Genomic DNA, 114,006 nt, shown 5'->3' on the forward strand with positions numbered 1-114,006 from the left:
GAGTGCGGGGCTTTTTTACGTCTGAATTACGCTGTATTTAGCAAAATTGTTAATGATTTTCCCGCTTCCTGCAGCGCTATCACCGGCCGGCTTTCCCTCATAATTGCCAGCAACTCGCTGATTTTTCGATAATTAGCGACATGGCTCACAAATATAATCTCGGATTACCCCGCCTTTACCTTCGGTAGACTTAAATGCTTTACTCACTCCTTTAAACGCTGTTGATCAGCAAGGAACAGAGGTAAGGCATGACACCCACCAATAATAAAACTCAGCCGGATGATACAAAGAAGCGTATCTGGGCAATCGTCGGCGCGTCATCGGGCAACCTGGTTGAATGGTTCGACTTCTATGTCTATTCATTCTTCTCGCTCTACTTTGCGCACATCTTCTTCCCAAAGGGTGACACCACAACGCAGTTATTGCAGACAGCGGGCGTTTTTGCAGCAGGATTTTTAATGCGTCCGATTGGCGGCTGGTTATTTGGCTATATTGGCGACAAGCACGGCCGAAAAAATTCGATGCTGGTTTCGGTCTGCATGATGTGTTTTGGTTCGCTGGTGATCGCCTGCCTGCCCGGTTATGCAACGATTGGCGTAGCCGCTCCCGTCATTCTGCTGCTGGCGCGTATGTTTCAGGGATTATCGGTGGGTGGGGAGTATGGGACCAGCGCAACCTACATGAGTGAAGTCGCCCTGGAAGGACGCAAGGGATTCTATGCCTCTTTCCAGTACGTCACGCTGATTGGCGGTCAGTTAGCGGCGGTGCTGACCGTGGTGGTCCTGCAATTTGTGCTCACTGATGCAGAGCTGCGCAGCTGGGGCTGGCGCATTCCGTTCTTCCTCGGCGCACTGCTCGCCGTTGTCGCATTATGGCTACGACGCTCTCTGGAAGAAACGTCAGATAAAGCCAGCCGCGAACATCGTGATGCGGGTAGCGTCATCGGGTTACTGCGCAATCATACCCGTCCCTTCCTGATGGTGCTGGGTTTCACCGCCGGCGGCTCCCTGAGTTTTTACACCTTCACCACCTACATGCAAAAGTATCTGGTTAACACATCAGGCATGGATCCAAAAACGGCCAGCGGGCTGATGACCGGGGCACTGCTGGTCTTCATGCTGATTCAGCCAATAATCGGTGCGCTGTCAGATAAAATCGGTCGTCGCACTTCGATGATGATCTTTGGTGCGGGGGCGGCAATCTGTACAGTACCCATTCTGACCCTGCTGCAAAACGTGCAGAGCCCTGGCGTAGCTTTCCTGTTAATCATGCTGGCCTTGTTGATTACCAGCTTCTACACCGCCATCAGCGGCATTCTTAAAGCCGAAATGTTTCCGCCGCAGGTGCGTGCTCTGGGGGTCGGGCTATCATACGCAGTCGCGAATGCGCTGTTCGGTGGGTCGGCGGAGTATGTGGCGTTGCTGATGAAGCAGCAGGGGATTGAGACCACCTTCTTCTGGTATGTTTCAGCCATGGGTGCTGTAGCATTTCTGGTGTCGCTGTTGCTGCACAGACGCGGCAAAGGGATTATGCTTTAACAAGGCGACTGACTCAGATTTCACAGGGCAATGCCGCGGGTTGCATCCGCGGCATCCCACACGAACGCTTTCCAGCGCCAGCCGCTGCCATTCGGGCGGCTGTCATATCACTCTTTTCCCGCCCCAATACTTAATGAAAACAGGATGCCGATAGTCTGGTTTTGACGGCCAGAAAGAGGCTGGCACTGCCCATATTCATTGCCTGCAGCAGCCAGCGCGGCAGAAGCGAAAACATGTTCCGCTTTATCCCGTCATGCTCGCTGATCTTCCGCCATATCGACGCATCCACTGCACAACAGCACAGCAACAGGATACTTCGCGTAATGAATGCCTCTATGGCCGCAGCGATTAAAGAATACGGCTGATCAGGCGATCGATACGTATCCGGCGCAGACGGCGAATCAGTTTCCGCACTTTAGCCGGGTAATCGGCAATACTTTCAAGCTCACGGAAATGCGTCACTATCGTCGTGTTCTGACGGATTAACGTAAGCTCTTTCTCACGCTGAGCCGCTAACTCCTGATGAGGATCGTGAATCAGCACCGCATTTTCCAGATCAAGCCGCCATGCACGCGGGTTGAGGTTATTACCGGTAATCAGCTGCCATTCGTCATCAACCCACATCCCTTTAAGGTGATAACTGTTTTCACCATCCTTCCAGAGTCTCACGACCAGTTGATCGGTCGTAACATAGTAGTGCAGACGGCTCATGAAGCGACGCAGATTGATTTCATACAGGTAAGGCAGCGCGCCGATAATTTTGAATGGCTCATCAGGCGCAATGTAGAAATCATTGGCGGTTTTATCACCGACGATGATCTCGACTTTTTTCCCCTGGCGCAGCAGATGAATGATATTACGCACCAGCAGGGCGGGCATGTTGAAGTAAGGGGTACAGATGATCAGCTTCTGTTCCGCACAGGGCATCAGATGGAAAATGGTTTTATTGAGCAGGCTATGCTTGCCCAGACCGACCAGTGGCGTGACCGTCAGTTCATCATTGCCGGCATTGCCTTCAAACTGGTAATTGAAACCCCGGAGATCCTGACGGAACTGGCGTGTCTCATTTTTGATTTCAGGACTTGAGGGGCGTTCTGCAAAATCGAGCCGGTTGACGGCTTCTGCAGGTTTAAGATTCAGCGTGATCCACTCATACATGGTATCGGTCAGTTGGGGATTCCGGATAACCTGATAGCGATCATACCGATACTTATCATGCTGATGCAGGTAGACATCATTGATGCTGGCACCGCTATAGAGCAGCATATCATCAATAATGAAGCCTTTTAGATGAAGCACACCCAGCGCTTCACGCGTATTAACCGGAATGCCATAAACCGGGATGGCAATATCCGGATAGCGTGTGGCCATTTCGCAATACCAGTCAGCATTGGTTACGCCTCGTGCTGCGCCAATTCGGCCACGTTGCGCGCGGTGCCAGTCGACCAGAATGGAGATATCCAGCGTTGGCCGCGCCTGCTTCGCACTATAGAGCGCATCCATAACGGCACGTCCGGCGTCATCATTTTCCAGATAAAGCGCAACAATACAGATGCGTGTCTGTGCGGTCGCTATTTTCTCCAGCAACGTCTGGCGAAACTCAGCAGGCGAATAAAGTGTCGACACATCCGCAACGGATTGTGACAGTTTAGGCAGCTGTGCGAGGTGTTGTTGGTGTTTGTTACGTTTGAATTTAGACAACATCACAGTGCACTTCTTCTCTGTTCATTGCATGGCCTTTTGCCATCAAATCAGGGTTATAACCACAAATAATAACATCAACTCCGTCAATTCGAACGTTTTTTACCTTTCTCTACAAGGTGCGTTGATCTCATTCTGTAAGGACAATTTCAGGCTGACAATACCGTCATCCAGTTGAATATCAACATGAAAGTTAAGTTTACGGGCCAGCGTAATCATGCCGCGATTATGGGGCATGGTGATACCGTTCAATTGTTGCAAGCCGTGATGTCGGGTGTAGCGGATCATCTTTTCCAGCAGACGGCGGCCCATGCCTAACCCTTTCAGGTCAGAACGGACCAGCACCGAAAACTCCGCATCAATGTTATCCGCATCAGAAATAGCGCGGGTTACGCCGATGATCTCAGGTCGTCCCTGATGCTGACGCACCGCTACGATCGCCATCTCACGGTCATAATCGATCTGAGTCATATTGGCGAGGTCATCATGGGTGAATTCATTAATTTCACTGAAGTAGCGGTAGTAAAGGTCTTCTTTGGTCACCTGGCTGATGAAGTCGCGCAGCAAAGGTTCATCTTCTGGCAGGATCGGCCGGAACAGGCAGAATTGCCCATTCTTTAATTCCACCTGCTCCTCAAGATGCTGAGGATAAGGACGAATTGCCAGCCGCGCTTCGTTATCGCCATCGAACGGAGCCAGCGTCAGGGTGACATCCAGCAGGGTAAAATCATTACCCGCTGCCAGTAGCGGATGAATATCCAGTCGCTGGATCTCCGGGCAATCCACCACCAGGTTAGAGACCTGCACCAGCAACTGGCTCAAACCGGGGATATCCAGCGGATTCAGGGCGCTACGGCTGCGGATTTTTCCGCTCTTGATTGCCTGAATCACCAGATAGCGTGCCAGTGTCATATTCAGCGGAGGCAAGGCAACCGCAGCCTGTTTATCGGCCTGCCATTCAACGCCGCCTTCGCCCAGCATAATGATTGGGCCAAACAGGGCATCCTGTTCGACCACGACCCGCAATTCCTGCGCGCCCGCACGGCTGGCCATGCTCTGAACCAGCAGCCCTTCAATACGCGCCTGCGGCAGCGTCTGTCTGACCCGATCAAAAATGGCCTCAGCGGCATGCTCTACTTCGCTGGCATTGCGCAGATAGAGCATTACACCCTGAACCTCCGACTTATGGGCGATATCGGGTGAACGCAGTTTCAGCGCCACCGGATAGCCAATCTGATCGGCAATCGCCACAGCCGATGTGCTGTCGCTGGCGATCCAGGTCGGCAGTGTCGCCAGTCCGTATGCCTGCAATACTGGCTGCACTTCGTGCGTATCCAGCGCGGTAACGCCGCGCGACAGCGCCTGTGACAGCAACTGGTGAGCCTGAGCGCTATCCTGCTTCAGTGTTGTGGGCAGGGCAGGGGTTTCACGCAGCTGCTTCTGGTTACGGCGATACTCAACCTGATGCATAAAGGCGGTGACGGTGCCTTCCGGCGTGCGCCAGGTCGGGATGCCCGCCTGCGTGAAGGCACGACGTGCAGCCTGTGAAGAGAACTCGCCGCTCCAGTTGGTCAGCAGCGTCACCAGCTTACCGCGCGGGTGACGGGCAATGGTGTCGATCAGATGTGCGGCCGTTTCAGTTGCGGGCGCGACCGCGCTTGGCGCATGAATAATCATTAATGCATCAAGTTCATGACTGTTGAGCAGAATTTCCACACAGGCGGCATAACGTTCCGCTGTGGCGTCATCTTTTAAATCCAGCGGATTACCGCGACCTGCACCCGCGGGTAGCAGCGCCTCCAGTTGCTGACATGTCTCATCGCTGAGCTGCGCCAGTTTTCCGTTACGGGCATAGAGTTCATCCAGCGCCAGCGCGGCAGGTGCGGCTCCATTGCTGATGATCATCAGTCTGTCGCCTCGCAGCGGGCGCATATGGCTTAGCGACTCAACGGCGGAGAACAGCTCATGGGTATCCTGGACCCGCAGCAACCCGGCGCGCTGAATGGCCGCATCCCAGGCGGCGTCAAGGCCGCTGTGGGTGCCAAGCAGCGCCTGGGCTTCGCGGCTGCGACCACTCTTGATGATCAATATCGGTTTATTCCGCGAGGCACTGCGGGAAGCGGAAACAAAACGACGCGCATCGCTGAGGTGCTCAAGATAGAGCAGGATGGCGCTGGTCTTGCCGTCACGCGCCAGGAAGTCGAGCAGGTCATCGACATCGGTATCCAGACTGTCACCCAGCGCAATAAACCAGGAGAAACCGAGATTACGCTGCTGCGCCCAGTCGAGAATGGTATTAGAGACGGCGGCGGACTGAGAGATAAACGCGATGCGGCCTTTCTCAATTGGCACCGGCGAGAAGCTGGCATTCAATCCCTGCCAGGGCGCCAGCAGGCCCAGACTGTTCGGTCCCAGCAGACGTATCTGCCATTTACCTGCGCAGGCTTTGAGCTCGGCCGACTGGCTGGCGGGCGCGGAGAGGATAATGCAGGCCTTGCAGCCTTTTTCGCCGAGCTGTTGCAGCAACTCGAGGTTACGTTTGGAGTGGGTACAGATCACCGCCAGGTCGGGCGCGAAAGGTAAGCTGTCGATGGTGGGCCAGGCCAGCACGCCGCTCACTGCTTTATATTTTGGCGTCACCGGCAAAACCGGCCCGCTAAAACCGCCCGCCAGCAGGTTACGCATCATAAAGTATCCGGCACGCCCGGGCGTGACCGAGGCACCAATCACCGCAATTGATTTAGGTCGTAACAGCGCTTCCAGTCCGCGTTGGCTCATCTCGCCCTCCAGAGATCGGGATTTGCGTGATTGTAAACGCTTTTGGCTGGCAGTGCTTCCGGGCAGATCGCAGGCTGAAGATCCGGATCTTCGGATCGGTCAGCCCAGGCGCTCGCCTGCCGGAAGAAGAGGGATGCGGTTAAGCCTGTCCCGCGTGATGCGGTTTCCCTGCCAGGTAGGCCGCACGGAACTGATCAAAATGATGAGATAGTGCTTCTGCCGCCAGCCGATCGCCCGCCTGCGCCAGCAGCGCCGCGGCCACTTCAGCGGTACAGTGCTGACCTTCACCGTGTGCCTCCCGCAGTGTATAGCGCGAAGGGGTGCTCACATCCAGCGACATCACCGGCAGGGCGTCGAGCCAGGGGCTTTTGCGGAACATCTTGCGTGCTTCGGTCCAGGTGCCATCCAGCATAATAAACAGCGGCGGCTTGCCGCTGGTGGGTGGCGTTGTCAGCACCTCGCGACCAGGATCCGCATAGGCGGCCGGAAAGACGACAAGCGGCTGATAATCAGGATTGCGCACGGCCGCCAGCAGCAGCGGATCCGGCTCGGTGCGTGACCAGCCAAACGCCTGGGTATCCGGCAGAATATCGGCAATCAGACGCCCGGTATTGCTCGGTTTCATCGGCTCGGTATCAAACATCACCAGGCAGAAGCGGCTACGGGCAGACGCAGGAACGATCTGACTGCAAAGACAGTTGGCTTCTGGCAGCAGACAACCCTGGCAGCGAATGACACGATTTCCACGCGCAAGGAAAGGACGGGTGGCACGCGCCAGGCGTTGGGTGCGCAAGCGCAAAACAGCATTATCAGACATGAGGTTTCAGGGCAGGAAAAAACGTCAGTGTAATCGAAGCGCAGGTGAAAAGGAAAAGGCCAGACTGGCTGGCCTCTGAATATTACAGTGATTCATCCAGCCATTCGTTAAACGGTGCCTTGGGCATGGCACCATTCAGCATGTCCACCCGCTCGCCGTTCTTAAACAGCATGATGGTAGGAATACTGCGAATGTTGAAACGGACGCTCAGGGCCGGTTCCGCTTCGGTGTTTACTTTAATAAAGCGGACTTTCCCGCTGCGCTCGCTGGCGACATCTTTAAACACGGGCGCAAAATTGACGCAGGGACCGCACCAGGGCGCCCAGAAATCGATCACCACCGGCAGATCGTCCTGCAGATATTTGTCAAAGTTAGCGCTGGTGGCATTGACCACCTCGCCATCAAACAACGCATTTCCGCAGCGGCCGCATTTCGCCGCATCGGCAAGGCGTTCTTCAGGAACGCGATTGGTTGCCTGGCAGGAAGCGCATACCGTATTCATAGGAACCTCTGAGGTTTAAAAGTGTCAGTCTGGTAATTGTTGTCCATTATGAAAGAGGGCGGATTCCTGCTCAATCTGGATTGCTCTATAGGTTCAATAGTTGATAGCTAAGCGCCAGCACATCAGGTAATCTGCGCGCTCTCAATGCAGGAGGAAGATATGAACGACGAATTTAAAGGCAAGAGCGGCAAGGTTAAGGTGATGTACGTGCGTGGCGAGGACGATAAAAGTGCGCGTGCGCCGAATCCTCGTACAGGCAAAGGTGGTCACGCTGCTGCCCGCCAGGATGATAATCGTCGTTCATCTGGCCCCCGTACAGAACGCAGTCAGGAAGGTGGTCGCTCCGCGGGGCGTCGCAGCGACGATACCGGTCGCAGCAGTTCACCGCGCCGTGACGAAGGCGGACGTGGTGCGCCACGCCGTTCAGACGAGGGTGCAGGTCGCCGCAACGATCGTGGCGATGATAGCCGTGGCGCCTATGGCAGCAGCGACTCCCCATGGCGCACCGTATCACGCGCGCCATCAGCAGACCGTGCTGCATCGCCTGAGAGTGATAAGCCCGATCATGGCGGCATCAGCGGCAAGAGCTTTGTTGATCCTGAGCAGATCCGTCGTCAGCGTAACGAAGAAACCCGCGTTTATGGTGAGAACGCCTGTCAGGCACTGTTCCAGAGTCGTCCGGAAGCGATTGTTCGCGCCTGGTTCATTCAGGAAGTGACTCCGCGTTTCCGTGAATCGCTGCGCTGGCTGGCGGCGAACCGCAAAGCCTATCACGTGGTAGAAGATGCAGAGATCACCAAAGCATCAGGCACTGAGCATCACGGTGGCGTCTGTTTCCTGATTAAAAAGCGTATGGGTATGGCGGTTTCGGAATGGCTGAGCCAGGCAACAACCAAAGATTGCGTACTGGCACTGGAAGATGTCAGTAACCCGCATAACCTTGGCGCGATTATGCGCAGCTGCGCGCACTTTGGCGTAAAAGGTTTGCTGGTGAATGATGCTTCACTGCTGGAGTCGGGTGCAGCAGTGCGTACCGCAGAAGGCGGTGCCGAGCATGTTCAGGCCATCAGCGGCGCAACCTTCAGCGAAGGTCTGGAAGCGTTCCGTAAAGCGGGTTACACCATCGTGACCACCTCCAGCCATCAGGGCACGCCGCTGGCGCAGGCTAAGCTGCCGGAGAAAATGGTGCTGGTGTTAGGTCAGGAGCGTGAAGGTCTTTCTGACACCGCGTTCAAACAGGGTGACATGAGCCTGTCGATTGGCGGCACCGGCAACGTGGAAAGTCTCAACGTTTCGGTCGCAACCGGCGTACTGCTCGCCGAATGGTGGCGTCAGAACGCATAAAAAAACGGGCCGAAAGGCCCGTTTTGCTTTGTGACGTCAGTGTGCTCCACCGCCACCACCGCCTGCACCAAACGGCGGACGGGCAAACCAGATCAGCACCAGCAGGATCAGGAATACCCCCGCCGATGCCCAGAAAATTTCATTCGCTGAAATGATCAGTCCCTGATTGGTAATCTGCTGCGCGATATACGCAGACGCCTGCTGCTGCGTCATTCCCAGGCTCTCCAGCTGGCTATACATCTGCTGCGAATTAACGTTGTACGGGGTAATCGACTCGGTCATATAGCTATGATGCATCGACTCGCGATTCGTCCACATCGTGGTTGTAATCGACGTGCCTACCGAGCCAGCAAACGTACGCATAAAGTTCGACAGGCTGGATGCTGCGGCCATGCGCTCCGGCGGCAGTCCCGACAGCGTAATGGTCGTCAGTGGCATAAAGAAGCAGGCCACGGCAAAGCCCTGGATAAACTGCGGCCAGGCTGAGGCACCAAAGTCCATCCCCGGTTCAAATGTATACGCGCGCCAGTAGAAGCAGATGGCATACATAATGAAGCTGAATGTGACCAGCCGTCGCATATCGAGCTTATGCGCAAAGCGACCAATAATCGGCGACAGGATCACCGGTATGATGCCTACCGGTGCCGACGCCAGGCCTGCCCAGGTTGCGGTATAACCGTAAACCTCCTGCAGCAGCTGCGGTAACAGGACTATCGAGCCGAAGTAGAGCATGTACGCCAGACTGATCGACAGACAGCCAATGGTAAAATTGCGCGACTTAAACAGGGAGAGGTCGATGATCGGGTGATCGTCCGTCAGCTCCCAGACCAGCAGGACTGTGAGCGCAATCAATGCCACGACCCCTAACACGATAATCTCGACCGAGTTAAACCAGTCGAGCTCCTTTCCGCGATCCAGCATGACCTGTAAACAGCCGATCCCCACGACCAGCAGCACCAGCCCGACCATGTCGATCCGCCGGATTTCGGTTTTAGTTTCCCGGCCACGCAGCGTTTGCAGCGTCAGTATGACCACGGCCACACCAATCGGCACGTTGATAAAGAAGATCCAGCCCCAGTGATAGTTATCGCTGATCCAGCCGCCCAGTATCGGGCCACAGATCGGCGCGACGATCACCGTCATCGCCCACAGCGACAGTGCCAGACTGCGCTTAGCGGGCGGATAGTTGTTGAGCAGCAGACTTTGCGACAGCGGGATCAATGGACCTGCAACAATCCCCTGAATGACACGGAAAAAGATCAGCATCTCCAGGCTATCTGACATACCACACGCCCAGGAGGCGATGGCAAACAGAATGGTCGACCAGGTGAACAACTTCACTTCACCAATGCGCTTTGCCAGCCAGCCGGTCAGCGGGATCGAGATCGCATTCGCGACACCAAACGAGGTGATTACCCATGTACCCTGAGAGTTCGACGCGCCCAGGTTCCCGGCAATCGTAGGGATGGCCACGTTGGCGATGGTCGAGTCCAGCACCTGCATGAACGTCGCCAGCGACAGCGCAACGGTCATCAGGACCAGCGGCATCCCTTCAAGCGGTTTTTGTGCCATTACAGCCTCCGCGTCATCATCCGGCGTTGGCGCGGACAATATCGGTGATCAGCTGATTGACCGGCGCAAGGTCAATCGCCAGGGCATTGCTGCTGTAAGCGGCCTGCTGGCGGACGCTGGTAGCCAGCACACTGCCTTCGTTGCTGGTGGTATCGATTTTGACCAGCGTGGAGAGGCCGATGCGCAGTGGATGTCTGGCGATATCTTCCTGATTCAGTTCGATACGAACCGGCAGGCGCTGAACCACTTTGATCCAGTTACCGGTAGCATTCTGTGCAGGCAGCAGAGAGAAGGCGCTGCCGGTGCCCATATCCAGTCCTGCGACTTTGCCATGATAAACGACGTCGTCACCGTAAATGTCGGCAACCACGGTGGCAGGCTGACCAATGCGTACGCCAGCCAGCTGGGTCTCTTTGAAATTGGCATCGACCCACAGATTCGTTGCAGGCACGACAGCCAGCAGCGGGGTGCTGGTGGAGATTTGTGAACCGACCTGCACGCTGCGACGTGAAACAAAACCATCCATCGGGCTGCGGATCTCGGTGCGCTGCAGTGCCAGCCAGGCATCACGCAACTCAGCTGCGCTCTGTTGCACAGCTGGCTGATTCTCCAGCGAGGTATTAAGGATCATCGCCTGATTAGCATTATATTGCTGAATCGCGACATCCAGCTGCGCTTTAGCCGTCGCGACAGCGTCCCGGGCGTGCTGCAACTCTTCACGGCCAATCAGGTTAGCTGCACCCAATGGCTCACGACGTTTCAGGTCGGCCTGTGCCTGCGCCAGCGCAGTTTGCTGCAACGTAATGCTGGCCTGGTACTGTTTGCCATTGATCATCAGCTGATGCGTCTGACGCACGCTGGTGGCCAGTGCCGTCTGCGCTTTTTCAAACGCCTGTTCAGCATCCGTCTTATCGAGTGAAACCAGCACATCGCCCTTTTTCACGAAATCGGTATCTTCAAACCAGACTTTGTTCACGCTACCGGAAACCTGTGCCATCACCTGCACCTGATTACCTGCAACGTAGGCGTCATCGGTCTCCTGAAAATGGCGCAGGACCAGGAACCAGTAAACCCCCCAGGCAATACCAATCAGCACAAAGATCAGCGCCAGCACAATGAGCACACTTTTGCGCTTCTTCTTTTTACTGGCTGACGGTTGCGGACTTTGTGCTTCTGCCGTTGCACTCATGACTTTCTCCACGTTTTCCATTTAGACGGGCAGCAGAAATCCATTTCTGCCAGCGCCCGAGTCGAAAAAGCCAGCGACTAGGCGCTGGCCAGATAAAAAAGGAAGTTAAAATAACGATTTCGACGGGTGATTGTGTCGCACTTATTGCTATTAGCGGGACAGCGAGGCGATCAGCTGATCTTCATCCATTTTATCAAGACGATTAAGCAGCTTACGGGTAATACCTTCCAGCTGGGATTTCTCATCGACTGACAGCGACGACCAGAGATACTGCAGGCTCTGATGCTGAGGGGGCAGCAACTGACGCAGGAACTCCATGCCTTTATCGGTCAGATGCAGGTGCAGGCAGCGACGGTCGTGATCGCTTTCGCGACGCTCAATCCAGCCGCGCTTCTCCAGCTCATCGGCAATGCGCGTCGCATTGGTGCGCGAAGAGCCAAGGGCTGAACTGAGTTCAGAAGGCTGAATGCTGTGGTTTTCCTGCGCATCCAGCGTAATCAACGCCATGAACAGGGTTTCATTAATCCCCTGTGCTTTCAGCATCTTATTACGGTTGTCCAGCAGTTTACCCTGCATATGCATACAGAGACGCGTCAGAATAATTTCCTGTAACGGAAAATCCTTATGGCGATTGGCACGGATGTTTAGCATCTGCTCAATGGGAGTAAACGAACTTTCCATTAAAAAAAACCTCACTAATTGCAACTTGTATAATAACTATGGTGACAGGGTAAGCGTAGTCACTTTTTGGCAGGTGATCGCTCTCAGACCCGCACTCTGTACCATCAAAGGTATTCCAGGCCACTCCCTGGCCCTGGGTCAAAAACCCGTACACCCGGCGGCAGCGCTAAGCCGGGACGTTTTCAAAAGAGGGCAAATTTAATAATATCGCGAGGAAAAATAACCGAAGTGAATAGCTTTGTTACTAACCATAACAAACCTAACCATTTGTGACCAGACCCTTGCACTGTCGGGCCAGGATTCAGTTGATTATTTCCGGCTCAAAGCGCGATCCCTTTGCCCAGATCAGCAGATTAGTCAGCGTAAGCAGTGCGCCAGCGCCACAGACGCCATGCCAGCCCCACAGATGATAAGCGGTGGCGGAGAGCAGCGAACCCGCCGCACCACCTATAAAGTAGCTGGTCATGTAACCTGCATTCAGACGGTTACGCGCCTCCGGCATCTGCGCATAGATCACGCTTTGATTGGTGATATGGACAGCCTGCACCGCCAGATCCAGCAGCAGAATGCCAATAATAAGCGGCACCAGCTGCGCTGCGCCCCATGCAATAGCGGCCCAGGAGAGCAACATGAGCAGCAGGCCGAGTCGGGTCGTCAGCTTCGCTTTACCCCTGTCAGCCAGTGAGCCCGCCTGACGAGCGGCCAGCGCCCCTGCGGCACCGACCAGCCCCAGCAGGCCGATCTCACCTTCTGAGAAGTGATAAGGCGCGCCAGAAAGCAGAAACGCCATTGAGGTCCACAGCAGGCTGAAATTGGCAAACGCGAGGCAGCCGGTCCACGCGCGGGTGCGGATCACGCGATTACCTGCATACAGGCGAAAGATAGAGGCCAGCAGTTGTGGATAGCTCATTGGCACGGACTGCTTAACACGTGGCAGCGCTCGCCACAGCGCCAGCGCCATCACGACCATCAGCAAACTGGCTGTCCAGTAGACCGTACGCCAGCCGCCAAGCTGTGCGAGGCCGCCTGCCACGGTGCGCGCCAGCAGAATCCCCAGCAGCAAACCGCTCATGACGGTACCAACGATTTTGCCGCGCCGCTCCGGCTCGGCCAGTGTGGCAGCCAGCGGCACCAGGATTTGCGCAGCGACCGAAAACAGGCCAGTCATGACTGTGCCCAGCAGTAAAAACAGGAAGGAGTGTGAAAGGGCGATGATGACCATGCCCGCCGCAGCCAGCAGGATCATCGTCACAATCAGGCTGCGTCGTTCAAAGCGATCGCCTAACGGCACCAGCAACAGCAATCCGCAGGCATAGCCGAGTTGCGCCGTGGTGACAATAAACCCGGCGAGGCTCACAGAGAGATCAAACTGTTGGGCGATGGTATTAAGCAGTGGCTGAACGTAGTAGTTACTGGCTACGCAGAGGCCGGTTGCCACCGACATCAGAACCACTAAAGCAGGCGTCAGACCCTGGCGAGTCGCATTCATAAACAGCATCGGTCGCTAATAATCATTTGAGGTTAATAATAACTCAAAAAACTATTTCACACGCATGTTTATTAACAGGCCATACCAGTCGGGATAGCAGGCATAAAAAAAGGGCAGAAATGTTTCCGCCCTTAATCACTGTCCAACTTAAGGCGTATGCTCCCTGAGCCAGCACTTTTACCAACCACCCTGGGGTGGACATGTTTTCATGTTATTGCGCGGCGGCCTGAGCCTCGCTGATCCATTTATCGAACTCAGCCTGATGCGCTTTAATCCAGCCATCAACATGACGGTTAATCGCCTCTTCTGAGTTTTGTCCGGCATGCATCGCTGAGTTTTCAGCATTGATATCGGTAATAGGCAGCTTCATGACCGCAAACAGATGGGCCGCCGCCGGATTTTTCGCCGCCCAGGCTTTGTTGGCGACGATGTGCATGGTATTAACCGGGAAACCGTAGTTCGCGCCGTTTGGCAGTTTAGTATCCACATCCTTCTGTTCGCCAGGCAGCGACGAGAACGGCACCTGCAGCCAGACTACATCGCGGCCCGGCTTCAGCACATCGCTCAGCCAGTAGGGCGTCCAGGTATAATAAAGGATCGGCTTACCCTGTTTGTAGCGTGCCAGCGTATCCGCCACCATCGCCGAATAGTTACCCATATTAGCGGTCACGGTATCACTGAGACCAAAGGCGCTGTTCTGATGATTAATTACCGCTTCACAGCCCCAGCCTGGCGTACAGCCGGTCATATCCGCCTTGCCATCGCCGTTGGCGTCAAACAGTCTGGCGATCTTAGGATCTTTCAGCTGTTCGATATTGGTGATGTGATATTTCTCGGCGGTCTTCTTATCAATCAGATAACCCTGGGCGGCACCGGTAACGTAGGTTCCCTGTCGATACAGCTTCTGATCGCCACCGGCAGCTTTATACATGTCGTCATGCAGCGGCTGCCAGTTCACCGCGGTAAAGGTCGCGTCGCCAGCGGCGATAGAGGTGTAGCCAACGTTGTAATCCACTTCACTCGGCTTGCTGACCTGATAGCCGAGTTTTTCCAGCGCGCGGCTGACAATCAGGGTCTGAAAAGTCTCTTCAGCGATAGTACTCTGTATAGGTTGCACCGTAATACCTTTGCCCGGCAGATCGGCAGCGGAGACGTGTGAAACGGCCAGCGTGGTTACCACGGCGGCGAGCAGAGAGGCTCTGTTGCGCATAGTCATTCCTTATTTAAGATGTCGCGTCAGGATGGGCGGCGCGCAGGCACCGCCCGACAGATTATTTTTTACGCGAAGGAGAGAAGATCAGGCCCAGCGGGCCGGTGTGATACCAGTGACGATTACCGCGGCTGCGGCTATCGCGACCAAACGATTGGGTCAGGCGATCAAGGATAATGGCAAGAATCACAATTCCCACGCCACCCACCGTAGCCAGCCCCATATCAAGACGGCCAATACCGCGCAGGACCATCTGACCGAGTCCGCCGACGGCGATCATCGAGGCGATCACCACCATTGACAGCGCCAGCATCAGGGTCTGATTGACGCCCGCCATAATGGTGGGCATCGCCAGCGGCAACTGCACTTTGAATAGCAGCTGTCTCGGACTGGCACCAAAGGATTCGCTCGCTTCGATCAGATCGGCGGGTACCTGCTTAATGCCGAGAATAGTCAGACGCACAATCGGTGGCAGGGCGAAGATAATCGTTACCACCACGCCCGGCACGTTGCCGATACCAAACAGCATCACAATCGGCACCAGGTAGACAAAGGCGGGTGTGGTCTGCATTGCATCCAGCAGAGGTCGTACAATACGCGCTGCCCGTTCGCTACGGGCCAGCCAGATCCCCAGCGGCAGGCCGATGAGAATGCAGAACATCAGCGCGGTAAGCACCAGCGCCAGCGTCACCATCGCCTGCGACCAGGCGCCAATGGCACCTATGGCGATCAGCGATACCAGCGTGGCAATGCCCATGGCGGGGGTTGCGATCTGCCAGGCAATCAGCGCAAACACCAGAATTGCCACTGGTGCTGGCATTCCCAGCAACAGCTGCTGAAAGGCGCTTAGGATATAGTCAACCGGCACCCGGATACCCTGAAACAGCGGGCGGAAATGGTTGACCACCCAGTCGATACCGGTGGTCACCCAGTGATCAAGCGGGATCCAGGTTTTGTGGAACGGATCCATGATACTGAAATGTTCCGGTGCGGGTGCAGGGGCGCTGTTGAGCCAGTCACTGCTACTGGCTGCATGGGTTGTCGCGCTACCATCGGGCGTGCCCCAGGCATCGGCACCGCCGCTGCTGGTGGGCGCAGCCTGAGTGCTGGCAGCGGTGCCGCTATCCCACGGATTGGTGGTGTCCTGACTCATGGCTGGGCTCCTTCACGATCTAACGCGCGCAACAGCGTGCTTTTGGAAATGAGACCGACATAGTGATTTTCTTCGCCGACCACGGGCACCGCACAGGGTGCCTGCGCGACGTGAGAGAGCAAATCGCTCAATGAGGTATCGGCGGGAACCGCCGCCGGGGTGTCGAGCAGGGCGCTGTCGATACCTTCGCCTGCTGCCAGCGCCGCTTTCAGAGAATCGGTGGAAACCACGCCGATAAATTTCTGCTTTTCCAGCACGTAGCCGTAATCGCGGTCTTCATCCTGCAGCAGTTTCATGGCGGAGCGCGGACCGAAACCAGGCGCTTTGCGGATCAATGCTCCCGCGCTACGACGGGCTATATCTTTGGCGCTGAATACGTGACTGATATCGACGCCACGGAAAAAGGTGCGGACATAGTCGTTGGCTGGGTTATTCAGGATCTCATCCGGCGTACCAACCTGTATCACTTCGCCGCCCTGCATAATGGCAATGCGATCGCCAATACGCATCGCTTCATCCAGATCGTGGGAAATAAAGACGATGGTGCGCTGATGCCTGGCTTGTAAATTAACCAGCTCATCCTGCATCTCAGTACGAATCAACGGATCCAGTGCGGAGAAGGCCTCATCCATTAATAAGATGTCGGGATTGATTGCCAGCGCGCGGGCTAATCCGACGCGCTGTCGCATTCCCCCGGAAAGTTCATCCGGGTAAGCGTGCGCATAATTCTCCAGCCCGACCTGACGTAACGCTTCCAGGGCTTTTTCCTGGCGTTCAGCCAGTGCGACGCCCGCTAATTCCATGCCAAATGCCGTGTTATTTAATACATTCATGTGCGGCATCAAAGCAAATGACTGGAATACCATGCTGATTTTATTTCTGCGCACGTCACGCAGTTCGCTGGCCGATATTTTGGCAATATCGACACCATCAATAATCACCTGGCCGCGCGTCGGCTCTATCAGACGATTGAGAAGGCGAACCATGGTCGATTTTCCTGAACCAGATAACCCCATGATGACGAATATCTCGCCTTCTTCAATAGCCAGACTGGCGTTCTTTACGCCAAGAGAGAGACCGGTCTTCTCCAGAATGACATCTTTGGTCGCACCCTTTTCAATATATTTAAACGCGCGATCCGGATTGTCGCCAAATATTTTATAGAGATTTTTTACTTCGAGCTTAATAGCCATGCAGTCATTAAATCCTGGTTGAAATATCTGATATTAACCTGTCGTTCCCGCTGAAATTTAAGCAGGCCATACCGTAGCACACTGACGTTATCTGACAACCCTGAGTTGGGATGTTTGCCGGGCACGGGGCATTCAGATGTAGATTATCTTCAGTGCTCACAAGGGATAAGCGCGGATTAATTTTTTGTGAAATAATCAGGGATTTATTGGCATTTAGGTCGATTTGCTGCGTGAAAGGGAGAAAAACAGACGTCACCAACGTGAAATATTACGGAAATAATGGGGGCCGATGCAGGAAAATAATCACGCCTGAAACGACCATGTTCAGTGAAATAATTGGCCGAAAAAAAGAAAATACGGGGCGGATGAACATCAATAAACAATGAAATAGTCAGGCGGTATTGCAGTAATATTTTTTTCTTATGATGAGTCGCGGTGGCGCGGCTGCTATGCCATTGCCAGTGAAAACCGGATGCTGATAAAACAGCACCCGGTAACCCTCAGAAATTCCAGTCTTCATCTTCGGTTTCGACCGCTTTACCCATCACATAGGAGGAGCCTGAACCGGAGAAGAAGTCGTGGTTCTCGTCAGCATTGGGTGACAGCGCCGACAGAATGGCCGGATTTACCGCCGTCAGCTCCGCCGGGAACAGCGCCTCGTAGCCCAGATTCATCAGCGCTTTGTTGGCGTTGTAGTGCAGGAAGGTTTTCACCTCTTCCACCCAGCCGACATCGGCATAGAGCGCCTCGGTGTAAGCCACTTCATTCTCATACAGCGCCAGCAGCAGATCATAGGCGAACTGCTGCAGCTCTTCGCGACGCAGATCGTCAGCCGTGGCCAGCGCCTGCTGATATTTGTAGCCGATGTAGTAACCGTGCACCGCTTCATCGCGAATAATCAGGCGAATCAGATCGGCAGTGTTGGTCAGCTTGCCCCGGCTCGACCAGTACATCGGCAGCCAGAAGCCGGAATAGAACAGGAACGACTCCAGAAAAACGCTGGCGATCTTCTTCTTCAGCGGATCATCCGCCTGGTAGTGTTCCAGGATGATGCGCGCCTTGTTCTGCAGCGGTACATTCTCTTCGCTCCACTGATAGGCGGCATCCACATCCTGCGTATTACACAGAGTTGAGAAGATAGAACTGTAAGAGCGCGCATGGACGGCTTCCATAAAGCTGATGTTCGACAGTACCGCCTCTTCGTGTGGCGTAATAGCATCGTCCATCAGTCCCGGCGCGCCGATCACGTTCTGGATGGTGTCCAGCAGCGTCAGGCCGGTGAAGACCCGGATGGTCAGTTGCTGCTGCTGTTTATCCAGCGTCTGCCAGGCGGGCAGATCGTTAGAGAGCGGCACCTTCTCTGGCAGCCAGAAGTTGCTGGTGAGACGGTTCCATACCTCAAGATCTTTCTCATCCTGAATCCGGTTCCAGTTAATCGCCTGAATTTGTTTAAGTTTCATCGTTTTCATTACAGGGAGCATGAGACGCAGCCCTGAACCTCCGTGCCCTGAAGCGCCATCTGACGCAGTCGAATGTAATAAAGCGTTTTGATCCCTTTTTTCCACGCGTAAATCTGCGCTTTGTTGATGTCGCGGGTCGTGACGTCATCGCGGAAAAACAGCGTCAGTGACAGGCCCTGATCGACGTGCTGAGTCGCTTCTGCGTAAGTATCAATAATCGCTTCCGGCCCAATCTGATACGCATCCTGATAGAGGTGGAGATTCTCATTGGTCATAAACGGCGCGGGATAGTAGACGCGACCAGTTTTACCCTCTTTGCGGATCTCAATAGGGGAGACAATCGGATGGATGCTGGAGGTGGCATGATTGATGTAGGAGATCGAACCGGTCGGCGGAATCGCCTGCAGGTTCTGATTAAACAGCCCGTGCTGCATCACTGCATCACGCAGCGCCTGCCAGTCCGCCTGGGTCGGCAGTGTCAGTCCGGCATCGGCAAACAGCGTCGTCACCCGTTCAGTGCGCGGCAGCCATTCCCGCTGCAGATATTTATCGAAGTAAACGCCGCTGGCGTATTGCGAATCCGCAAAGCCGTCGAACGTCTTCTGATGCTCCTGCGCCAGTTGATTAGAGGTGCGTAGCGCATAGTAGGTAATGCAATAGAAGTAGAGATTGGTGAAATCCAGCGCTTCCGGTGAGCCGTAGGCGATGCCTTCCCGCGCCAGATAGCCGTGCAGGTTCATCTGACCCAGCCCGATGGCGTGCGAACGGCGATTGCCTTCGGCGACCGACGGCACCGAGCCAATCTCGCTCATCATCGACACCGAGGTCAGGGCGCGAACCGCCACATCCACGGTGCGCGCCAGATCGCGCGAATCCATGGCATGCGCAATATTCAGGGAGCCAAGATTACAGGAGATATCTTTGCCGATGCGGCGATAGCTCAGGTCATCATGGTACTCGCTGGCGCTGTTCACCTGCAGAATCTCAGAGCAGAGATTACTCATATTGATGCGACCGGCAATCGGGTTGCTGCGGTTCACGCTGTCCTCATACATGATATAGGGATAGCCCGACTCAAACTGAATCTCGGCCAGCGTCTGGAAGAAGTCGCGTGGCTGAATATACGTTTTACGGATGCGATCATCCGCCAGCATCTCGTCATACTTCTCGCTGATACTGATATCGCCAAAGGCCTGACCGTAAATCCGCTCAACATCATAGGGCGAGAACAGCGCCATGGGTCTGTTCTCTTTTGCCAGCTGAAAAGTGATATCAGGAATAACCACGCCCAGCGACAGCGTTTTGATGCGGATCTTCTCGTCGGCATTTTCGCGTTTGGTATCCAGAAAGCGGAAAATATCGGGATGATGCGCATTAAGCCAGACTGCGCCGGCGCCCTGACGCGCACCAAGCTGATTCGCATAGGAGAAGGCATCTTCCAGCATTTTCATTACGGGGATAACGCCCGACGATTGATTTTCAATACGTTTAATCGGCGCACCAGACTCACGCAGGTTCGACAGTAAAAAGGCGACGCCGCCGCCGCGCTTTGACAGCTGCAATGCCGAGTTCACTGCGCGACCAATCGACTCCATATTGTCTTCGATGCGCAGCAGGAAGCAGGAGACCAGCTCACCGCGCTGCTGTTTGCCGCAGTTCAGAAAGGTCGGCGTTGCGGGCTGGAAACGGCCGCTGAGGATCTCCTCCAGCAGCGCTCGTGCCAGCGTTTCATCGCCCTGAGCCAGTGTCAGTGCCACCATGCAGGCGCGCTGTTCGAAGGTTTCCAGATAGCGTTTGCCGTCAAAGGTCTTAAGGGTATAGCTGGTGTAGTACTTCCAGGCGCCCAGAAAAGTTTTGAACTCAAATCCCCACTTCTCCGCCACCTCATGCAGCTCAAGCAGAAAATCAAAATCGTACTGATTCAGCACATCCGCTTCGTAATAGCTCTCCGCCACCAGATAGCGTAAACGCTCGGCGTTGCTGGAGAAGGGGACGGTATTAGGTTGCACATGCTGCAGATAAAACTGACGTGTCGCTTCGCGATCCTTGTCGAACTGGATACGGCCGTCAGCATCGTAGAGGTTCAGCATGGCATTGAGGGCGTGATAATCGAGCGTCACGCCGTTGAGGGTATCTGTTGTTGCCAAAATTGGGTTACTCCCGCTTTAACTTTCGCAATATCGTCAGGCGTTCCCATTAGCTCGAAGCGATAAAGACAAGGAACCTGACATTTTTTTGCAATGATGCTGCCCGCCAGGCAGTAACCGGCACCGAAGTTACGGTTGCCTGCTGCGATCACGCCACGAATACCACGGCGGTTCGCCTCATCATTAAGAAACTGAATCACCTGACCGGGCACTGCACCGCGACTGCTGCCACCGCCATAGCTGGGTACCACCAGAATATAGGGCTGGTCGATATGCAACTGATCACGGGCATCAAGCGGGATGCGCCAGGCGGGCAGGCCGAGGCGCGTGACAAACCGGTGGGTGTTTTCCGACTGGCTGGAAAAATAGACCAGCGGGAACATGCGCTTAGCCCCCGACGGCAGAAAGCGATCGCAGAGTGGCGATCTTGTCCGGGCGGAAGCCGCTCCAGTGATCGTTATCTGCCATCACCACCGGCACCTGGCGGTAACCCAGTGATTTCAGGTTGTCGATCGCTTCCGGCTGGCTGTCGAGATTGATTAACTGATAGGCGAGACCCTGACGGTCCATCGCATTTTTGGTCGCCGTGCACTGGACACAGTTATCTTTAGTGTAAATAATAATGCGCATGATTCGTATTTCCCTCTGTGTGCGGTTCTGATGCCCGAAAACAAAGCTGACGCGACAGGTTGCGGGCTTCATTGTGACGAACAGCAGGTGTCGTGCTGATGAGCTAAATACTAGATGTAGTGTTTTTGATGGTCAAGCCCACCAGATATAGGGTTTTATGATTTGTATTTGCGCAACAGAGGAAAAGCCAGCAGGGATGCGCCCTGCAGCCTGGAAAAATCTTTTGTAAATGTCGCTGGCCGCAAAAAAGGCAAAAAAAAGCCCCGCACAGGGCAGGGCTCAGGGGATTTCTCAGCGCTTAGCTTAGCGGCGTGAAGCCAGCAGTACGCCCACGACGATACCGAATGCGGCACCGATACCTACACCGTGCCATGGCTTGTCATGGACATAGGTATCAACCTGAGCGGAAGCATCACGCGCAACCTGTGAAACACGGTTGCTGCCGCCGTTCAGTTTAGAGCGGGTCTGTTTCAGCAGTTTCTCAGCCTGACTGCGGGCTGAGTCCACTTCGTCTTTGGCGTCACTGCCGTAAGATTTCAACAGCGCTTCCAGTGAATCGGCCAGTTCGTTAACGTCCTGATTGATATCAATGTCATCGTTTTTTACAGTGCGATTAAACATTTTTTAGCTCCCTTTGATTTAAAAACGTAATACTAGTGTAGACGACCTTGAGATTAACGAGACGCGGGAGTGTTCTTTAGGGAAAATTCCGAATGCCCACTCTGTCATGCTGTTGTAAGGTTGCGAAGCTTTTGAAAGAGGAGAGGATCGAGCATGTATTTACGACCGGATGAGGTAGCGCGCGTACTGGAAAAAGCGGGTTTCGAAGTCGATGAAATTACCCCACGGGCCTATGGCTATCGCCGTGGAGAGAACTACGTTTATGTGAACCGCGAAGCGCGCATGGGGCGCATGGCTTTAGTAATTCACCCGACACTGAAAGAGAAGAGCCAGCCGTTCGCTGAACCCGCTTCAGAAATGAAGACCTGCGATCACTACACCCAATTCCCTCTCTACCTGGCGGGTGATTCACAGGAACATTACGGCATCCCGCACGGATTCAGTTCCCGCATGGCGCTGGAACGCTATATTCAAAGCGTTTTCGGCTAACGCATCAGGCCCCGCCGCGACGGGGCTCTGAACGGCCTTTCCATCCTCCCTGTTTCCTGCCGTTGCAATTACCCGCTGTGACGCGTATAAAATTGTCCGCTATAGATGTTTAGACGTCCATACGGATAAAAAAGATGAGCGAACAGCCAACTCCCTCGCAGGAACAATTTAAACGCACCATGAAAGTGCGCCATCTGGTGATGTTATCGCTGGGCGGCGTGATCGGCACTGGCCTGTTTTTTAACACCGGCTATATCATTTCTACTACCGGAGCGGCGGGTACGCTGCTTGCCTATCTGATTGGCGCGCTGGTGGTCTGGCTGGTGATGGTCTGTCTGGGTGAACTCTCTGTGGCGATGCCGGAAACCGGCGCGTTCCACGTTTACGCTGCGCGTTATCTCAGTCCGGCAACCGGCTATACCGTGGCATGGCTCTACTGGCTGACCTGGACGGTAGCCCTGGGCTCCAGCCTGACGGCGGCGGGCTTCTGTATGCAGTACTGGTTCCCGCAGATTCCGGTATGGATATGGTGCCTGGTCTTCTGCTGCGCCATCTATCTGCTGAACGTCATCTCAACCCGCTTCTTCGCCGAAGGGGAGTTCTGGTTCTCGCTGATTAAGGTGGTCACGATCGTCGCCTTTATCGTGCTGGGCGGCGCAGCGATGTTTGGCTTTATCCCGATGAAAGATGGCACGCCCGCGCCCGGTCTGAGCAATCTTACCGCGCACGGCTGGCTGCCCAATGGCGTACTGCCGATTCTGATGACGATGGTGGCGGTGAACTTCGCCTTCTCTGGCACCGAGCTGATCGGGATTGCGGCCGGTGAAACCCAGCAGCCGGAGAAAGTGCTGCCGCTGGCGATCCGCACCACCGTGGCCAGGCTGATCATCTTCTTCATCGGCACAGTCTTTGTGCTGGCGGCGCTGATTCCGATGGATCAGGCTGGCATCGTAAAAAGTCCGTTTGTGCTGGTGTTCGAAAAGATCGGCATCCCGTATGCGGCTGACATCATTAACTTTGTGATCCTGACTGCAATCCTGTCAGCAGCCAACTCCGGCCTTTACGCATCGGGCCGTATGCTCTGGTCGCTGGCCAACGAAAATACGCTGCCGCGTGCCTTTTCCCGGGTGAACAAGCGCGGCGTACCCATGCTGGCAATTACTGTCAGCATGGTGGGCGGTTTGCTGGCGCTGGTTTCCAGCGTGGTTGCGCCAGACACGGTGTTTGTGGCGCTGTCGGCTATCTCTGGCTTTGCGGTGGTCGCGGTCTGGCTCAGCATCTGCGCCTCGCATTTTGTTTTCCGTCGCCGTCACCTTCAGCAGGGCAAATCGCTGGCCGATCTGGCTTACCGCGCGCCGCTCTATCCGCTGACGCCGATTCTGGGCTTTCTGCTCTGTCTGCTGGCCTGTGTTGGTCTGGCATTCGATCCAACTCAGCGTATCGCGCTATGGTGTGGCATCCCGTTTGTCCTGTTCTGCTACGCCGCATACCATCTGACCCACAAATCATCCCCGAAGCCTGAGGAGGCCAAAGATGTCGCATAACCCTGTCGCGCAGGCTTTAACAGAGTCACCATTGCTGATTCTGGATGGCGCGCTGGCCACCGAACTGGAAGCCCGCGGCTGCCATCTGGCCGATGCGCTCTGGTCAGCAAAGGTGCTGATGGAAAATCCTGAGCTCATCTATCAGGTGCACTACGACTATTTTGTCGCCGGTGCGCGTTGTGCCATTACCGCCAGCTATCAGGCGACGCCGCAGGGCTTTGCCACACGTGGTCTTGATGAAGCGCAGTCACTGGCGTTGATCGCCCAGAGCGTCGAGCTGGCGCGCCGCGCACGTCAGGACTATCTGGCGGTCCGGCCCGATGCGAAAACGCTGCTGGTGGCGGGATCGGTGGGGCCATATGGTGCTTTCCTGGCGGATGGTTCGGAATATCGCGGTGACTATGCACTGCCGGAAGCGGAAATGATGGCGTTTCACCGTCCGCGCGTGCAGGCGCTGCTGGCGGCGGGTGCCGATCTGCTGGCCTGTGAAACCCTGCCTTCGTTTGCGGAAGCGCAGGCACTGGTGAAGCTGCTGGCTGAATTCCCGGAAGGCCGCGCGTGGTTCACGTTTACGCTGCGTGATGCCGGGCATATCAGCGACGGCACGCCGCTGTCAGAGGTGGTGAGCTGGCTGCATCAGCAGCCGCAGGTGATAGCGCTGGGGATCAACTGCGTAGCGCTGGAGAGCGTAACGCCAGCGCTGCAGCAGTTGCAGAGGCTGACCGACAAGCCGCTGGTGGTCTATCCCAACTCCGGCGAGCAGTATGATGCCAGCAGCAAAACATGGCATTCCGCGCCGTCGGGCTGCACGCTTCACGACAAGCTGGATGAGTGGCAGCAGGCGGGCGCGAAGCTGATTGGCGGCTGCTGTCGCACCTCACCCAACGACATCGCGGCTATCGCCCGCGCTTGTCAACCGCAATAAGCTGGCTGAATCGGGCGATGATAGCCCGATTGAGACAAAGAAGGCGGTCTACACTTTGAGCACTGATCACTCTGTGGACCCCTTCATGAAACAGCGAATTCTGGCTCTGGCCGCCGCGCTGCTGCTTAGCGGCTGTGCCACCATTGTCGGCACTGAAACCCAAATGGTGCGCATCGACTCTCTGCCGCAGGGCGCGCGCTTTACCGTGCAGGATGAGCGTGGCTACGCAGTTGCGCAGGGTTTCACGCCGCAGACCGTTGAGCTGGCAAAATCCACCGGCCGCTACTTCGGCAAAAAGCACTATCTGCTGATGCTGGAAAGCCCGGGCTACGTGCCGGTTACAGTGCCTATCGAGGCTCGCGCTAACCTCTGGTATCTGCTGGGCAATATCCCATTAGGTGGATTCCCCGGCTGGTTGCTGGTCGATCCTTTCTATGGCGGCATGTACGACCTCAAGCCGGAACATCCACGTCCCTTCATGAATCCGGTTGGCGCGCGCGGCTGATCACTGCGCGGTCGGCTTCACCATTCCGCCTGGCGTTTTATGGCGTTCCAGATACTGATGCTGGAAAATGCACATGCGGATGGTGTTGCGGTACTCCCCATTAATGAAAAATTCATGTTTAAGCACGCCTTCGATCTCGAAGCCGAGCTTGGTATAGATATGGATCGCTTTCTCGTTTTCCTGATCGACAATCAGGTAGAGCTTATAGAGATTGAGAACCGAAAAGCCGTAATCCATCGCCAGCTTTGCCGCCTGGGTTGCCAGCCCTTTGCCCTGATGCGCCGGATCGATAATGATCTGAAATTCAGCGCGGCGGTGCACATGGTTAATCTCCACCAGTTCCACTAATCCCGCTTTCTGCCCGCTATGCTCCACCACAAAGCGGCGTTCCGTCTGATCATGAATGTGCTTGTTGTAGAGATCGGACAGCTCCACAAACGCTTCATAGGGCTCCTCAAACCAGTAGCGCATCACGCTGGCGTTGTTATCCAGCTGATGGACAAAGTGCAGGTCTTCCCGCTCCAGTGGACGCAGTTTTACCGTCATCGCCTTTTCCTCTCATGAAATAGTTGCCGCGAGTATACCGCATCAGCCTGGCGCTGCGTTTTGTGCAGTCGTATAGGGGCGCTGCTTTATCGTACAACCGACAATAGCGTAGCGTGGCAATCAAGATGGCTGTGAGAGAACCACACACCGTCCGGCAGGAGAGAAGAGGGGTTAATGCCGATTAAGAGGCGAGTTACGAAATGCGCGACGAGTGAAACAGCGCCGGACGGCAGATTAACGCCGTCCGGCCGGGTTTCAGGCAGAGATCTGTTCGATGATGCGGCCCTGCGCCATGCGCACCGCGCGATCGCACATATGATCGATAACATCGGGATCGTGGCTGACCAGCACCATTGTCAGACCATCCTGCTGTTTCAGATCGTTGAGCAGGTTGAGGATCTCCGCCTGCACTGACATATCCAGTGCCGATGTCGGCTCATCCAGCAGCAGGATCTTTGGCTGCAGCAGCAGGGCGCGCACGATGGCGACGCGCTGACGCTGACCGCCGGAGAGCTGATGTGGATAGCGATCTGCCAGTGCAGGATCGAGTCCGACGTGACGGAAACCCTGATCGATACGATCGTTGATATTCTCGCGTTTCAGCAGCTTCAGCGGCTCCGACAGGGTGCGACGCAGCCGGTGACGCGGATGCAGCGAGGCATAAGGGTCCTGGAACACCATCTGCACTTCCTGACGCAGCGCACCGGTAAAGGCTTTGCCCGGCTGAACAGTATGACCGGCAAGCTGCATCTGGCCCTGCCAGTGTGGGTTCAGACCTGCCAGCACCCACAGCAGTGACGATTTGCCGCAGCCCGAAGGACCCACCAGACCAAAACACTCGCCCGCGTTAACCTCAAGATTAACCTCATGCACCACGGTGCGAAGGTCATAACCCTGTTTGTGGGCGACGCTGAGATTGTGTAACTCAATCATAATTCGCCTCCAGCGCAGCGCGATCCAGCACCGGTAAAGTCTGTCCGTGGGTCGCTTTACCCGGACGGCAGGCCCACAGTGTGCGGGTGTAAGGATGGGTCGCGTGAGGCAGTTCAGCGGCGGGCAGCGTATCCAGCAACCGGCCTTTGTACATCACCATCACCCGCTCGCAATGTTCCGAAACCTGCTGCAAATCGTGGCTGATCAGCAGCAGACCCATGTTACGCGCTTCCACCAGACCGCGAATCAGCGCCAGCACCTGATCGCGCATGGCATGATCCAGTGCAGAGGTGGGTTCATCAGCGATCAGGAAGTCAGGATCGGTGATCAGTGCGATTGCCAGCATCACACGCTGGCCCATGCCGCCCGAGAGCTGATGCGGATACTGCTGCATCAGCCGACGCGGATCGGGCAGGCCGACCGCATCCAGCATCTCACACACTTTCTCTTTGCGCTCGGCACGGCTCAGGCGGCGATGCAGGATCAGCGGTTCTTCCACCTGCCAGCCAATGGTGCGCGTCGGATTAAGAGCATATTTCGGGTCCTGCATCACCATCGCCACGCGGTTACCGCGCAGCTGGTTCCAGTGACGCTCACTCAGCGTCAGCGCATTCTCACCTGCCACCTGAAGCTGGCTGGCCTGCAGATGCAGCGCGGGCGAGAGCAGTCCCATCAGGCTGCGGGCGGTCAGTGACTTCCCGGAGCCGGACTCACCGACCAGCGCCACACGTTCGCGGCCCACGGAAAAGCTGATGTTATCGACCAGCAGCGCTTCATCACTGCGAATGGTCAGCCCTTCGGCAAGGAGCAGATTATTTTGCATGACGGGTATCCAGTCGGTCGCGCAGGCCATCGCCTGTCAGATTAAAGGCCAGGCTGGCAAACAGAATCGCCGCACCCGGTGCAGCCGCAACCCACCACTGATCGAAGATCACTTTACTGCCTTCGGCGACCATTGAGCCCCATTCAGCCGTCGGCGGCTGAACGCCCATACCGAGGAAACCGAGTCCGGCAGCAGCCAGGATAATCCCGCCCAGGCTTAGCGCAGCGCGGACCACCGCCGTGGGCATGCAGAGCGGCAGGATATGACCGAACATCAGGCGAAAGCCCGTAATGCCCTGCATCCGCGCAGCGGCGAGGTAATCGCTGCGGCGCAGTGCCAGCGTTTCAGCGCGTGCCTGACGGGCAAACGGCGGCCAGCTGGTCAGTGCCAGTGCCAGCGCGCCGTTCATCAGGCCAGGGCCGAGAATCGCCACCAGCGCCAGCGCGATCACCAGGTTGGGCAGCGACAGGAAGATATCGGTAATGCGCATCAACAGGCGTTCGGTCCAGCCGCCAACGTAACCGGCGGTGATGCCGATCAGCAGTCCGGCCGGAATAGTCAGCACCAGAATCAGCGATACCAGCAGCAGCGTAGGGCGTGTGCCGTAAATCACGCGCGACAGCAGATCGCGGCCAAAGCCATCGGTGCCAAACCAGTGCTGTGCTGACGGCGCCAGCAGGCGGCTCGACATGGTCTGCACATTCGGGTCGAAAGGTGCAATCAGCGGTGCCAGCAGCGCCATCAGGATAAGAATCGCGACCAGCGTCAGGCCAACGGTTAACGAGGTCACGCGTTGACGGCGACGGCGTGGCCGTAGCGTTTCGGGTTCAGAGAGTTGTTGCGTCATCGGGTTCTCGGATCGGTTAACCAGGTTAAAACATCTGCCAGGGTGTTAATCAGGATAAAGCAGCTGCCAATCAACAGGGTTGAGCCCAGAATCGCCGGCACATCGCCGGAGAACAGCGCATTGGTCATATATCGACCCACTCCCGGCCAGGCGAAGACGGTTTCGGTTAGCACCGAGCCTTCCAGCAGCGTGGCGTAGGAGAGGGCGATCACCGTAACCAGCGTGCCCAGCACGTTAGGGAATATATGGCGCAGCAGGATGCGCACCCGACCGGCACCTTTGGCACGCGCCAGCACCACATACTCTTTACTGCTCTCTTCCAGCAGCGCCGCACGCAGCAGGCGGGTAATGCCCGCCATCGCCAGCAGACCGAGAATCACCACCGGCAGCCAGAGGTGCGCAATCGCGTTGCGGAACATCTCCGGTTCACCTGAGAGCCAGCTGTCGATCAGCACAAAGCCGGTTTTCGGCTCAAGGGTATAGACCCAGATATCATCCAGTCGTCCCGGTCCGGCGGACCAGTGCAGCACCGCATAAAAGAGCAGCAGACCCAGCAGGCCGAGCCAGAACACCGGCACCGAGTAGCCCAGCAGCGAGATAAAGCGGGCGAGGTTATCGATCCAGCTGCCCGGTTTCCAGGCCGCCAGCAGCGCAAGCGCGACGCCGAATACCACCGCGAAGATCATCGCGCAGGTCGCCAGCTCAATGGTGGCCGGGAACGTGGACATCAGATCGCCACTCACCGACTGATTGGTCAGACGGGAGACACCCAGATCGCCGTGCGCCAGATGTTCGACATAGCGCCAGAACTGCATCAGCACCGGCTCGTCGAGACCCAGGTCATGACGCACCTGCGCGTAAGTCGCTTCACTGGCGTGATCGCCGGCAATCTGCTGCACCGGATCAATCGGCGACAGATGCGACAGCATAAAGGTGAAGGCAAGCAGGCCAAGCAACGTGACCAGCAGCGACAATACGCTACCGATCAGCCGTCCGCCACGCTGCCAAAAAAGCCGGGCGAACCCGGCTGAAGGGACAGACTGTGCCATTACTTAGTAACCTGCGAATAATACACCATGTCAGGGTTGATACCCTGCACGTAGCCTTTCAGGTTGTCGCGCAGGGCGATCAGGTTCTTCGCCTGCATCCCAATCACGTAAGGTGAATTTTTCATTACTTCACGCTGCATTGCTTCATACAGCGCCACGCGTTTTTTCGGATCGCTTTCTGCTGTCGCCGCAATCACCTGCTTGTTCAGCTCAGGAATATGCCAGTCTGAACGGTAAGCGATGGTTTTGCTGCCATCTTCCGGGTTGTAAGCAAACGAGGCGGCATTGGTATTGGGATCGAAGTAGTCAGAACCCCAGGCGTTCAGCGTCGCTTCATATTTATGCGCTTTCACATTGGTCGACACTTCTGAGCTCAGGCCCGGCACCACTTCCACTTTCACGCCTGCTTTGGCGAAGCTGCCCTGCAGCGCCTGTGCGATATCCAGATAAGGCGGCTGGTTGCTGGTAGAGAGCTTGAAGGTCACGTTGCTCAGGCCCGCTTTCTTCAGAATCGCTTTGGCTTTTTCCGGATCGTAGCTGTATGGCGTGTCGTTGATTGCGCCCAGGAAGCCCTTCGGCAGGAAGCTCTGATGCACGTCAAACTGGCCTTTCAGCAGTTCGTTGGCAATACCTTTGTAATCCCACAGGTAGCGTGCTGCTTCCCAGAAGGCCGGATTCTTCATCGTCTCGTTTGCGCCGATGTTGAACTGGATGTAGTAGAGCGACGCCATGGGAATCGCTTCCGTCTTCACGCCTTTCTTGCCGTTCAGCGCAGCGATCTGATCGGCACCCAGGTTACGGGCGATATCGGCATCGCCCTGTTCCAGCAGCAGACGACGCGCAGCCGGTTCCGGTACGTTTTTGATCAGGATATTTTTCATCTTTGGCGCGCCCGCCGGTGAGGTCGGGTTAGCGCTGAGCAGTACCACCTGATGCATCACCACTTTACGGATCTGATACGGACCGCTGCCCGCAGAGTGAGTTGCCAGCCAGGCGTTACCAAAATCGCCGTTCTTCGCGTTCGCCATCGCGGTTTTTTCATCAATGATGGAAGAAACCGGGGCAGAGAGCAGGCTCAGCACGTAGGTCGGGCTGACGTTAGCCGTCCAGCTAATCTGCACGTGATTGTCGTCGACCTTCTTCAGGAAGCCGTCGACGTTATCTTTAGTCCAGCCAAGCTGTGTCAGGATGAAAGAGGGATCGAGGTTCAGCTTTACCACGCGGCCCAGCGAGAAGATCACATCTTCCGGACGCAGTGGGTTGCCGGTAGAGAATTTCGCATCTTTGCGCAGTTCAAAGGTCAGGCTGCGGTTGTCGCTGCCGGGCTGCCATGAGGTCGCCAGAGTAGGCTTCAGGTCCACCGGGTTCTGCGGATCGGACTGGACCAGACGCTGATAGATGTTTGTAAAAGCCTGAACGCTGGTCAGTTCAAACCCTTTGGCCGGATCGAAGCTGTCGGCGTCGTCAGTAGATTGTGCAATTACCAGCGTATCTTTTGGTGTTGCGGCCTGTGCTGTGAAGGCGCCAGCCAGCGTCAGCGCCAGCAGTGATGGAATTATAGTTTTCATGAAATTTCCTTGCCTCTAAAAAGTTACGCGAGTTTACGAAAGGGCCGGTGTGAAGAATAGTCGAATATGGGCTAATCATATGCCAAAAGGTTATAAGGGTTACCTGCTGGTTATAAGAAGATCGCCACTCTGTTAACGAAGCGGTAAGCTGAGCAGAAACAAAACCTCAACGAAACCATTATTCAGGTTATTATTGCTTTACCGCAGCCAGACGCTCTTTATAATGGCTGCAGATAATTTCAGGAGAATTCAGTTGGACAGTGATACCCGATTAACTTTAATTCTGGCAAGCTGAATTTTCTTTGCTGCTTGCCAACCGGCGAGCAGCGATCCCCGCTTTAATTAACGATCGCGCTCCTTTTTTAAATCCTGTCATTCACAGGAGTGCGCGTTATGCTGCTGTTTATATTCGCTCTTTTTCCTCCGCCCCGATTGGCGTAGCGCAGGCTACGCCCGATTGACGATCTCAGACTTTCAACATGCTGCGTTTAACCGACGTCGGCTAATCCTGTGCGCATCATTATTTTGCGTGCAGGCGGAATAACGTGATTATTCCTGAAGGTCACCGCATTAAATAACCCGGCTTCGCCAGGTTTTATCCATGCACCTTATTTTGCGTGCAGGACAACTATTGCTTTAAATCAGGGAGATGTCGAAATGAGCGACATGAAACTGGAGCAGGTTGCGATCACTTCATCCGGCAACCGTAACGATAAAAAAAGTAAAAAAATGTTTGCTGTGGCACAGCAGGCAGGCCAGCACGTTGAGACGACGCTGGCAAACCTGCGCAGTCACCATCAGGGCCTGACTCAGGCTGAAGCGGCGAAACGCCTGAGCCTGTACGGCCGCAATGAAGTCGCGCATGAGAAAGCGCCACCGGCGCTGATTCAGCTGCTGATGGCGTTTAATAACCCGTTTATCTACGTATTGCTGGTCCTGGCGCTGGTGAGTTTTGTAACGGACTACTGGCTGCCGCTGCGCGCCGGTCAGGAGACCGATCTTTCCGGGGTGATCATCATCTGCACCATGGTGATGCTGAGCGGGCTGCTGCGCTTCTGGCAGGAGTTTCGCACCAACCGTGCGGCGCAGGCGCTGCAGTCACTGGTTCGTAGCCAGGTTACCGTGCTGCGGCGTGAGGCGGACAGCGAAACCGCACAGCGCCAGGATGTGGATATGAGTGAACTGGTGCCGGGCGATATCATTCTGCTCAGCACCGGCGACCAGGTGCCAGCCGATGTGCGCCTCCTGAGTTCACGTAACCTGTTTATCAGTGAAGCGGTGCTGACCGGCGAGTCGCTGCCGGTTGAGAAACACAGCAGTGAAGCGGGTATTGACGGCACAGGCCAGACTGCTAAAGAGCTGCTGGCGTCAGCGAATATCTGCCTGATGGGTACCAGCGTAGCCAGCGGTACAGCCAGCGCCGTCGTCGTCGCGACCGGTGGCGAAACCTGGTTTGGCTCGCTGGCCTCATCGCTGACCGGAAGCCGTCCGCAAACTGCATTTGATCGCGGGGTGAATAGCGTCAGCAAACTGCTGATCCGCTTTATGCTGGTGATGGTGCCGGTGGTGCTGCTGATAAATGGCTTCACCAAAGGTGACTGGATGGATGCCACGCTATTTGCACTGGCGGTTGCGGTCGGGCTGACCCCGGAAATGCTGCCGATGATTGTCAGCGCCAACCTGGCCAAAGGCGCAATTGCGATGTCTCGTCGCAAAGTCATCGTTAAAAAGCTCAATGCCATTCAGAACCTTGGGGCAATGGACGTGCTCTGTACGGATAAAACCGGCACGCTGACTCAGGACACCATTCTGCTGGCGCATCATCTGGATGCACAGGGCAATGAAGATGCTCAGGTCCTGCTGCTGGCATGGCTGAACGGCAGCAGCCAGAGTGGCGCGAAAAACCTGATGGACCGCGCCGTACTCAGCGCGGGCGATAAAATCATTTCGCAGTCTCTGCGCAGCCAGTTTCAACTGGTGGATGAGTTGCCGTTTGATTTTGATCGCCGCCGGGTTTCAGTGCTGGTGGAAGATCTGGCTCAGCATCGTTCACAGCTGATCTGCAAAGGCGCAGTCAAAGAGATGCTGGCGGTAAGTATCGCCGTGCGCAAGGGCGATGCGGTCGTTGCACTGGATGCGGCGCAGCGAGCGGCGCTGCTGACACAGACCGAACACTATCATCAGCAGGGTTATCGTGTGCTGCTCGTGGCAACCCGTGATGAGGAGCTGCGCGCGCCGCTCAACGACAGTGACGAGCGCGATCTGGTTATTCAGGGCATGCTGACCTTCCGCGATCCGCCAAAAGCCAGCGCGGGTAAAGCGATTAAAGCCCTGCGCGACAGTGGTGTGGCGGTGAAAGTGCTGACCGGCGACAACCCATTGGTGACGCTGCGTGTCTGTGCCGATGTCGGACTGACCGATCCGGCGATGCTGACCGGCGATCAGATTGAGGCGATGAACGATGACGAACTGGCGCAGGAAGTGGAACGTTGCACGCTGTTTGCCCAGCTTACGCCGCTGCAGAAATCACGTCTGGTGCGGCTGATGCAGCAGAATGGTCACACCGTCGGTTTCCTGGGAGATGGCATTAATGACGCGCCTGCACTCCGGGCGGCGGATACCGGGATTTCCGTGGACAGCGCGGCAGATGTGGCGAAAGCCTCCTCGGACATCATCCTGCTGGAGAAAGATTTACAGGTGCTGAATGAAGGTGTCCTCAAAGGACGCGAGACCTTTGGCAACATCATCAAGTACCTGAACATGACCGCCAGTTCCAACTTCGGCAATGTTTTCTCGCTGCTGGTGGCCAGTGCTTTTATTCCGTTTTTGCCGATGCTCTCCATTCATCTGCTGATTCAGAACCTGATGTATGACATTTCCCAGCTGGCACTGCCGTGGGACAAGGTTGACCGTGAGTTTCTGAATAAGCCGCGTAAATGGGATGCCGGCAACATTAAACGCTTCATGCTGTGGATGGGGCCGACGTCGTCAATTTTTGACGTCACGACCTTTGCGCTGATGTGGTTCGTTTTTGGCGCGAATCATGCGGGCGTGCAGTCGCTGTTCCAGTCCGGCTGGTTTATCGAGGGATTGCTGTCACAGACGCTGGTAGTGCATATGCTGCGTACCCGGAAGATTCCGTTTATCCAGAGTCGCGCCACCTTACCGGTGATGCTGACCACGCTGACGATTATGGCGCTGGGCATCCTGATTCCGTTCTCACCGCTGGGCGCGATGGTCGGTCTGGTGCCACTGCCATGGCAATACTTCCCGTGGCTGGTGCTGACGCTGTTCAGCTACTGCCTGGTGGCGCAGGGAATGAAACATGTCTACATCCGCAGGTTTGGTCAGTGGTTCTAGGGAGGAGAAGATGAAAAAAGGCAGGCTCGATAAAGTTTTTGTCGGCGTGATGATTATCGGCTTAACTCTGATTGCGCTGACGGTCGTGGTGCGATGATAGCGTTGTAAAACTGCGAACATTAAAAGGCAGCGAGGCGACTCACTGCCTTTTTTATTAATGGGCGATTACTCTTCGTCGCGCTCACGGCTGGCACGCTGGCGTTCGTAATATTCATCCTCTGCAGTGATGATCTCATCCATCAGCGAATCCATATCAACCACGCGCTCCTCTTCCACAAACTCTCCGGTAAGCGGCGTTTCTGGTGTGAGCTTGCCATCCTCATACAGCAACCAGATCTCTTTGGCATAGCGCGTCTTAAGCAGCTGCGGAGCGAACTGACCATAGTATGAAGTGATGTTGTTTACGTCACGTTCGAACATCGACTCGGCATGGTTATTGGCCGCCGCATCAACCGCCTGGGGCAGGTCAATAATCACCGGTCCCTGATCGTCCAGCAGCACGTTGAACTCGGATAAGTCACCATGCACGATACCTGCACAGAGCATGCGGACGATGTTACGGATCATGGTGTTGAAATCGGTGATTGCCTGCTCTTCGGAGAGCATGACATCGCTGAGGCGAGGCGCAACCGCACCGTTGGCGTCAGTTACCAGCTCCATCAGTAACACACCGTCGATGCAGAGATAAGGCTGCGGCACACGAACACCGGCGTTAGCCAGGCGGAACAATGCGTCTACTTCGGCAGTCTGCCAGGACTCTTCCTGCTGCTTACGGCCAAATTTCGTGCCTTTCTGCATGGCGCGGGCGTTACGGCTGTTGCGGGTTTTACGTCCTTCCTGATACTGCACCGCCTGCTTGAAGCTACGCTGAGTCGCTTCTTTATAGACTTTGGCGCACTGCACCTTGCCGCCGCAAAGCACGGTATAGACGTCTGCTTCTTTGCCGCTTTTCAGCCGCTGCAGGACATCGTCAATCAGGCCGTCATCGACCAGTGGCTGGATTCTGTTTGGGATTTTCATGCGGCTTTATACCTTATTTCACCCACTTTTCGTATCAATTTGCGATGATGGAAATATTGGCAATGACTGAACAAAGAATCTGATTCTACCCTGGAATGTGGCTTTATGGGGATGATCCTTGATGACCAGCGTGTTTGACCTTTGTTTTTTCATAAACAATGGATTAGCTGGAAGAGCAGGGCAGTTTTGTCTGCACGAGTATCGTTTTCTGGCCACTGCGCACAGCTGGCAGGGATGATGTGTCCGGGGAAAAACCTGTAGAGCAGACCGAAGCGGTCTGTCAGGCCAGCATCCTGCTCACAGAAAACTGGCCCACCTGCGGGATTATTTCAGGCTTTTAAGCACGTTAACCGTGCTGTCGATGTCGATCTCATCTTCAGAGAAGGTCAGCGTGGTTCCCTGGAATGTGGTGACCGCCAGCTTTTTCAGCGAGCGCATTTCATTCGCTTTCGTGTCGGATTTCGGCCGGATGTTATTCAGCAACAGGCCGACTGACAGCACCGCGTTCTCTTTATCGACACCGGCATCGACCGGGACTTCTTCGCTGTAGACCAGGTAAGATTTAATCGAGGTGATCTTCAGCCGCTCGCCTGCGATATAGATGTATTTACTTGTCGGCGCGACTTTCACCGCATAGGCAGATAAGCCTTTGTTGTTGGTGGTGGGTTCAAAGGTCACCGCCGCATCTTTTTTGATCAGGTCAGGGTTGGCGACCTTAATCACATGAAAATAGCGGTTATCGCCGTTTTCATCTTTGATAAAGCCAAAACCTTTATCTTCAAACCACGTTGTGATCGTTCCGTTCATCGCCATTTTTGCCTGCTTAATCTACTCAGTTTTTTACAGCGCGCAGTGTAAAACACAATGCCTGCACAGACTATATAAGTCTGGATGATAATTTTCAGCTGCGCCAGGGAGCGACGGTATGACGCTCACTCGTCTGGCGATGAGTAACAGTTACTCGTTGCCCCAGCGGTTCAGGAACTCCGCGATATCATCAATACGCTGCTCATCAATGCCGGCTTCACGCGCCATATCCTGCTGCGACGCTTCACTGATCTCTTCGTTGTTCATCAAACGGGTGATCAGCAGCTGGAAGTAATGGGCCAGCGGGGTACGTTCAGCTTCGCTCACGGGCTTAGCAGACTCCGTCGCATACTCATCTGCGACATCATAATATTTGAGAGAAATTTCGTTATTCATAGGGTGTCCGCAGCGTTGAAGTTACGTTAAGGCCTCACCGTCGTTCGTGGCATGGCTCAAAAGGAGATTATTTCGTGTTTGGGCAGGAGCTGTAAAGGGGGAAGGGCGTCAGCGCACATCTTCAGGCGTTGAGCATTTTATACTGAGCAAAAAACGATTCCCCTCCTGATAACTGATCGCCGGGCTGTAACGCCATCGACACGTCGTAGCAAGACGGTTTCCTGCCAGGCGCGTGAGGAGATGCCCGATGAGCACTCTCCTGAAAAGCCTCGCGCTGTTCAGCGCGAGTTCAGAGTGGAACTGATGAAGATCAGCTTGCCGGTCTGCATCACGCGATTACGCTCTCAATCGGCTCGATAATACATTCCGGATGCGCCTGCAGCCGCGCGAAAGCCTCGGCATACGAGGGCATCGAGTCGGCTGCGCCGGCACGTTCGACACAGAGTGAGGCAAATGCCGCAGCAAATCGCGCCGCCTGGGGCAGATCCTCGCCGGACGCGAGCCGGGCGGCAAGCGCGCCATTAAACGCGTCGCCAGCACCTGTGGTATCGCGCGGCTGTGCCGGAAAAAGCGGAATACGCTGCTGCTGCGCAGGTGTAGAGAGCAGGGCGCCAGCAATGCCCAGCGTGATAATGACCTGACGCGCACCCTTACGATGCAGTACCTCTGCGGCGCGACGTGCGCTGGCAAAATCAGTAACGGTTACCCCGCTAAGCTGGCTCGCTTCCGTGCTGTTAGGCGTCAGCAAATCAACCTTTGCCAGCAGCGCATCGCTGATTTTTTGCCACGGCGCCGGGTTGAGAATCACAAAGGTGCCGCTGGCACGCGCGTTATCAACCATGCGTTGAATGGCACTCAGGTTGTTTTCCAGCTGTACCAGCAGAATATCGGCAGCGGCTACAGTAGGCTGGCAGCGCGTGACCTCTGCAGCGGTCACGGTGGTATTGGCGCCCGGATAGACAGAAATCATATTTTCAGCGTCGTCGCCTGCGACGTAAATCAGCGCGTTACCGGTGGGTTTCTCTTTACAGGTAAACAGCGTAATGGCGTCAAAGCCGGTTTTCTCCAGATGACGTCGCGCGAAAAGGCCAAAATCGTCATTGCCCACTTTACCGATGTAGTGCACCCGAGCACCAGCGCGCAGCGCCGCCGTGGCCTGATTGGCGCCTTTACCGCCCGCGCCCATCATGCTGTTGTGCGCTGTCAGCGACTCCCCTGGTAGTGGAAAGCGACGCATCACGGCAACAACATCGAGGTTAAAGGAACCGAAAACACATACTTTTCCTTTCATCCTGCGCTCCTGAACAGGCGTTCGGCGGCGAGACAGGCACCGCGACAGCCCGTGTAGTCGGTTGAGTGGCTGAAAATGATCTTCAGGTTTTCGCGCGTGACCGGTGGCCGAAGATGCTGCTGAATCTGGTTGCGCAGCAACGCCAGCGGAAAATCAGCCATCGCCAGCACACCGCCGCCGAGGATCAGATATTCCGGGTCGAGTATATTCATCTCAGTTGCAATCAGCTGCGCCAGCCGTCGCACAAATGCCTGAAGTTCAGGCTGGTCGCCGTGATGGGTAAACAGCGCAGAAATAGGCGTGTCGGCGGCGTTCAGTGCGGCCCAGTGACTCAGCCAGTGGCCTGAGGTCAGGGTCTCCGCACAGCCGCGATTACCACACGGGCAGGGAAGATCATTGCCTGCCACCGGCACATGCCCCAGTTCGCCAGCACCGCCATGCTCGCCATGATAAAACTGGCCATTGAGCCACAGACTGTTGCCCATTCCGGTGCCGGGATAGAGGCCGACGGCGTTATCCGGCAGTTGCTCCAGCTGCAGCAGATCCCACAGCATCAGATGGTTCACATCTTTGTCCATCGCCACGGGCACACCGAGCTCCGCTGCCAGACGTGCCGCCACAGGCTGGTGGTCCAGCGCCTGGATAAAAGGCAGCGAAATCACCTGCGTTCTGTCGCGGCTGAGGATACCCGGCAGGCCCAGCATAATGCTGCTGACTGGCTGCTGTTCCAGCGTATCATCAATAAGCTGAGCCAGTGCCTGCAGCGCGTCGGGCTGCCGGGCCCAGCTGGCGGTGGGCACCTTGCGAAAGCTGCTCCAGACACCTCCCGCTTCCATGAGCTGCAGCCGGGTACCGGTGCCGCCAATGTCGATACCAAGCCAGCGCGGTTTCATGCAGACACCTGCGCCAGCCCCTGGGCTTCATCAATGCTGTCGCGCATCATCTTCCAGGCGGTGGCTAAATCGTCATGAATGTTAAATAAGCCCGAGGTACCGACAATCAGGACTTCTGCGCCCGCGCCAATAAGCTGGTGATAAGTGCGGGTGTTACAGGAGCCATCGATTTCGATCAGATAGTGATATCCGTGCTGCTGCTTCAGTGCTTTCAGCTCACGCACCTTTTCAACCATTTCCGGGATAAAAGGCTGGCCGGCGTAGCCCGGATCTACCGTCATCACGGTGATCTTGTCGAGCAAATGGATATAGTGCTGAATATATGAGATTGGGGTGGCTGGATTGAGCACCACGCCCACTTTTTTACCATAACTGCGGATCAGATTAATGACGCGAAACGCGTCGCGGTTGATCGTCTCCGCGTGCGGACAGATATAGTCAGCCCCCGCTTTTGCAACCGCCTCGATAAAATTAGTCGGCTCTTCCACCATCAGATGCACGTCGATCGCCACGCGGGTGAAAGGACGGATCTGCTCAATGAAGAAAGGGGAGAGTGTTATATTTTTAACGTAATGACCATCCATGATATCCACATGAAGAAAGTCAGCGCGCGAGTCGAGAACCTGTAGCTGGTGCTTGATCTCCATCAGGTTCATACACATCAGTGACGGGGAGATTTGAGTACGCATCATACTTCCTTCTTTTCAGACAGAGGATTAAGCACCGCGGCCAGCCTGCTGAGCTTTACTGCACGGTGTTCGTTGAATCGGGTTTTAAATTGTTTAAAGGCGAGGACCACAATCAATACCGCGCCCCACATTGCCAGGCTGACGTGCTGACTGATGTTCATCAGATTGAAACCGGTTGAAAGTACCTGTAGCGCAATCAGTGCCAGCACCACACCGGTGACGCGACCGAATCCGCCGTTGGGATCGGTGCCGCCAAGAATAATCGCCAGCACCGTCAGTAACAGATAAGCATCGCCGTAACCCATGCGCGCGGAGTTAAAGCGCGCCATCATAATCAGACCTGCCAGTACGCAGAGCAGGCTGGAGATCACATAGACCAGCATCACCATGCGATGGGTATTGATGCCGCTGAACCAGGTGGCGTTGATATTGCTGCCGCCCATGTAAATGCATTTTCCCGCGCGGGTTTTACCGAGAAACAGTGCCAGTAGCGCGGCGGCGATCAGGAATACCCAGAGCGGCAGCGGCATACCCAGCAGCGTATCAGCACCCAGCGCCTGTACCACCGGCGGCATGCCGCTGACGGCAGCCCCTTTGGTCAGCCAGATACCGATACCGTTCAGCGTCATCATCGTTGCGAGTGTGACCAGAATCGGGTGCGCGCCGATTCGCGTTACCATCAGACCCGTTACCACGCCGATTACGGCGGCGATCAGCATGGCGCCAATGATGGCGATGAACAGCCAGAGCAATTGCAGCGCCATGCCGGCTCCGGCGGGCAGGGCGCTCATCAGCGTCCAGGCGATAAACAGCGCCGTCAGGTTAGCGGTCGCGATAATGGCAAGGTTCAGGCCGCCGCTGAGGATGGCGATAAACATCGCCAGTGTGAGTAAGCCCAGCTCCGGCAGCTGAAATGCCATACTCATAAAGGTTGAGTCGGTCAGGAAGCGACCCGGCAGCATCACCGTAAAGATGGCCAGCGCCAGCGCGATAAGCAGCATCAGGCCGATGTTGGTGCCGTCCGGGCGCAGTGCAGTCAGTGATTTCATCATCAGTGCCCTCTGTCACACGAAACTGACGTCAGTTTCTTTGCGTTTTTTGTAATGGGTCACGGCGATCGCAATCATGATGACGCCGCCAACCACGATATTCATGAAGTAGTTCGATACTCCCACCAGATTGAGGCCGTTCTTCAGAATGGCGATCAGGAAAACCCCCATCAGTGTGCCGCTGACTGTGCCTTTGCCGCCCATCAGGCTGGCGCCGCCCAGCACTGTCGCCGCCAGGACATCAAGCTCACCGCCAACCAGCGCATTCGGCACCACTTCGCCCATGCGATAGACCTGTACCAGCCCGCCAATCGCCGCCATCGCGCCCAGCCAGCCATAGGCGAAAACGTGGATCAGTCCAACGCGAATACCAATACGACGGGCTGACTCCGCATCCCCTCCGACGGCGTAAAGCTGACGGCCCAGATTGGTTTTGTTCAGCAGCAGGGCCGTTACTGCAGCAATCAGCAGCATCGTGACCAGGGGCAGGCCCACCTGAAAGCTCTCTCCCTGCCAGCTGAACGGCAGCACGTTGCGCAGCGTGATCCACCACTCCGGCAGCGAATAGAGGCTGCGGCCACCGGTTACCCACATCAGCAGTCCGAACAGCAACGATTGCATGCTGATGGTGATGATGATGGAGACCACCCGCAGCGTGGTAATCAGGAGCGCATTGATTACGCCGAACAGCGTGCCGCACATCACCGCCAGCACAATGCTGAGCAGCGCATTATCGAACTGGAACTGCACAAAGAGTGACGCAAGCAGGTACTGCACCACGGAGGCGACAGCCGCAAAGGAGATATCGATACCGCCGGTGACCAGCACCACAAACAGACCCAGTGCAAAGATGCCGGTGACGGCATAGCTCTCAGCCAGATCCAGCAGATTCTGCATGGTGAGAAACTGATCGCTGGCAACCGAGAAAAACAGAATGAATGCCAGCAGTACCCAGGCGAGCCAGCCCTGACTGGAGTGCGGACGAAAACGGGAAAAGTCAGGCATTGATCACCTCCGCCAGCTGCTGCTGCTCGACGCTATCAGGTTGGTATTCGGCATGGATCGTGCCATCGCGGAAATGCAGGATGCGGTCGCAGTTGTACCAGACCTCTGGCACTTCATCGGAGATCAGAATGATCGACAGGCCCTCTTTCGCCAGCTCATGGATCAACTGGTAAATACTGGCCTTGGCACCCACATCTACCCCAACGGTAGGCGAGTCGAGGATCAGAATTCGCGGCTGGGTCAGCACCCATTTCGCCAGCACAATTTTCTGCTGATTGCCGCCGGAGAGGGTAGAAATGGCGAGGTTCGGATCGGCCACGCGCACGCCAAGCTGCTGGATCCACTGCAGGATCAGCTTGTTCTTGCGGTATTCATCAATCAGGTGAAACCGGTTCTGGAGTTTGTCGAGGATCGGCAGCACCATGTTGTCTGCCACAGACTGCTGCTGCACCAGGCCCAGCGTCAGGCGATCTTCCGACACATAGCCGATACCCGCTTTGATTGCATCTTCATGGCCGCGAAAGCGTACCGGCTTACTGTCGAGCCAGATTTTACCGCTGTCGGGACGTGTCATGCCGAATAGTGAGAGTGCCAGTTCAGTGCGTCCGGAGCCGAGCAGGCCGCACAGCCCAAGCACCTCGCCTTCATACAATTTAAAATTGACGTTGTGATACTGGCCGGCGCGGGTTAAATCCTCTATCTCCAGAATGGCGCGGTCATCGTTGCGTGTCGGCGCTTTCAACTGATAGTCGAGTTTCAGACCGGTCATCAGCTCCGTCAGGTGGTGCGGCGTCATCTCCTGCGCGGGCCAGCAGCCCATTTTGCGCCCGTCACGGATTACCGTAACGCGGTCAGAAATCTCCAGCACTTCATCAAGCCGGTGGCTGACAAACACCACGCAGATATTTTTGTCTTTCAGATAGCGTACGGTTCGCAGCAGCTGATTTACTTCGGTTCGGGTCAGGGAGGCGGTGGGTTCATCCATGATCACCAGCCGCGCATCGGCGACCAGGGCACGGCAGATCGCCACCTGCTGACGCTGCGCGATGGAGAGCGCTGCGACCTTTTCATCCAGATTCAGGTCGAACTTCAACTCATTAATAATGCTGCGCGCGCTTTCCTGCAGCCGCGCGCGGTGGTGCCAGCGCAGCAGGCCGTTGAGGTTATGCTCAAAGGCGATGTTCTCTGCCACGCTCAGGTTGGGAAACAGCGACAGATCCTGATAAATCACCTGGATACCGAAGTCGCGCGCCTGCCGGGTAGTAAGGCGCGGCAGTGGCGCGCCGTCGCACAGGGTGATGCGGCTGCCGCTGTCCGGGGCGTGCACCCCGGAAATCACTTTGATCAGAGTGCTCTTGCCACAGCCGTTGGTGCCAGCGAGACAGTGCACTTCGCCTGCCAGTAAGGTCAGGGAGATATCGCTCAGCGCGCGGTTACCACCAAATGTTTTCGACAGGTTATCGAGCGCAATCAGTGTCTGTGGAGTGACCTCTTGCATATCAAAGCCCCATTTTTACCAGTTTTGGCAGGTTTTCTTTATCCAGACTCTCTGTGTTGTTACCGAGAATGGTGTGGCTCTTTTCATCCACTTTTACCTTGCCCAGCCCCTCAATCGTCATACCGTCAGTAATCGGCTCTTTCTTCTGCATCATGTCGGCAATACGCACAAAGACTTCGCCTGCGGTCTCAGGATTCCAGATGTAGCCGCCTTTGATGGCGTTACGCTGAACCAGGGAGGCACCCTGTCCCGGACTGAAAGAGCCAAGGACACAAACCTGATCGATTTTTTTACGGTTCATGACCGCACGTCCGGCACCGATTGGCCCCTGCGAACCAAACGCCAGGATGCCTTTCAAATCCGGATATTTAGACATCAGCTCATTCGTGGTACGGATGGAGTCATCCAGTGATTCACCAACGCCAAATTTGTCGGTGACCAGCTGCATTTTGGGGTAGTGCTCTTTCTGATAAGCGAGTGCAGCGTCAGTCCACTGCTGATGCAGCGGCACCGTCAGGCTGCCCACATACATGGCGTATTTGCCTTCATCGTGCATGCACTTCGCCAGTGCTTTCATATGATTGATGCCATGGGTTGTCGCATCGACCAGTTCAAAATCCCAGTTGGCGCCCTGCTGACCGGGAGACTCATGGGTAATGACTTCGATACCGGCATCGCGTGCCCGTTTCAGCACCGGCTCCAGCACTTTTGGATCGTTGGGGACCACGCCGATGATATCGACTTTCTGCGCAATCAAATCTTCAATGGCACGCACCTGAAGTGCCGGGTCAGCGGCAGTAGGGCCGACCATCCACGCATCAATACCGCGCTTCGCTGCTTCACTTTTAATGCCGGTTTCCATGGCATTGAACCAGGGAATACCGCCAATTTTGACCACAATACCCATACGCAATTTATCAGCAGCTTGCGCGCCCGTGGCGGCAAACAGAGCAAGTAAAGAGCAGGCGATAAGATGTTTTTTCATACAGACTCCGGGTTAATTTTTAATTAGCTGCATGGATTGATAACGCTGTGAACAGACGATGACATTAACGCCATTCCACGCCAGTTCCTGTTCAAGCTCTTTATCTTTTAATTGGTCAGTAATAAGAAAATCGACATCGCGGTAATGACATATCCGGGCAAACGAGGGCCGCAGAAATTTACTGCCATCCATTAAAAGATGTTTTTTTTCGGCGGCCAGCAGCATCTGTTGTTTCAGGTGCGCATTATTCTCATTGCCTTCGCGTAAATATCCGTCGTTACCCAGACTGCTACAGGAAAAAAATATTTTATTAATCTGAAATTCCCGCAGTGGTTGCTCAGCCACCACCCCATGGAAAGCCTCATCACGATCGGAATATTCACCGCCCAGACAGATAGTGCGAATACTGCCGCGAGCGGCAAGCGTCTGTACGATGCGCAGCGAATTGGTTAATACCGTTAATTCAATGTCTGGCAACTGTCGCGCCAGATACCAGCAGGTGGTACTGCTATCCAGTAAAATACAGTCGCCGGGGCTGATAAAGTCGAGCGCGCGTTTGGCAATAATCATTTTTTCATCAACGTGCTCGTTAATTCGCTGCCGAAAAGATAATTCACTTTGGTTAGCGATTCTGCTATTTCCTTGTGTGCCAGTGTTCTGTTTTTTTATCAGAACGGCGCCGCCATGGCTGCGTTGTAATAAACCGCGCTTTTCAAGCTGGCTTAAATCACGCCGAATTGTTTCCTGTGAAACCTGACACAGAGTGACCAGTTCTGAGACAATTACCCGGCCATTTATATTAATCTCATTAATAATTCTTTGCTGTCTTTCAATCGGCAACATACTTATCCTCCGATGGATATAAAGTACTGGAAGCAGACACGGGAAAATGTGGACTGGGCAGGAGTCCACGTGGGTAAATTGCGCTGCCGTTTATAAGGTGATGAAGTCGAAATATTTCATGAAAAATATTGCGGCTCATTACATTATTTAGTGATTTTGCTCACATAATTAGCCTTATACGGCAGGTAGCAATCACCAAAAGGGTTAATAAACTATATAGACATTGTTGCTATGGCGTGACTGTTTATGACCGTTTGTGTGGGTTTGACCGTTTAAATCCACACCTGACTTTCTCAGCGTTCCTGTTAAGGCACCTGAGGGTGATGGAAAGAGAAAAAATAACAGACTCAGTCCTGGTGATTCAGACGAAAATCAAGCTGTTCCGGCAATGGTTCTTCCGCTGAGTGGTTTCTGCTTTTATGATCACGAGACTGCCGTAATGGAATGCGCAGCCTCGTTCACGCTTTTCATCTTTCAGTTTTGTGACTCTCTGACCGTTGTTTGTGGGCGCTTTAGTGCGCTCAATCACCGGGCTGCGTACAAATGTAAATGTAATTGATAATAGTTATCGTTTACATTATTGTTTGACCCTCTTCAGGGAAACGCAAAGGAATCAGAAGAAGATGAATTATCCTCAGAAACTAGTAAAAGTGCTTTCTGGCAAGCAGATGGTTGCCGGATTCGCAGGCCTCACGTTCTGCTTGCTCAGTGTAACGGCACAGGCGGTCACCGTCACAGACGTTGCGGGACGCACGGTTACCGTGCCGGATGATGTTCAGCGTGTGGTACTCGGAGAAGGCCGCTTGTTCTTCGCGCTTTCGCTGCTTGAGGGCCAGAAACCGTTTGACCGAATCGTCGGCTGGCAGGGCGATTTCCGTAAACTTGACCCGCAAACCTACGCCACCTATCGGGCGAAGTTCCCGCAAATCGACAACATCCCGTTGATCGGCACGACCAGTGCCGACACCATCAGCCCTGAAAAAGTGCTGACGCTGAATCCGCAGCTGGCGATTTTCGGTCTCTCGGGTCACGGTCCGGGCAAAGGAAGTGAGCTGGTGAAACAGCTGCAAAACGCCGGTGTGCCCGTGGTGTTTGTGGACTTCCGCACCTCTCCGCTCAAAAACACTCTGCCGAGTATGGAACTGCTGGGGAAAGTACTGAACCGCGAGAAACAGGCGCAGGAGTACATCCGCTTCTATCAGGAGAATATTAAACGCGTCACCGATGTCACCCGCGATATCCCTATGCAGGATAAACCGAAAGTCTTTATCGAACTGCGGGCCTCCACAGCAGATGAATGTTGCCGCTCAGCCGGTAACGGCAACATGGGTGATTTTATCGATCTGGCGGGTGGCGTGAATATCGCCAAACCTCTGCTGCCGGGCGCGCTCGGTCAGGTGAATCTGGAAAAAGTCATTGCCGCGCAGCCGGATGTCTATCTGGTCAGTGGAGGTGCCAGACCACCGAAAGCGGGTGATCCGCAGCCGGTCAGTTTAGTGCTGGGCGCGCAGACCACACCAGAACAGGCGAGCGCCAGCCTGAAGCCGCTGCTGGCGCGTAAAGGCATCAGCACGCTGAAAGCCGTGCAAGAGGGGCGCAGTTTTGGCATCTGGCACAACTATTACAACTCTCCCTATAACGTGCTGGCCGTTCAGTACTTTGCCAAAGCATTTTATCCGCAAAAGTTTGCCGGGCTCGATCCGCAGAAAACACAAAAACAACTTTATAAACAGTTCCTCGCTGTCGAACCGACCGGCACTTACTGGACAGAGTAAAAGGAACTTTGCCCCGGCTGCCGGGGCGTTTTACCTCTCGGAGAGAAGAAATGGTTAAGACTAAATTTACACCTGCCGTTAAAGCGGGGCTGTTTGCACAACTGATTACTGCCACGATGCCGGTGATGGCGGAAGAGGCCAGCGAGGTGAAAGAAAATGAAGATCAGATGGTGGTTACGGCCTCCTCTGTCGAACAAAATCTCAAAGATGCCCCTGCCAGTATCAGCGTAATCACTCGCGAAGATCTGCAGAGAAAACCGGTACAAAACCTCAAAGAGGTGCTGAAAGACGTTCCCGGCGTACAGCTCACCAATGAAAGCGATAACCGACAGGGTGTCAGCATTCGCGGACTGGGCAGCAGCTACACGCTGATCCTGGTCGACGGCAAACGCGTGAATTCCCGCAACGCGGTTTTCCGCCATAACGATTTTGATCTGAGCTGGATCCCGGCAGAATCGATCGAACGTATTGAAGTGGTGCGCGGGCCGATGTCCTCTTTATATGGATCCGATGCGCTGGGTGGTGTGGTCAACATCATCACCCGTAAAGTCGGCACCGAGTGGCACGGCACGCTGAGCGCAGACACCACCGTTCAGGAACACCGCGATCGCGGTGACAGCGGCAACGGCAATTTCTTTGCCAGCGGCCCGCTGGTTGACGATTTACTGGGCGTGAAAGTTTATGGTGCGCTGGGTAAACGCAATAAAGATCAGGCCAGTTCCGCCAGTGGCAGCACTGGTCAGCCGCGCATTGAAGGTTACACATCGCGCAATGCTAATGTGGAATTCTCACTGACGCCGGATAAAGATCAGGACATCACGTTCGGTTACGGGATGGATCGTCAGGATCGGGATTCCGACACGCTGGATAAAAACCGTATCGAGCGCGAAAACTACTCGCTCGGCCACGCTGGCCGCTGGGGAGTGGCGAATACCGAACTGCGTTTCTACGGTGAAAAAATCGAAAACAAAAACGCCGAAACCATTACCTCGAAAAACAATTCTCTCGACGGCAAAGTCGTGATCCCGCTGGGTGATTACACTCAATTCCTGACGTTCGGCGGTGAATACCGCAACGATAAGCTGGAAGATGCGGTAAATATGAAAAATGGCGGCAGCGTGCAGGCTAATCAGTACGCGCTGTTCCTGGAAGATGAATGGCACATCTTCGAAAACCTGACGCTGACTGGCGGCGTACGCATGGATGACCACGAGGACTACGGCGTCAACTGGAGCCCGCGTGCCTATCTGGTCTACAACGCCACCGATACGGTCACAGTGAAAGGCGGCTGGGCATCCGCTTTCAAAGCGCCTTCTCTGCTTCAGCTGAGCCCGGACTGGCTCAGTGGTTCATGCCGCGGGAGCTGCAATGTGGTGGGCAATAAGGATCTGAAAGCAGAAACCAGCGAAAGCATGGAGTTCGGACTCTATTACGCCGGTCAGAGAGGGTGGCTTGAAGATGTTACCGCCAGCGCGACGGTGTTTCAGAACGACATTGACGACATGATTACGGTTATCCGCACCGCCAACCGCAGTCTGGCGCCATCCTATCCAAACTTTGCCGGATTTGATGCCAGCGGCAATCCGATCTTCCGCTATTACAACGTGAATAAAGCACGGATCCGCGGGCTGGAAACGGAGCTCGGTCTGCCGGTCGCCGACAAGCTGAATCTCCGGCTGAATTACACCTACAATGACGCCCGCGATCTGAGTAACGGCGGCAACAAACCGCTGTCTGAACTGCCGTTCCACACGACAAATGCGACGCTTGACTGGAAACCGCTGGAGGACTGGAGCTTCTATCTTTCCGCGAATTACAAAGGCAAGAGCCGCACGGTGACCGATGGCAATGCAACACCAGGCGGATATACCACCTGGAATACCGGCGGGTCATATCAGGTGAACAAAGCGGTGAAAATCCGTGCTGGCGTTCTGAACCTGACCGATAAAGATCTCAACCGCGACGACTACAGCTATAACGAAGATGGCCGCAGATATTTCGCGGCTGTTGATTACAGTTTCTGATCGTCAGCGCCGGCCGGGACATCAGCAGTCCCGGCTGTTTTTGCGCTTTAAGTGGTTACTACGGGTTTCCTCAGAGCCTGACATCAGAATCAATGCGTCCTGACGATGCATTGTAAGAACGCAGAAGATGCCTGTTCAGTTCTGATCTCATTCAGCGATGTCACTCACCGACAATTAATGTGCACGATTATTATGCGCGTGCATAAAGCGTGCACGCCAGGGCTTGAGCACCCACAACGCCAGACCGGCCGTGATAAAGTCGAAGGTAATTGCGCAGCCAAAGACCAGGTGCCAGTTATGGGTGTGCTGATACATCAGCGCCGCCAGCGGGCCACCAAAGATCGAGCCAATTCCCTGAGACATATAGAGCCAGCCATAGTTTGTGGAGGCATTTTCACTGCCAAAAGTGTCTGTGAGTGTGGAGGGGAACAGCGAGAATATTTCACCCCACCCGAAGAACACGACGCCTGAAAGCAGTACGAACAGCACGGGATCTTCACGGCAGGCGAGCCACAACGTCATCGCGACACCTTCCAGTGCGAAGGCAATAAACATGGTATTTTCGCGGCCGTAGCGGTCGGAAATAAAACCAAACAGGGGACGCGTTAAACCATTGGTGAAACGGTCGATGGTCAGCGCCAGGGGCAGGGCGGCCATACCGAAAACGACAGCTTTGCTGATGCCGAAGTCTTCGGCAAAAATCGCCATCTGCGAAGTGACCATCAACCCTGAGGTCGACATCATGGTCATCATCATGAACATCAGCCAGAACAGCGGCTGGCGCAGCATTTCTCTGGATTTAAACTGGCGCTGGCCTCGTACGGGTGACGATGTGTTGCTGACCGGCATCATCGCGCTGCTTTCAGGCAGCCTCAGGTTCTGGCTGGCGAGAAGGCCCACAGCGGCGAAGATGAGACCAAATGTCGTCATCGTCTGTTCCAGCCCGTAGCTATTAAGAGAAATGGAAATCGGGAAGGTGGTAAAAATCGCACCCATGCCATAGCCTGCCGCCACTGTTCCGGCGGCAAAACCGCGTTGCTGTGGAAACCACTTCATCACCAGTCCCACTACGCCGATATACACAATCCCCGTCCCCAGTCCGCCCAGGCAGCCATAGACCAGATAGAGAGCCGTCAGGCTATCGACCCGGGCCGCGATTACCCAGCTGAAGCCCGCCATCAGCGTACCGATGGAGATCAGCAGACGTGGACCAAAGCGCTCAACCAGCCGGCCCTGGAAGGGTGAAAAAAAGGTCTGCAGAATAATCAGCAGCGAGAACGTGACCTGCAGTTCCGCCAGCCCGACGCCGAGTTTGGCAATCATCGGTTTGGTTAACAGCGTCCAGACGTACTGCGGGCTGGAAATAGCCGCCATGCAAATGAGTCCAAGCAGAAGCTGCACCCATTTGCTGTTTTTCGCTATTACCACCGGTTCGCTTATCGAGGTCATTATTATGTCTCCACTTTACGCTCTGCTACACAGCTGAAATCAGTCTGCTCTGTTTACACACTGTTCTGGCATTGCGCAGATCCAAACCGTTGCCTGCTGCTAATGCCAGATTACTGAGACCGATATGCCGGTACATAGGTGTATAAAGAGAATTAAGCAGAAAATGTGCCAATAAAAATAACCATTAATATCAACATGTAATAAGATGGCTTAGAGGTTTAGTGTGATGAAGTGCAAAGATTTAGTGCGCTGAGATGGTGCGTGGGAAAGCGCTGGTGGTCAGAAAGGTAGCCGGTGGTTTTGGTTTTTAGGATGATGCGCTGAGAGGGGCTGTCGTAAAGAGCTTTAACCGGTGGCTGAAAGATTGGGTATGGAATGGGTAGATTCTGACTCTAGGAAAAAACTGGAAACACAAATAGCCCGTAGGGTTTTCAGGAGTTCGATGATGGAGCTGGTAATCATGAACCAGGAAAATCTACTCCTGAAAGCCTTATTTCTCTGAAGAGATCTGACGAACAGTCATCAGGAATTCATGAGCAGTGGTTTCCCAAAGTTCAGGGGCAAAATCAAACCCATATCGTTTCCTGAATTCCTCTTCGACATTGCCACCATAGGCTGAGATAAAATCATCAACTTCTTCAACGAGATCATTAAGCATCCAGTCTGGTACTGACTTTTTGAACAGCCGCACTATGCCTTCGATCGTATCCTCGCCATCATTGATGATGTCTGCATTCTGATTGAAATAACCGAAAATCAGTTGGTCAGGAAAGTAGAATTTTTGCATTTTGTACCTGTAAATCCGGGAATGCTGTGAGAATGTAGTAGGGTTTGCCGTTATATTGTTGAAATTCGATAACAACTCTCACATTTTTCATGACTATTCGCTGGCTACCTCTGCGCCGGAAACCATAGCCGATCGCTTTGCCAGATGTATTGCGAATAGTCAGCCTGCCTCCGCCCAACACCGATTTATTACGTCACGGTTAGCGAAAAGCGCTTTTGATATAGCTTCTTCTGCTGACCGTACCTGTGATCCAGTCACTTCTTCCGGGCGTGAAGGTGAACGGCCAGCGCGTCACAAAGGTGCAGCTGTACAGCGACACCATGACAATCACCTGGACGCCGCGAAATCGTACAACAAGCCAGCCGGTGCTGAGTTTCTGCCAAAGTTCGACAATTGAAAAGAGTGAAAAGGATTTCAGGAATTTTTAGTAATAGGATCTCCAAAAGGAGCTAAAGAAAAACATAACTTATTTTTATAGCTTAAAATAATTCTGTTTATGTATATTTAAATGGCTCGTCTTTTAGATAACATGTTTATAATTATAATCGTTAAATAACTATATAAATCAATTTTTAACATGGGGTCTAATTAGTGGTGGTGCTGGAATATAGTTCCAATGGAAATCCTGCGTCAGATTAGATATTCTCAACCCTGGACATAATTTGCTTATAAGGAAGAGTATGGACGCAAAGCAAATTGCTTATGGAATTGTGGATGGTATGTCATCGATTCCTTCGGGCATGTATCAGGGGGTTATAAGAACGTGGCAGGGTAGCGGCCTTGCCGGGAGCGATCTTAAGAACCGGAATCGAAGGGAAACAGAACGATTTATGCGGTTGGTTAAGGCCACTACAGACAGGCATGAACCAATCCGACAACTGATTACTATTGTGATTTTCGATTTTTATGCAAAGCTCGATAATGAGAGTAAGCAAGCTATTGATGGTAAGCTGGGTTATGGTGCTGGCAGGCTAGGGGGAAGGGTAGGTTCACAATTTATTCTGGCCCAGTTTATAGCTAAAAAAATATTAACTCGTATCGTTACTGCTGAGACCTTCAAGCGGTTTGTGAGAGTTGGTTCGTCGCTATCGTTGAACCTTCTCATGATTCAAGGGTTAATCGAAGAGGCTTCACTCGCATCAAGACGGATGAAAAGCAGATTTCCAAAGACTTATTCTAAGGTTTCCCGACTGAATTTGGATATGGTCTATTTTCTAGTTGAGAAGCCACTTGAACCCTATCTGATGTACATCAACAGCCATACGTTAATGTGTAAAGGTATACAGAATGAACTCTGCAAAATCATTTCTACTAAAATTTGTTAAGTTCATAGGTATACAAACTACTAATGTGGTTGAAGCTTTTTCCACGGGGATCTGCTCCTTCGCAGCATTTTTCTCGTTGTTTATATTTGAAGGCTGGCCATTAAAGATTGTTGGTTTTTTTGGTTTTTTCATACTTGCCTGGTTTATCGCTTATCTAATGGATAAGCTAAAAGGTGAAGCATGATTATTATGTCACATAATCTGTAAGTTATGATATTAAACGCCAAAGCCATGATACTAATCATGGCCTTTTTTATTGCGTACTTTCTCTTATCAAATACAGCATTTCTCAAGGATGTGCTCTATGGAGTAATTACTGGTTATTCTTTAACCACTATGTGATCTGGCTGTGTGGTGAATACAGGAACGTAACCCTTTAATTTATTTGGCTGGCGAAGTCTGAATGGATTTTTTATCTTTTTGAATTTAAATGAAAATTATTGATTATAAAATTGTTGGTACACCTAAATGTATAACAATTGCTTTTGCTAAATGGTTTTTGATGCAGAGGAGGGCGATGGCTTTGTATCTATCGTCAGATACGCTTTCAGACCTGAAAAGCGTTTTACGCCACGAGGATCGGAAAAAAAAGGGACTCGGAGCTTTGGCGAGTCGTTCACTTTAATTGTCCAGACAGACCCGCCAACGAAATTGAACTCAATGGTTTCGTGATTGACAGACAGCGCCTCGAAAGAGCCTGACGAATACTCATTGCCAACCTGCAAACTTTCAACAATACCCTGACTCAGGCTGATGAGAGTAACAGTAAGAAACTCCTCAAAGATCACATCATCCGTTGTGAAAAGAATATACCTGTCATTGTCGACTTTAACGGAGGCTTCGAGTACCTGTCCTTTTATAGTGATACCCGTCGGTTTGTTATCGATCAATGCTTCAGAAACGGCCTGCTGAAAATCAGTCGCTTTACTTTTCTCAACAAGCTTTACCGAGAGAGTTTGTTGCATGACTATCTCCATGCTGGAAAAGTTAAATAATATGAAGTTGGATCAAAATTGCAATAAGTCCAGTCAGCAAACAGCATGAAAAACCAAATGCAAAAGTATAATAAAGTGGTTTGAGAGTATTTATCTTTTTTTGATTTTGACTTTCATATGCAAAGCTATAAGCATTGTCGCTCCTGTTTAACAAGAAGATCTGTTTGTTTTTTTTTAAACGCATGAAAAAATAGGCCATTAGAGGTGAACCTATATATCCCATATTACAGTGCAACAAGTAAGGGGGGGGAAGTGTATGCTTTTGTTGGAAGTCTGAGATCAATTCCTTGTAGCGAGACCTGTTAATCAGATACAAAATAACACTTACTACTAAGCAAACTAAAGGAAGCATAATCAAGACCATCAGGACCGATTTCATTTCTCAAATTCCCATGTATTCATAGATAGTATCCATTACAGAATCACTCGCTTTAGCACCTACATATCATAGCCCGCAGCTATTGAGCCAACAGAAGCGCAGACTACCGCGCCGGTTCCTGCTGTGGCGATCCCTATTGCTGCGCATACACCTACACCTGCGAAAGAACCGGCTGCGCCAGCTCCCACACCCGTTAAGGTCGAAGCACCAAACTTACCATACTCTTTGAATGCGGTTCTTTTACATTCGCTCTCACGTCCTTTCACACTGGCATTGAGTACGTCATTCGTGGTCCAGCAAAGGCAAACCCCATTCCTATGTAACCACCTGATTTCAAGAACTTTGCCGCTTTTGCTGCATTGCCTGCATAACTTGAATAACCTGGTATCCCTGCCAGCCCCACTGTAGACCATTCATGTACCAGGGAGCGACTGGGTAGATTTTGATCTACTCCCAGTATCAGATACAACCTTCAGTTAGGAATATAGAATTATCGTGATTGCCTTTTGTTTGCTTTCTCAAATCTAATATCAACTATCATTATATTTTTTTCGGATTTTAACGTTTTTATTATTGAGGGTTAGGTTGGATTGTTAATTTAAATGATTATTTTAATTCTGTCATTTTTAATGAATTTTTTAAAAGCTAAATGATAAGTGGATATCTTTTCTTCGATCAGGTCAAACAAAGATGATAAGCAAAACTAATGGATAATGCAGTATTCAAGAGTTATTCTGCAGGCAGCTTAACATATAACTGAGGATAGAGAATGGAAGTTATCCCTGGCGATATACAGTCAAGGCTACATCTAGTCATTTCTAAAGCGGCAGTGCTCTTACCCTCTGACGTAGGTCAACAGCTTCTTGCTATGGTCACCCCATCAGCATTAGCAACTATGGCGGGGGTCATCGTGGTTTGGGCTGGTGCGCACTTTTTTGGGATTGGTGAAATCGCTGATTTAGTGCTTCTCATTGTAGGCTGGGTAGCAGTAGGGGGCGTAGCGCTTGAAGCGGCTAAGAAGTTGTTTGATTTTGCCACGAAGACTAACGCAGCTCGTAGCGAAGGAGATCTTGACGTTGCTGCTAAGGATTTAGCAGACGCGATCACTCTGATAGGGGTTAATACTGTCCTCGCACTTCTTTTGAAGAAGAAGCCTGGTGATACATTTAAGACTCCTTTCAGGGGAGTAAAAATGCCCAGATACAGCAGCGATATTGGAAGGAAAATGAACCTCCCTCGCAATGGAGGCTGGCGTTATACTCCTAAGATAAAAATCACAAAGCATAGTGACGTCGTTCAGGGACGCACAAAACCCTGGGGGACGTAGAAGTAGGACGCAACTACTATACTGGCGCAATGTCGAAAGATGACGCATATTTGCAGATGCTTTCAACTCTTTATCATGAACAGGTATACATGGCAATTGCGCCTAAGTTCTATTTATTTAGAGAACTTAGGGTTTTCATGAGACAAAGCGCATATAATAAATCATATATATTACGATACCTGGAAAAGTCACTTGCTGAAACTATTGGCTTATTAAGGGCAAGAGGGATGAGTAGGGAGTATATCATTGAAGGCTTCAAATTCCCTCTTGGAAATACTTACGAAATTACCTATACATTATTGCGGCATGAAACTGCAGGTATTCTTTTGGGTCCAGTAGTGGTTGGAGGGTTGATGTATAATGTTTGGTATGGAGTTCAGCAATGATATCGCAAAACAAAGCTGTTGAAATTGCCAAAGAATATGCAAGGGAAACAGGTTATGGTTGGGACGAACGTTTTCATGAGGCTGTGAGATCGTCTTTTGATGGCAAATCTGTTTGGGTTATTTCAACCTCAGATTTAAAATTTTCTGAAGATCTTCCATGGATGATGGAAAGTATGCCTAATCCAGTTAAATATTATATAGATGTCTCTAGTGGTGAATGTATTGCAGTAGGGGGAAGAGGCAGTGCGACTCTTCGATTAAATAAATAAATAAATAAATCAAAATGTTCATTATCGACTTTATAAAATATGAGAGTGTTTTCGCGAAAATTTAAATGCTTTGTATGCGGGCTTCAACGGGATAAAAATATACAGAATTGTGAAGCCTGCTAACAGTGTTATCGAATAAGATACAAGGTTTTCTTGTGTACCGCTGCGAATGGTATAAATGAGTCCTGCGAGAAGGATCGCTATTAATATCATTGCAGCTATGAATCTTTTCTTTAACTGTGAAAGGAGCCAGGGATAAGGATAACCGTTTTTGTCAGCATGCTGGCGTATCACAGAGACTTCTTTTGGTGTAAACCCCTCTTTTAAAAGCATTTCTTCGATTTTCTTTTTATTCATAATGAATGTTATTTATTTGTCTTACGATAGTCAGATTGTAACTCATTACCCAAGCTCTATACAAACCGGACCGGTATTGGTAAGGCTTCTGGTTTTTTAATTTTTAGCAATAGTTCTTTAATGCTAACATTTCCGCATTAAATATGTGCTTTTAAAATTACATGTAGCCAAAAAGCCTGGTAATTCTGAAGGGGGTAATGCTTGCATATTTTTCTTTTTAGATTTTCGAAGGCGCTCTGCAAAGATATCAACGGGATTGAACTCAATCAGTTCCTTGGTAGCTGCCCAACGAAAAATTTCATTTAGTCGTGAAATGATTCGCCTTAGGGTTTCAAGAACCCCGCGCTGTTCGATTGGATCAAGCTGATGCTTCAAGAGTTTGGGCCGAATCTCTTTAATCGGAACATTATTCAATCCAGGGAAGACGTTACGTTCAAGGCTACGCCAGATATCAGCTACATGATCTTCTGAAATCACTGACGTTCTTTTCTTCTCTTCCAGCCACTTTCTTGCCACCACCTACAAGGTGTGTTCAGTGGACGCTTTTAATGCATTCGCTTTGTCGGTCTTATGCGTTTGCGGATCAATCTGCTGTGCGAGTAGGGCAAGGTACTGATCTCTGAGAGAGCTATCTTGCGCGAATGTGAGGGTAAGTACCCGAACTCATTTTCGTTAGTTTCTTAGTTACGGGAACCGCATATCTGAAGTACCAGTTTTTCTTGCCACCTTTCACGGTTGGCGATATACGCAAAAACAAGCCGTAACCATTGAGGAGGTTCACTTCCTTATCGGCAGGCTTAGTGTTTTTGATTTGAGTATCATTGAGTTTAGTGACGACTTTCGGCATGTTCGGACCCTCAGATTTTGGACCCATGGGGCTGGGTCCATAACAGGCTGTCATTTGGCGTGGATTCTAGCCACTCTCAGTGGACTGCTATGGACACAAAAAAGCCCGCAAAGTTTTCACCTTGCGGGCTCTTAGGACTTCGATGATGGTTCTGGTAACCATCAACCAAGAATTTTGGTGGGCTGGCGGAATCTGGATAAGTATCGCAAGTTTATGAAAATAATTGTTTTTAGCCAATTCAACTTTGGTGCGTGTACCTAAACGTGTACCAATTATTGGATCTCACACCCCGCAACGGCATGACAAGGATAACGAATGCCCGGCGCTAAATCTAAAATAAAAATGATTTTGGGAAAAAGTGTTCACACTGTTCACTTTTGGTTTTTATGTATTAAATTCATGGCGTTAAATGGTGAATGGTTTATGGTGTGATATACACTAGTGTGCAATTTTGGTGAGCGCCTTAGCCAAGATGACAAAAAGCTACCTAAGCCACTATGCGTAATGAGAATTTATTAGGCGCTACTATTGTCAATGGTCCGCTTTGTGCCAGATGCGGACGTTGCTGGATCAAGATAAACTACTATTTACAGTCCGTATATCTCACGTCAGAAAAACATCACTTATAAATCAAAATTTCAGTATAGGAAAATCTCTTTAGATAGTATTATTACATAAATTTATCATTTTTTTCTGAAAAATTAATTGCATCTTCAATTAATTTCAACCAAAACTTAATTATTCGCTGATACAAAGATCGAGGAGCAGAAATGAACTTCAATAGATTAATCCTAAATGATTGGCAGCAATTTTCCAATATTGAAATTAACTTTCACCCACGAATGACAATATTAACAGGCTCTAATGGGAGTGGTAAAACTACCATTCTATCTCTTTTAGCCAGACATCAAGGTTGGCAAAATTTCTCATTAGCAACCCCAAAAACTGATCTAATTAGTAAAGCGCTGAAGTATTTTTCTTTGACACGATTTAATAACAAAAACACTAATTCGGATAGAGAGATTGGATCGATAGAATATAGCAATCAAGTACTAGCGAAGATATTAGCACCTGAAGCGTCTTCAGCGCAGTATCATCTTTCAATCAATAATCAACAAAGTGTTCGGTTTTTCTATATTCCTTCCCACAGACAAATATTCTCATACAGGCGTGTGAGTGAGATTAACACTGCTCGTAAAGAACGACGTACTGCCTTTGATGAAGTGCAAAATAATCATATTCAGAGGCACGCAGGTCACAGTAATGAACCCAGTAGTTATCTTATGAAAAGAACTCTTTTAGGTTGGGTCATTAACGGCTATGGAATAAGAAGTGGTGACAAAGTTATAATGCCAGCTGACCCGCAACAAATTAAAAACTTCGAAGGTTTTTGCGAAATACTACGACTTATTTTGCCTGAATCAATTGGGTTTGAAAATATTGAGGTTAGAGATTACGAGATTGTCTTTTCATGTAATGATGGTGAAGATGAATTCCTACTTGAAACGGCATCAGGAGGAATATCTGCGCTTATTGATATAGCTTGGCAAATTTTCATGTATGACACAGATGCTAAAGAACCATTTTCAGTGGTCATAGATGAAGTAGAAAATCATTTACATCCTAGTATGCAACGTACTCTTTTGCCTAATTTACTTGCGGCCTTCCCTCACGTAAAATTCATAGTAAGTACTCATAGCCCTCTTATAGTAACTTCAGTCGAAGATGCTTATGTTTACGCTTTACGATACAGCTCATTAAAAAAAGTTAATTCGTTCTTGTTGGACTTTAGATTTGAGGTAAAAAATGCTGTTGATATTTTAGATGAAGTTTTAGGTGTCTCAACCACCATACCTGCTTGGGCTGTGGGAAAACTTACTTCAATTCTTAAGAAGCATTCAGATAAGGATCCGACCTCAGAGTCGTTAGCAGAATTGCGTGCGGAGCTTGTTCAGGCTGGATTAGGAAAGTTATTACCTAAAGCAATTGAAGCTATTGCTGAGGCGCGTAAATGAGACGTTTATTCAGACCCGCTTGTCCTAATCCATTAGCAATCAGGACTAATTACAAACATCCTGACAACAAATTAGCATTACAAAACTGCTCTCATGGAAAATGCATGTATTGCGAAAGTAAAGTCTCACATGTTTATTTTGGTGATGTTGAGCATATTCGACCAAAAGCTCAAGGAAAATACCCAGAACTTGAATTTGAATGGACAAATCATGGTTATTGCTGTGCGCGTTGTAATAATGAGAAAAATGATCAATTTGATAGTAACTGCCCGCTTGTTGATCCTTACTCAGAAGATCCGGATGCTCATATATTAGCATTCGGTTCACTATTAAGGCATAAGGCGGGAAGTGAACGGGGAGCTCTCACAATCACTACTGTAGGACTTAATAGGCCTGATTTAGTTGAGCAGAGGTCTATCCGCATAAATGATCTCCAGAATGCCATTGATGCATGTTTCAGAACATCGAATAATAACGTTAGAGACACATTACTTTCAGCATTAGTTCTTGAGAGAGAGAATGACAAGGAGTTTTCAATGGTAGCAGATGCCTTATTGGTAGCAAATGGTCTGTAGGTATATCAATAACAATATCCATATTAATTAAAAAAGACTTTTTTAAAGTGCCCGCTCGAAGCGGGCCTCCTTAATAATAGCTCAATGTTTTATGTCTACTTTTCGCCAATAGCGGACCTTAAATTTACGTCAGTCTGCTTTGTGCCAAAAGCGGAAATTACTGACATCATTAAGTATTAACCAACTGGGAGCAGGTCATTCGCACTCTAATTTGCAGTTGCTTCATTCAGTGATTATGGCCTAATGATTTTATAGGCCAATGATTTTGAAACGATAGATATTTAGTTATCAAGTATAAAGCTGAATCGCTTAATAACCATTAAAAAGGTTATCACTGTGGTAAAAAAAGCCGCGTAAGCTATAAAGCTGAGCACGAAGGCGGGAACTGAGAAATATAGCAACTCAAGGGTTTCTTTTTTTTCAGGAAAAAAAGAAATGATTACAGATGCAATTACTAATATCACTGATGTTAAAATTGCGTATGCTACATTGTGGCATAATTGAGTATATACCGTCTTATTAGTTTCCAGCGTGGGTAGGTTAGTTGTTGGCTTTTTGTTTTCTATAATGTCCGATATTTTGAAAATAGTTTTTTGCTTTTGGTCATATATCATAATGACAGCACTCATGAGCAAGGCTGTAGTTATAGCCCCAAAATTGACAAAAACTGCTGAAATGGATGGCTTCATTGTCCCATAAAGAATACAAACGACAACGGATATTATTCCAGGTAGGAGGAAATGAATAAATATATCCTGCCATAATGTCACTCCTCTTTGATCTGTCATAGTTCTGTAATGTTTCAGGAGTACCTGATATATGTTTATTTTATTCATATCTTAACCCCTTTGTTTCCGTTATGTATCTCTAAGAGTATATCATTAGCCAATGAGCGCACCGCATCGTGAAGTGCTTTTAACTCAGGAATTCCAGTAGAAGCATTAATCTTAAGTGTATTATCATCTAGTTCAACAGAAATCCCTTTTTTAATTATTGTGTCATATTTGAAAACAACCGTTCGGCTACCTAATTGTAAAGTAACCTTTATTTCTTCACATTTATCTTCAATAATCTCAATTACATTGGATGTTTTTGTGCTTTGTAGATCTCTGAAGCTACCCATAAATCCTTGGTTATATTTTATGACCAGATCAGTTTTAATATTGGTTTTATTCGTACCAAAGGAGTCAGCTATATCTGTTGGGGCTTCATACCCAAGAGCTCTGATTTGTTTTACTTCTGAATCAAGAATATATTGAGGGATTTTCTTATGGCAAAGAGGGTTTATTCTCGCTTCAAGTTGATATTTTTTCTTGAAGTACTCAGCTAAGGCATCTGATATTGTTCCTTTAGCGCTAACGTTATCTGAGGAATGGAAGGCTATAATGCCTTCCTCTAAAGCATCAGGTAAATAAATAAGTATATAGCGTTCTCTTAAAGTGACGTCATCAACCTTGGTCGTATACTGAGTAGTTTTTAGTTTAATGTCCTTTATTTCACTACTCTCACCATACTTACCAACTTTTATATAGCCATGAACTAAACCTTTAGCATTATTGAATGTTAGTTTTTTATGCCCTTCCAAAGATATTTTCGTCTTAGATAATCCGTATTCTACTGGGCTGAATTGATGTAATTTTAAATATTCTTCAAGTATTTCATAAGCTGTTTTTTTATTGCTTAGACCCAGTGCTCCAAGTTTCTTACTTTGCCTGCTACCTTTATGGGTGAGGATTCTGAAAGAATAGAAGTTAACGCTATGCATAAAAGCAACCTTTTCATGAAAGTATTGGAAGTTATTGGAGTCTTCAAGAGCAAAAGGAAATGCTACCGCCTAAGTGCTATCACCCAAATGATACGTGTTATCAGACAAAAGTTTAAAGAAGATTACACTATAATATTTTGCCGTAAAGCTAAAGAGTGGGAAAGCATCAGAGCCTGTTAAAAGATAGTTAAAATAATTATGTGTGTATATAGTAACTTAGCGCCATAGAGTCGTAGTCTAATGGATCGATAAATTTGGCCTTTTAACAGATATGTTAATTTCCGCTTGTCGCTCTTAGCGGACCTTGGCTGACATTAATAATTGCAGCAAATATAAAAAAACCGGCCTAAGCCGGTTTGCGTGTAATGATGTTATCAGACACTACATGTGGGCAACCAATCCGCTTCGCTGTTTTCATGTAGAGTGAGATTAGTTTGTATACCGTTATTCGTTCTGCGCTTGAGTAGTACCCGCTCATACTCTTTCAGCGTCTGCGGCACAGCCTGACCAAAAGCCGTCAGACTGAGCGGGTGCTGATGCCCCCGCGATTCCATAAACGACAGATACGCATGATAGAGATAGCGCTTCGGGTTTATCGGGCGAATATTGGCGTTACCGATAAACAGCCCGTTCGGAGTGCTCAGTGGCATCAGGTAGCCACAAAAATCAACCAGCGGGTCAGCCTGTCGTTTAATCTCCAGTGCTTCGCCGGAAGTCTGCTGCTCCTGTAGTAACTCTCGCGCATCGTCGGGTCTGCTGAAACGCTGCATCAGATGACGGACAATCACGGCCAGCTCGGTGCTGATTTTATCAAGCAGCTGCGGATCACGCTCTTTTGCCGGTATCACTTCCGGGAACGTCAGAATTACCCGGCGGCGCGATACGCCGCCGCTGCGATCGCTGAAGCGCATCGGATTGTTGTTCACCGCCAGAATCACCGCCGGGATGTGCGTTGAATAGGCGTCACGGTATTTCGGATCGATTGCTACCGCATCGCCGCCGGTAATAGCCTTAATGCCCGCGCCATCGCCGCTCCATTTTTCCTGATCGGGCAGGATAATCAGTGAAAATCCCACTACGCTGGCGCGCTCGCGGGAGGATTCCAGCGTGTCGATAGTGGCTGACGTAGTGTTGTCTTTACCGGCCAGCAGAGTGGCTATTGAGGCCATGACGCTTTTACCGCTGCCGCCGGGGCCGGTGACCTCAAGAAACATCTGCCAGTCATAGCGGTTTGCCAGCACCATAAATAACGCCGCGAGGATGCGCTCCTGCTTGTCGTGATTATGCCCGGCGGCCCGCGTTAACCAGCGCCAGAAGGCCGGGGCGTGGTCTGCGAGGTTTTCACCGGGACGCGGCGCGGTGTAGTCCACGCTGTTGACGGTGCGCAGCCAGTGCTCTCGGCGGTGCGTGCTGAAGGTGCCTGTTGTGGTGTCATACACGCCGTTACGGAAACCAATCAGGCGGCGGGACGGTTCACCCATCTGCGGCACCATCAGCTTGAGCGTGTCCAGCACGCTGCCGATACCGGCGGCCGAGAACGGTGCGCGCACCTTCTGAAACAGCGCGGCGATTTCCCGGCGCAGCGTCTTCGCCTCCATCACCTGCCATGCGCCGTTCTCATAGCGGCAGATTTCCTCCCCGACCGGCGGCACGGCCAGAGCATCTCCGTAATGGGCGACCAGCAACTCGGCTTTCTGGCTGGCGCTCATGGCCTTCAGGTCAGCCTCGCTGACGGATTCAAACGGGCTGAGTGGCTGCGGCTGCGTGAAGGCAGTGAGCTGCGCCTGCGTAGTGATATCACCCTGCATCTGCCACACGTCGTTCCAGTCACCCGCAACTGGCGGCAGGGCGGCTTTACCGCCACAGGCTTTCGCCGCTTCCTCTGCCTTTAACTGGCCGGTTCCGTTGTCGTCACGGTCGGCGGCAATCAGCATCAGCGCACCGGGGTATGACTTACGTAGCCGCTTTGCCAGCGCGGGCAGGTTGTTGGCGCTCAGCGCCACGTAAACCGCCTGCCCGGTCAGCCGGTGCACGGTCAGGCCGGTGGCGTAGCCCTCAGTGAGCCACAGCGTTTTGTCGCCCGGCTCGCCTGCCAGCCAGTACGTGCCTTTCACCTGCCCGCCGGGAAGGGTGCGCTTATCGCCTGTGGCGCTGATGAGCTGCACGTTAACTGCCGTGCCGTCTTCGCCGGTCAACGGAATGAGCACATCCCCGGCGGCAAAGCTGATGCCACCACAGCGCAGCGCATCAGCAAGCGTGAGCGCCTGCGTACCGTGCAGCCCTTTCGATGAAAGGTAGGCGTTATCCGTGCGGCTGATGGCGGCGGCGATAAGTGCCTGCGCCCGTGCGGCGGTGTCTGCCTGCGCGCGGCTTTTGTCTGCGGCTTCATCATGCATAAACGGGGCTGACTCCGGCAGCGTGCCGAGCATTCCGGCCACCTTCATGGCGGCCTCTTTAGCGCTGATACTGAGCGCCTTTTCTACCAGGTTAAGGCCGTCACCGGCCCCGCACTGGTTACACAGCCAGGTTCCGCGCCCGTCCTGATTGTCGAAGCGGAAGCGGTCTTTACCGCCGCACGCCGGGCAGGCACCGTGCCGCCCCCCGGCGTGCACGCTGATGCCGAGGGCGGGCAGAAGCTGCGGCCAGAATCCGGTAGCCGCCTTTACGGTGTCAGAGACGATATGTTTCATTTGTGCGTTCTCCCTCAGTGCAGCGTGATGCAGCTGGCGGCCGCAAGCTGGCTGCAGAACAGCTCATCCATCATGTTGACACCGAGCTGTGTCAGCCGCGGCGGCGCGGTCAGCAGGTCCGGCTCAACCATATCGCCCAGCATCGTGCAGGCCATCTCCATGCCCGCATCAGGGCCGTGACGGCGCACATAAAAGTTTTCCAGTTCAAGGGCGATGGTCATCTGAAGCTCATCGAGCGTGGCTGACACGGTGATGCCGAGGTTTTTGCAGGTATTCAGGTAGCCCTGCGCCAGCGCGCGGCGGTAAACGGCGGTGCGTACTTCAACGGGCAGGCAGGAGTGATTAACGGTCATCATGGCGGGCCTCCGTGGCTAACATGCGGGATTCACAGGTTTCAACAACTTTACCGAGCTGGTCGGTGAGCAGGGCGACGACCGAGGCAAGCGCCGCGCCGTCCGGCACGCAGCTGCGCGCGTTCAGGCAGTTCACCGAGTCGAACATATCGAGTACAGTCACGCCGACCGTGTGCGCGTGCAGCAGGCGCAGATAGTCAGCATGGGGAATAGGGTAGGTGTCATGGTTATTCAGGTGTTGAGAAAGGGTATTCATGCCGCCACCGCCTTAGCCGGCAGACGACCGGCAAAGGACAGGACGTAATCACGGGCGAGGGTGGCGCGGGCGCTGCGCTCATCGCCTGCGACAGTACGCAACATGCAGGGACGGGCGGCGGCATCAGTGCGGCGCACGGCGGCAAAAATAAAGGTGAATTCGGGGTGAGCGGCAGTAAGGGCCGTTGTCATGTCGACAATCTCCATTGAGTAGCGGTTGCTGCTACCACCGGAGTTCCTACGCTCATGGGTGGCAGCCCGGACGGGGGTAGGAATACCGGCCTCAATGGATACCGGCCAGCCCGAAGGCTGCCCCGCCCGGGCCACCATTACGCAGACGGCGCAACGGTTAAAGAACCGTTGCCCGGATAATGAGTGCACCGAGGCATAGACACAAAAAAAGACGCATGGCGCGTCTGGTGTCGCCATTGAGTAACTCGGGTTCCTACGCCCGGCTGCCGATTTTGCGGCAGCACGAAAACTGTATACCGGCCGCTTGCCAGAGAAAAGCCTTATTTCACTCATCGGGGCGTTTTCCTCAACAACCGGTCAGGACGTGGTCGGATTGCGGCGGATTTGATCGGAATTCCCCGTTCTCTTTCTTCGCCTGCTGCCTGGCAGGCTTAGCTTTTTTACTTAGCACGTAAATATGGCCGTGCGTTCCACTGGTAAAAGCCAGTGCCGTGACGGGTTTGCCGCTGACCGCTGTCGTCAGACTTTCCGCGACAAAGGCAGCTTCTTTGCGGGTGAGCGGAAAGGTTGTTGTGCCGAAATTCAGTGTAATCATGCTGTACCTCCGGCGCGCTGTGCGATGCGGGCCTGCATCCAGCCGTCAATCTCTGACGCCAGCCAGGCGACGTTTTTACCGCCGAGGGAAATCTGCGACGGGAACTGCTCCCGGCTGATTAAGTCGTAAATGGTTGAGCGTGACAGACCGCAGGTGCTGATGACTTCCGGCAGGCGCATGAAGCGGTCGCGCGGGAAAACGGCGTCGCGGATTGCGGGAATGGCGGGAGCCGGTACGGATGAAACTGCGTGCATGGTGTTACCTCATTATGAGTCCGGCCGGTGCTGTCCGGTTCCGGTGGTGTCTTCAGGTAACTCCCTATTCTGGTTATATTTCTGGTGAAGTAAACAACCCCCTGATTGCTGAAAAATGAGCAAAAAGCACTTCTCTTACCTCCTGTTTGCCTTTGTTTGCCAACGTTTGCCAGCGTTTGCCTTTTAAGAGCTTTCAGCGATTAAAAAGCTTTTATTAATAGAATTAAAATCTGAAAAAGGCTCGCCAGAAAAAAGCTGTTATCTGAGGCTGTGTGAACACAGGTGAATACTCAGTGAATACTTGGTTTTAAAGTGTTCACTTCCTTAATGACTGTATTTATTATCTTTTTTATCTCAGTGAATACCAGTGAACAGTTATATAAGAAATATTATCAGTTAAGGGCCACCTCCTACCGGGTTATGCCCGTGTTTGTTCATCGACAGGCGGAAAGCAATGAAATGCGTTGTCCTGTGGTACACGACAGAATGGCCTCATCCTTTACAGACGATGAGAGAGAATCATGACCACCCCGGAACAGAAACCTGCATCACTGGAACGCTTCGAGAAAGCCCGCGCTGAACATACCGAAAGGATGAAAGCCTATAACGGCATCTGCGCCGATATCGCCCGCTGTGAAAAAGAACATCAGGCAGCCATAGAGGCAGGGAAAGAAGCCGAGAGCAACTGGCGTACGAGCTTTCGCAACCTGCGAGGCAATCTCACTGACGAGCTGCGCGCCCAACATTCTCAGCGCATCGCCAGCCGTGAACTGGCAGATGAGTTCGGCGGGCTGCTTAAAGAGCTGGCGCTGGATAAGCAGGAGGCGATGCTGAAATGCTGCGGCAGTGGTAAAGAGTATATTGAATCGCACCGGGAGGCTTTTACCGGGTTTGCGGATGTGCACTGGCAGTCAGCCCTGCGTAACATAAGTCCGTCGCTGCTGTGGGCCATTAAGCTGCGTCTCCGTCGTGAAGAGCTTTCCCCGACGTTTGCCGGAGACGACCGGGATAGTATTAAGGACGTGGCATATCTGGTCGGTGAAGCGCTGACGCGGGCGGCGGCTGCTCTGCCAGACAGCATACTAAATGAGGCTCCGCTGCTGGAGAATATTGGTCTGTATCGCCCGCCGCTTACGGGTATTGATATGGAGCTTTACCGCCATCCTATGCGCCGCCAGAAGCTGGCTGAATCAATCCGGGCGCAGCGTGCAAAACTTCAGGAGGGCAGCCAGAAATGATGCACTGTCCCTACTGCAAAAGTGCGGCACATACCAAATCTAGCCGCTATATGTCAGAGCAGGTAAAAGAGCGTTATCACCAGTGCACTAACCTCGACTGCTCCTGTACTTTCAAGACAAATGAGAGCATCACAAAGGTGATCACCGCACCGCCACAGCCGGAAAAAATACCGGTACCATCACCGGAAACAGCAAGAGAACGCCAGACGCTGGGCCGTTATGGCTCTGCATTCCGCCAGATTCATTAATCCCTCACACTGCCGCTGCATAACCAGCGGCTTTTTTATTCCTGTCCTTTGTCTTACTGAAGCCTTTTTTCTGGCGAGCCGCTTTGTAAAGAGCCGTGCATGCATAGCGTGCATGGATCTGCATGCAAAATCATTTAGCGCTTTCCCCCGTTCAGGCCATATAGGGCTCGGCCTGGCCTACACAATACACCTGCATGAAAAGCGGCACATAAAGCGGGTAGGCGTGGCGGGGATAGCATTGCGCGCTCGCCTATTTATTCAATTCCTGGGCGTAATCAGCTTTCTTTTATGTGTACTAGCTCAAACTTGAGCTGACAGTTTTCATTGGCAGCATACAATCAAATCTGACAGTCTGATTAGAGCAATGAGCGTAGTTCGCCGTTGCTCTCGCAGCCAAATAGTCGCATTACTAATATTGCGACGTGTTAATCAACGGAGAGCAGGTCACACCCTTTTTTATCATTGGCTATTGATTGGTTCTCAAAACCTCATCAAAATAGGTCATCAAAACTGAACACATCACATCAGCAGGGTAGCTTAAAGTGAAACTGACTATTACTCTTTTATTTTTATTAACATCGATTGTTTCTTTTTTATGGATATATCAGGGGTTCGAGAGTCCTTGGTATTTACTTAGTGAAGAAAAAAAATTGTATATATATTCTACGCAAGCGCAAGTGATTGCCGCTATTTATGGCCTAACAGTTACAGGTTATATTTTCCTCAGGAATAACCAAGACAAACAGAAAGAAAGCGACCCAACTAAAATAGATGCGATAAATTTAACTCAAAATAATGAAAGAGTTTTGTTATTTTCGTTAACTTTTTTTTCATTATCAACAATTCTATTGGCTGTTTTTACTTTGGTGTCATTTGATGATAAGTTGGACATAGTTAGAATTGTGTCTAAAAATTTGTGTGCGGCATTTTTCATAATTACGATTTTCCTTTTTTTTTATTTTATCTTATATGTCCTGCGTTTGGATAAAATTGAAAAAGCAAGTGAGGAAATCAAGAAATCCATAGACGAGTATGAAAAAAATAAAAATTCCGCTACTCAGCCCTCGCTGCATATGAATGAAAATGAAAGAAAAATCAATGATAGTGATACGATTGAGGAAAAAAATGAAAACCAAAAATATGCTGACACCACGGCCTCTCTCACTCTATTTCTGCACAAATTTAATCAGTTAGAATTATTCATCAATAGGCTACTTGATAAACTGTATTCTGATCAAGCCCAATCCATTGGTATTAATTTAAATCAGGCTCCATATTATAGCTCTTCTAGAAAATTCAAAAAGCATCGATCTATTTCCATTGCGTTAAATGAGCTAGTTAAATGTGGGTGCATTGATATTCGGTTGAGTAATGACTTGAGAGAAATAATAAGATATCGCAACGCTTTGGTTCATGGTCAGGATTTAATCCCTTCAAATATCATGATTCAAAAGATCAATAGAGTTGCGAAGGAAGTTGAAATTTTATTAGGGAGTTAAGATTAAATTAAGGCTCAATATTGGGCCTTAACTAGGTAGTCAGTAACGCCCGCTTTTGGCACAAAGCTGCCTGTCAGATTAGGTTTGGCTCTGTGCCATAGTTGTGTCACGTCAAATCTAAGATAAAAAATTTCATATTAGGCTAACTTTTATAGGTAAAAGTACCCCACCAACTCATCATCTCTTTACGCTGTTCGAGATAGGTAGAACGGTTGTACGCTCGCCTAACTTCGTTTTTATCAGTATGTGCAAGAGCTGACTCGATGACATCAGGATTAAAGCTAGCTTCGTTGAGCGCTGTGCTCGCTATGGAACGCAAACCATGAGCAACCAACTTGCCGCCATAGCCTATGCGCTTTAATGCGGCATTCGCAGTTTGGCTATTCATTGGTTGTTTGGGATCGTTACGGCTTGGAAAAACATATTGTCGTTTGCCGCTGAGAGGCCGCATAACCTCAAGAATATCGAGAGCTTGTTTTGATAAAGGAACGACATGTTCGCGCTTGGCCTTCATGCGTTCAGCTGGAATAACCCAAAGTTTCGAATCTAAGTCGATTTCTGCCCACTCTGTTCCCGAGGCTTCTGAAGGTCTTACCAGGGTGAGTAGTTGCCACTCTATTAAACATCGGGTGGCTATTGAGAGATTGGACATCACTAATGAACGCATTAGCTTTGGCAGTTCTTCCGGTCGTAATGTCGGCATGTTTTGCTTTTTGGGTTTTTCAAAAGCCATCCCAACACCTGAAGCAGGGTTAGCATCAATCAACCCGGTGTTGACCGCATAAATCATGATCTCGTTAATACGCTGAACAAGACGGCGAACTGTCTCAAGCGCTCCGCGCGCTTTGATAGGCTCAAGCGATTCTACTATCGTTCTAGCTTTAAGTAGTTGGACAGGAATTTCACCAATAGCGGGAAAGACATCCTTTTCCAGCGATCGCCAAATATCCTTCGCATAATCTTCGGTAACGCTTTTGCTCTTAAGCTGGAACCACCTTCCGGCAACAACTGAAAAAATGCTATCCAGCTCAATTTGCCGTTGCTCTGATACTTCCTCTTGCTGTTTTTGCGGGTCGATCCCTTGCGCAAGCAGCGACAAATATTGGTCACGCATCTGGCGTGCAACAGCGAGCGTCAGGGCAGGGTAAGAGCCAAGGCTGAGATTTGTGCGGCTGCTGCTATTTGGCCGTTGATAGCGAAAACGCCATAGCTTCTTACCTGATGTTTTCACGAGCATGAAAAGCCCGTCACCATCGTGCAGAGTGAAGTCTTTTTCTTGAGGCTTAGCTTTGAGGATTTCGTTGTTAGTGAGGGGGCGTGTCATCCGCGCCATGACTGGTTTCCGTCCATAATTGGTACACGTTTTTGGCCCACATTATAGCGTGTACCTAAACGTGTACCAATTATCTCTGGATTCAGGCGGATCGCCTCGGAAGGTTACAGACACAAAAAAGCCCGCAGGGCTTGTGCCGTGCGGGCTCTTAGGACTTCTACGGATGGCACTGGAACCATCTTTGAAGAATTTTGGTGGAGCTGGCGGGAGTTGAACCCGCGTCCGAAATTACTACACCGTCGGCACTACATGCTTAGTCAGTTTTTACATTCGCCGGTTAGCTGCGAACAGACACGCCACTAACAGACTATCCTGATTGGATTTAACGCTTCAACCCCAGGCAAGGCATCCACGCGATCTCTTTTGGGTTTGACTTCTCTTGATCCCCGTCTTAAGAGCGGAAGCTAGGGAGAGAAGGCTAAAAGCAGGTTATTAAGCTGCTAAAGCGTAGTTTTCGTCGTTTGCGACTATTTTTTTGCGGCTTTTTACGAGGCAAACCGCCCCTCGGCATGCTCCTAAGGCTTCACAATCCCGTCGAGTCCAGAATCAGCCCCAGAACTTCAAATACTAGCAACAAAACAAATCAAAATCCAGTGCTTAACGCTTTGAATTCTTCATGATACGTGCTTTATCCAGTTTCCATTCACGGTCTTTGATATCGTCGCGCTTGTCGTGCTCTTTCTTACCGCGTGCAACACCAATCTTCAGTTTGCACCAGGCGTTTTTCCAGTACAGCGACAGCGCCACGATGGTGTAACCTTCGCGGTTAACGCGGCCATACAGTGAATCAAGTTCACGTTGCTTCAGCAGCAGCTTTCGGCTGCGCGTCGGGTCACAGACCACATGGCTGGAGGCAACGGCTAAGGGTTGAAAGGTTGAACCGAACAGAAAGGCTTCGCCATCGCGCAGCAGAATATAGCTGTCGCTGATGTTGGCTTTACCGGCACGAAGTGACTTAACTTCCCATCCTTGTAACGACAATCCCGCTTCATACTCCTCTTCAATGAAGTACTCGTGGCGGGCGCGTTTGTTCATGGCAACAGTGGCAGAACCGGGTTTGTGTGCTTTTTTCTTTGTCATAGTGCGGCGTATTTTACATCACTTAGTCGGTTATCGCATCCCCAGTCCAGCGGGGCGGCAGGAAACGGGATATTCTAGCACACCCTCACTCGGGGACATTTTTGTTTAATCGCTGAAAATGCTATTATTCAGCGGTTTTGTGATGAACAGGAACCATTATGGCTCAGATTAGTCGTTCGGCGCTGGTCCCGTTTAGTGCCGGGCAGATGTACCAACTTGTAAATGATGTGGATGCCTATCCGCAATTCCTGCCGGGTTGCACCGGAAGCCGCGTGCTGGATGCGTCTGAGAATCAGATGACGGCGTCCGTGGATGTGTCGAAAGCGGGCATCAGCAAAACGTTTACCACCCGCAATACCCTGACGGATAACCAGAGCATCCATATGCAACTGGTTGATGGTCCGTTCCGCAAGCTGACTGGCGGCTGGAAGTTCGTCTCGCTGGGCGATGACGCCTGCAAGGTTGAGTTAAGCCTGGAGTTCGAGTTCACCAACATGCTGGTAGAGATGGCCTTTGGGCGGATCTTCAAAGAGCTGGCCAACAGCATGGTGCAGGCTTTCACACAGCGCGCCAAAGAGGTTTACCGTGCCTGATATCTCCGTCGAGGTGGTCTATGCCTTGCCTGAAAAGCAGTATCAGCTCTATGTGAAAGTGGAGCAGGGCAGCACGATTGAACAGGCCATCCTCAAATCAGGACTACTTGAACTGCGTCGTGAGATTGACCTCGCCAGTAACAAGGTCGGCATCTACAGTCGGCCAGTGAAGCTGGATGATGTGGTGAATGAGGGCGATCGTATCGAAGTCTATCGTCCGCTGATTGCCGATCCTAAAGAGTTACGCCGGCAGCGCGCAGAACGAGCGGCAGAAAGCAAAAAATAAGCCCTTATCCCATCAGATACAGCGGATACCCGGCATAAAAAAAGGCGCTCAGTGCGCCTTTTTGCTGTCTGTTGTTTCTGACAATCTTACGGACAATCAGTCGTTGTTCTGTGACAGATTCTGCTTGTTGTCGATATTAGTCAGAACGCCATTACCATCAAAGGTCAGCGTCAGCGTCTGCTGTTTTACGCCCTCATGACCTGGTTCCTGACGGAAAACGTAATACCAGACGTTGCTGCCAAACGGATCTTTCATCATCGGCGTACCGAGCGTGTAAGCCACCTGCTGCTGTGTCATACCGGTATGAATCTTGGCCACATCGTTGGCAACCAGATAGTTCCCCTGGTTGATATCAGGACGATAGACCACGCGCTCTAAGGTGGAACATCCGGCGGTCATCATCAACATTACTACTGCCGCGGCAGTCAGCGTTTTACAGCGCATCTATACATTCCTTTTCCGGGGCCAAACGCCTTTTAAAGGCGGCTTTCTTGCCATCAAAATCTGAACTCTGCCTGCGGCAGGCTTTATTACTCTGGCGACATAAGTGCCGATGATAATAAACCTTTTCGCTGTTGGAAACCTCTACAGAGCAAGCATATGACCACGGAGGGTTAAAAAAGTGCGCTGCTATGCGGCTAAAAGTTCTTTTGCGTTGGCCAGGGTATTGCGTGTGACCTCGCTGCCGCCCAGCAGTCGCGCCAGTTCCTGCAGACGCGCCCGCTTGTCCAGTGGCTGCATATGGGTTTCAGTCATTGCGCCATCGGTCTCTTTGCTGACGTAGAAGTGCTGATGACCACAACCGGCCACCTGCGGCAGGTGAGTCACACACATCACCTGGGTCGATTCACCCAACTGACGCAGCAGTTTACCGACCACGGCAGCGGTCGGGCCGCTGATGCCGACATCCACTTCATCGAAAATCATCGCCGGTGTTTCCATTTTCTTCGCGGTAATCACCTGAATTGCCAGCGCGATACGCGACAGTTCACCACCCGAAGCCACTTTGCCCAGAGGCTGCAGTGGCTGGCCTGGGTTAGTGGTGACCTGGAAATCGACGCGGCTCGCGCCGTCTGCCGTGAGCTGATCCGGATTAAAGGTCAGCGCAATTTTAAACTGGCCGTGCGGCATGGAGAGCAGATGCATACTCTGGGTGATCAGCTGCTGCAGTTCGTCAGCAAAGTGGCTGCGCTGCTGATGCAGTTGCTCTGCGTTTTTCAGCGCGGCCTGATAATGTTCACCCACCAGTGACTGCAGGCTCTCCTGATCGCTTTCATGCTGTGAGAGCAGCTCCGCTTCTGCCAGCAATTGCTGATGCAGTTCGGGCAGACCTTCCGGCGTGACGTGATGCTTACGGGCCAGCGCGATCTGACGTGAGATACGCTTTTCCAGCTCATACAGGCGGTTGGGATCCATATCCAGGCTGTCACAGTAGTGACGCAGCTCATCGCTGGCTTCGGTCAGCTGAATCGCGGCTTCTTCCAGCAGGTTGTGCACGCCGTTCAGCTTCTCATCCAGCGAAGTCAGTTCAGAAATCATCTCACGCGCCGTATAGAGCAGGCTGTTGAGATTCGTGTCATCGCTGTCTGCTAACAGCTGCAGTGCCTGTTGGCTGGTCGACAGCAGTTGTCCGCTGTTAGCCAGACGCTTGTACTCTTCATCGATCTGCTCATATTCACCCGGCTGCGGCGCGAAGTCGTTCAGCTCTTTCAGCTGATACTGCAACAGCTCGCGACGTGATTCGCGTTCCTGCGCCTGCTGCTGATGCAGCGCCAGGGTGCGACAGCTCTGATTCCAGGTCTGATAGCTGGCGCGCATTTGCTGCAGCAGATCGTCGTGACCGGCATAGGCATCCAGCAGATGTTTCTGATGATCAGGTTTAAGCAGAAGCTGATGGGCATGCTGACCGTGGATCTGAATCAGCAACTGGCCGAGGTCGCGCAGCTGAGAGAGCGGCACGGCTGTGCCATTGATAAAGCCACGGGAACGTCCGTCAGCGCTGATTACCCGGCGCAGCAGGCACTCGTTGCCCTCATCCAGATGATTATCGACCAGCCAGCGCTGGGCAGAAGGGGAGGACTTAAGCTGGAAGCGGGCACAGAGGTCAGCCCGGCTGGCTCCCTGACGCACCATGTCAGCATCAGCACGACCGCCCAGACACAATCCCAGCGCATCAATGGCGATAGACTTGCCGGCACCGGTCTCACCCGTGATAGCTGTCATGCCGCGTTGGAAATCAATGTCGAGCTCACGAACGATAGCGAAATTACTGATGGTCAGTTGGGCCAGCATAGGTTCACCTGTATGAATAAACACATATGGTTTTTCATACAGTATAAACTGGTTTTTTATCCAGTAAAGAGGCGAGGCCGGTTTTCAGAACAATTTTTTTGACCAGCCCAGTTTCGAACTCAGCGTATTGAAATAGCTGTAGTTTTTAGGATGGATCAAATCAAGATGACCGGCACTGCGGCGAATCAGTACATCCTCGCCCTCCTGGATGGGCAGCGCAATCTGGCTGTCACAGCTGATCTCCAGGTCACTGCGACGTGAAGAAAAGCGTAAACGGATGGTACTGCTGCTGTTGATCACCAGTGGCCGCGCGGAAAGCGTATGCGGGAACATCGGCACCAGCACAATCGCCTCCAGTGACGGCGTCAGAATAGGGCCGCCCGCCGAGAGTGAGTAGGCTGTAGAGCCGGTGGGCGTTGAGATAATCAGCCCGTCTGAGCGTTGGGAAAAGGCGAACACTTCATCAATGTAAACTTCAAATTCGATCATGTGTGCCACTTTGCCAGGGTGCAGCACCACTTCATTGATGGCAGAGCCGATACGGGGCGAGCAGTCAGATTTGCACACCTGCGCTTCCAGCAGAAAGCGGCTCTCGACGAAATAGTTGCCCTGCAGCACCTCATCCAGCTGTTGCTGTGCGTTATCCGGATCGAGGTCAGTGAGAAAACCGAGATTACCGCGGTTAATGCCGATCACTTTGATGTCATAACGCGCCAGCACCCGCGCTGCGCCCAGCATATTGCCGTCACCACCCACCACGACGGCTAAATCAGCCTGCTGACCAATCTCCGCCAGCGTGCCCGTCTGTACGTCGTGAAGCGACAGCTCCTGGGCAATCTGCTTCTCAACGATCACCTGATAACCTTTGGCCGTCAGCCAGCGCCAGAGCATCTCATGCGTGGTTAACGCAGTAGGATGGCGCGGATGACCCACAATCCCAATGCAGTTAAAGTGTTTGTTCATCTGGTCGGTGTTCCTTATAAGCCAAAACGGCAAGGCAATGTGATAGGTTCCCTTGAATCCGTCATACCAATCCCCATAATAAGCCAACCAGCGAAATGAATGTGCAAAACGCGGAGAAATTCATGAGTAGTAAAGAACAGAACACCCCAAACGAGCAAGTCTCAGACGAAATTCAGCAGGATCAGCAGCAACCTCAGGAAGCGGAGACAGCAGCAGAGGTGGATCCGCGTGATGAGCGTATTGCTCAGCTCGAAGCTGAATTAGCGCAGTCGCAAACCGGTGTGCGCGATGCCCAGCTGCGTGCGCAGGCTGAAGTTGAGAACATTCGTCGTCGTGCCGAAATGGACGTTGAGAAGGCGCATAAATTTGCGCTGGAGAAGTTTGCCAACGAACTGCTGCCAGTCATCGACAGCCTGGAACGTGCGCTGGAAGTGGCAAACAAAGAAGACCCGCAGCTGGCATCCATGATCGAAGGGATTGAGCTGACCCTGAAAGGCCTGCTGGGTGCCGTGCGTAAATTCGGTGTTGAAGTGGTAGGCGAAACGGGCGTGCCATTTAACCCGGAAGTGCATCAGGCAATGTCGATGATGGAGTCTGAAGAGTTTGAGCCTAACCATGTCATGCTGGTGATGCAGCGTGGCTATACGCTGAATGGTCGCCTGCTGCGTCCGGCGATGGTGGCGGTTTCTAAAGCTAAAAGCTGATTCAACGCCTGAATCCTGTCACACGGCCGCGCACTGACGCGGCCGTGTGCTTTCTGGCGTTAATCCGGTAAGACCGGCGTCCAGTCCACCGGTTTTTTACCGGCTGCGCTCAGCAGTTCATTGGTGGTCGAAAAGTGTTTGCTGCCGAAAAAGCCACGATGCGCGGAAAGCGGCGAGGGATGCGGTGCCTGCAACACATGATGGCGCTTGCGATCAATAATGCTGCCTTTCTTCTGGGCATGCGAACCCCACAGTAAAAAAATCACCCCTTCACAGTGCTGGTTAATTGCCGCAATCACATTATCCGTAAAGGTCTCCCAGCCGAATCGGGCATGAGAATGGGCTTTGCCCGCTTCAACCGTTAACACTGTGTTGAGTAACATCACGCCCTGTTTAGCCCAGCTCTCAAGAAAGCCGTGGTTGGGCTTTTCAAAGCCGGGAATATCCTGTACCAGCTCTTTATAGATATTCTGCAGTGAGGGCGGCACCTGAACGCCGGGCAGCACCGAAAAAGCCAGTCCATGCGCCTGATTCGGCCCGTGATAGGGATCCTGACCCAGGATCACAACGTTGACGTCGCCCAGTTCTGTCAGGCGAAAGGCGTTAAACACATCTTTCTGCGGCGGATAGACTGTTACACCCTCGGCGCGCCGATCGGCGACCTGCTTCAGCGTCTCAATAAAATAGGGTTTCTCTTTCTCTTCAGCCAGCACGTCGTGCCAGGTCAGCTTTTCAGCCATGTTCAACTCCCTTAACGTTAGTGCCGTAAGCTTAGCTGTTCCTGCTGTCGACCTGAAGGCAAAAATAATTTTAATAATACAAACTATTTTTGAATGGCAGCGGTTTTGAGATCAACGGGTTAGCGTTAAAGCCGCCTGAATGCCTGATTCGTATTGATACAGGTCAAAGAGGCCTGGAATAAAGAGTGCTATACCGGGGCCTCAAATTTGATGTATTCACGTTTTATTCGGGAGACGCAATCATGATCACGGGTATCCAGATCACGCAATCAAACAACTCACAGTTACTGAACTCATTCTGGCTGCTGGACGAAGAGAAAGCTCAGGCGCGTTGCCTGTGTGCAAAAGCGGGCTATGAAGAAGACCAGGTTGTCGCGCTCAGCGAACTGGGCGAATTTGCCTGGCGTGAAGTGCCGGTTGAAATTAAACCTCAGGTGCGGGTTGAAGGTGGACAGCATCTGAACGTCAACGTTCTGCGTCGTGAAACACTGGAAGATGCGGTTAAACATCCTGAGAACTATCCGCAGCTGACCATTCGTGTTTCCGGCTATGCCGTGCGTTTTAACTCACTGACACCAGAGCAGCAGCGCGACGTCATCACCCGTACCTTTACTGAAAGTCTTTAAGCAGTCTGATTAATCAGGTGATGAAAATAAACGCAAAGCGCACACAGCAATCTTTAGCTTAATTATTAATGAGATAAGAAGTTTAACGTCCGGTATTGTTATGCTCGCGCCTTAAAGAAAACGCGCTGGCATGAAAAACAGTGTGAAAAGGTTATTACTGATTATCAGATAAAAAAAATCGCCTCAATTGAGGCGATTTTTTTATGACGGCGATGATTTATTCCGCATTCTCGTTAGCTGGCGTACTGCCGCTAGCCTTGCGGCGTTTGCCGACATTTTTGGCATCACGATGACGGTTTTTCACCCGCGGTTTTTCAGTTTCGCTGGCTTTCTTCTCTGCACGTTTGGCCAGTACCTTTTTCGACGGTTTTCCCGTGGTTTTGGCACTTGGCGCACGCGTTTCCGGACGCAGCTCATCAATCACACGCGCTTTGATAGGCTCGTTCACATAGCGGGTGATTTTGCCCAGCAGGACGAAATCGTGCGCTTCAACCAGTGAGATGGCGATGCCTTTACGGCCCGCACGACCGGTACGCCCAATGCGGTGCAGGTAAGTATCTGCGGTGCGCGGCATGTCATAGTTAAAGACGTGACTGACATCCTCAACATCAATGCCACGTGCCGCGATATCGGTAGCAACCAGCACGTTAACGCGCCCTTCGCTCAGGCGCTTAATCGCTTCGTTACGTTTCGCCTGCACCATTTCGCCTTCAAGATAGCTGCTGCGAATCCCCGCTTCGTGCAGCCAGCTCACCAGCTCATGCAGACGCTCACGCTTACGCACGAACACGATGCAGCGCGTCACATCCGGCTGTTTCAGCAGGTGAATCAATAATTTTGTCTTGTGCTGCAGATCATCAGCGCGGTAGTACCACTGCTGAATTTTTTTGCGCTCACGACGGCTCGGGTCCGCTTCCAGCTCTACCGGATCGTTCAGCAGACGCTCGGCGAAGTCGCGAATGTTGTCGCCTTCCAGCGTGGCGGAAAAGAGCATGGTCTGCTTACGCCAGCGCGTTTCAGCCGCGATGGTTTCGATATCCTGGGCAAAGCCCATATCAAGCATGCGGTCCGCTTCATCCAGTACCAGGGTTTCTACGGCGCGACAGTCAAAGTTCTCTTCTTTGATGTACTGCAGCAGTCGGCCGGTGGTGGCGACGACAATATCCTGGTTTTCGCTGAACACTTCGGCATGGTTCATGTAAGCCACGCCGCCCGTGATCGTGGCGATATCCAGATGGGTATGTTTCGCCAGTTCACGCGCATGATCGGCAACCTGCATCGCCAGTTCGCGTGTTGGGGTCACAATCAGGATGCGGGGTGGTCCGGATTTCTTGCGCGGAAAATCAAGCAGGTGCTGCAACGCCGGTAACAGATACGCGGCGGTTTTCCCGGTCCCTGTAGGTGCCGAACCCAGAACGTCACGACCCTCCAGTGCGGGCGGAATTGCAGCAGCCTGGATCACTGTTGGGCGCGTAAAGCCTTTTTCCTGCAACGCTTGTAGCAGGCTTTCGTCGAGTTCGAGTTCGGAAAATGTGGTTACTGTCATGGTCTACCTCAGTTTGGGGCGCTGATTATAGACAGATCAGACTGAATCTTCATCTGTTAATCCGTTTCGGCTGCGCCTGGGGGTGTCTGTCGCGTGAATTCCCTCTGTCGTCACGTTACACTCATGCGCTGCCGTACGGCAGGAAAAAACGATGGTAGTGACGAATGATGCAGGATAAGCCGCGTGAACGGCCACAGTTAAACAAGAACGGTTTTACCTTTAAACAATTTTTTGTCGCACACGATCGCTGTGCGATGAAAGTGGGCACCGATGCCATTCTGCTCGGGTCCTGGGCGCCCGTTGCCGGTGTCAGGCGCATTCTGGATATTGGCAGCGGCAGCGGGCTTATCGCGCTGATGCTGGCACAGCGCACGCCGTCGCCGGTTGAAATCGATGCGGTTGAGTTAGAACCGGAAGCCGCAGGGCAGGCGCAGGAGAATGTGCAGCAGTCGCCGTGGCCCGAACGTATTCGGGTGCATCAGCAGGATATCGCCGGCTGGGCTGAGCAGTGTGATAAACGTTACTCGCTTATCGTCAGCAATCCCCCGTATTTCGCGCCGGGCGTGGCCTGCTCCTCCGCGGCGCGCGACAGCGCACGCTCGACGGCTTCGCTCGACCATCAGACGCTCCTACGCAGTGCCGCGTTACTGATTGAAGAGGAGGGGATGTTCTGTGTCGTGCTGCCCTCGGCTTCCGGCCAGGCGTTTATCGATCTGGCTAAGGCGGATGGCTGGCATCTGCGTTTCCGGCTGGACGTGGCGGAATATGCCCATCGTCCGCCACATCGCGTTGTGCTGGCTTTTTCACCGCAGGCCGGTGAAACGTTACTGGAGCGTCTGGCCATCCGCGCGCCGGACACCCGCTATTCCGATGAGTGGTGCAGCCTGACGCGGGAGTTTTACCTCTTCATGTAGCCCGGTGGTGTCAGAATGGTCGGCAGCGCCTCTGGCAGTAAATCCGGGTAGTCGCGGATAAAGTGCAGGCCACGGCTCTCTTTCCGCTCCAGCGCGCAGCGCACCATCAGGTCAGCGACCTGGACCAGGTTACGCAGCTCCAGCAGATTATTGGAGAGGCGGAAATGGCAATAATATTCGTCGATCTCCTGCTGAAGCAGGTTAATGCGGCGCAACGCCCGCTCCAGACGCCGGGTCGTGCGGACAATACCGACATAATCCCACATAAATAGCCTCAGCTCGTGCCAGTTATGCTGTATTACCACGCGCTCATCGGCGTCATCGACCTGGCTTTCATCCCATGCAGGCAATGCAGTAACGGCTTCAATGGCGGGCAGCGTCTTGATCAGCGCTTCTGCCGCAGACCAGCCATAAACCAGACACTCCAGCAGTGAATTCGAAGCCATGCGATTAGCGCCGTGCAGGCCGGTGTAACTCACCTCACCGATGGCATAGAGCCCATTGACGTCAGTCTGACCATGCTGATCGACCATGACACCGCCACAGGTGTAATGCGCGGCAGGCACAATCGGGATGGGCTCTTTGGTCAGGTCAAAGCCAAAGGTCAGCAACTTCTCATAGATCATCGGGAAGTGCGCGCGAACAAATTCTTCAGGCTGGTGGCTGATATCCAGATACATACAGTCGACACCCAGCCGCTTCATTTCATGATCGATGGCCCGGGCGACGATATCGCGCGGAGCCAGTTCGGCACGCTCATCAAAATCGGGCATGAAACGACTGCCATCGGGACGCAGCAGCCAGGCACCTTCACCGCGTAATGCTTCGGTTAACAGGAAATTCTGCGCCTGCGGATGAAACAGGCAGGTTGGGTGGAACTGGTTAAATTCCAGATTGGCGACCCGACAGCCCGCGCGCCACGCCATGGCGATGCCATCACCGGAGGCGATATCGGGGTTGGTGGTGTATTGATAGACTTTGGCGGCACCGCCAGTGGCGACCACAACGGCTCGTGCCCGACAGGTTTCGACCCGCTCGCGATTGCGGTTCCAGATCCATGCACCGACCACCCGGCGTGTGCCCGGCAGGCCGATTTTATCTGAGAGAATCAGGTCGACCGCATTGGTACGTTCGAGAATCCGGATGTTGGGGTGGCTGAGCGCCTGACTCACCAGCGTGGTTTCAACCGCGTGACCGGTGGCGTCAGCGCTGTGCAGGATGCGACGATGACTGTGGCCGCCTTCGCGCGTCAGGTGATAGCGCATATCGCCCGCTGCCTGCGGGTCGAGATCAAACGCGACGCCGTTGTCGATCAGCCACTGTACGCAATGCCGCGCATTACTGGCAATAAACGAGACAGCATCACGGTCGCATAAACCTGCGCCAGCAATCAGCGTATCTTCGATGTGCGACTCAATGCTATCCGTCTCATCAAACACCGCAGCAATACCGCCCTGGGCATAGAGCGTTGAACCCTCATTCACCTGCGCTTTACTGAGTACGGTCACCTGACAATGCTTCGCCAGCCGTAACGCCAGCGACAGACCGGCGGCACCGCTGCCAACAATTAATACATCGCACTCATAATCCGGGGTCACATTCATCATAATGTTTAATTTACTAAACAAGAATACGTCTGAGCATAAGCGCAATAGGGGTTTCTGTGAAGTATTTTAAACATCAGCTCACGCTATTCGGCAGTGAATTTCTCAAAGTTACCTATAATCAGTAAGTTAAAATCGTGCTGCTAACGAGGTGGTTTTTTATAGCAAACTTATTAAACCTAAAGGATTTAATGATGAAAAAGCTCTTGTCATAGGTTACTCTGCCTGCGATTTACGCGCCTGACACTGAACGAAAACGAACAACCTGTGTAATGGCTATTGGCGTGTTAAATATCAGGGCGAGAAGTGAACTTCGCACCACATCACAACTCTAAGCGCATGCTTGCTCAGAACATGAGATGTGCTGGCAGTTACTTTTGCATATGAAAAATTTGGGGAGACATTACCTCGGATGAGCGAGCAGTTAACGGATCAGGTCCTTGTCGAGCGGGTACAGAAGGGAGATCAAAAATCGTTCAACTTACTGGTAATTCGTTACCAGCATAAAGTGGCGAGTCTGGTTTCACGCTATGTTCCCTCGGGCGACGTCCCTGATGTAGTACAGGAATCGTTTATTAAAGCGTATCGCGCACTGGACTCATTCCGGGGCGATAGCGCGTTTTATACCTGGCTGTACCGCATTGCGGTTAACACAGCGAAAAATTACCTGGTTGCTCAGGGGCGACGTCCGCCATCCAGCGATGTGGATGCGATTGACGCAGAAAATTTCGAAAGTGCGGGTGCATTAAAAGAAATTTCGAACCCTGAGAACTTAATGTTGTCTGACGAATTGAAACAAATTGTCTTTCGTACCATCGAGGCGCTACCTGAGGACTTGCGTATGGCAATCACCCTCAGGGAACTGGACGGTCTGAGTTATGAAGAGATCGCCGTCATTATGGATTGCCCGGTAGGCACTGTTCGATCACGTATCTTTCGTGCGCGAGAGGCCATTGATAACAAAGTTCAACCGCTTATCCAACGTTAGTGATAACGGCTACTGGAAGGGTACATAGGCATGCAGAAAGAAAAACTTTCCGCTTTAATGGATGGTGAGACCTTAGATAACGAGCTGTTTTCCGCCTTGTCTAAGGACACAGAATTACAGAAAAGCTGGGCGAGCTATCATCTCATCCGCGATACAATGCGCGGTGATACAGGCGATGTCCTGCATTTCGATATCTCTGCGCGCGTCGCTGCTGCCATCGAAAAAGAACCTAAACGTTCGGTCACTACGCTGATCCCTGAAGCTCAGCCAGAACCTTCCCGCTGGGAAAAAATGCCGTTCTGGAAAAAAGCGCGTCCATGGGCTGCGCAACTGACTCAGGTGGGTGTGGCTGCCTGTGTTTCACTGGCCGTGATCGTGGGTGTTCAGCACTACAATCAGCCGGCAGGCAGTGCCACGCAGACCTCTGACTCTCCGGTATTCAATACCATGCCGATGATGGGGAAAGCGTCGCCGGTGAGCCTGGGTGTGCCGTCAGATGCGTTTGATACTAACAGCTCAAATCAGCAGGTTCAGGACCAGCGCCGTCGCGTAAATGCGATGCTGCAGGACTATGAACTGCAACGTCGCCTGCATGCTGACCAGCTGCAGATTGAAACCAATGCGCCAAAACAGGCGCAGGTTGATGTTCCCGGAAACCAATCATTAGGACAGCAGCAGCAGTAATGAAGCCGCTTTGGTATGCTGTTAGCCTGCTGACAGGCAGTCTGTTATGGTCATCTGCCGCCCCGGCGCAAACTACCGCGTCCGGGGCGTTATTGCAGCAGATGGAGCAGGCAAGTCAGAACCTCAACTACGAATTCGCCTATATCAACGTCTCGCGCATCGGCATTGAATCGCTGCGTTATCGTCACGCTGTGATCGATAACCGGATATTCGCGCAGTTGTTACAGATGGACGGGCCTCGCCGGGAAGTTATCCAGCGTGGCAACGATATCAGCTACTTCGAACCCGGCCTCGATCCCTTTTCGCTTCCCGGCAATCATATTATCGATGCCTTGCCCTCGGTAATTTTTGCTGACTTCACCAAACTTGCCTCAGCCTACGATTTTATTACCGTAGGGCGCTCCCGCATTGCCGATCAAATGTGTGATGTACTGCGTATCGTTTCCCGTGACGGCACCCGTTACAGCTATGTGGTCTGGCTGGATGTGGACACCAAACTGCCGCTGCGAATCGACCTGCTTGATCGTGATGGCGAAACGCTGGAGCAGTTCCGCGTGATCAGCTTTGCGGTGGATGAAGGGGTACGAAATCTGATGCAGGGACTCGAGAAAGCGAATCTGCCTCCGTCGCTATCCGTGCCGAAAGGGGATGCGGTTACGCTTACCTGGCAACCTGGCTGGATACCTGCCGGCATGTCCCTGGTGTCGCAGAATCGCCGTACACTGCCGGGGCTGAACAAAAATATGGAGTCGAAGCTCTACAGCGATGGGCTGTTTAGTTTCGCCATCAACGTGACGCCAGCCGATAAAACCAGTCTGACGCAGACATTGCGCACGGGACGTCGTACGGTCCAGACCGTTGTGCGCAATAATAACGAAATTGCAGTGATTGGCGAATTGCCGCCCTCCACCGCAAAACGTATTGCGGACAGCATTGACCTGGGGTCACAAAAATGATGAGAGAATGGGCCACCGTAGTGGCATGGCAGGATGGCATCGCCACACTGCATACCGAAGCAAAAACGTCCTGCAACAGTTGCCAGGCGCGTAAAGGCTGTGGCAGTCATATGCTGAATAAACTCGGTCCAAAAAACGCCCATGTGATGCAAATCGCCAGCAGTAAGCCGCTGCAACCTGGACAACGCATCGAGCTCGGCATCAAAGAGAGCAGCCTGCTTGGTTCAGCACTGCTGGTCTATATGACGCCGCTGTCTGGTCTTTTCCTGGTGGCCGGGCTGTTTCAGGCGCTGTTTAACAGCGATCTGGCTGCGGCCTGCGGTGCGCTGCTGGGTGGCATCGGCGGTTTTATTGTTGCTAAAGGTGTTTCAATGAAATTTGGCGATCGTGAAGCTTTTCAGCCGGTCATTCTGAGCATTGCCTTGCCTCCTGATGCGCTGCGTGTTGAAAGCGAAGCGTAACGTACGTCCAGGCCGCGCATCTCGCGGCCTTTGTCCATTCTGCTTTGCGCAGATATCTGTTTCGCTTCCACCACGTTCCATTCTTTTATGCGCGGCGTTAACAGTGTAATATGCGTCGTCATTAATGAGGCTGACAGGATTGTGGGTAAAGAGCGATCTTCCTGAATGTGTCTGTGCTCAGGTTTTCAACTGAATTTTAAGCGAAGATATCCCAATAAATGAAGCACATAAGAAATTTCTCCATCATCGCTCATATCGACCATGGTAAATCTACGCTCTCTGACCGTCTGATTCAGATCTGTGGCGGACTCACCGCTCGTGAAATGGCTGCGCAGGTTCTCGACTCTATGGATCTGGAGCGTGAGCGTGGGATCACCATCAAAGCCCAGAGCGTGACACTCGATTACCACGCGAAGGACGGCCAAACTTACCAGCTCAATTTCATCGATACCCCAGGCCACGTAGACTTCTCTTATGAAGTTTCCCGCTCACTGGCCGCCTGTGAAGGCGCGCTGCTGGTGGTGGATGCCGGTCAGGGTGTTGAAGCGCAGACACTGGCGAACTGCTATACCGCGATGGAGATGGATCTGGAAGTGGTGCCGGTTCTGAACAAGATTGACCTGCCAGCTGCCGATCCCGATCGTGCCGCGCAGGAAATTGAAGATATCGTCGGCATCGATGCAACGGATGCCGTGCGCTGCTCAGCCAAGACCGGCGTCGGCGTACCCGAAGTGCTGGAGCGCTTAGTGCGTGATATTCCGCCGCCGGAAGGCGATCCGGAAGGTCCGCTGCAGGCACTGATTATCGACTCCTGGTTTGATAACTATCTGGGCGTTGTTTCTCTGGTGCGTGTGAAAAATGGCACCATGCGTAAAGGCGACAAGATTAAAGTCCTGAGCACCGGCCAGGTTTATAACGCTGACCGTCTGGGAATTTTCACTCCGAAGCGTGTGGATCGTAATGAACTGAACTGCGGTGAAGTCGGCTGGCTGGTCTGCGCTATCAAAGATATCCTTGGCGCGCCGGTAGGCGATACCCTGACTACCGCGCGTAACCCGGCAGACAAAGCGCTGCCAGGCTTCAAAAAAGTGAAGCCGCAGGTTTATGCCGGTCTGTTCCCAATCAGCTCTGACGACTATGAAGCGTTCCGTGATGCGCTCGGCAAGCTGAGCCTGAACGATGCCTCGCTGTTCTATGAGCCAGAAAGCTCAACCGCCCTGGGCTTTGGTTTCCGCTGCGGCTTCCTTGGCCTGCTGCACATGGAGATCATTCAGGAGCGCCTGGAGCGCGAATACGATCTCGATCTGATCACCACCGCGCCGACGGTGGTGTATGAAGTCGTGACTACCAGTGGCGAGATCGTTCATGTTGACAGCCCATCTAAGCTGCCTGCGCTGAACAATATCGAAGAGCTGCGTGAACCGATTGCGGAATGTCACATGCTGCTGCCACAGGAGTATCTGGGCAACGTCATCACGCTGTGTATTGAGAAGCGTGGCGTGCAGACCAACATGGTTTACCACGGCAATCAGGTGGCACTGACGTACGAAATTCCGATGGCAGAGGTGGTACTCGACTTCTTTGACCGTCTGAAATCAACCTCGCGCGGTTATGCCTCGCTGGATTACAACTTTAAACGTTTCCAGCCTTCAGACATGGTGCGCGTTGACGTACTGATTAACTCTGAACGTGTGGATGCGCTGGCGCTGATCACTCACCGCGACAACGCACCTTATCGCGGACGCGATCTGGTTGAGAAAATGAAAGATCTCATCCCGCGTCAGCAGTTTGATATTGCGATTCAGGCTGCCATCGGCAACCACATTATCGCGCGTTCAACGGTTAAACAGCTGCGTAAAAACGTACTCGCCAAGTGTTATGGCGGTGACGTGAGCCGTAAGAAGAAACTGCTGCAGAAACAGAAAGACGGTAAGAAGCGTATGAAGCAGGTTGGTAACGTTGAGCTGCCACAGGAAGCGTTCCTCGCCATTCTGCATGTCGGTAAGGACAGCAAATAAGGATTTCCAATGGCTAATATGTTCGCCCTGATTCTGGCGATAGCGACGCTGATTACTGGCATCGTATGGGTAATAGATCGTTTTAAATGGGCACCTGCGCGTCGCGCTAAACAGGCTGAGGTTCAGGCCCAGACCGGCAACGCGCTCGACAGCAAAACGCTGGCGAAGGTTGCTGCCAAGCCAGGCTGGGTTGAGACCACCGCGTCTGTGTTCCCGGTGCTGGCGGTGGTGTTCATCGTGCGTTCGTTTATCTACGAACCGTTCCAGATTCCCTCTGGCTCGATGATGCCAACGCTGCTGATTGGTGACTTTATCCTGGTGGAGAAATTCGCTTACGGTATCAAAGATCCGATTACCCAGACGACGCTGATCCCAACCGGTCAGCCGAAGCGCGGCGATATCGCGGTATTTAAATACCCGAAAGATCCGAGCCTGGATTATATTAAGCGCGTTATCGGCCTGCCGGGCGACAAAGTCATCTATGATCCTTACAGCAAAACCCTGACGGTAAAACCGACCTGCAGCGACGACAAAGCCTGTGACACAGCGCTGGCGGTAACGTACACCGATATTGAGCCAAGCAACTTTATTCAGACTTTTAGCGGTTTTGATGGCAACGAAACCGGCAACGGTTTTTATCAGGTGCCGCAGGGCGATACTATGCGCGGAGGTCTGCGCCTGGCCACCCGCAAAGAGACGATTGGTAACGTGACGCATGACATTCTGCTGGTAAACGAAGCGCAGAGTCAGGCAGGCATGTATTATCAGCAGCCGGGTCAGCCGCAGTCGAGCTGGGTCGTGCCGAAAGGGCAATACTTCATGATGGGCGACAACCGTGATAACAGCGCCGACAGCCGTTACTGGGGCTTTGTCCCGGAGCGTAATCTGGTCGGTAAAGCGGTCGCTATCTGGATGAGCTTTGAGAAACAAGAAGGCCAGTGGCCTACCGGCGTGCGATTCAGTCGCATCGGCGGTATCCACTAACAACATTGTCTGATTAACAGGCAATTCGGGTGGCCTCCTCAGGGAGGCCACTGCACACCAAACGGAACGTGTTGGATTGCCAGCCCCGTTTGGTATGCAGAGTCACAGACGCAACAAAGAACTGGAATCGCATGAACCCCATCCTGATTAACAAGCTTCAGCGCAAACTGGGCTACACTTTTACTCATTCGGAACTGTTACAGCAGGCCCTGACTCACCGCAGCGCCAGCAGTAAGCATAACGAACGCCTGGAATTTCTTGGCGATTCAATTCTTAGCTATGTGATCGCTAATGCCCTTTATCACCGCTTCCCGCGGGTTGATGAAGGTGACATGAGCCGCATGCGCGCCACACTGGTGCGTGGCAACACGCTGGCTGAAATGGCCCGCGAATTTGATCTTGGCGAGTGCCTGCGTCTGGGACCGGGTGAGCTGAAAAGCGGCGGCTTCCGTCGTGAATCTATTCTTGCCGATACGGTCGAGGCGCTGATTGGCGGCATTTTCCTCGACAGCGGTATTGAGCGGGTAGAACAACTGATCCTTGACTGGTATCAGAGCCGTCTGGACGAAATCAGTCCTGGCGACAAACAAAAAGATCCGAAAACGCGTCTGCAGGAGTATCTGCAGGGACGTCATCTGCCACTGCCAAGTTATCTGGTCGTGCAGGTGCGTGGCGAAGCCCATGATCAGGAATTCACCATTCACTGTCAGGTGAGTGGCATGGCCGAGCCGGTCGTCGGCGTCGGCTCCAGCCGTCGTAAAGCTGAGCAGGCAGCAGCTGAACAGGCGCTGATAAAATTAGGTCTCGAATAGTTCTGTCGGGGTGACCGTGCCGGAGCGGCACACAGTGAATCACCCTTTGGCAGTTCTGTCCCGGCGTCAGAAGACGCTGAATGACACACGATTCAAATAGCACTTTTTCAGCGCCGTATCAGGCGCTGAACAACTCAGGATTCGAATGAGCGAAAACGTTACTTATTGCGGCTTTGTCGCGATTGTTGGCCGACCAAACGTCGGTAAATCCACCTTACTGAACCAGTTACTGGGGCAGAAGGTGTCGATCACCTCGCGTAAGCCGCAAACCACGCGCCACCGCATCATGGGCATTCACACCGAGGGCGAATATCAGGCGATCTACGTCGATACTCCGGGTCTGCACATGGAAGAGAAGCGTGCCATTAACCGTCTGATGAACCGCGCAGCCAGCAGTTCGATTGGTGACGTAGAGCTGGTGATCTTCGTGGTTGAAGGCACCCGCTGGACGCCAGATGACGAGATGGTCTTAAACAAACTGCGCGACAACAAAGTGCCGGTCGTGCTGGCGATCAACAAGGTCGATAATATCCAGGATAAAAGCATTCTGCTGCCGCATCTGCAGTTCCTGAGCCAGCAGATGAACTTCCTCGATATCGTGCCTATCTCTGCTGAGAGTGGCAAAAACGTCGATACCATTGCGGCGATTACCCGCAAGCATCTGCCACAGGCCGATCATCACTTCCCGGAAGATTACATCACTGACCGTTCACAGCGCTTCATGGCGTCAGAGATGATCCGTGAAAAACTGATGCGCTTCCTGGGCGCTGAACTGCCTTACTCTGTCACGGTTGAGATTGAGCGCTTCGTTACCAACGAACGCGGCGGTTACGATATCCATGGTCTGATCCTGGTTGAGCGTGAAGGGCAGAAGAAGATGGTGATTGGCAACAAAGGCGCCAAAATCAAAGTCATCGGAACCGAAGCGCGCAGGGACATGGAAGAGATGTTCGAAGCAAAAGTGCATCTCGAACTGTGGGTGAAAGTGAAATCCGGCTGGGCAGATGACGAACGTGCGCTGCGCAGCCTGGGTTATACAGACGATCTCTGATTCAATGGAAGGCTGGCAACGCGCCTTTGTGCTGCATAGTCGTCCCTTCAGCGAAACCAGCCTGCTGCTCGACCTGTTCAGCGAAAGTGAAGGACGGGTCCGGGTACTGGCCAAGGGCGCGCGTTCCCGGCGTTCCAACCTGAAAGGTGCGTTACAGCCTTTTACCCCGCTGCTGGTTCGCTGGAGCGGGCGCGGGGAAGTTAAAACCCTGCGCAATGCCGAAGCGGTGTCGCTGGCTTTACCGCTCAGCGGCATCACGCTTTACTGCGGTCTCTACGTCAATGAGCTGGTCTCACGCGTATTGCAGCAGGAATCTCCCTTCCCGGAACTCTTCTTCGACTATCTCAACTGTCTTCAGGCGTTAGCCTCAACACACGGTAAGCCCGAACCGGCACTGCGACGATTTGAACTGGCGCTGCTCGGTCACCTGGGTTACGGCGTCGACTTCCTGCACTGCGCCGGCAGCGGCGAGCCGGTCAGCGACGATATGACCTACAGCTATCGCGAAGAGCGGGGTTTTATCGCCAGCCTGGTGGTGAACAATCGCAGCTTTACCGGACGGGAGCTGCACGCCCTGTGTGAGCGAGAGTTTCCGGATGCCGACACCCTGCGTGCCGCGAAGCGCTTTACGCGCATCGCCCTGAAGCCTTATCTTGGTGGCAAGCCGCTGAAAAGTCAGGAGCTGTTCCGCCAGTTTATCCCGAAGAAAAAGCCCGAACAGGCAGAAGAATAGCGCTGGTCGTACCGCCTGTTTATATTTGCGCGGTACACTCAACATCACGATGGAAAAGAAGTGAGGATGGTCATGGCTGAGTTGCTGTTAGGCGTCAATATCGATCACATTGCCACGGTGCGTAACGCGCGTGGGACAAACTATCCCGATCCGGTACAGGCGGCGTTTATCGCCGAGCAGGCAGGCGCAGACGGCATTACCGTGCACCTGCGTGAAGATCGCCGTCACATCACCGATCGCGACGTGCGAATTCTGCGTGACACGATTCAGACGCGCATGAATCTGGAGATGGCGGTCACCGATGAGATGATCGGCATTGCCTGTGACATTCAGCCCCATTTCTGCTGCCTGGTGCCGGAAAAGCGTCAGGAAGTGACCACGGAAGGCGGACTGGATGTGGCGGGACAGCAGGAGAAGATGAACGCGGCCGTGCGACTGCTGAAGGATGCTGGCATTCTGGTTTCGCTGTTTATTGATGCCGATCACCGCCAGATCGAAGCCGCCGTTGCCACGGGTGCGCCTTACATCGAAATCCATACTGGCGCTTACGCCGAGGCACCAGAGGGACTGGCGCGTGACGCTGAGCTGGCGCGCATTCGCCATGCCGCGACTTTTGCTGCCAGCCTGGGGCTCAAAGTTAACGCCGGTCATGGTCTGACCTACCACAATGTGCTGCCGATTGCCGCGCTGCCGGAAATGCATGAGCTGAACATCGGCCATGCGATTATCGGGCGTGCAGTAATGAGTGGCCTGCCGGACGCAGTTAAAGAGATGAAGCAACTGCTGCGTGAAGCCCGTCGCTAATGGCTATTCTCGGATTAGGTACGGACATCGTTGAGATTGAACGCATCGCCGGGGTGATAGCGCGCTCCGGCGATCGGCTGGCGCGTCGGGTGCTGAGTGAAGCCGAATGGCAGCAGTATCAGGCGCACAAGCAGCCGGTGCGCTTTCTCTCCAAACGTTTTGCGGTTAAAGAGGCGGCAGCAAAAGCCTTTGGCACCGGCATTCGCGGTGGTCTGGCGTTTAATCAGTTTGAAGTTTACAACGATGCGCTGGGAAAACCGGGGTTACGCTTCTTTCAGCATGCTGCTGACGTGGCGGAGAGGCTGGGCGTTAAGCACGTTCACGTGACGCTGGCCGATGAGCGTCACTACGCCTGCGCCACGGTAATCATTGAAAGCTAGCCGTGCAGCAGCACGAACTTCTCCCACAGCGTATCGCGAGATTCGGTGTGCTGTGGGTCTATGATAATCGTGTTGTCGATGGGGCAGACCTGCTGACAGGTTGGCCGCTCATAGTGCCCGACACATTCCGTGCAGCGGCTGACATCAATCTCATAGATCGCATCGCCCAGTGAAATCGCCTGATTCGGGCACTCCGGTTCACACATATCGCAGTTAATGCATCTGGACGTAATCAACAGCGCCATTTTACCCACCTGATACCAACAGAAAAAGCGCGGGTATTATACGTGCTGACGCTGATCAGACCAGCTTTTTCACCAGCGCTTCGCTGTGACGAATATGGCTGGACGCGCGCTCAGGATCGTTTTGCACCAGCGCCATAAAGAGCAGATCGGTCAGAGCAAGCTGTGCCGTGGTTGAGGAGATCGCCGCGCTGCGGGTACTCTGCTCTTCCGCCACCGTATAAAGACAGTAACCGGCACTCTGCTGCAGGGTATTCGGCGTAAAACCCGTGAACGCCACCACATCTGCGCCCACCTGAACCGCTTCCTGCGCGGCCAGATTGATCTCTCGCCGTTCACCGGTGTAAGAGATGGCGAGCAGCACATCGCCTGGCCCCATCGCCTGCACGCTGGCCAGCAGGGCGTGCATATCCTGTTCCGCCACCGCATTAATGCCGATCTTCATCAGCTTCCAGGAGAAATCTTTCGCCACCAGGCCCGAGGCGCCGATGCCCACCAGTAAAATACGGCGGGCATTTTTCAGCAGCTGTAACACGTCGTTGAGCTTTTCTTCGCTATTAATATCCAGGGTGGCGCGGATCGCTGAAAGCTTTTCTGTCAGCAGCTTTTCACCCACCATTTTAAGCGGGTCGTCGCTCAGAATATGGTTATGCACGGTAATGGCATCCTTGTCCGCCAGTGACTCACTCAGGGCCAGCTTAAGCGCCGGAAAACCTTTATAGCCCAGCTTCTGAGCAAACTTCACTACGCTCGACTGACTGACGCCGGACTCTTCCGCCAGTTTTTGTGAACTCAGGTGACGCGCCCGATCGGGTTGCGACAGTAAAAAATCCGCGAGCCGACGTTCGTTCAACGCCAGTCGTGGATAAAGCTGGCGAATGCGCAGCAAAGAACTCATGCCCAATCCTCGTCATTCAGGGATAATCAATGAAGAATAAACTATTCATCGGGCATTGTAGTCATCGGAATTAAAAATGACAGTCATCGCCGTACCGCCTGATGATGGCTACACTACTCTTTATCATTCCAGAACCAGCCATAAAGGAGAGTTGTTTGACCAGGGGAACACAACGTCGCATCGTATTTTTTGACCTGGATGGCACTTTGCACCAGCAGGACATGTTCGGCACGTTTATGCGCTATCTGCTGCGTCGCCGCCCGCTTAATCTGCTGCTGGTGGTGCCGGTATTGCCGGTGGTCGGTATCGGCCTGCTGTTTAAAGGCCGTGCGGCTCGCTGGCCCATGAGCCTGCTGCTCTGGTCAATTACCTTTGGACGCTCTGAGCAGACATTGCTGCGCCTCGAAGCGGAGTTTGCGCAGTGGTTCCGGCTGCGCGTGAAAGCGTTCCCGGTGGTGCAGCAGCGTCTGACGGATTATCTCAGCAGTGATGATGCTGAAGTCTGGCTGATCACCGGATCGCCACAGTCGCTGGTGGAGCAGGTCTATTACGACTCCGCGTTTCTGCCACGTGTGAAGATGATTGCGAGCCAGATGCAGCGCGGCTGGGGTGGGCGGGTGCTGGCGATGCGCTGTCTTGGCCATGAGAAAGTGGCGCAGCTGGAAGAGAAAATCGGTACGCCGCTGCAGCTTTACAGCGGCTACAGCGACAGCAAACAGGACAACCCGCTGCTGTTTTTCTGTCAGCATCGCTGGCGCGTGACCCCGGCGGGTGAACTGCAACAGCTGGAATAAGTTTTTAAAGGACCGATGAGACCGCTATAATGCGCCGCTTTTTAGTCGCCCGGGGTGGTCAGCGTGAAACAACAAGATGAGTACTGGATGCGCCATGCGCTTGGTCTGGCGCGACGGGCGTGGGAGCAGAGCGAAGTGCCGGTGGGCGCGGTGCTGGTTCAGAACGACCAGGTGATTGGCGAAGGCTGGAACCGGCCCATTGGTCAGCACGACCCGACGGCGCACGCCGAAATAATGGCTCTGCGCCAGGGCGGTAAAGTGCTGGAAAATTATCGTCTGCTGGATACCACGCTTTACGTGACGCTGGAGCCGTGCGTCATGTGTGCCGGTGCTATGGTTCACAGCCGCATAACGCGTCTGGTTTATGGTGCGCACGATGTTAAAAGTGGCGCGGCGGGATCGCTGCTGGATGTGCTGGGCCACCCTGGCATGAATCATCAGATTGAATTGCACAGTGGCGTGCTGGCTGAAGAGTGCGCCGCCATGCTGAGCGATTTTTTCCGTATGCGTCGCGAGCAGAAAAAAGCGCTGCGTCAGGCGCAGCGCCAGGGTTAGTTCATCGCGATCTTTGGTTCAACCGCCGGATAGCCCTTCGCCAGTTCGGCCTGGGCTTCCGCCTGCTGCTTCAGACGCTTCTCCTGCTCCTGCAGATAACCCACCAGACTTAGCTGATACTTGCGGATATTCTCCACGTAGTTATAAGCTTCATGCCCACGGGCGTAGCCATACGTCGTCTGTGTGTAGTAACGCTTCTGACTCAGCATCGGCAGACGCAGCTTTACATCCGCCCAGCTGTCCGGATCGCCACCCTGGCGTGCCGTCAGCTTGCGGACGTCGAGCATATGGGCATAGCCCATGTTGTAAGCCGCCAGCGCAAACCAGATACGTTCATCTTCCGGGATGCTCTGTGGCACCTTCGCCATCATATCCTGCAGATACTGACTGCCGCCGCGAATGCTCTGTTCGGGATCGGTACGATCACCCACATCCAGACTCTCCGCGGTGTTACGCGTCAGCATCATCATGCCGCGTACGCCGGTAGGGGAGGTGGCCTGCGGATTCCAGTGCGACTCCTGATAGGAGATCGCTGCCAGCAGTCGCCAGTCAATGCTGGTGGCGTACTTCTCAAACAGCGGCTTGATGTCGGGCAGCGTATTGTCGATGGCCCGCAGGAAAGTGCGGGTATCGACATAATCAAAGGTGCCAACGTGGCCGAGATATTTCTCCTCCAGCCGCGCCATCGCGCCTTCTTCTCCCATACCATTAAAGAAGTCGAGCATCGCCGCATTCAGGCTGTCATCATCACTGTGCCGCACATACCAGGTCACCGGCTCTTCATCGGTGACGTCGAACGCGACCGCCAGCTGCGGATAAATGCGCTGTAACAGGGCGATGGTGACGGAGTCGCCAATCGTATAGTCGAGCTTGCCATCAGCTACCGCTTCCAGCAGGGCTTTAGGGCTCTGATCGGTGGAGATCGCCCAGTCCAGATCGGGAAACTGATTAGAACGCGCGCTCTTCAGCGTTGACAGGTAAGCCGATCCCGCCGCAACCGTTAGCCGCCCCTTTAAGTCACCGAGGTTTTTAGGGCGCGGCTTATCCACGCGATAGACCAGCTGCTGCGAAACATTGTAGTAACCTGGCCCGGTCTGATAACGCGTCAGGCGTTCATTGTTATAGTTCAGCCCGGCGGCCAGCACATCGGCTTTGCCATCGTCAAGGTCATCAAACAGATCGCTCAGGTTAGGACGAACCGTCACCTTAAGTTTGACGCCCAGGTAATCGGCGAAACGTTTTGCCAGCTCATAGTCCATACCGGCCGGTAATTGGTTAACTGTGTAGTAAGTCAATGGGGAGTTGATGGTACTGACACGCAGCACTCCCCGCGATTTAATCTGTGAAATCTGGTCCTGCCCACCCCCGTACCAGGGAATGGATGGCCATAGCGCTAACGCTAACAGCACGGCAACCAGACCGATAAACAGATAATTAAATTTTAGGCGTTTCAAATAGTTATCTCTCGCTGGCTCTAAGGCCTCTGTCTTTTAAAGGCAGTATTTATCTTCTTTGAACTCCCAGAGCGAGGGGCATTTTGCGCAACAAAATCACGCTGAGCAACTTTTATAGCAGCTTTTGCGCAAATTTCAGGCAAATCCGGGTCGCCAAAAATTGTGCGCAAACGGTTTCGTCGCGAGGTCGCTTTCTCTATAATACGCCCCGTTTTCCCTGTTGCGCCCAATTTGCGTCGCCCGGCGCCCTGACGAGAGACTTATTAATGGAAATTCTGCGTGGTTCGCCCGCCCTGTCGGCATTTCGTGTAAACAAACTGCTGACCCGCTTTCAGGACGCTCATCTGCCGGTGAGTGATATTTACGCTGAGTACATCCATTTTGCTGATGTCAGTACGCCTTTAAGCGCTGACGAACAGAGCCGTCTGCAACGTCTGCTGAAATATGGTCCCTCTCTTGCTGAACATGCTCCACAGGGTCGTCTGCTGCTGGTGACACCGCGTCCTGGTACCATTTCGCCCTGGTCATCCAAAGCAACCGATATCGCCCACAACTGCGGCCTGCCACAGGTCCGTCGTCTGGAACGTGGTCTGGCTTTCTATGTACAGGCTCCCCAGCTGACCGAAGCGCAGTGGCAAACGCTGGGCACACTGCTGCACGATCGGATGATGGAAACGGTCTTCAGTGACCTGGCGCAGGCTGAGCAGTTGTTCGCGCACCACACGCCGCAGCCGGTGAAAAGTGTCGATCTGCTGGGTGAGGGCCGTCAGGCGCTGGTGCAGGCCAATATCTCCCTGGGTCTGGCGCTGGCAGACGATGAAATTGACTACCTGGTGGCGGCGTTTACCTCACTGGGTCGTAACCCCAACGACATTGAACTCTATATGTTTGCGCAGGCGAACTCTGAGCACTGTCGTCACAAGATTTTCAACGCTGACTGGATTATCGACGGCGAGAAACAGCCAAAGTCGCTGTTTAAAATGATCAAAAATACGATGGAGAAGACGCCGGACTTCGTGCTCTCTGCCTATAAAGATAACGCCGCCGTGATGGAAGGATCAGAGGTTGGCCGCTTCTTTGCTGACGCCGGAGAGAGCGAGTACCGCTGGCATCAGGAAGCTGCGCACATTCTGATGAAGGTGGAAACGCACAACCACCCAACGGCGATTTCGCCGTGGCCAGGCGCGGCCACCGGTTCTGGTGGTGAAATCCGTGATGAAGGCGCAACCGGTCGCGGCTCCAAGCCAAAAGCGGGCCTGGTCGGATTCTCGGTCTCTAACCTGCGTATTCCTGGCTTTGAACAGCCGTGGGAAGAGGACTTCGGTAAACCAGCCCGCATTGTCAGCGCGCTGGAGATCATGACCGACGGACCTCTGGGCGGCGCTGCCTTCAACAATGAATTTGGTCGTCCGGCTCTGAATGGCTACTTCCGTACTTATGAAGAGCAGGTCACCAGCCACAACGGCACTGAGCTGCGCGGCTATCATAAGCCGATTATGCTGGCGGGCGGCATCGGTAACATCCGTGCCGATCACGTGCAGAAAGGCGAAATCACCGTAGGCGCGAAGCTGGTGGTGCTGGGCGGTCCGGCCATGAACATCGGCCTGGGCGGCGGCGCGGCCTCATCCATGGCCTCGGGTCAGTCTGATGCCGATCTCGACTTCGCCTCTGTACAGCGTGATAACCCGGAGATGGAGCGCCGTTGTCAGGAGGTGATCGACCGCTGCTGGCAGCTGGGCGATGAGAACCCGATTCTGTTTATCCACGACGTGGGCGCGGGCGGCCTTTCCAATGCTATGCCGGAGCTGGTCAGCGATGGCGGTCGTGGTGGCCGGTTTAACCTGCGTGACATCCTGAGTGATGAGCCAGGCATGAGCCCGCTGGAAGTCTGGTGTAACGAATCACAGGAACGTTATGTGATGGCCGTAGCACCCGATCAGCTGGCGCAGTTTGAGGCGATTTGCCAGCGCGAACGCGCACCTTTTGCCGTAATTGGTGAAGCCACCGAAGAGTTGCACCTGAGTCTGGAAGATAGCCATTTCGATAATAAGCCTATCGATATGCCGCTGGATGTCCTGCTGGGCAAAACGCCGAAGATGACGCGGGATGTGGTGACGCAGCAGGCGCAGGGCACCGAGCTGCAGCGTGACGGCATTACGCTGGTTGATGCGGTGAATCGCGTACTGCATCTGCCTGCTGTGGCGGAAAAAACCTTCCTGATCACCATCGGTGACCGCAGCGTGACCGGCATGGTGGCGCGCGACCAGATGGTCGGGCCGTGGCAGATCCCGGTGGCCAACTGTGCGGTGACCACTGCCAGCCTCGACAGCTATCACGGCGAAGCCTTTGCCCTGGGCGAACGTTCACCGGTTGCGCTGCTGGACTTCGCAGCATCGGGTCGTCTGGCGGTGGGGGAAGCCCTGACCAACCTGGCGGCAACGCAGATTGGTTCGCTGAAGCGCGTGAAACTCTCCGCTAACTGGATGTCCGCTGCGGGTCATCCGGGTGAAGATGCGGGTTTATACGCTGCGGTGAAAGCCGTCGGCGAAGAGCTTTGCCCGGCGCTGGGGATCACCATCCCGGTCGGTAAAGATTCGATGTCGATGAAAACCCGCTGGCAGGAAGGCACTGAACAGCGCGAGATGACTTCGCCGCTGTCGCTGGTGATTACTGCGTTTGCACGCGTCGAAGATGTCCGTCGCACCGTCACGCCACAGCTGCAGGCCGATCAGGACAACCTGCTGCTGCTGATCGATCTGGGCAACGGCGCGAATACGCTGGGCGCAACCGCGCTGTCGCAGGTCTATCGCCAGCTCGGTGACAAACCTGCCGATGTGCGTGATGCCACCCAGCTGGCTGGCTTCTTCAATGCGATTCAGGCGCTGGTGGCTCAGCAGAAACTGCTGGCCTACCACGACCGCTCTGACGGTGGTCTGCTGGTGACGCTGGCCGAGATGGCCTTTGCCGGTCACTGCGGCATTGACGTTGATATCGCCTCGCTGGGCAGCGATGCGCTGGCGGCCTTGTTCACCGAAGAGCTGGGTGCGGTGATTCAGATTAACGCCGCCGATCGCGATGCCGTTGAGCGGATCCTGGCCGATCACGGTCTTGCCGCTTCCACGCATCTGCTGGGCAGCGCGCAGCCGGGCGATCGCTTTGTGATCCGTTCCGGTGACAGCGCGGTCTACAGTGAAAGCCGCAATACGCTGCGTACCTGGTGGGCGGAAACCACCTGGCAGATGCAACGCCTGCGCGACAACCCGGCGTGTGCCGATCAGGAGCATGAAGCGAAGAAAAACGACAGCGATCCTGGTCTCAACGTCAATCTGACCTTTAATCCGCAGGAAGATGTGGCGGCACCGATGATCGCGACGGGCGCACGTCCACGCGTCGCCGTGCTGCGTGAGCAGGGCGTGAACTCCCATGTGGAGATGGCCGCTGCCTTTGATCGTGCTGGCTTTACTGCCATTGACGTTCACATGAGCGATCTGCTGGCCGGGCGTCGCGGTCTGGAAGCGTTCCAGGCGCTGGTTGCCTGTGGCGGCTTCTCTTACGGTGATGTGCTGGGTGCCGGTGAGGGCTGGGCGAAGTCGATTCTGTTCAACCCGCGTGTTCGCGATGAGTTCGAAACCTTCTTCCACCGTCCGCAGACCCTGGCGCTGGGCGTCTGTAACGGCTGTCAGATGATGTCCAATCTGCGTGAACTGATTCCGGGCAGCGATCTCTGGCCGCGCTTTGTGCGTAACCAGTCTGAACGCTTTGAAGCGCGCTTCAGCCTGGTCGAAGTGGCTGCCAGTCCGTCACTGCTGCTGGACGGCATGGCCGGTTCACATATGCCTATCGCGGTTTCGCACGGAGAAGGTTTTGTTGAAGTGCGTGATGCGACGCATCTGGCGGCGCTGGAGTCGAAAGGGCTGGTGGCACTGCGCTTTGTCGATAACTTCGGCAAGGTGACAGAAACCTATCCGGCTAACCCGAATGGCTCACCTAACGGCATCACCGCCGTGACCAACGAAAGTGGTCGCGTCACCATTATGATGCCGCATCCGGAGCGTGTTTTCCGTACCGTCAGCAACTCCTGGCATCCGGCAGAGTGGGGCGAAGACAGCCCGTGGATGCGCATTTTCCGCAATGCGCGCAGACAGCTGGGTTAATGTAATCCGCTGAAATGAACAGGAGGCCGGTGTGCCTCCTGTTCTTTTTTACGCCGCTGTTGGCAAATGGCGACAAGGGGGATATTGCACTGTCTCTTTATGGCGACATCTATCTCATTGATTTTAAATGAGCGGGTATCCGGGGTGATTTAATGTCGCCTTGTGGAGACACATTGACGCTGTCTGCATCGGACTTTTCGCAGGTGTCATTGGAGCAGCTCGTTCAATCTGCTGAAAAATATAATGATTTATTTTCTGGCATGAAACTTGCTATACTTATGCAGCTGCTCATTCACCTGTTTATGATTGCCCCGCGAAGCGGATAAGAGCTCATAAAGCCCGAATGACGCACCAAACGGAGCCTGCCGTCCACCTGACCGATAATCGCTTGCGTTATCAAACACCGGACGTAACGTTGAGTAAGGCTCCACCCATTCTTACGCGATGCACTACGCGTCGTGACAGCGGCAGGCCATTGAGCCTGCCGTTTTCTTTTGTTTCTCTTTCTGCCCACCACACCTTTCTTCTGCTGTCAGAGTCCGCTAGCATCCAGACAGTAAATCTTAAGGAAGCGTCTGCGTGAAAAAATGGCGTTTATTTCCCCGTTCTCTGCGTCAGCTGGTGTTGATGGCGTTTGTTCTGGTGCTGCTACCGTTGCTGGTACTGGCCTGGCAGGCGTGGGAAAGTCTCTCTGCGTTAAGTGAACAGGCCGCTGATACCAACCGCAACACCTTCACCGATGTGCGCAGAAGTGAGGCAATGGCACGAACGGCAGTAGAGCTTGAACGCAGCTACCGTCAATATTGCGTGCTGGATGATGCCTCGCTGTCGCGTCTTTATCAGACGCAGTACACCCGCTACAGTCAGATGCTGAGTTCGCATAGCGCCAGTCTGCCTGAACTGCCCGCCTTTCAGACCTTGCAGGCCACTCTGCCGCTGCTGACGCCGCTGAAATGTGATAATGGCAATCCCATTACACCCGCCGCAGAGGCACTGGATCGCTTTTCTGCTACTAACGCGCAGATGGTGCAGGACACGCGCGAAGTGGTCTTTTCCCGCGGCTTACAACTGCAGCGTGAAATCGCCGATCGCGGCCAGTTTTTTGGCTGGCAGGCGCTGATTCTGTTTATCATCAGTCTCGCGCTGATGACGCTCTTTACCGGCATGATTATCGGGCCGGTCAAGCGCATTGAGCGGATGATCAACCGGCTTGGCGAAGGGCGTGAGCTGGGTAACAGCGTGATTTTTCGCGGCCCGCGCGAGTTACGCTCGCTGGGACAGCGCATCGTCTGGCTCAGCGAACGGCTTGCATGGCTGGAATCTCAGCGTCATGAGTTTCTGCGCCATCTTTCACACGAACTGAAAACGCCGCTGGCCAGCCTGCGTGAAGGCACTGAGTTGCTGGCGGATGAAGTCGCCGGATCGCTGAACGCCGACCAGAAAGAGGTGGTCACTATTCTCGACAGCAGCAGCCGCCATCTGCAGCGGCTGATTGAACAACTGCTCGATTACAATCGCAAACTGGCGGATGGCCCGATCCAGCTGGAACCGGTCAGCGTGGCAGCGATCGTGGAGGGCGTCGTCAATGCACATGCGCTCTCGGCGCGCGCCAAACTCATGCAGACGGTCGTTAATCTTGAGGTCAGCCACTGTCTTGCTGAACCGACGTTACTGATGCGGGTCATTGATAACCTCTACTCGAACGCCGTGAACTACGGCAGCGAATCCGGTACCATCTGGCTGCGCAGTCAGCAGCAGGGCGATCGGATCTGGATTGAGGTCGCGAATAGCGGCACGCCGATTCCGCCGGAAGAGCAGGCAATGATTTTCGAACCGTTCTTCCAGGGCAGCCAGCAGCGCAAAGGGCCGGTAAAAGGCAGCGGGCTGGGATTGAGTATTGCCAAAGATTGCCTGCGCCGGATGCATGGCGACCTGACGCTGGTCCCCTGTGAGCAGGCTGACGTCTGTTTTCGAATTGAACTGAACACCACTGCCGGGAAAGTCTGACTGATGAAATATTTACCCGCGTTGCTGTTAAGCACGCTGACGACGCTGCTCCTCAGCGGATGTACGACCTCCCCGGCCACCTCATCCCTGTCGTCAGGCCATCAGGTAGCGGAACCCGAGGTCAGCATTGCTGATTATCTGGCGACCCGCTGCAATGATCTCTGGCCGATAGAGAAGAGGGCCGCACTGGATAATCCCCTTTACTGGATGCGGGCGATCGATTGTGCTGAGCGCCTTTCTCCTGCAGAAGCCAGAGCCGAAGCCCATCGCTGGCCGGCAGAGAACTGGTCGCGCGCCTTTAAACAGGGCGTGCTGATGTCTAATGGCAACGTCACGCCTGTTGAGCGTCGTCGCTATGTGGAAACCCTGGATCGTTACAGCGCTGATTTCCCACAGTCTGTGCGCCCGCTGATTCAGTTGTGGCGCAGCAACCAGACCGCGCAGCTTGACCTCAGTGAAGCGCGCACCCGTTATGCCCATCTGCAACAGAGCAGCGATAGTCAGCTTGAGGCGATACGCCAGCAGATGGTTAAACAACAGCAGCAGCTCAGTGACACGCAGCATAAGCTGGAGCGGCTGACTGACATTGAGCGGCAGCTCTCATCGCGTAAAGCCCCGGATGTTTCTGACAGCAGTCATGGTACAGCGCTGCCGCAGGATGAGGAGCAATGATGGTCAGACAAGCGGCAAAATTGCTGCTGGTGGATGACGATCCCAGTCTGCTGAAGCTGCTGGGCATGCGTCTTCGCAGCGAAGGGTATCAGGTCACCACTGCGGGCAGCGGACCCGAAGCGTTGCGTCTGTTGCAGAAAGAGAAGATTGAGCTGGTGATAAGCGATCTGCGAATGGATGAGATGGATGGGCTGGCGCTCTTTGGCGAGATCCAGAAGCGCCACACCGGTCTGCCAGTGATTATCCTGACGGCGCATGGTTCCATCCCGGACGCCGTTTCCGCCACGCAGCAGGGCGTATTCAGCTTCCTGACGAAACCGGTTGATCGGGACGCGCTCTACAAAGCGATTGATGAGGCGCTGGCACAGCAGGCACCGGTCAGTGATGACCGCTGGCGCGAGGCGATCGTCACCCGCAGCCCGCTGATGCTAAAGCTGCTGGAGCAGGCGCATATGGTGGCGCAGTCGGATGTCAGCGTTCTGATTAATGGTCAGAGTGGCACCGGCAAAGAGATGCTGGCGCAGGCGATTCACGCCGCCAGCCCGCGTAACGGCAAGCCTTTTGTCGCCATTAACTGTGGCGCTTTGCCGGAGCAGCTGCTGGAATCAGAGCTGTTTGGTCACGCCAAAGGTGCTTTTACCGGTGCGGTCAGTGCGCGTGAGGGGTTATTTAAAGCGGCAGGCGGCGGCACCCTGTTCCTGGATGAGATTGGCGATATGCCGCAGCCATTGCAGGTTAAGTTGTTGCGGGTGTTGCAGGAGCGTAAGGTCAGACCGCTGGGCAGCGACCATGATAGTGAAATCGACGTGCGAATCATTTCAGCTACGCATCGCGATCTGCCGAAGGCGATGGAGAAGAAAGAGTTTCGTGAGGATCTCTTCTATCGTCTGAATGTGGTGAATCTGAAAATACCCGCGCTGCATCAGCGCACAGAAGATATCCCGCTGCTGGCCAATCATCTGCTGCGCCAGGCAGCGGAACGGCATAAGCCACAGATTCGCAGTTTTTCCGTTGATGCGATGAAGCGTCTGATGGCCGCAAGCTGGCCAGGCAACGTGCGCCAGCTGGTAAACGTCATTGAGCAGTGCGTGGCGCTGAGTTCATCACCGGTGATCAGTGATGCGCTGGTGGAGCAGGCGTTGAGCGGCGAGAACAGCGCCTTGCCGACCTTTGCGGAGGCGCGTAATCAGTTTGAGCTGAACTATCTGCGTAAGCTGTTGCAAATGACCAAAGGCAATGTGACCAACGCCGCACGTCTGGCTGGACGCAACCGCACGGAGTTCTATAAGCTGCTGTCTCGCCATGAACTGGATGCCAGTGATTTCAAAGAGTAGCGGAGGCTGCGACGTAATACCGGCAGGTTGCCTGCTCAGGCCCGAATCAGAATGGGTGCGGTCAGCATAATCTGACAGCGCTTGCGGCAACCTGAAGAATCCCGGATATTACCGCCCGACAGCGCCAGCAACATTTATACTTGATAAACCCTCTGACCATGGAGGGAGTGAAAAAGGGTCTGACATGAAAAAGATTGATGCGATTATCAAACCATTCAAGCTCGATGATGTTCGTGAAGCCTTAGCGGAAGTCGGCATCACCGGGATGACCGTGAGTGAAGTAAAGGGCTTTGGTCGCCAGAAAGGGCATACCGAGCTGTATCGCGGCGCAGAGTATATGGTCGATTTCTTACCTAAAGTGAAAATCGAGATGGTGGTGGGCGACGATATCGTTGATACCTGCGTCGAGACCATTATGCGCACCGCGCAGACCGGCAAAATCGGTGACGGTAAAATCTTTGTCTTCGACGTGGCGCGCGTGGTGCGTATCCGTACGGGTGAAGAGGATGAAGAGGCGATCTGATCGTCTTTTTATCAGCGATTAATCAGTATAAAAAGGCCCGCGTTGCGGGCTTTTTTATACCTGGAAATCGGATGAGGTCTACTGTGAGATCAAGCCAGCTCAGAGAACCCGGTCAGATCGGAAAGACGCAAAACCCGCCATCCATGGCACGCGCGGGCCAACGCGTTGCGTTGTTCAAAAACGCTCCCGGCGTTTTTAGTACGCACCTCGTCCCTGAGGTGCGCCCGTTGCCGGGCCAACGCTTTGCGTTGTTCAAAAACGCTCCCGGCGTTTTTGTCCATGGCGCGGGACGCTTTCCTCTTCTGCCCGAGTTCCCTTCGCTTTGAAGCTGTCTGTTGCTGCCTGAACTTAGTAGCAGATTTACATCCCTTTGTGCGGGCCAAAAAGTTCGTAATGAATGCGTGCATCTGCCACGCGGGCATCGCGCAGTTGCGCCACCACATGCTGCATAAAGGGTAGCGGTCCACAGAGATAGAAGTGGGTATCGGATGACGCTAATCGTGCAGCCATTTTGCTGATATCCATCAGCCCCTGCGTGTCATAGCGACCTGCATCTTCAGCAGCGGGATCGCGATACCAGACCTCACTGATGAAATCGGCGAGCTGCGCGCCAGTGGCACCGACTTCCTCGCCAAACGCATGCTGTTTGCCGTTCTCTGCAGCGTGCAGCCAGCTGACCGGCGCGCGATGTTCACTGGCTGCCAGTGAATGCAGCATCGCCAGCATCGGCGTCTGGCCCACGCCCGCAGAGATGAGCGCGACTGGCGTGCCAGAATCGACCTCCAGGAAGAAGTCGCCGTGCGGTGCGGCGAGCATCAGCTCATCGCCCACTTTGCCATGCTGATGCAGCCAGCCGGAGACCGTGCCCTGCGCTTCGCGTTTCACCGCAATACGATACGCTTTACCGTTGCTGAGATGCGTCAGTGAATACTGACGAATCTGGTGATGCTCGAAGCTGGCAGGCTGCAGGTGTACTGTCAGATACTGACCCGGCTTAAAAGCGGCTACCGGGCCGCCATCCACCGGCGTGAAGGTAAAGCTTTTAATGACCTCGCTCTGCTGCTCAACTGCGCTGATGCGAAACGCGCGGGTGCCACGCCAGCCGCCGGTTTGCTGCGCTGTGGCCTGATAGATCTCTTCTTCCCGATTGATGAACACATCCGCCAGGATGCCATAGGCCTGGCCCCACGCAGCCAGCGCCTCGTCACCGGGATTCAGCAATTCTTTGATGGTCGCCAGCAGATTTTCACCGACGATGGCGTATTGGGCAGGCTGAATATTCAGGCTGGTGTGTTTCTGCGCGATTTTTTCTACCGCAGGCAGCAGCACGGCCAGATTCTCCAGATTCGCGCCATAGGCGCAGATAGCGTTGAACAACGCTTCGCGCTGATCGCCATTGCGCTGGTTATTCATATTGAAGACGTTTTTGAGTTCAGGGTGGTGCGACAGCATACGGTCATAGAAGTGTGCGGTAAGCTTTGGACCGCAGGCGGCTATGGCAGGCAGCGTCGATTTAACGGTGGCGATGGTGTGTGCATCAAGCATATCAATGGCCTCTTATTAAACATGTATTTTAAATGCATGTTATAGCCGCCTTGCCTGTGGTGTAAATAACCCGGGAAACTTTCTGGCTCCCCATGTGGCAACTTTTTGGTGCATCAACAGACGCCGCCGTCACATCGTTGAGAAAAAATGTGACGGGTGAACAGGCTAAAAAGGTGTAAAAAAGCGCTGCCAGTCGCCAGCCAATCGTTTGCGTAAAAAGAGGCGGTTCACCCTACCTTCACCTGTTAAAACGGTTTACACTGTTGGCCTTCGCCCCTGAAGGGGGGTAAATACCGTCAGAAAGTTAGCTGAGTCAGGAGATCCGGATGTTAAAGCGTGATATGAACATTGCCGATTACGATGCCGAGTTGTGGCAGGCAATGGAGCAGGAGACAGTGCGTCAGGAAGAGCACATTGAACTGATTGCTTCTGAAAACTACACCAGCCCGCGTGTTATGCAGGCACAGGGTTCTCAGCTCACCAATAAATACGCTGAAGGCTATCCGGGCAAACGTTACTACGGCGGCTGTGAGTACGTTGATATCGTTGAGCAGCTGGCGATTGACCGCGCAAAAGCGCTGTTTGGTGCTGATTACGCTAACGTGCAGCCACACTCAGGTTCACAGGCTAACTTCGCTGTTTATACGGCGCTGCTTCAGCCGGGCGATACTATCCTCGGGATGAACCTGGCGCACGGTGGACACCTGACTCACGGCTCACCGGTTAACCTGTCTGGCAAACTCTATAACGTGGTTGCTTACGGTATCGATGAGACCGGAAAAATCAATTACGACGAGCTGGCTGAACTGGCGAAAACCCACAAGCCAAAAATGATCGTTGGCGGCTTCTCAGCTTACTCTGGCGTCTGCGACTGGGCGAAAATGCGTGAAATCGCGGATAGCGTGGGTGCCTGGCTGTTTGTCGATATGGCCCACGTTGCCGGCCTGATTGCCGCAGACGTTTATCCAAGCCCGATTCCCCATGCGCACGTCGTGACCTCCACCACCCACAAAACGCTGGCGGGTCCGCGCGGTGGTATCATTCTGGCGAAAAACGGCGACGAAGATTTCTACAAGAAACTGAACTCTGCTGTCTTCCCGGGCGGCCAGGGCGGTCCTCTGATGCACGTTATCGCGGGTAAAGCAGTTGCCTTCAAAGAGGCGATGGAGCCGGAGTTTAAAACCTACCAGCAGCAGGTGGCAAAAAATGCCAAAGCGATGGTTGAAGTGCTGATTGAGCGTGGCTATGACATCGTTTCCGGTGGCACCTATAACCATCTGTTCCTGATCGATCTGGTGAGCAAAAACCTGACCGGTAAAGAAGCGGATGCCGCGCTGGGCCGTGCCAACATCACGGTTAACAAGAACAGCGTACCGAACGACCCGAAAAGCCCGTTTGTGACGTCGGGTATCCGTATCGGCACACCTGCCGTTACGCGTCGTGGCTTCAACGAAGCAGACGTGCGTGAGCTGGCTGGCTGGATCGCTGATGTACTGGATAACGTCAATGACGAAGCCACCATTGAGCGGACCAAAAAGAAAGTCCTGGATATCTGCAGCCGTCTGCCGGTCTACGCTTAATCGCTAACCTGTTGTAAGACAGCACAAAAAGGATGGCAATTGCCATCCTTTTTTATTGCCTGCTCCGCAGTGCTCTGCCAGAGTAACGCCTGTTTATGCTGCCTGGCAGCAAACTTACTGGAGGGAATATGGCAATCGGCTCCGCCAGATGGCTCGGATTGGGCTACTTCACTTACTTCTTCTGTTACGGCATCTATCTGCCATTCTGGGGCGTGTGGCTGAAAGGCACCGGCCTGGATGCTGAAAAGATTGGCCTGCTGCTCGGGTGTGGCATGGTCGCGCGCTTTGTCGGCAGTCTGCTTATCGCTTCTCAGGTCAAAAATCCATCACGGTTGATTACGGCGCTGCGCCTGCTGGCGCTGATGACCTGTCTGTTCGCCGCCGGTTTCTGGGTGGGCGAGCAGTGGATGTGGCTGCTTACCGTGATGATTGGCTTTAACCTCTTTTTCTCACCGCTGGTTCCGCTCAGCGATGCGCTGGCCGCCACCTGGACACAGCAGATTGGGCTGGCATACGGGCCGGTCAGGCTGTGGGGCTCGCTGGCCTTTGTCATCAGCTCGGCGTTAACCGGCGTGCTGGTCAGCGCCTGGTCCTCAAACGCAATTCTGATGCTGTTATCCATTGGCGTCATTTCTATGCTGGCGGGCATGATGCTGACACCCGTCACACAACCGCAGGGCCATGAGCGACAGGGCCCTGCGGGCGGTGGATGGCAGGAGTGGCGGGCGTTGCTGCGTGAGAACGCGGTATGGCGATTCATGCTCTGCGTGACACTGCTGCAGGGTGCACACGCTGCCTATTATGGCTTCAGTGCTATCTGGTGGCAGGAGAGCGGCTATTCCGCCTCGACGGTGGGCTATCTCTGGTCGCTGGGCGTGGTGGCAGAGATTGTCGTCTTTGCCATGAGCAACCGGCTGTTCCGCCGCTGGAGCGCGCGCGATCTGCTGCTGCTTTCGGGCATCTGCGCGCTAATTCGCTGGGGTCTGATGGGGGCGACAACGGCGCTGCCGCTGCTGATTGTGGCGCAAATTCTCCACTGTGGCAGCTTCACCGTCTGCCATCTTGCAGCGATGCGATTTATCGCCGCGCGTCAGGGGGCGGAAGTCATCCGACTGCAGTCGCTCTATTCCGCGCTGGCGATGGGCGGTGGCATTGCGATAATGACGATGATCTGCGGCGTGCTGTTCGCCCATCTGCAGGGGCATCTGTTCTGGGTGATGGCACTGGTGGCACTGCCCGCGCTGTTTCTGCGGCCCGGCTACGACTCCAGTAAATAACGAATACGCTGCTGATGGTGTAACGTCAGCGGCAGTTCCGCATGCACCAGCGGCGGAGAGTAGAGTGGCAACGAGGTCGGGTAGGGCGAAATGATGATGTCGACATCACGTGGCGCGCCCTCCCGCTGAAACAGTTTCACGTCCTGATAGGTAATATTAATTGGCAGCAGCGTGATCTCACGAATCTGCTGTTCTACATCCTGTTCCAGATCGGCGTCGTCGCCGGTCAGGATCAGCACCTGCTTCTCCTGCAGCGCACTCTCCTGCATCAGCCAGGCGCCGAAAATAATGGTAATTAAACTCACCTCTTCCGGTGTAAAAGCGATGCGGTAGTGCTGCTCAAAAGCCTGCAGCGCCTGCTGAGTGGTGCGAAGCAGACGCGGATAGAGGCGGCTGACATCCAGTGCCACGCTATTGTCGATACCGATATTGAAATGGGTGCGATCCAGCGCCTGCGCCAGATGCGGATAGAGCTGGTGCAGCAGTTCATTGCGGTCAGCAAAGGTAATCCCGGCACAGGCTTCAAAATCATCAATCAGCTGCTGAGTCGCTTTCATTAACTGCTGTTCAGCAGGATGCGCAATCGCGTCCACGACCGGCGTATGTATCTGGCTGAACAGCAGCGTCCAGAAATCCGCTTCACTGACGGGCGGAGCAATATGGCAGCGTTTGCGCCAGTGGTAGATCACATCCTCAGCGGCCTGCCGCTCAGGCTTCTGCTGCAGCCAGAGACATTGCGCCTCACTGAACAGCACCGGCTGACGCTGGCACAAGCCATACTTCATGAATATCTGCAGAAACAGCCGGTCACGTTCGCTGAAGTCACGCTTCAGGCGCAGGCTACAGTGCTGAATCAGTGCCTGTAAATTGGTCTCATCCCACAGCGCTTTCTCAATCTTCATGACTTTCAGGCGCTGACGCAGAGGCGCGGCAAAATGTTCGCAGACGAAGTCCTGCGATAAACGCAGACTGCGTCGCAGGTTATGCAGCAGACAGAGGCGCCGATCCAGCTCAGTTCCATGAAGACGAAAGCTGCCATCTACCATCTGATGCAATTCCAGCTGGTGATATCGCTGTATCTCATGGCCCACATCCGCGATATCCTGTCGGGCAACGTCAGGATCGACGCCATTCAGCTGGCAGACTTTTTCAAGCGTAAGCAAAGGTGTCGGCAGAAACAGCAGCAATAAAAGATGGCACTGACGCTGTGAACGGGAGAAGAGTGGTGCCAAAGGGGTAGCAGAACTCATCAATCAGATTTCCAGCAGGCTATTTTGAGCTAAGAATAGTCAACCCGTTCAGCGCCTGCGCGGTTTACGCGGTTTATTTGCCAGAGGTTTAAGGCGGGTCACAAAATTTTGTTACTTATAGATTCTTTTCGTCGGGAACGTTACTTTATAACATTATGAAACGCGCACTCTTTGCTCTGTTAATGGTATTAAGTCCGGCTGTGCTGGCACACCCTCACAGCTTCATTGATATGAAAACGGAACTGGTGGTGAAGGATGACACCTTTACCGGGTTGAAGATGACCTGGACCATGGATGAGATTACCTCCGCTGATCTGCTGTATGACGCGGGCGACGCGAAACCTGGCACTGTAGTGTGGAAAAAGCTGGCAGCGGGTGTGATGGCAAACGTGCTGGGCCAGCACTACTTCTCAGAAATCTGGCACAACCAACAGCGGGTAAAGTTTTTGAATCTGCCAACGGAATATAACCTTTCGCGAAACGGCCACAAAGCGGTGCTGGAATTTATTCTGCCGCTGGCGGAACCCCCGAAGCTGACCGGACAGCGCTTTGAGATCCTGACTTTTGATCCCACCTATTTCGTCGATATGTTTTACGACAATCCCGGTGCTTTAACGCTGCCGCCTGCACTGCAGACGCGTTGCCGGTTTACCCTCAATACGCCCAAACCCAACGACTCACTGAAACAGTATGCGCTGTCGCTGGACAAAGCGGATGCCCCGGCTGAAGAGATGGATTTAGGCCGCCAGTTCGCACAAACGGTGGTACTGAAATGTCAATAATCTCCACGCCTTCCAGGGCCACCCGACTCTGGCCACTCTGGATGATAGCAGGACTCTTCTCTGGCGGCGCACTGCTGGTCTGGCTTTACTGGTCGCAGATTCTGCTTCAGAGTGTATTGTGGCAGAAAGATTTGCACCGGCAGATGACTCAGCTGTTACAGCAGGTCGCGGAGCAGCCACACCAGGCAGGCATATCGCTGGTGATATTCAGCCTGATCTATGGCGTGCTGCACGCGCTGGGACCGGGCCACGGAAAAGTGGTGATCGCGACCTTTCTGGCGACCCATCCGAGCCGCGTCAGAACCAGTATCAGGCTGACGCTGCTTGCCTCACTGCTGCAGGGATCGGTCGCGATTGTGCTGGTCACGGTGATGCTGGTGCTGCTGAAAACGTCGTCGCGCCAGCTGCATCTCAGCAGTTTCTGGCTTGAAAAGGGCAGTTATCTGCTGGTGATCGGGCTGGGTGTGATGATCGGGTATCGGGCGCTGCGTGCGCTGTGGCTGGCGTTGCGCCCACGACCCGCTCCGGTATTTCGTGCTTTCCAGCCGCAGCATCAGCATGACGAGCATTGCGGATGCGGCCACGCACATCTGCCGACGCCCCAGCAGATGAATGGCAACGTAAGCTGGAAAACTCAGATGCTGGTGGTGGTGTCGATGGGCTTACGTCCCTGTTCCGGCGCGATTATGATGCTGCTGTTTGCCAAAGTGATTGGTGTTTATGGCTGGGGCATTCTCTCTGCTGCGGTAATGGCACTGGGCACGGCCCTGACTATTTCCGCAATTGGTTTGCTGGTACAACAGGCGCGCTCGGTAGCACAACGACTGGCGCAGCCTGGTGCTGGTGCTGGCATCACGCGACTTCTGATTCCCATCCTGGCTTTGACCGGTAGCCTGATATTAATCGTAGTGGGTATTGCATTATGGCAGTCTGCCCGGTTAACGCTGGGCGGCGGAATTCGACCTTTCTGACTAAAAGCGCAGCGGGAATAAAATTTCCGCTGTTATCTTTACCTCGCTAATTATCTGAGGCTTCATCACTTTAATTTTTTATCTGAGTAGTTCAGTGGTGAAATCACTATTCCCTGTCTACGCTGTTAATACCAAAACGGCATTCCGCCGTCGGCATGATAAAAGATCAAGACAGCTTTCTGTTTATTGCGAGGAGTATATTTCATGGCTGATACCCGTATTAATAATGGCTACACCGAAACGCTGGCGACCGGACCTGCAGGATTACCGTTAAAACGTATTTCCTGGAGCGCCGTTTTTGCCGGTGTTATTTGTGCCTTAATCGTTCATATCATTCTGACATTGCTGGGAACAGCCATTGGTGCCACCACCATTGATCCGATGAAAGAACAGAATCCTCTCGACGGCCTGGGTACTGGCGCACTGGTCTGGACAGCCATTGAAATGCTGGTTGCGATGGCGGCAGGGAGTTATGTTGCCGGGCGACTGGCTCAACGCGAAGGGGCCCTGCACGGTTTATTGATGTTTGGCCTTAGCACAATTTTCACTATTTACCTGGCTATTGCACTGGCGACCAGTGTATTAGGCGGCGCGATGAATATTGTGGGTTCAGGTTTCCAGGCACTCGGTAGTGGTATTTCCGCGGCAGCGCCTTCGGTTACTCAAATGGCAAAACAAAAGCTGCAGGAGAATAATATTAATTTAGATAACCTGCAGAACGAACTGGAAACGACATTACGCCAGACAGGCAAACCGGAATTACAACCCGAGAATTTGAAGCAGGACGCAAATAAAGAAGCGCAGAATGCAGAAAACCAAGCTAGCAACACCGCGAATCATCCGCAGACAGCTGATACTGATCTGACTAACTGGGTAAAAGGTGTGATGGATCGCCATTCAGATACTCTGCAGGCAGCCGACCGTGATGCGCTGAAAAATATTATTAAAGCGCGTACCGGTAAAAGCGATCAGGAAGTGGATCAGATTGTCGCTAAAACTGAGCAGAACTATCAGCAGGCCGTTCAGAAATACCAGGAACTGAAACAGCAGGCTGAACAGAAAGCGCGTGAAGCCGGTGAGAAAGCCGCGGCTGCAACCGCTAAAGCAAGCTGGTATGCACTGATTCTGCTGATTATCGAAGCCGTACTGGCCGGTGTGATGGGTATGGTCGGTCGTCGTACACAGCCTCGTCAGGTGCTGGCACACGAACGTCGTTAATCATCACTGAATAACAGGCAACAAAAAAGGCGGCTGAGAAGCCGCCTTTATTCTGTACTGAAACTTAGCGTTTTAACGCTTCGCTCAGCTCATCACGCATATTCGACAGCATTGACTTCACGACACGTGGGTTACCCGCAACCAGGTTACCTGACAGCAGATAGCCGTGGTTACCGGTGAAGTCAGTGACCAGACCGCCCGCTTCACGCACCAGCAGTTCGCCCGCCGCAAAATCCCATGGCTTAAGGCCAATCTCAAAATAGCCATCGACGCGACCGGCAGCGACATAAGCCAGATCCAGCGCAGCAGAACCGGTGCGACGGAAATCAGCACACTGGGTAAAGAGTTTGGTCATGATGTTCATGTAAGCAGGCGCGTGCTGCTTCATTTTGAACGGGAAGCCGGTTGCCAGAACGGTGCCATCCAGATCGCGTGCCGTGCTGCCACGCAGACGGTAGCCATTCAGCTGCGCGCCCTGACCACGTGAAGAGGTGAACAGTTCATTGCGCATAGGATCGTAAACAACGGCGACTTCAGTGCGGCCTTTGATGCGCACAGCGATCGAAACAGCAAAGTGAGGTAAACGTTTGATGAAGTTAGAGGTGCCATCCAGCGGATCGATAACCCATTGAACATCCTGATCTTCGCCCGCCAGCTCACCGCTTTCTTCAGTGATGATGGTGTGTTTCGGGTAAGATTTACGAATAATTTCGATAATCAGGCGTTCTGCTTCGCGGTCAACATTCGTTACGAAGTCGTTGCTGCCTTTCTGGCTGGCTTCGACGGCGTCCGGGGTTTCATAATATTTGGCAATTAAATTTCCGGCCTTGCGCGCTGCGCGCACGGCAATGTTGAGCATTGGATGCATCGGTATCTCTCGCTGGATGTTAAAGAACGGGGAAAACGGCGCGGAGTATAGCAGTGTGTTCGGTAAATGTCCTGCTTTATGTTAATATTCGACCTACTGATTTTACTGACCCGTTTCTGAGTATCCCTAATCATGTTGCAAAATATTCGTATCGTGCTGGTTGAGACGTCTCACACCGGTAACATGGGCTCCGTTGCGCGCGCCATGAAAACCATGGGCTTAACTAACCTCTATCTGGTTAATCCGCTGGTCAAGCCTGACTCACAGGCTATCTCCCTGGCCGCCGGTGCCAGTGACGTTATCGGCGAGGCTAAAATCGTCGACTCGCTGGATGAGGCGATCGCCGGATGCAGTCTGGTCGTTGGCACCAGCGCCCGTTCCCGCTCGCTGCCCTGGCCGATGCTGGATGCACGTGAATGTGGCGTGAAAAGCGTGGAAGAGGGCCAGCAGGCACCTGTTGCACTGGTGTTTGGTCGTGAACGTGTTGGCCTGACCAATGAAGAGTTGCAGAAGTGCCATTATCACGTCGCGATTCAGGCTAACCCGGAATACAGTTCGCTGAACCTGGCGATGGCGGTGCAGATTATTGCCTATGAAGTGCGCATGGCGTGGTTGCAGTCGCAGGAGCAGGCCAGCCCGGC

Annotated in this window: 108 protein-coding genes, 1 other RNA gene and 2 pseudogenes (1 of these 111 only partly in view); 48 read left to right on the forward strand and 63 right to left on the reverse strand. The window is 53.3% G+C overall.

Annotated elements, in window-relative coordinates; translation table 11 throughout:
- Positions 1-248: 248 nt before the first annotated feature.
- The gene (locus LQK91_RS00005) at positions 249-1,538 is read left to right on the forward strand and encodes an MFS family transporter (RefSeq protein WP_105098868.1); all 1,290 of its coding nucleotides are present in this window, start codon (positions 249-251) and stop codon (positions 1,536-1,538) included.
- A 348-nt stretch (positions 1,539-1,886) separates the two neighbouring features.
- On the opposite strand, the gene pssA is transcribed toward LQK91_RS00005, so the two are convergent.
- The 4 genes from pssA to trxC all read right to left on the reverse strand — a co-directional run bounded on the left by pssA (position 1,887) and on the right by trxC (position 7,336).
- Positions 1,887-3,242, reverse strand: coding sequence for a CDP-diacylglycerol--serine O-phosphatidyltransferase (pssA, locus tag LQK91_RS00015; RefSeq protein ID WP_003850394.1), 1,356 nt, complete (start codon positions 3,240-3,242; stop codon positions 1,887-1,889).
- 99 nt (positions 3,243-3,341) lie between these two features.
- Entirely contained in the window at positions 3,342-6,017 is a 2,676-nt protein-coding gene (locus tag LQK91_RS00025) for a bifunctional acetate--CoA ligase family protein/GNAT family N-acetyltransferase (protein ID WP_105098869.1), read from the reverse strand.
- A gap of 139 nt (positions 6,018-6,156) precedes the next feature.
- Complete coding sequence (locus LQK91_RS00030; RefSeq protein WP_003850389.1) at positions 6,157-6,834, reverse strand: tRNA-uridine aminocarboxypropyltransferase; 678 nt, start codon at positions 6,832-6,834, stop codon at positions 6,157-6,159.
- Positions 6,835-6,916: 82 nt separating this feature from the next.
- Positions 6,917-7,336 carry a thioredoxin TrxC gene (gene trxC / locus LQK91_RS00035; RefSeq protein ID WP_105098870.1) on the reverse strand — a complete coding sequence of 140 codons (420 nt, stop codon included), beginning with the start codon at positions 7,334-7,336 and terminating at the stop codon, positions 6,917-6,919.
- A 159-nt stretch (positions 7,337-7,495) separates the two neighbouring features.
- Between trxC and LQK91_RS00040 the strand changes: the two genes are divergently transcribed.
- The gene (locus LQK91_RS00040; RefSeq protein ID WP_003850386.1) at positions 7,496-8,680 is read left to right on the forward strand and encodes a tRNA/rRNA methyltransferase; all 1,185 of its coding nucleotides are present in this window, start codon (positions 7,496-7,498) and stop codon (positions 8,678-8,680) included.
- A 36-nt stretch (positions 8,681-8,716) separates the two neighbouring features.
- On the opposite strand, the gene emrB is transcribed toward LQK91_RS00040, so the two are convergent.
- The 12 genes from emrB to LQK91_RS00100 all read right to left on the reverse strand — a co-directional run bounded on the left by emrB (position 8,717) and on the right by LQK91_RS00100 (position 22,025).
- The gene (emrB, locus tag LQK91_RS00045) at positions 8,717-10,252 is read right to left on the reverse strand and encodes a multidrug efflux MFS transporter permease subunit EmrB (protein ID WP_003850384.1); all 1,536 of its coding nucleotides are present in this window, start codon (positions 10,250-10,252) and stop codon (positions 8,717-8,719) included.
- Between the two features lie 16 nt (positions 10,253-10,268).
- Positions 10,269-11,441, reverse strand: coding sequence for a multidrug efflux MFS transporter periplasmic adaptor subunit EmrA (emrA, locus tag LQK91_RS00050; RefSeq protein WP_003850382.1), 1,173 nt, complete (start codon positions 11,439-11,441; stop codon positions 10,269-10,271).
- 150 nt (positions 11,442-11,591) lie between these two features.
- Positions 11,592-12,122, reverse strand: coding sequence for a transcriptional repressor MprA (gene mprA, locus LQK91_RS00055; RefSeq protein ID WP_003850381.1), 531 nt, complete (start codon positions 12,120-12,122; stop codon positions 11,592-11,594).
- A 301-nt stretch (positions 12,123-12,423) separates the two neighbouring features.
- Positions 12,424-13,611, reverse strand: coding sequence for an MFS transporter (locus LQK91_RS00060; protein ID WP_039660448.1), 1,188 nt, complete (start codon positions 13,609-13,611; stop codon positions 12,424-12,426).
- Between the two features lie 211 nt (positions 13,612-13,822).
- The gene (gene proX, locus LQK91_RS00065) at positions 13,823-14,821 is read right to left on the reverse strand and encodes a glycine betaine/L-proline ABC transporter substrate-binding protein ProX (RefSeq protein WP_105098871.1); all 999 of its coding nucleotides are present in this window, start codon (positions 14,819-14,821) and stop codon (positions 13,823-13,825) included.
- A 61-nt stretch (positions 14,822-14,882) separates the two neighbouring features.
- Complete coding sequence (gene proW / locus LQK91_RS00070) at positions 14,883-15,974, reverse strand: glycine betaine/L-proline ABC transporter permease ProW (protein ID WP_003850374.1); 1,092 nt, start codon at positions 15,972-15,974, stop codon at positions 14,883-14,885.
- Positions 15,971-17,167 carry a glycine betaine/L-proline ABC transporter ATP-binding protein ProV gene (gene proV / locus LQK91_RS00075; protein ID WP_003850372.1) on the reverse strand — a complete coding sequence of 399 codons (1,197 nt, stop codon included), beginning with the start codon at positions 17,165-17,167 and terminating at the stop codon, positions 15,971-15,973. The genes proW and proV overlap by 4 nt, the downstream gene beginning before the upstream one ends.
- A 500-nt stretch (positions 17,168-17,667) precedes the next feature.
- On the reverse strand, positions 17,668-18,627 hold the full coding sequence (gene nrdF, locus LQK91_RS00080) for a class 1b ribonucleoside-diphosphate reductase subunit beta (protein WP_003850367.1): 960 nt from the start codon (positions 18,625-18,627) through the stop codon (positions 17,668-17,670).
- An 8-nt stretch (positions 18,628-18,635) separates the two neighbouring features.
- Positions 18,636-20,774, reverse strand: a complete 2,139-nt coding sequence (nrdE, locus tag LQK91_RS00085; protein WP_078804706.1) for a class 1b ribonucleoside-diphosphate reductase subunit alpha — start codon at positions 20,772-20,774, stop codon at positions 18,636-18,638.
- Positions 20,744-21,157 (reverse strand): class Ib ribonucleoside-diphosphate reductase assembly flavoprotein NrdI, encoded by a 414-nt coding sequence (gene nrdI / locus LQK91_RS00090; protein WP_003850364.1) that lies wholly within the window; start codon positions 21,155-21,157, stop codon positions 20,744-20,746. Before nrdI ends, nrdE begins: the two co-directional genes overlap by 31 nt.
- Before the next feature lie 4 nt (positions 21,158-21,161).
- Positions 21,162-21,404 carry a glutaredoxin-like protein NrdH gene (gene nrdH, locus LQK91_RS00095; RefSeq protein ID WP_003850362.1) on the reverse strand — a complete coding sequence of 81 codons (243 nt, stop codon included), beginning with the start codon at positions 21,402-21,404 and terminating at the stop codon, positions 21,162-21,164.
- 303 nt (positions 21,405-21,707) lie between these two features.
- A complete protein-coding gene (locus LQK91_RS00100; protein ID WP_003850361.1) occupies positions 21,708-22,025 on the reverse strand; it encodes a DUF883 family protein in 318 nt (105 codons plus the stop codon).
- Positions 22,026-22,178: 153 nt separating this feature from the next.
- Here LQK91_RS00100 and LQK91_RS00105 point away from each other — a divergent pair, with 153 nt between their 5' ends.
- From LQK91_RS00105 to LQK91_RS00120, 4 genes are all read left to right on the forward strand, one after another.
- Positions 22,179-22,514, forward strand: a complete 336-nt coding sequence (locus LQK91_RS00105) for a DUF2002 family protein (RefSeq protein WP_003850360.1) — start codon at positions 22,179-22,181, stop codon at positions 22,512-22,514.
- A 134-nt stretch (positions 22,515-22,648) separates the two neighbouring features.
- Positions 22,649-24,058 (forward strand): S-methylmethionine permease, encoded by a 1,410-nt coding sequence (gene mmuP / locus LQK91_RS00110; protein ID WP_008926759.1) that lies wholly within the window; start codon positions 22,649-22,651, stop codon positions 24,056-24,058.
- Positions 24,048-24,983, forward strand: coding sequence for a homocysteine S-methyltransferase (gene mmuM / locus LQK91_RS00115; protein ID WP_105098872.1), 936 nt, complete (start codon positions 24,048-24,050; stop codon positions 24,981-24,983). The genes mmuP and mmuM overlap by 11 nt, the downstream gene beginning before the upstream one ends.
- Before the next feature lie 85 nt (positions 24,984-25,068).
- Positions 25,069-25,488 carry a hypothetical protein gene (locus tag LQK91_RS00120; RefSeq protein WP_003850357.1) on the forward strand — a complete coding sequence of 140 codons (420 nt, stop codon included), beginning with the start codon at positions 25,069-25,071 and terminating at the stop codon, positions 25,486-25,488.
- On the opposite strand, the gene speG is transcribed toward LQK91_RS00120, so the two are convergent.
- The 6 genes from speG to LQK91_RS00150 all read right to left on the reverse strand — a co-directional run bounded on the left by speG (position 25,489) and on the right by LQK91_RS00150 (position 31,254).
- On the reverse strand, positions 25,489-26,034 hold the full coding sequence (gene speG, locus LQK91_RS00125) for a spermidine N1-acetyltransferase (protein WP_003850356.1): 546 nt from the start codon (positions 26,032-26,034) through the stop codon (positions 25,489-25,491). It abuts the gene before it with no gap.
- 255 nt (positions 26,035-26,289) lie between these two features.
- Positions 26,290-26,967 (reverse strand): ABC transporter ATP-binding protein, encoded by a 678-nt coding sequence (locus LQK91_RS00130; protein ID WP_105098873.1) that lies wholly within the window; start codon positions 26,965-26,967, stop codon positions 26,290-26,292.
- The gene (locus LQK91_RS00135; protein WP_003850354.1) at positions 26,960-27,790 is read right to left on the reverse strand and encodes an ABC transporter ATP-binding protein; all 831 of its coding nucleotides are present in this window, start codon (positions 27,788-27,790) and stop codon (positions 26,960-26,962) included. Before LQK91_RS00135 ends, LQK91_RS00130 begins: the two co-directional genes overlap by 8 nt.
- Entirely contained in the window at positions 27,780-28,637 is an 858-nt protein-coding gene (locus LQK91_RS00140; protein ID WP_003850353.1) for an ABC transporter permease, read from the reverse strand. The genes LQK91_RS00135 and LQK91_RS00140 overlap by 11 nt, the downstream gene beginning before the upstream one ends.
- Complete coding sequence (locus tag LQK91_RS00145) at positions 28,634-29,686, reverse strand: ABC transporter permease (RefSeq protein WP_003850352.1); 1,053 nt, start codon at positions 29,684-29,686, stop codon at positions 28,634-28,636. Before LQK91_RS00145 ends, LQK91_RS00140 begins: the two co-directional genes overlap by 4 nt.
- Positions 29,686-31,254: an ABC transporter substrate-binding protein gene (locus tag LQK91_RS00150; protein ID WP_008926756.1), complete on the reverse strand. Its 1,569-nt coding sequence runs from the start codon at positions 31,252-31,254 to the stop codon at positions 29,686-29,688. The genes LQK91_RS00145 and LQK91_RS00150 overlap by 1 nt, the downstream gene beginning before the upstream one ends.
- Before the next feature lie 657 nt (positions 31,255-31,911).
- On the opposite strand from LQK91_RS00150, the gene mgtA reads away from it, so the two are divergent.
- Both mgtA and mgtU read left to right on the forward strand, forming a co-directional pair.
- Positions 31,912-34,614: a magnesium-translocating P-type ATPase gene (gene mgtA / locus LQK91_RS00155; RefSeq protein WP_105098874.1), complete on the forward strand. Its 2,703-nt coding sequence runs from the start codon at positions 31,912-31,914 to the stop codon at positions 34,612-34,614.
- A complete protein-coding gene (gene mgtU, locus LQK91_RS21980) occupies positions 34,580-34,711 on the forward strand; it encodes a magnesium transporter protection protein MgtU (RefSeq protein WP_008926754.1) in 132 nt (43 codons plus the stop codon). The genes mgtA and mgtU overlap by 35 nt, the downstream gene beginning before the upstream one ends.
- A gap of 68 nt (positions 34,712-34,779) precedes the next feature.
- On the opposite strand, the gene LQK91_RS00160 is transcribed toward mgtU, so the two are convergent.
- The 11 genes from LQK91_RS00160 to LQK91_RS00210 form a co-directional block, all read right to left on the reverse strand.
- The gene (locus LQK91_RS00160) at positions 34,780-35,634 is read right to left on the reverse strand and encodes a PA4780 family RIO1-like protein kinase (RefSeq protein WP_003850345.1); all 855 of its coding nucleotides are present in this window, start codon (positions 35,632-35,634) and stop codon (positions 34,780-34,782) included.
- A gap of 324 nt (positions 35,635-35,958) precedes the next feature.
- Positions 35,959-36,447 (reverse strand): cold-shock protein, encoded by a 489-nt coding sequence (locus LQK91_RS00165; RefSeq protein WP_003850339.1) that lies wholly within the window; start codon positions 36,445-36,447, stop codon positions 35,959-35,961.
- A 144-nt stretch (positions 36,448-36,591) separates the two neighbouring features.
- Positions 36,592-36,837, reverse strand: a complete 246-nt coding sequence (locus tag LQK91_RS00170; RefSeq protein WP_003850337.1) for a YmjA family protein — start codon at positions 36,835-36,837, stop codon at positions 36,592-36,594.
- A gap of 328 nt (positions 36,838-37,165) precedes the next feature.
- Positions 37,166-38,128, reverse strand: coding sequence for a ribokinase (locus LQK91_RS00175; RefSeq protein WP_003850334.1), 963 nt, complete (start codon positions 38,126-38,128; stop codon positions 37,166-37,168).
- On the reverse strand, positions 38,125-39,021 hold the full coding sequence (gene alsK / locus LQK91_RS00180) for an allose kinase (RefSeq protein WP_105098875.1): 897 nt from the start codon (positions 39,019-39,021) through the stop codon (positions 38,125-38,127). The genes LQK91_RS00175 and alsK overlap by 4 nt, the downstream gene beginning before the upstream one ends.
- A complete protein-coding gene (alsE, locus tag LQK91_RS00185) occupies positions 39,018-39,710 on the reverse strand; it encodes a D-allulose 6-phosphate 3-epimerase (protein ID WP_003850331.1) in 693 nt (230 codons plus the stop codon). The genes alsK and alsE overlap by 4 nt, the downstream gene beginning before the upstream one ends.
- Positions 39,710-40,759, reverse strand: a complete 1,050-nt coding sequence (locus LQK91_RS00190) for an ABC transporter permease (protein WP_105099276.1) — start codon at positions 40,757-40,759, stop codon at positions 39,710-39,712. The genes alsE and LQK91_RS00190 overlap by 1 nt, the downstream gene beginning before the upstream one ends.
- A gap of 15 nt (positions 40,760-40,774) precedes the next feature.
- Positions 40,775-41,764 (reverse strand): ABC transporter permease, encoded by a 990-nt coding sequence (locus LQK91_RS00195; protein ID WP_008926751.1) that lies wholly within the window; start codon positions 41,762-41,764, stop codon positions 40,775-40,777.
- Complete coding sequence (locus LQK91_RS00200) at positions 41,757-43,262, reverse strand: sugar ABC transporter ATP-binding protein (RefSeq protein ID WP_105098876.1); 1,506 nt, start codon at positions 43,260-43,262, stop codon at positions 41,757-41,759. The genes LQK91_RS00195 and LQK91_RS00200 overlap by 8 nt, the downstream gene beginning before the upstream one ends.
- Position 43,263: 1 nt before the next feature.
- The gene (locus LQK91_RS00205) at positions 43,264-44,247 is read right to left on the reverse strand and encodes a substrate-binding domain-containing protein (RefSeq protein WP_003850327.1); all 984 of its coding nucleotides are present in this window, start codon (positions 44,245-44,247) and stop codon (positions 43,264-43,266) included.
- 12 nt (positions 44,248-44,259) lie between these two features.
- Positions 44,260-45,090, reverse strand: a complete 831-nt coding sequence (locus LQK91_RS00210) for a DeoR/GlpR family DNA-binding transcription regulator (RefSeq protein WP_105098877.1) — start codon at positions 45,088-45,090, stop codon at positions 44,260-44,262.
- A 668-nt stretch (positions 45,091-45,758) separates the two neighbouring features.
- Here LQK91_RS00210 and LQK91_RS00215 point away from each other — a divergent pair.
- The gene (locus LQK91_RS00215) at positions 45,759-46,865 is read left to right on the forward strand and encodes an ABC transporter substrate-binding protein (protein ID WP_231001605.1); all 1,107 of its coding nucleotides are present in this window, start codon (positions 45,759-45,761) and stop codon (positions 46,863-46,865) included.
- A 50-nt stretch (positions 46,866-46,915) separates the two neighbouring features.
- A complete protein-coding gene (cirA, locus tag LQK91_RS00220) occupies positions 46,916-48,889 on the forward strand; it encodes a catecholate siderophore receptor CirA (RefSeq protein ID WP_105098879.1) in 1,974 nt (657 codons plus the stop codon).
- 174 nt (positions 48,890-49,063) lie between these two features.
- On the opposite strand, the gene oxlT is transcribed toward cirA, so the two are convergent.
- The 3 genes from oxlT to LQK91_RS00235 all read right to left on the reverse strand — a co-directional run bounded on the left by oxlT (position 49,064) and on the right by LQK91_RS00235 (position 51,306).
- The gene (gene oxlT, locus LQK91_RS00225) at positions 49,064-50,338 is read right to left on the reverse strand and encodes an oxalate/formate MFS antiporter (RefSeq protein WP_105098880.1); all 1,275 of its coding nucleotides are present in this window, start codon (positions 50,336-50,338) and stop codon (positions 49,064-49,066) included.
- A 490-nt stretch (positions 50,339-50,828) separates the two neighbouring features.
- Entirely contained in the window at positions 50,829-51,125 is a 297-nt protein-coding gene (locus LQK91_RS00230; protein WP_105098881.1) for a contact-dependent growth inhibition system immunity protein, read from the reverse strand.
- Positions 51,103-51,306, reverse strand: coding sequence for an RNase A-like domain-containing protein (locus tag LQK91_RS00235; protein WP_231001585.1), 204 nt, complete (start codon positions 51,304-51,306; stop codon positions 51,103-51,105). Before LQK91_RS00235 ends, LQK91_RS00230 begins: the two co-directional genes overlap by 23 nt.
- A gap of 499 nt (positions 51,307-51,805) precedes the next feature.
- Here LQK91_RS00235 and LQK91_RS00240 point away from each other — a divergent pair, with 499 nt between their 5' ends.
- Positions 51,806-52,450, forward strand: coding sequence for a hypothetical protein (locus LQK91_RS00240; RefSeq protein ID WP_186336231.1), 645 nt, complete (start codon positions 51,806-51,808; stop codon positions 52,448-52,450).
- A 488-nt stretch (positions 52,451-52,938) separates the two neighbouring features.
- Here the strand turns inward: LQK91_RS00240 and LQK91_RS00245 are convergent, their stop codons facing one another.
- Entirely contained in the window at positions 52,939-53,415 is a 477-nt protein-coding gene (locus tag LQK91_RS00245) for a hypothetical protein (RefSeq protein ID WP_105098883.1), read from the reverse strand.
- Between the two features lie 412 nt (positions 53,416-53,827).
- Positions 53,828-54,266: pseudogene (locus LQK91_RS00250) on the reverse strand (hypothetical protein); the annotation flags it as partial.
- Positions 54,267-54,593: 327 nt separating this feature from the next.
- Here LQK91_RS00250 and LQK91_RS00255 point away from each other — a divergent pair.
- From LQK91_RS00255 to LQK91_RS00265, 3 genes are read left to right on the forward strand one after another with little or no spacing between them, the layout of a single operon-like run.
- Positions 54,594-55,151, forward strand: coding sequence for a hypothetical protein (locus LQK91_RS00255; RefSeq protein WP_231001586.1), 558 nt, complete (start codon positions 54,594-54,596; stop codon positions 55,149-55,151).
- 29 nt (positions 55,152-55,180) lie between these two features.
- Positions 55,181-55,537, forward strand: coding sequence for a hypothetical protein (locus tag LQK91_RS00260; protein WP_231001587.1), 357 nt, complete (start codon positions 55,181-55,183; stop codon positions 55,535-55,537).
- Positions 55,534-55,806 (forward strand): hypothetical protein, encoded by a 273-nt coding sequence (locus tag LQK91_RS00265; protein ID WP_140033132.1) that lies wholly within the window; start codon positions 55,534-55,536, stop codon positions 55,804-55,806. Before LQK91_RS00260 ends, LQK91_RS00265 begins: the two co-directional genes overlap by 4 nt.
- Positions 55,807-55,836: 30 nt before the next feature.
- Here LQK91_RS00265 and LQK91_RS00270 read toward each other — a convergent pair whose 3' ends face one another.
- Together LQK91_RS00270 and LQK91_RS00275 are read right to left on the reverse strand one after the other, a co-directional pair.
- Entirely contained in the window at positions 55,837-56,163 is a 327-nt protein-coding gene (locus LQK91_RS00270; protein ID WP_105098885.1) for a hypothetical protein, read from the reverse strand.
- A 168-nt stretch (positions 56,164-56,331) separates the two neighbouring features.
- A pseudogene (locus LQK91_RS00275) lies at positions 56,332-57,010 on the reverse strand (phage integrase central domain-containing protein); the annotation flags it as partial.
- Positions 57,011-57,780: 770 nt separating this feature from the next.
- On the opposite strand from LQK91_RS00275, the gene LQK91_RS00280 reads away from it, so the two are divergent.
- Both LQK91_RS00280 and LQK91_RS00285 read left to right on the forward strand, forming a co-directional pair.
- Positions 57,781-59,025: an AAA family ATPase gene (locus LQK91_RS00280; RefSeq protein ID WP_105098886.1), complete on the forward strand. Its 1,245-nt coding sequence runs from the start codon at positions 57,781-57,783 to the stop codon at positions 59,023-59,025.
- On the forward strand, positions 59,022-59,600 hold the full coding sequence (locus LQK91_RS00285) for an HNH endonuclease (protein ID WP_105098887.1): 579 nt from the start codon (positions 59,022-59,024) through the stop codon (positions 59,598-59,600). The genes LQK91_RS00280 and LQK91_RS00285 overlap by 4 nt, the downstream gene beginning before the upstream one ends.
- A gap of 281 nt (positions 59,601-59,881) precedes the next feature.
- Here the strand turns inward: LQK91_RS00285 and LQK91_RS00290 are convergent, their stop codons facing one another.
- From LQK91_RS00290 to LQK91_RS00325, 8 genes are all read right to left on the reverse strand, one after another.
- Positions 59,882-60,436 (reverse strand): hypothetical protein, encoded by a 555-nt coding sequence (locus LQK91_RS00290; RefSeq protein WP_105098888.1) that lies wholly within the window; start codon positions 60,434-60,436, stop codon positions 59,882-59,884.
- Positions 60,433-61,365, reverse strand: coding sequence for a hypothetical protein (locus LQK91_RS00295; protein ID WP_105098889.1), 933 nt, complete (start codon positions 61,363-61,365; stop codon positions 60,433-60,435). Before LQK91_RS00295 ends, LQK91_RS00290 begins: the two co-directional genes overlap by 4 nt.
- 374 nt (positions 61,366-61,739) lie before the next feature.
- The gene (locus tag LQK91_RS00300; RefSeq protein WP_105098891.1) at positions 61,740-64,055 is read right to left on the reverse strand and encodes a primase-helicase zinc-binding domain-containing protein; all 2,316 of its coding nucleotides are present in this window, start codon (positions 64,053-64,055) and stop codon (positions 61,740-61,742) included.
- Between the two features lie 14 nt (positions 64,056-64,069).
- Positions 64,070-64,411, reverse strand: a complete 342-nt coding sequence (locus LQK91_RS00305; protein ID WP_105098892.1) for a DUF5375 family protein — start codon at positions 64,409-64,411, stop codon at positions 64,070-64,072.
- Positions 64,398-64,664, reverse strand: coding sequence for a hypothetical protein (locus LQK91_RS00310; RefSeq protein WP_105098893.1), 267 nt, complete (start codon positions 64,662-64,664; stop codon positions 64,398-64,400). Before LQK91_RS00310 ends, LQK91_RS00305 begins: the two co-directional genes overlap by 14 nt.
- Positions 64,661-65,188: a host cell division inhibitor Icd-like protein gene (locus tag LQK91_RS00315; protein ID WP_105098894.1), complete on the reverse strand. Its 528-nt coding sequence runs from the start codon at positions 65,186-65,188 to the stop codon at positions 64,661-64,663. Before LQK91_RS00315 ends, LQK91_RS00310 begins: the two co-directional genes overlap by 4 nt.
- 13 nt (positions 65,189-65,201) lie before the next feature.
- A complete protein-coding gene (locus tag LQK91_RS00320) occupies positions 65,202-65,450 on the reverse strand; it encodes a hypothetical protein (RefSeq protein WP_105098895.1) in 249 nt (82 codons plus the stop codon).
- Positions 65,447-65,704 carry a helix-turn-helix transcriptional regulator gene (locus LQK91_RS00325; RefSeq protein WP_064703300.1) on the reverse strand — a complete coding sequence of 86 codons (258 nt, stop codon included), beginning with the start codon at positions 65,702-65,704 and terminating at the stop codon, positions 65,447-65,449. Before LQK91_RS00325 ends, LQK91_RS00320 begins: the two co-directional genes overlap by 4 nt.
- A gap of 521 nt (positions 65,705-66,225) precedes the next feature.
- Here LQK91_RS00325 and LQK91_RS00330 point away from each other — a divergent pair.
- The 3 genes from LQK91_RS00330 (at position 66,226) to LQK91_RS00340 (ending at position 68,689) form a co-directional block, all read left to right on the forward strand.
- Positions 66,226-66,942 (forward strand): hypothetical protein, encoded by a 717-nt coding sequence (locus LQK91_RS00330; RefSeq protein ID WP_105098896.1) that lies wholly within the window; start codon positions 66,226-66,228, stop codon positions 66,940-66,942.
- Complete coding sequence (locus tag LQK91_RS00335; protein WP_105098897.1) at positions 66,939-67,190, forward strand: ogr/Delta-like zinc finger family protein; 252 nt, start codon at positions 66,939-66,941, stop codon at positions 67,188-67,190. Before LQK91_RS00330 ends, LQK91_RS00335 begins: the two co-directional genes overlap by 4 nt.
- 542 nt (positions 67,191-67,732) lie before the next feature.
- Positions 67,733-68,689 carry a hypothetical protein gene (locus LQK91_RS00340; protein ID WP_105098899.1) on the forward strand — a complete coding sequence of 319 codons (957 nt, stop codon included), beginning with the start codon at positions 67,733-67,735 and terminating at the stop codon, positions 68,687-68,689.
- A 142-nt stretch (positions 68,690-68,831) separates the two neighbouring features.
- Here LQK91_RS00340 and LQK91_RS00345 read toward each other — a convergent pair whose 3' ends face one another.
- The 3 genes from LQK91_RS00345 to smpB form a co-directional block, all read right to left on the reverse strand.
- The gene (locus LQK91_RS00345) at positions 68,832-70,022 is read right to left on the reverse strand and encodes an integrase domain-containing protein (protein ID WP_105098900.1); all 1,191 of its coding nucleotides are present in this window, start codon (positions 70,020-70,022) and stop codon (positions 68,832-68,834) included.
- A 192-nt stretch (positions 70,023-70,214) separates the two neighbouring features.
- Positions 70,215-70,576, reverse strand: a transfer-messenger RNA (tmRNA) gene (gene ssrA / locus LQK91_RS00350).
- Between the two features lie 43 nt (positions 70,577-70,619).
- Positions 70,620-71,102, reverse strand: a complete 483-nt coding sequence (gene smpB, locus LQK91_RS00355; protein ID WP_003848573.1) for an SsrA-binding protein SmpB — start codon at positions 71,100-71,102, stop codon at positions 70,620-70,622.
- A 158-nt stretch (positions 71,103-71,260) separates the two neighbouring features.
- Between smpB and LQK91_RS00360 the strand changes: the two genes are divergently transcribed.
- Positions 71,261-71,695, forward strand: a complete 435-nt coding sequence (locus tag LQK91_RS00360; protein ID WP_008926724.1) for a type II toxin-antitoxin system RatA family toxin — start codon at positions 71,261-71,263, stop codon at positions 71,693-71,695.
- Positions 71,688-71,981, forward strand: coding sequence for an RnfH family protein (locus LQK91_RS00365; RefSeq protein ID WP_008926723.1), 294 nt, complete (start codon positions 71,688-71,690; stop codon positions 71,979-71,981). Before LQK91_RS00360 ends, LQK91_RS00365 begins: the two co-directional genes overlap by 8 nt.
- A gap of 96 nt (positions 71,982-72,077) precedes the next feature.
- Here the strand turns inward: LQK91_RS00365 and bamE are convergent, their stop codons facing one another.
- From bamE to nadK, 3 genes are all read right to left on the reverse strand, one after another.
- Positions 72,078-72,425, reverse strand: a complete 348-nt coding sequence (gene bamE, locus LQK91_RS00370; protein WP_003848578.1) for an outer membrane protein assembly factor BamE — start codon at positions 72,423-72,425, stop codon at positions 72,078-72,080.
- A gap of 186 nt (positions 72,426-72,611) precedes the next feature.
- Positions 72,612-74,273, reverse strand: a complete 1,662-nt coding sequence (gene recN, locus LQK91_RS00375; RefSeq protein ID WP_146257611.1) for a DNA repair protein RecN — start codon at positions 74,271-74,273, stop codon at positions 72,612-72,614.
- A gap of 84 nt (positions 74,274-74,357) precedes the next feature.
- Positions 74,358-75,236, reverse strand: coding sequence for an NAD(+) kinase (gene nadK / locus LQK91_RS00380; protein WP_003848582.1), 879 nt, complete (start codon positions 75,234-75,236; stop codon positions 74,358-74,360).
- Positions 75,237-75,358: 122 nt separating this feature from the next.
- Between nadK and grpE the strand changes: the two genes are divergently transcribed.
- A complete protein-coding gene (gene grpE, locus LQK91_RS00385; RefSeq protein WP_003848585.1) occupies positions 75,359-75,940 on the forward strand; it encodes a nucleotide exchange factor GrpE in 582 nt (193 codons plus the stop codon).
- A 59-nt stretch (positions 75,941-75,999) separates the two neighbouring features.
- Here grpE and ung read toward each other — a convergent pair whose 3' ends face one another.
- Positions 76,000-76,680, reverse strand: coding sequence for a uracil-DNA glycosylase (gene ung / locus LQK91_RS00390; RefSeq protein WP_105098901.1), 681 nt, complete (start codon positions 76,678-76,680; stop codon positions 76,000-76,002).
- Between the two features lie 242 nt (positions 76,681-76,922).
- On the opposite strand from ung, the gene grcA reads away from it, so the two are divergent.
- A complete protein-coding gene (grcA, locus tag LQK91_RS00395) occupies positions 76,923-77,306 on the forward strand; it encodes an autonomous glycyl radical cofactor GrcA (protein WP_008926720.1) in 384 nt (127 codons plus the stop codon).
- 217 nt (positions 77,307-77,523) lie between these two features.
- Here grcA and srmB read toward each other — a convergent pair whose 3' ends face one another.
- Positions 77,524-78,852 carry an ATP-dependent RNA helicase SrmB gene (srmB, locus tag LQK91_RS00400; RefSeq protein WP_003848590.1) on the reverse strand — a complete coding sequence of 443 codons (1,329 nt, stop codon included), beginning with the start codon at positions 78,850-78,852 and terminating at the stop codon, positions 77,524-77,526.
- Positions 78,853-79,016: 164 nt separating this feature from the next.
- Here srmB and trmN point away from each other — a divergent pair, with 164 nt between their 5' ends.
- Positions 79,017-79,766 (forward strand): tRNA(1)(Val) (adenine(37)-N(6))-methyltransferase TrmN, encoded by a 750-nt coding sequence (gene trmN, locus LQK91_RS00405; RefSeq protein WP_078804675.1) that lies wholly within the window; start codon positions 79,017-79,019, stop codon positions 79,764-79,766.
- Here the strand turns inward: trmN and nadB are convergent.
- Positions 79,751-81,370 carry an L-aspartate oxidase gene (gene nadB, locus LQK91_RS00410; RefSeq protein ID WP_164913094.1) on the reverse strand — a complete coding sequence of 540 codons (1,620 nt, stop codon included), beginning with the start codon at positions 81,368-81,370 and terminating at the stop codon, positions 79,751-79,753. The genes trmN and nadB overlap by 16 nt on opposite strands.
- A gap of 412 nt (positions 81,371-81,782) precedes the next feature.
- Between nadB and rpoE the strand changes: the two genes are divergently transcribed.
- From rpoE to acpS, 11 genes are all read left to right on the forward strand, one after another.
- Positions 81,783-82,358: an RNA polymerase sigma factor RpoE gene (rpoE, locus tag LQK91_RS00415; protein ID WP_003848595.1), complete on the forward strand. Its 576-nt coding sequence runs from the start codon at positions 81,783-81,785 to the stop codon at positions 82,356-82,358.
- Between the two features lie 30 nt (positions 82,359-82,388).
- On the forward strand, positions 82,389-83,042 hold the full coding sequence (gene rseA / locus LQK91_RS00420) for an anti-sigma-E factor RseA (protein ID WP_105098902.1): 654 nt from the start codon (positions 82,389-82,391) through the stop codon (positions 83,040-83,042).
- Positions 83,042-83,998, forward strand: a complete 957-nt coding sequence (rseB, locus tag LQK91_RS00425; protein ID WP_003848599.1) for a sigma-E factor regulatory protein RseB — start codon at positions 83,042-83,044, stop codon at positions 83,996-83,998. The genes rseA and rseB overlap by 1 nt, the downstream gene beginning before the upstream one ends.
- Complete coding sequence (gene rseC / locus LQK91_RS00430) at positions 83,995-84,459, forward strand: SoxR-reducing system protein RseC (RefSeq protein ID WP_008926717.1); 465 nt, start codon at positions 83,995-83,997, stop codon at positions 84,457-84,459. The genes rseB and rseC overlap by 4 nt, the downstream gene beginning before the upstream one ends.
- Positions 84,460-84,677: 218 nt before the next feature.
- Complete coding sequence (gene lepA / locus LQK91_RS00435) at positions 84,678-86,477, forward strand: translation elongation factor 4 (protein WP_003848603.1); 1,800 nt, start codon at positions 84,678-84,680, stop codon at positions 86,475-86,477.
- A gap of 9 nt (positions 86,478-86,486) precedes the next feature.
- Positions 86,487-87,461: a signal peptidase I gene (lepB, locus tag LQK91_RS00440; protein WP_003848604.1), complete on the forward strand. Its 975-nt coding sequence runs from the start codon at positions 86,487-86,489 to the stop codon at positions 87,459-87,461.
- 131 nt (positions 87,462-87,592) lie between these two features.
- Positions 87,593-88,273, forward strand: coding sequence for a ribonuclease III (gene rnc, locus LQK91_RS00445; RefSeq protein ID WP_003848606.1), 681 nt, complete (start codon positions 87,593-87,595; stop codon positions 88,271-88,273).
- 145 nt (positions 88,274-88,418) lie between these two features.
- A complete protein-coding gene (gene era, locus LQK91_RS00450) occupies positions 88,419-89,324 on the forward strand; it encodes a GTPase Era (RefSeq protein ID WP_003848607.1) in 906 nt (301 codons plus the stop codon).
- Positions 89,325-89,328: 4 nt separating this feature from the next.
- Positions 89,329-90,057 (forward strand): DNA repair protein RecO, encoded by a 729-nt coding sequence (recO, locus tag LQK91_RS00455; protein ID WP_003848609.1) that lies wholly within the window; start codon positions 89,329-89,331, stop codon positions 90,055-90,057.
- A 72-nt stretch (positions 90,058-90,129) separates the two neighbouring features.
- Positions 90,130-90,861: a pyridoxine 5'-phosphate synthase gene (pdxJ, locus tag LQK91_RS00460; RefSeq protein ID WP_003848612.1), complete on the forward strand. Its 732-nt coding sequence runs from the start codon at positions 90,130-90,132 to the stop codon at positions 90,859-90,861.
- Positions 90,861-91,241 (forward strand): holo-ACP synthase, encoded by a 381-nt coding sequence (gene acpS, locus LQK91_RS00465; RefSeq protein WP_105098903.1) that lies wholly within the window; start codon positions 90,861-90,863, stop codon positions 91,239-91,241. Before pdxJ ends, acpS begins: the two co-directional genes overlap by 1 nt.
- Here the strand turns inward: acpS and LQK91_RS00470 are convergent.
- On the reverse strand, positions 91,238-91,486 hold the full coding sequence (locus LQK91_RS00470) for a YfhL family 4Fe-4S dicluster ferredoxin (protein WP_105098904.1): 249 nt from the start codon (positions 91,484-91,486) through the stop codon (positions 91,238-91,240). The genes acpS and LQK91_RS00470 overlap by 4 nt on opposite strands.
- A gap of 55 nt (positions 91,487-91,541) precedes the next feature.
- On the reverse strand, positions 91,542-92,381 hold the full coding sequence (locus LQK91_RS00475; RefSeq protein WP_003848617.1) for a MurR/RpiR family transcriptional regulator: 840 nt from the start codon (positions 92,379-92,381) through the stop codon (positions 91,542-91,544).
- Positions 92,382-92,536: 155 nt separating this feature from the next.
- Here LQK91_RS00475 and yfhb point away from each other — a divergent pair, with 155 nt between their 5' ends.
- Together yfhb and tadA are read left to right on the forward strand one after the other, a co-directional pair.
- Complete coding sequence (yfhb, locus tag LQK91_RS00480; protein WP_039659517.1) at positions 92,537-93,175, forward strand: phosphatidylglycerophosphatase C; 639 nt, start codon at positions 92,537-92,539, stop codon at positions 93,173-93,175.
- 63 nt (positions 93,176-93,238) lie between these two features.
- Complete coding sequence (gene tadA / locus LQK91_RS00485) at positions 93,239-93,730, forward strand: tRNA adenosine(34) deaminase TadA (RefSeq protein ID WP_071591679.1); 492 nt, start codon at positions 93,239-93,241, stop codon at positions 93,728-93,730.
- Here tadA and mltF read toward each other — a convergent pair.
- Positions 93,727-95,184 carry a membrane-bound lytic murein transglycosylase MltF gene (mltF, locus tag LQK91_RS00490; protein ID WP_003848623.1) on the reverse strand — a complete coding sequence of 486 codons (1,458 nt, stop codon included), beginning with the start codon at positions 95,182-95,184 and terminating at the stop codon, positions 93,727-93,729. The genes tadA and mltF overlap by 4 nt on opposite strands.
- Before the next feature lie 266 nt (positions 95,185-95,450).
- On the opposite strand from mltF, the gene purL reads away from it, so the two are divergent.
- The 5 genes from purL to glnB all read left to right on the forward strand — a co-directional run bounded on the left by purL (position 95,451) and on the right by glnB (position 103,874).
- Complete coding sequence (gene purL, locus LQK91_RS00495; protein WP_105098905.1) at positions 95,451-99,338, forward strand: phosphoribosylformylglycinamidine synthase; 3,888 nt, start codon at positions 95,451-95,453, stop codon at positions 99,336-99,338.
- 579 nt (positions 99,339-99,917) lie between these two features.
- Positions 99,918-101,345, forward strand: coding sequence for a sensor histidine kinase (locus LQK91_RS00500; RefSeq protein WP_003848629.1), 1,428 nt, complete (start codon positions 99,918-99,920; stop codon positions 101,343-101,345).
- Positions 101,346-101,348: 3 nt separating this feature from the next.
- The gene (gene qseG / locus LQK91_RS00505; RefSeq protein ID WP_105098906.1) at positions 101,349-102,017 is read left to right on the forward strand and encodes a two-component system QseEF-associated lipoprotein QseG; all 669 of its coding nucleotides are present in this window, start codon (positions 101,349-101,351) and stop codon (positions 102,015-102,017) included.
- The gene (gene glrR / locus LQK91_RS00510; protein WP_003848633.1) at positions 102,017-103,351 is read left to right on the forward strand and encodes a two-component system response regulator GlrR; all 1,335 of its coding nucleotides are present in this window, start codon (positions 102,017-102,019) and stop codon (positions 103,349-103,351) included. Before qseG ends, glrR begins: the two co-directional genes overlap by 1 nt.
- Positions 103,352-103,535: 184 nt before the next feature.
- Positions 103,536-103,874 (forward strand): nitrogen regulatory protein P-II, encoded by a 339-nt coding sequence (gene glnB, locus LQK91_RS00515; RefSeq protein ID WP_003848647.1) that lies wholly within the window; start codon positions 103,536-103,538, stop codon positions 103,872-103,874.
- Between the two features lie 360 nt (positions 103,875-104,234).
- Here glnB and hmpA read toward each other — a convergent pair whose 3' ends face one another.
- Entirely contained in the window at positions 104,235-105,419 is a 1,185-nt protein-coding gene (gene hmpA, locus LQK91_RS00520) for an NO-inducible flavohemoprotein (RefSeq protein ID WP_105098908.1), read from the reverse strand.
- 326 nt (positions 105,420-105,745) lie between these two features.
- Here hmpA and glyA point away from each other — a divergent pair, with 326 nt between their 5' ends.
- Complete coding sequence (gene glyA, locus LQK91_RS00525) at positions 105,746-106,999, forward strand: serine hydroxymethyltransferase (protein WP_003848651.1); 1,254 nt, start codon at positions 105,746-105,748, stop codon at positions 106,997-106,999.
- Between the two features lie 128 nt (positions 107,000-107,127).
- The gene (locus LQK91_RS00530) at positions 107,128-108,276 is read left to right on the forward strand and encodes a 3-phenylpropionate MFS transporter (RefSeq protein ID WP_003848653.1); all 1,149 of its coding nucleotides are present in this window, start codon (positions 107,128-107,130) and stop codon (positions 108,274-108,276) included.
- On the opposite strand, the gene csiE is transcribed toward LQK91_RS00530, so the two are convergent.
- Positions 108,258-109,526, reverse strand: coding sequence for a stationary phase inducible protein CsiE (gene csiE, locus LQK91_RS00535; RefSeq protein WP_003848654.1), 1,269 nt, complete (start codon positions 109,524-109,526; stop codon positions 108,258-108,260). The two genes, LQK91_RS00530 and csiE, sit on opposite strands and share 19 nt — an antisense overlap.
- A gap of 155 nt (positions 109,527-109,681) precedes the next feature.
- Here csiE and LQK91_RS00540 point away from each other — a divergent pair, with 155 nt between their 5' ends.
- The 3 genes from LQK91_RS00540 to LQK91_RS00550 all read left to right on the forward strand — a co-directional run bounded on the left by LQK91_RS00540 (position 109,682) and on the right by LQK91_RS00550 (position 112,497).
- Positions 109,682-110,308 (forward strand): DUF1007 family protein, encoded by a 627-nt coding sequence (locus LQK91_RS00540; RefSeq protein WP_003848656.1) that lies wholly within the window; start codon positions 109,682-109,684, stop codon positions 110,306-110,308.
- Entirely contained in the window at positions 110,299-111,279 is a 981-nt protein-coding gene (locus LQK91_RS00545) for a nickel/cobalt transporter (RefSeq protein ID WP_105098909.1), read from the forward strand. The genes LQK91_RS00540 and LQK91_RS00545 overlap by 10 nt, the downstream gene beginning before the upstream one ends.
- A gap of 204 nt (positions 111,280-111,483) precedes the next feature.
- Positions 111,484-112,497: a TIGR04086 family membrane protein gene (locus tag LQK91_RS00550; RefSeq protein WP_008926710.1), complete on the forward strand. Its 1,014-nt coding sequence runs from the start codon at positions 111,484-111,486 to the stop codon at positions 112,495-112,497.
- A gap of 64 nt (positions 112,498-112,561) precedes the next feature.
- On the opposite strand, the gene suhB is transcribed toward LQK91_RS00550, so the two are convergent.
- A complete protein-coding gene (gene suhB, locus LQK91_RS00555; protein WP_008926709.1) occupies positions 112,562-113,365 on the reverse strand; it encodes an inositol-1-monophosphatase in 804 nt (267 codons plus the stop codon).
- Between the two features lie 132 nt (positions 113,366-113,497).
- On the opposite strand from suhB, the gene trmJ reads away from it, so the two are divergent.
- Positions 113,498-114,006, forward strand: the 5' portion of a protein-coding gene (gene trmJ / locus LQK91_RS00560; RefSeq protein WP_003848663.1) for a tRNA (cytosine(32)/uridine(32)-2'-O)-methyltransferase TrmJ. 244 nt of this gene lie beyond the right edge of the window; only the first 509 of its 753 coding nucleotides appear in the window; it begins with the start codon at positions 113,498-113,500; its stop codon lies off the right edge, out of view.

The organism is Pantoea sp. MHSD4 (assembly GCF_021043305.1).
GTDB lineage: Bacteria > Pseudomonadota > Gammaproteobacteria > Enterobacterales > Enterobacteriaceae > Pantoea > Pantoea eucalypti.

Excerpts from the sequence above, each read along its gene's own strand:
- LQK91_RS00005 (WP_105098868.1), top strand. The coding sequence starts at position 249 with ATGACACCCACCAATAATAAAACTCAGCCGGATGATACAAAGAAGCGT.
- pssA (WP_003850394.1), bottom strand. The coding sequence starts at position 3,242 with ATGTTGTCTAAATTCAAACGTAACAAACACCAACAACACCTCGCACAG.
- LQK91_RS00025 (WP_105098869.1), bottom strand. The coding sequence starts at position 6,017 with ATGAGCCAACGCGGACTGGAAGCGCTGTTACGACCTAAATCAATTGCG.
- LQK91_RS00030 (WP_003850389.1), bottom strand. The coding sequence starts at position 6,834 with ATGTCTGATAATGCTGTTTTGCGCTTGCGCACCCAACGCCTGGCGCGT.
- trxC (WP_105098870.1), bottom strand. The coding sequence starts at position 7,336 with ATGAATACGGTATGCGCTTCCTGCCAGGCAACCAATCGCGTTCCTGAA.
- LQK91_RS00040 (WP_003850386.1), top strand. The coding sequence starts at position 7,496 with ATGAACGACGAATTTAAAGGCAAGAGCGGCAAGGTTAAGGTGATGTAC.
- emrB (WP_003850384.1), bottom strand. The coding sequence starts at position 10,252 with ATGGCACAAAAACCGCTTGAAGGGATGCCGCTGGTCCTGATGACCGTT.
- emrA (WP_003850382.1), bottom strand. The coding sequence starts at position 11,441 with ATGAGTGCAACGGCAGAAGCACAAAGTCCGCAACCGTCAGCCAGTAAA.
- mprA (WP_003850381.1), bottom strand. The coding sequence starts at position 12,122 with ATGGAAAGTTCGTTTACTCCCATTGAGCAGATGCTAAACATCCGTGCC.
- LQK91_RS00060 (WP_039660448.1), bottom strand. The coding sequence starts at position 13,611 with ATGAATGCGACTCGCCAGGGTCTGACGCCTGCTTTAGTGGTTCTGATG.
- proX (WP_105098871.1), bottom strand. The coding sequence starts at position 14,821 with ATGCGCAACAGAGCCTCTCTGCTCGCCGCCGTGGTAACCACGCTGGCC.
- proW (WP_003850374.1), bottom strand. The coding sequence starts at position 15,974 with ATGAGTCAGGACACCACCAATCCGTGGGATAGCGGCACCGCTGCCAGC.
- proV (WP_003850372.1), bottom strand. The coding sequence starts at position 17,167 with ATGGCTATTAAGCTCGAAGTAAAAAATCTCTATAAAATATTTGGCGAC.
- nrdF (WP_003850367.1), bottom strand. The coding sequence starts at position 18,627 with ATGAAACTTAAACAAATTCAGGCGATTAACTGGAACCGGATTCAGGAT.
- nrdI (WP_003850364.1), bottom strand. The coding sequence starts at position 21,157 with ATGTTCCCGCTGGTCTATTTTTCCAGCCAGTCGGAAAACACCCACCGG.
- nrdH (WP_003850362.1), bottom strand. The coding sequence starts at position 21,404 with ATGCGCATTATTATTTACACTAAAGATAACTGTGTCCAGTGCACGGCG.
- LQK91_RS00100 (WP_003850361.1), bottom strand. The coding sequence starts at position 22,025 with ATGTTTAATCGCACTGTAAAAAACGATGACATTGATATCAATCAGGAC.
- LQK91_RS00105 (WP_003850360.1), top strand. The coding sequence starts at position 22,179 with ATGTATTTACGACCGGATGAGGTAGCGCGCGTACTGGAAAAAGCGGGT.
- mmuP (WP_008926759.1), top strand. The coding sequence starts at position 22,649 with ATGAGCGAACAGCCAACTCCCTCGCAGGAACAATTTAAACGCACCATG.
- mmuM (WP_105098872.1), top strand. The coding sequence starts at position 24,048 with ATGTCGCATAACCCTGTCGCGCAGGCTTTAACAGAGTCACCATTGCTG.
- LQK91_RS00120 (WP_003850357.1), top strand. The coding sequence starts at position 25,069 with ATGAAACAGCGAATTCTGGCTCTGGCCGCCGCGCTGCTGCTTAGCGGC.
- speG (WP_003850356.1), bottom strand. The coding sequence starts at position 26,034 with ATGACGGTAAAACTGCGTCCACTGGAGCGGGAAGACCTGCACTTTGTC.
- LQK91_RS00130 (WP_105098873.1), bottom strand. The coding sequence starts at position 26,967 with ATGATTGAGTTACACAATCTCAGCGTCGCCCACAAACAGGGTTATGAC.
- LQK91_RS00135 (WP_003850354.1), bottom strand. The coding sequence starts at position 27,790 with ATGCAAAATAATCTGCTCCTTGCCGAAGGGCTGACCATTCGCAGTGAT.
- LQK91_RS00140 (WP_003850353.1), bottom strand. The coding sequence starts at position 28,637 with ATGACGCAACAACTCTCTGAACCCGAAACGCTACGGCCACGCCGTCGC.
- LQK91_RS00145 (WP_003850352.1), bottom strand. The coding sequence starts at position 29,686 with ATGGCACAGTCTGTCCCTTCAGCCGGGTTCGCCCGGCTTTTTTGGCAG.
- LQK91_RS00150 (WP_008926756.1), bottom strand. The coding sequence starts at position 31,254 with ATGAAAACTATAATTCCATCACTGCTGGCGCTGACGCTGGCTGGCGCC.
- mgtA (WP_105098874.1), top strand. The coding sequence starts at position 31,912 with ATGAGCGACATGAAACTGGAGCAGGTTGCGATCACTTCATCCGGCAAC.
- mgtU (WP_008926754.1), top strand. The coding sequence starts at position 34,580 with ATGTCTACATCCGCAGGTTTGGTCAGTGGTTCTAGGGAGGAGAAGATG.
- LQK91_RS00160 (WP_003850345.1), bottom strand. The coding sequence starts at position 35,634 with ATGAAAATCCCAAACAGAATCCAGCCACTGGTCGATGACGGCCTGATT.
- LQK91_RS00165 (WP_003850339.1), bottom strand. The coding sequence starts at position 36,447 with ATGGCGATGAACGGAACGATCACAACGTGGTTTGAAGATAAAGGTTTT.
- LQK91_RS00170 (WP_003850337.1), bottom strand. The coding sequence starts at position 36,837 with ATGAATAACGAAATTTCTCTCAAATATTATGATGTCGCAGATGAGTAT.
- LQK91_RS00175 (WP_003850334.1), bottom strand. The coding sequence starts at position 38,128 with ATGAAAGGAAAAGTATGTGTTTTCGGTTCCTTTAACCTCGATGTTGTT.
- alsK (WP_105098875.1), bottom strand. The coding sequence starts at position 39,021 with ATGAAACCGCGCTGGCTTGGTATCGACATTGGCGGCACCGGTACCCGG.
- alsE (WP_003850331.1), bottom strand. The coding sequence starts at position 39,710 with ATGCGTACTCAAATCTCCCCGTCACTGATGTGTATGAACCTGATGGAG.
- LQK91_RS00190 (WP_105099276.1), bottom strand. The coding sequence starts at position 40,759 with ATGAAATCACTGACTGCACTGCGCCCGGACGGCACCAACATCGGCCTG.
- LQK91_RS00195 (WP_008926751.1), bottom strand. The coding sequence starts at position 41,764 with ATGCCTGACTTTTCCCGTTTTCGTCCGCACTCCAGTCAGGGCTGGCTC.
- LQK91_RS00200 (WP_105098876.1), bottom strand. The coding sequence starts at position 43,262 with ATGCAAGAGGTCACTCCACAGACACTGATTGCGCTCGATAACCTGTCG.
- LQK91_RS00205 (WP_003850327.1), bottom strand. The coding sequence starts at position 44,247 with ATGAAAAAACATCTTATCGCCTGCTCTTTACTTGCTCTGTTTGCCGCC.
- LQK91_RS00210 (WP_105098877.1), bottom strand. The coding sequence starts at position 45,090 with ATGTTGCCGATTGAAAGACAGCAAAGAATTATTAATGAGATTAATATA.
- LQK91_RS00215 (WP_231001605.1), top strand. The coding sequence starts at position 45,759 with ATGGTTGCCGGATTCGCAGGCCTCACGTTCTGCTTGCTCAGTGTAACG.
- cirA (WP_105098879.1), top strand. The coding sequence starts at position 46,916 with ATGGTTAAGACTAAATTTACACCTGCCGTTAAAGCGGGGCTGTTTGCA.
- oxlT (WP_105098880.1), bottom strand. The coding sequence starts at position 50,338 with ATGACCTCGATAAGCGAACCGGTGGTAATAGCGAAAAACAGCAAATGG.
- LQK91_RS00230 (WP_105098881.1), bottom strand. The coding sequence starts at position 51,125 with ATGCAAAAATTCTACTTTCCTGACCAACTGATTTTCGGTTATTTCAAT.
- LQK91_RS00240 (WP_186336231.1), top strand. The coding sequence starts at position 51,806 with ATGGACGCAAAGCAAATTGCTTATGGAATTGTGGATGGTATGTCATCG.
- LQK91_RS00245 (WP_105098883.1), bottom strand. The coding sequence starts at position 53,415 with ATGCAACAAACTCTCTCGGTAAAGCTTGTTGAGAAAAGTAAAGCGACT.
- LQK91_RS00255 (WP_231001586.1), top strand. The coding sequence starts at position 54,594 with ATGGAAGTTATCCCTGGCGATATACAGTCAAGGCTACATCTAGTCATT.
- LQK91_RS00260 (WP_231001587.1), top strand. The coding sequence starts at position 55,181 with ATGTCGAAAGATGACGCATATTTGCAGATGCTTTCAACTCTTTATCAT.
- LQK91_RS00265 (WP_140033132.1), top strand. The coding sequence starts at position 55,534 with ATGATATCGCAAAACAAAGCTGTTGAAATTGCCAAAGAATATGCAAGG.
- LQK91_RS00270 (WP_105098885.1), bottom strand. The coding sequence starts at position 56,163 with ATGAATAAAAAGAAAATCGAAGAAATGCTTTTAAAAGAGGGGTTTACA.
- LQK91_RS00280 (WP_105098886.1), top strand. The coding sequence starts at position 57,781 with ATGAACTTCAATAGATTAATCCTAAATGATTGGCAGCAATTTTCCAAT.
- LQK91_RS00285 (WP_105098887.1), top strand. The coding sequence starts at position 59,022 with ATGAGACGTTTATTCAGACCCGCTTGTCCTAATCCATTAGCAATCAGG.
- LQK91_RS00290 (WP_105098888.1), bottom strand. The coding sequence starts at position 60,436 with ATGAATAAAATAAACATATATCAGGTACTCCTGAAACATTACAGAACT.
- LQK91_RS00295 (WP_105098889.1), bottom strand. The coding sequence starts at position 61,365 with ATGCATAGCGTTAACTTCTATTCTTTCAGAATCCTCACCCATAAAGGT.
- LQK91_RS00300 (WP_105098891.1), bottom strand. The coding sequence starts at position 64,055 with ATGAAACATATCGTCTCTGACACCGTAAAGGCGGCTACCGGATTCTGG.
- LQK91_RS00305 (WP_105098892.1), bottom strand. The coding sequence starts at position 64,411 with ATGATGACCGTTAATCACTCCTGCCTGCCCGTTGAAGTACGCACCGCC.
- LQK91_RS00310 (WP_105098893.1), bottom strand. The coding sequence starts at position 64,664 with ATGAATACCCTTTCTCAACACCTGAATAACCATGACACCTACCCTATT.
- LQK91_RS00315 (WP_105098894.1), bottom strand. The coding sequence starts at position 65,188 with ATGAGTGAAATAAGGCTTTTCTCTGGCAAGCGGCCGGTATACAGTTTT.
- LQK91_RS00320 (WP_105098895.1), bottom strand. The coding sequence starts at position 65,450 with ATGATTACACTGAATTTCGGCACAACAACCTTTCCGCTCACCCGCAAA.
- LQK91_RS00325 (WP_064703300.1), bottom strand. The coding sequence starts at position 65,704 with ATGCACGCAGTTTCATCCGTACCGGCTCCCGCCATTCCCGCAATCCGC.
- LQK91_RS00330 (WP_105098896.1), top strand. The coding sequence starts at position 66,226 with ATGACCACCCCGGAACAGAAACCTGCATCACTGGAACGCTTCGAGAAA.
- LQK91_RS00335 (WP_105098897.1), top strand. The coding sequence starts at position 66,939 with ATGATGCACTGTCCCTACTGCAAAAGTGCGGCACATACCAAATCTAGC.
- LQK91_RS00345 (WP_105098900.1), bottom strand. The coding sequence starts at position 70,022 with ATGGCGCGGATGACACGCCCCCTCACTAACAACGAAATCCTCAAAGCT.
- smpB (WP_003848573.1), bottom strand. The coding sequence starts at position 71,102 with ATGACAAAGAAAAAAGCACACAAACCCGGTTCTGCCACTGTTGCCATG.
- LQK91_RS00360 (WP_008926724.1), top strand. The coding sequence starts at position 71,261 with ATGGCTCAGATTAGTCGTTCGGCGCTGGTCCCGTTTAGTGCCGGGCAG.
- bamE (WP_003848578.1), bottom strand. The coding sequence starts at position 72,425 with ATGCGCTGTAAAACGCTGACTGCCGCGGCAGTAGTAATGTTGATGATG.
- recN (WP_146257611.1), bottom strand. The coding sequence starts at position 74,273 with ATGCTGGCCCAACTGACCATCAGTAATTTCGCTATCGTTCGTGAGCTC.
- nadK (WP_003848582.1), bottom strand. The coding sequence starts at position 75,236 with ATGAACAAACACTTTAACTGCATTGGGATTGTGGGTCATCCGCGCCAT.
- grpE (WP_003848585.1), top strand. The coding sequence starts at position 75,359 with ATGAGTAGTAAAGAACAGAACACCCCAAACGAGCAAGTCTCAGACGAA.
- ung (WP_105098901.1), bottom strand. The coding sequence starts at position 76,680 with ATGGCTGAAAAGCTGACCTGGCACGACGTGCTGGCTGAAGAGAAAGAG.
- grcA (WP_008926720.1), top strand. The coding sequence starts at position 76,923 with ATGATCACGGGTATCCAGATCACGCAATCAAACAACTCACAGTTACTG.
- srmB (WP_003848590.1), bottom strand. The coding sequence starts at position 78,852 with ATGACAGTAACCACATTTTCCGAACTCGAACTCGACGAAAGCCTGCTA.
- trmN (WP_078804675.1), top strand. The coding sequence starts at position 79,017 with ATGATGCAGGATAAGCCGCGTGAACGGCCACAGTTAAACAAGAACGGT.
- nadB (WP_164913094.1), bottom strand. The coding sequence starts at position 81,370 with ATGAATGTGACCCCGGATTATGAGTGCGATGTATTAATTGTTGGCAGC.
- rpoE (WP_003848595.1), top strand. The coding sequence starts at position 81,783 with ATGAGCGAGCAGTTAACGGATCAGGTCCTTGTCGAGCGGGTACAGAAG.
- rseA (WP_105098902.1), top strand. The coding sequence starts at position 82,389 with ATGCAGAAAGAAAAACTTTCCGCTTTAATGGATGGTGAGACCTTAGAT.
- rseB (WP_003848599.1), top strand. The coding sequence starts at position 83,042 with ATGAAGCCGCTTTGGTATGCTGTTAGCCTGCTGACAGGCAGTCTGTTA.
- rseC (WP_008926717.1), top strand. The coding sequence starts at position 83,995 with ATGATGAGAGAATGGGCCACCGTAGTGGCATGGCAGGATGGCATCGCC.
- lepA (WP_003848603.1), top strand. The coding sequence starts at position 84,678 with ATGAAGCACATAAGAAATTTCTCCATCATCGCTCATATCGACCATGGT.
- lepB (WP_003848604.1), top strand. The coding sequence starts at position 86,487 with ATGGCTAATATGTTCGCCCTGATTCTGGCGATAGCGACGCTGATTACT.
- rnc (WP_003848606.1), top strand. The coding sequence starts at position 87,593 with ATGAACCCCATCCTGATTAACAAGCTTCAGCGCAAACTGGGCTACACT.
- era (WP_003848607.1), top strand. The coding sequence starts at position 88,419 with ATGAGCGAAAACGTTACTTATTGCGGCTTTGTCGCGATTGTTGGCCGA.
- recO (WP_003848609.1), top strand. The coding sequence starts at position 89,329 with ATGGAAGGCTGGCAACGCGCCTTTGTGCTGCATAGTCGTCCCTTCAGC.
- pdxJ (WP_003848612.1), top strand. The coding sequence starts at position 90,130 with ATGGCTGAGTTGCTGTTAGGCGTCAATATCGATCACATTGCCACGGTG.
- acpS (WP_105098903.1), top strand. The coding sequence starts at position 90,861 with ATGGCTATTCTCGGATTAGGTACGGACATCGTTGAGATTGAACGCATC.
- LQK91_RS00470 (WP_105098904.1), bottom strand. The coding sequence starts at position 91,486 with ATGGCGCTGTTGATTACGTCCAGATGCATTAACTGCGATATGTGTGAA.
- LQK91_RS00475 (WP_003848617.1), bottom strand. The coding sequence starts at position 92,381 with ATGAGTTCTTTGCTGCGCATTCGCCAGCTTTATCCACGACTGGCGTTG.
- purL (WP_105098905.1), top strand. The coding sequence starts at position 95,451 with ATGGAAATTCTGCGTGGTTCGCCCGCCCTGTCGGCATTTCGTGTAAAC.
- qseG (WP_105098906.1), top strand. The coding sequence starts at position 101,349 with ATGAAATATTTACCCGCGTTGCTGTTAAGCACGCTGACGACGCTGCTC.
- glrR (WP_003848633.1), top strand. The coding sequence starts at position 102,017 with ATGGTCAGACAAGCGGCAAAATTGCTGCTGGTGGATGACGATCCCAGT.
- glnB (WP_003848647.1), top strand. The coding sequence starts at position 103,536 with ATGAAAAAGATTGATGCGATTATCAAACCATTCAAGCTCGATGATGTT.
- hmpA (WP_105098908.1), bottom strand. The coding sequence starts at position 105,419 with ATGCTTGATGCACACACCATCGCCACCGTTAAATCGACGCTGCCTGCC.
- glyA (WP_003848651.1), top strand. The coding sequence starts at position 105,746 with ATGTTAAAGCGTGATATGAACATTGCCGATTACGATGCCGAGTTGTGG.
- LQK91_RS00530 (WP_003848653.1), top strand. The coding sequence starts at position 107,128 with ATGGCAATCGGCTCCGCCAGATGGCTCGGATTGGGCTACTTCACTTAC.
- csiE (WP_003848654.1), bottom strand. The coding sequence starts at position 109,526 with ATGAGTTCTGCTACCCCTTTGGCACCACTCTTCTCCCGTTCACAGCGT.
- LQK91_RS00540 (WP_003848656.1), top strand. The coding sequence starts at position 109,682 with ATGAAACGCGCACTCTTTGCTCTGTTAATGGTATTAAGTCCGGCTGTG.
- LQK91_RS00545 (WP_105098909.1), top strand. The coding sequence starts at position 110,299 with ATGTCAATAATCTCCACGCCTTCCAGGGCCACCCGACTCTGGCCACTC.
- LQK91_RS00550 (WP_008926710.1), top strand. The coding sequence starts at position 111,484 with ATGGCTGATACCCGTATTAATAATGGCTACACCGAAACGCTGGCGACC.
- suhB (WP_008926709.1), bottom strand. The coding sequence starts at position 113,365 with ATGCATCCAATGCTCAACATTGCCGTGCGCGCAGCGCGCAAGGCCGGA.